Source organism: Methylobacterium sp. SyP6R (genome assembly GCF_019216885.1).
Taxonomy (GTDB): Bacteria; Pseudomonadota; Alphaproteobacteria; order Rhizobiales; family Beijerinckiaceae; genus Methylobacterium.
Map to the genome: position 1 here is coordinate 2476889 of NZ_JAAQRC020000001.1, position 113552 is coordinate 2590440.

A 113552-nucleotide genomic window follows, 5' to 3' on the forward strand; every position below is an offset into this window, starting at 1 on the left:
CTGGAGCGAGTCCTTGTCGTTGAGCGCGAGGCCGTCGCGGTTGCCGAGGATGTTGGTGGAGAACCAGCCGTCGACGTGGAGCGCCCGCGACTTGAGCGCCGGGGCCAGCACCGTCTTCATCATGGTCTGGCCGGTCTTGCCGTCCTTGCCGGCGACCGGGACGTTCATCTGACGCGCGAGATCGACGAGCGCCGGCACGTCGGCCGCGACCGACGGGGTGAAGTTGGCGTAGGGGATGCCGTTCTTGATCGCCGCATAGGCGTAGAGCATCGCCGGGCTGATCGCCTCGTCGCTCGCGTCGAGGCCGCGCTCGAAGGCGGCAGCGGAGTTCAGCGTCGGGTCGTCGAGGTCGGGCCAGCGCTCGGTCGAGGCGAGGTTGACCACCACGACGTCGTCGACACCGGATTCCTCGCGGAAGCGCTTGAGGTCGTCGGCGATGCAATCGACCGCCCCGCGGTGGTCCTTGGCGACGATGCGGTTGCCGCCGTCGATGTTCTTGCAGAACTTGGCGCTGCCGACCGCCGGCCAGGGCTTCATGCCCTTGAGCACCTGGGCGCCGTTCTCGATGTCCTGCTTCGTCAGCACGCCGTGGCCGGTCGCCGCGGCGCCGAGATCGTCGCCGTTGAGGTCCCAGCCGCCGAAGACAAGATCCTTGTACCCGACCATCCCGGCCACCGCGTGGCCCGCAAGGGGCAGACCGTCGAGACGATTCGAGCCGGACTTGATCATCTCGATGCCGGCGATGGCGGTGGTGGCGACGGCACCCCCCATCCCGACGAAAGCGACGCCGACGCGCCGACCGGGCTGCATGCTCATCGGTAGGGAATGTCCTCTCTCAGGCCCGCGGGCCCCGGACGGGGCGACGGAGCAATCATTCGCTCACTCCGCATGGCGAGAGTGAATGCCCCGGGGAGTATTTGGTTCCGGAGCGCCCGCGATTTTTTCGTGCCCTCCCAATCGGCCGGGACGGCCCCGCAGAACCGCTCGTTAACCATCTCGATGGAAATCGTGCCGCAAAATGGCCTCAGGCGCCGCCGCTGCCTCGTCCCATTCTGGACACACCGGACGGCCAGAGGTGCCGGCGAGCGAAGCACGCAACACGGCGTGGCCTCTCGGGGCCAAGACCCGCGCCCAGGATAAACGGCAAGGACAAAAGGTTGCAGATGGGGGTTTACCCGGAGCCGGCGCCCTGCGCCGACGACGCTGGCCGACTCGTGCCCGAGGCGGGCACCGACACCATCCGCTGGCTCGATGCCCGCGAAGGCCATCATTCCGGAGCGCGCGGCCGGACCCTCTCGCTGGCCGCCTCGCTGAGCCGCAAGGCCGCAGCAGTGCTTGCCGTCGGCGTCGCCTTCGCGGCCTGCCTGCCGCAGGACGCCGTCGCCCCGGCGGCGGAGGCGCATGACCGGATCGACCTCGCGGCCCCCCGCGCCCCGCTCGAAGCCCGCGGCCTGTCGCCGGACTGGCGCGGCCCGGCCCTGATCGAGCAAACTCCGAGCACCACGGCGCTGATCCGCGACGACCTCGAGCGTCTCGGTCAGGAGATGCGGGGCGAGGCCGGCCTCGACGAGACGGCGTCGTCCAGCGACAGGACCGCTCTCGACGAGGCCACGCCCGGCACCGGGGCCGCGCCGCTCCGGGAGGCCTCGCTGTCCCGGGAGATCGCCCTCCCGCCGGAGGCCGCCCCGTCCGACGACATCTCCCTGCCCGAGGTGATGGCCCTGCCCGAGGAGACCGCGGACGGGCTGGTGATCTTCGGCGACAAGAAGGTGCCGCGGGTCTTGGTCGAGACCATCGTGCGGGCCGCCCGCGAGACCGAGACCGACCCGGTCTACCTGATGGCGCTGGCGGACAAGGAATCGAGCTTCCAGCCGAGCGTCCGCGCGGCGACCTCGACGGCCGAAGGGTTGTTCCAGTTCCTCACCGGCACCTGGCTCGAACTGGTGCGCAGCTTCGGCGCCAAGCACGGCTACGCGGCGGAGGCCGAGCTGATCGAGAAGCGCGGCGGTACCCTGGTGGTGCTGAAGGAGGCCGACCGGCGCCGGGTGCTGGCCCTGCGGCGCGACCCCTACGCGGCGAGCCTGATGGCCGGCGAGATGATGAAGCGCGATCGCAACCGCGTGGAGCAGCGCCTCGGTCGCGACCTGAAGCCGACGGAATGCTACTTCGCCCATTTCCTGGGGGCGGCGAGCGCCGGCAAGTTCATGGAGCTGACGGCGGAGAACCCGCACCAGCCGGCCCAGGCCTCGTTCAAGGCCGCCGCAAAGGCGAATCGCTCGCTGTTCTTTCGCCGCGAAGGCCGGAAGACGCGCAGCCTGACGGTCGCCGAGGTTTATGACCGCCTCGACGGCATGATCGACCAGCGCCTCGACCTGTATCAGCCGGTCGCAGCGATCGCCGAGCAGATCGACACCCGCAGGCCGAACGACGTGCCGCCCGCGGCCCTGAGCCAACTGCCCTGATATCCCCCCCGGCCTCTTTGAGCGAAGCGGCCAAGGGAGCGGAGCACGAGAAGGACGGCCCGCGCGCCGGGGACAATCCTACAACCCGCGATGCACCGGCCGGTTCCGGCTCGTTCGGGATTTTTTAACCGGTTACCGCCCGCGCCTTCCGGCCCTCGTGCTCGTGCACCGGCAGCTGGAAGTAGAGATGGGCGACGCCCGGCAGGCCGTGGCGGATCGCGGCGCGCAGATCGGCCGTGGTGCGCCTGAGCCCTTCGCCGGTCAGGTCGGGATCGAGATCGAGGGTGACGGCGAGCAGCACCGTGCCGGGGCCGAGCTGCAGGCTGCGCATCCGCTCGATCCGCACCACCCGCGGATCGGCCGTCAGGACCGCCCGCGCCTGCTCGATCACCCGCGGCGAGGCGCTCTCGCCGGTGAGCAGGCTGCGGGTCTCGCGAAACAGCACGCCCGCCGTCGCGATGAGGAGGCAGCCGATCGCCACCGAGGCGACGCCGTCGCCCTGGGGCCAGCCGAGAAAGCCGCTCGCGACCACGCCGACGAGGGCGAGCCCGAGGCCGATCAGCGCCGCCCCGTCCTCCAGGATGATCGCGAAGGTGCCCGGATCCTTGCTGCGGGTCACCGCCGTCCAGAGCGATTCGCGGGCGAAGCGCGCCCGCATCTCCCGCCGGGCCGTGCGGAACGACAGCCCCTCGAAGACCGCCGACAGGGCGATGACCCCGACATTGATCCAGGGCGCCGTCACCGGCTCGGGGCGGTGCAGCTTCTCGACGCCCTCGTAGACCGCGTAGGCGCCGCCCAGCGTGAAGATCAGCAGCGCGACGACGAAGGACCAGAAATACAGTTCCAGCCCGTGCCCGAAATTGTGGCTGTCGTCGGCCGGCCGGGCCGCACGCCGCATCCCGTAGAGCAGCAGGCCCTGGTTGCCGGTGTCGACGAAGGAATGCACGGCCTCCGTGAACATCGCCCCCGACCCGGTATAGGACGCCGCGGCGAGCTTGGTGACCGCGATGGCGAGGTTGCCGGCCAGCGCCGCATAGACGACGAGCTTCGATCCCGACGGCAAGGCTCAGTGCCCCCCGACCGGGGCCTCGCCGCCGCGCTTCACGTTCTTGAGGATCATCGCCAGCGGCACCGCGCAGGCCGAGACGATGGCGAGCGCCCAGAACACGTCGATATAGGCGAGGAACGCCGACTGGGTCTGGACCTGCTGGCCGATCCAGGCGGTGGCCTGGCCCTGGGCATCGACCATGCTGGCGCCGCGGGTGGCGAAGAACTGCGTCGCGGCCCGCAAGCTCTCCTGGTAGGCCGGCTCCGAGGGCACGACGTGCTCGACGAGCCGGCTGGTGTGGAATTGCTGGCGGTAGGCCAGGATGTTCTGGGCGAGCGACACGCCCATCGAACCGCCGACGTTGCGCGCGACGTTGATCAGCGCCGAGGCCTGGTCGGTCTGGTCCTTGGTAATGCCCTCGTAGGAGGCGGCGGTGATCGACAGGAAGATCATCGGCAGGCCGAGCCCGATATAGATTCGCGACCAGACGAAGAAGCCGAAGTTGAGATCGCCATAGAGATTCGTCAGGTCGTACATCGCGAAGGCGATGATGGTGGCACCCGTGGCGATCAGGTATTTCGGCTGGACGAAGCCCGAGAGGCGGCCGACCACGAACATCATCATCGCGGTGACGATGCCGCCGGGCGAGAGCGCCAGGCCGGCCCAGGTGGCGGTGTAGCCGAAATAATCCTGGAGCAGTTGCGGCAGGAACTGCGTCGTGGCGATCAGGATGGCGCCGGTGGCGAGCATCACCAGAAAGCAGGAGCCGAACTGGCGTTTGCCCAAAAGGCGCAGGTCGATGACCGGGTTCTTGTGGTTCAGCTCCCACGGGATCATCGCCACGAACGACGCCACCATCAGGCAGGCGAAGACCACGATCAGGTTCGAGCCGAACCAGTCCTTGCGCTGGCCCTCGTCGAGGACGACCTCGAGCGAACCCAGGAAGGTCGCCACCAAGAGAAAGCCGACGATATCGAAGCGCACGCCGTCTCGGCGCAGGCGCTTCCTCTCCTCGATCGCGGATTTCGGGTCCTGGACCAGCCACCAGATCAACAACAGGGCGATCACGCCGACCGGGGCGTTGATGAGGAAGCACCAGTGCCAGGAATACTGGTCGGAAAGCCAGCCGCCCAGCGTCGGGCCGACCACGGGGGCGACCACGATGGCGACGCCGTAGAGGGCGAAGGCCTGGCCGCGCTTCTCCGGCGGGAAGGAATCGGCCAGGATCGACTGCGCCAGCGGCGCCATGCCGCCGCCGCCGAGCCCCTGAAGGATCCGGAAGAACAGCAGCGATTCGAGGCTCCAGGCGAGGCCGCACAGCACCGAGGAGACGGTGAACAGCGCGATCGCCGCCATGAAGAAGGCTTTGCGCCCATAGCGCTTGGCGAGGAAGCTCGACGCCGTGAGGACGATCGCGTTGGCGACGAGGTAGCTCGTCACCACCCAGGCCGCCTCGTCGGGGCCCACCGCCAGCCCGCCGGCGATGTAGCGCAGGGCCACGTTGGCGATCGTGGTGTCGAGCACCTCCATGAAGGTGGCGAGCGCCACCACCATGGCGATGATCCAGGGATTGTGGTCGCCGGCGGCGCTGTCGGCGGGGTTCTGGGCGCTCATCGGCGGCTGCCTAGCGCACCCGCACCGTCGGGACGATCGACATGCCGGGGCCGATCGAGACGTCCTTCGGCCAGTCCTCGACGGTGATCTTGACGGGGACGCGCTGCACCACCTTGACGTAGTTGCCGGTGGCGTTCTCCGCCGGCAGCAGGCTGAAGGCGGTGCCGGAGCCCGGCTGCACCGAGGCGACCGTGCCGGTGATCTTGCGCTCCGGATAGGCGTCGATCTCGATATCGACCTTCTGGCCCGGGCGCATGTCGGTGATCTGGGTCTCCTTGAAGTTCGCCGTGACCCAGATGTCGTCCGGCACGAACATGCTGAGGGCCTGGCCGGCCTGCGCGAACTGCCCGACCGCACCGGTCAGCCGCACCACCCGGCCGGGTTGGGCCGTGGTGATGGTCGTGTAGTCGAGGTTGAGCCTGGCCTGCGCCACCTGCGACCTCGCTTGGGCGAGGCTCGCCTCGGCGCCGGCCTTCTGCGCCTGGAGCGAGCCGATCTGGCGCTGCGCCACCGTGACGGCGGCGTTGGCCCGGTCGAAACTCGCCTGCTGCTGCTGCAGGTTCGAGGTCGATTGCTGCGATTGCTGCACCGAACCGGCGCCGCGCTGGGCGAGGTCCTGGTAGCGCGCGGCATCCTGCTTGGCGAATTGCAACGCCGCCTTGGCTTGCTCGACCTGGGCCTTGGCCTCCTGGATGCTGCCCTGTTGCGCCTGGATCTGGGCCTCGAAACCCTGGATCTGGGCTTGCGCCGACTGGACCTGCGCCTGCGCCTGCTGGAGCGCTACCTCGTAGTCGCGCTTGTCGATCTGGAACAACACCGCGCCGGTCTCGACATGCTGGTTGTCGGTCACCGGCACGGCGGTGATGTAGCCCGAGACCTTGGGCGCGACCGCGAACTGGCGCGCATCGACGAAAGCGTCGTCGGTGCTCTCGTAGGGGTGGACGGCGGTCAGCCAGTACCAGTAGCCGGCGGCGCCCGAGAGCAGCAGAAGAACCGCGCCGAGGACGAACCAGAGCGGATGGCGGCGGATGACGCTCGGCTTCTTCTTCCCCGCATCGCCCTCGTCGCCCCGGCCGTCCGAGGTCTTCTCGTCGGCGTCCTTGCCCGCCGCCTCGTCCTGCGGGGCATGCTCGCGGAGCGCCCGGGTGTTCTCGCGGAGCGCGCGCGTGTTCTCGGCACGCGTATCGTCGGCCCGGGCCTCATCGCCCCGCGCCACGATGGGCGCCGGCGCGGCCCGTCCCGCGGCAGCCTCCGCCCGCGACTGATCGTCCAGCATGTCGTGAATTCCACGCGACGGTCGGGAGCCGACCGGGCAAGGCGCCCGCCTCGGCACGGAAGACGCTGGGGCAGCGGCGTGGGTTCCGCAGTGCGGCAAAAAAACGGACGGAGGCCTGGATGACGCGGCCCCGCGGGCCGTGCCACGCCATCCGGAGACGGGGCCAGGGCGCAAAAGGGGAGATTTACCGAAACGTAAGCTTACCAAAAGCTAACGGAACGGTCGCGCTCCATCCACGTTCACCTCTTGCAAGGCTGGACCTTGGCGGCCCTCGTCCCGGAGGATGATCGCATGAGTACCGCTTCACCCCTTCCCAACATGGGGCCTGGCAGCGCCTCCCCTTACGGCAGCGCGAACGATCCGCTCGTCCGCCTCAATGCGATGAGCGCGGTGCTCGCCCGCAACTGGTGGCTGATCGCGCTTCGCGGAGCGTTCGCGATCCTGTTCGGCGCGATCGCGCTGATCGCGCCGGGCGCCACCCTGCTGACCCTGGTGATCTTCTTCTCGGCCTACATGCTGGTCGACGGCATCACCGAGATCGTCGCGGCGGTGCGGGCGGCGGAGCGGCACGAGCGCTGGGGCTACCTGCTCGCTGCCGGCCTGCTCAACATCCTGGTCGGCGTGATCGCCTTCCTGATGCCGGGCAGCGCACTCGTCGCCTTCATCTACCTCATCGCCGCCTGGGCGCTGGTGACCGGTGCCCTGATGATCGCCGCCGCCTTCCGGCTCCACCTCGACCACGGCCGCTGGTGGCTGGGGATCGGCGGGGCGCTCTCGGTCCTGTTCGCGATCGCGCTCGTCGCCAGCCCGGCCCTGTCGCTCCTCGTCCTGACCTACTGGATGGGCGGCTACGCCATCGCCTTCGGGGCGTTCATGCTGGTTCTCGCCTTCCGGCTGCGCAGCCGGCATGTCGGGACGGGTGGGGCGATGCGGCGGGCCTGAGCGACCCGGTCGGTGACCGACTATGGCGCAGGCTTCCCCCCTCCCCCTCTGCGGGGGAGGGGAAACCCGCGCCCGGCATTTCTCCGAATGCCCTGCGCCTTCGAGAATCACCCCGTCAGGCCGGCGCCATCTCCCGCACCGGGCGGCGCCAGCGGGCCGGGCCGTCGCGGTGGACCGAGGTGCCGGCGGCATCCACCGCCACCGTGACCGGCATGTCCTCGACGATGAATTCGTGGATCGCCTCCATGCCGAGATCGGCGAAGGCCAGCACCCGCGCCGACTTGATCGCCTTCGAGACGAGGTAGGCGGCGCCCCCGACCGCGATCAGGTAGGCCGCGCCATGGCGGGCGATGGTCTCGACGGCCGCCGGGCCCCGCTCGGCCTTGCCGACCATGACGAGAAGGCCGGTCTGCGACAGGATCGGCTCCAGGAACTTGTCCATCCGGGTCGCGGTGGTCGGGCCGGCCGGACCCACTGCCTCGTCGCCGACCGCATCGACCGGGCCGACATAGTAGATCGCCCGGTCGCGCAGATCGACCGGCAGGGGCTCGCCGGCCTCCAGCATCCGGGTCAGGCGCAAATGCGCCGCATCGCGCCCGGTGAGCAGGCGGCCCGAGAGCAGCAGGGTCTCGCCGGCGCGCCAGGTCGCCACCTCCTCGCGGGTCAGCCGGTCGAGATCGACCCGCCGCCCGGCCGCCGTCGCGACGCTGATGTCCTGCGGCCAGAGGTCGAGGGAGGGCGGGGTGAAGACCGCCGGCCCGCTGCCGTCGAGGATGAAATGCGCGTGCCGGTCGGCGGCGCATTGCGGGATCAGGCCGACGGGGAGCGAGGCGGCATGGACCGGGAAGGTCTTGAGCTTCACATCCAGCACCGTGGTGAGCCCGCCGAGCCCCTGCGCGCCGATTCCGAGCGCGTTGACCCGCTCGAAGATCTCGAGCCGCAATTCCTCTTCCTTGGAGGAAGGCCCGCGGGCGCGGATCTGCGGCAGGTCGATCGGATCGAGGAGCGAGAGCTTGGCGAGCGTCATCGCCTTTTCCGGCGAGCCGCCGACGCCGAGGCCGAGCATGCCGGGCGGGCACCAGCCGGCGCCCAACGTCTCGACGGTGCGCACCACCCAGTCGGCGACGGAATCGCTCGGGTTGAGGGCGGCGAACTTCGCCTTGTTCTCCGAGCCGCCGCCCTTCGCCGCGACATGGACCTCGACGGTGTCGCCGGCCACCATCTCGACATGGAGCATGGCCGGCGCGTTGTCGCCGGTGTTGCGGCGGCCGAAGAGCGGTTCAGAGACGACGGAGGCGCGCAACGGGTTGCGCTCCTCGCGCCAGGCCCGGCGCACGCCCTCGTCGACGATCTCCTGGAGCGAGCGGTTCGAGACGATGCGGGCGCCAAGCCCGATCTTCATGAACACTTGCGCGGTTCCGGTATCCTGGCAGATCGGCCGGCGGCCGAAGGCGGCCATGCGCGAATTGACCAGGATCTGCGCCATCGCGTCCCGCGCCGCCGGGCTCTCCTCGCGGCGCCACGCCTCGGCGAGGTTCTGGATGTAGTCCGCCGGGTGGTAGTACGAGATGAATTGCAGGGCGTCGGCGATGGAGGCGACCAGGTCGTCTTCGCGGATGGTGGCCATGGTGGTCCTCCCGAAATGGTTACAGGATTTACCGCACCTTTTATTCGCAGAGCGCGGGATCCCCTCTCCCGTGTGGGAGAGGGGTAGGGGTGAGGGTGATACGCTTCAGGATGAGACGCTGAGCGTCGTGCCGGTAGCTTCACGGTCGAGATCAATTCTTAACCGTAGCACCCTCACCCCCAGCCCCTCTCCCACACGGGAGAGGGGAGAGTGCTCCACTGGTCAACGTGAGAGCGAAGCTACGCCGCAAATTCCCGCCGGATCGCCTCGCTGTGCTCGCCGATCCCCGGCACCCGTCCCAGCACCGGCGCCTGGCCGTTGCGGAGCGCCGGCGGGGCGACGATCGAGGCCGGGCCGGCATGGGTCTCGACGGTCACCCGACGAAGCGCCGGATGCGAGACGAGGTCGGCGAGCCCGTTGACGAAGCCGTAGGCCGTGCCGGCCTCGCGCAGCCGTGCCGCCGCCTCGTCACGGCTCAACTCGGCGAAGACCTGCGCCACCACCGCATCGACCTCGGGCCGGTTCGCCACCCGGGCGTTGTTGCTCTCGAAGCCGGGGCGCGACGGCAGGTCGGGCTGGCGCAGGAACCCGGCGCAGAACTTCACCCATTCGCGTTCGTTCTGGATCGAGAGCAGCACCAGGGCCCCGTCCCGGGTCGGGAAGGCGCCGTAGGGGCAGATCGACGGATGAGCGAGGCCGACCCGTTGCGGCGCCCGGCCGGTGCCCTCGAAATAGAGCAAGGGCACGTTCATCCAGTCGGCCATGCCGTCGAACAGGCTGACCTCGAGCTTGGCGCCCTCGCCGGTGATGCCCCGCGCGATCAGCGCTTCCAGCACCGCCGCGTGGGCCGCCATGCCGCAGGCGATGTCGCAGACCGACACCCCGACCCGCCCCGGGCCGGCGGGATGCCCGGTGATCTCGGCCAAGCCGCTCTCGGCCTGGACCAGTAGGTCGTAGGCCTTCATGTCGGAGTAGGAATGGCCGGCACCGTAGCCGGTCACGTCCACGGTGATGAGCCGGGGGTAGCGCGCCCGCAAGTCATCCGAGCCGAAACCCGCCCGGGCGGCGGCGCCCGGCGCGAGGTTCTGGATGAACACGTCGGCCTTTTCCAGCACCGCGTGCAGGAGCCGCGCGTCGCCCGGGTCCTTGATGTCGGCGACCAGGCTCTCCTTGCCGCGGTTGAGCCAGACGAAATAGCTCGCCAGCCCGTTCACCGCGGCATCGTAGCCGCGGGCGAAGTCGCCCTCCGGCCGCTCGATCTTGATGACGCGGGCGCCCGCGTCGGCGAGGCGCGAGGAGCAGTAGGGGGCCGCCACCGCCTGCTCGAGCGCCACCACGGTCAGGCCTGCGAGCGGCAGGACCCTATTCCCCACAGCCCCACTCCCCGCCGCCATGATCGTCAGACCCCGTGCTTGATCGCGATCATCTTCATCGAGCCGAAGCCGTAGAGGGCCTCGAAGCCCTTCTCGCGGCCGTGGCCCGAGCCCTTCACGCCGCCGAAGGGCAGCTCGACGCCGCCACCCGCACCGTAATTGTTGACGAAGACCTGGCCCGACTTGATGCCCTTCGACAGGCGCAGCGCCTTGCCGAGATCCGAGGTCCAGATGCCGGCGGCGAGCCCGTACTCGGTGCCGTTCGCCACCTTCAGCGCCTCGGCCTCGTCGCGCACCCGGATCGCCACCAGGACCGGCCCGAAGATTTCTTCTTGCGCCAGGCGGTGGTCCGGCGGCACGTCGCCGATCAGGGTCGGGCGAACGTAGTAGCCGTCGCCCGGCACGTTGGTGCCGAGTTCGCCCTCGGCCAGGATGGTCAGGCCGTCGCGGCGGGCCAGATCGATGTAGCCCTGCACCCGCTCGCACTGCTTGGCGTTGACAACGGGGCCGAGGTCGAGGTCCTGCTCGCCCGAGCCGACGCGCAGGTCCTTGAAGCGTTGCGCGAGATCGGCGGTGAAGCTGTCGTAGATCTTATCCTCGATCACCACGCGGGACCCGGCCGAGCAGGTCTGGCCGGCATTCTGGGTGATCGCCTTGACGATGACGGTGCCAGCCTCGGACAGGTCGGCATCCGCGAAGACCACCTGGGGCGACTTGCCGCCGAGTTCGAGCGTGACCGGAATCGTGTTCTTGGCCGCCGCCGTCTGGATCAGCGTGCCGACCTCGCGCGAGCCGGTGAAGCTGATGTGGTGGATGCCCTTGTGCGAGGCCAGAGCCGCACCCGCCTCCTCGCCGAGGCCGGTCACCACGTTGAGGCTGCCGGCCGGGAAGCCGGCCTCGGCCGCGAGCTTGGCGAGGTGGAGCGCCGAGAGCGAGGTATCCTCGGCGGGCTTCAGCACCACGGCGTTGCCCATGGCGAGCGCCGGGGCGACCGAGCGGCCGGTCATCTGGAGCGGATAGTTCCACGGCACGATCACGCCGACGACGCCGTGCGGCTCGTAGACGGTCATCACGGTGAAGCCGTTCTGGAACGGGATCGTGTCGCCATGCACCTTGTCGGCGGCGCCGCCGTAATACTCGAAGTAGCGGGCGCAGACCTGGGCGTCGTTGCGGGCGAGGGTCATCGGCTTGCCGACGTCCTCGCTCTCCATCTTCGCCAGGAGTTCGGCGTCGCGGCGGATCAGCTCGGCGAGCTTCAGCAGCAGCCGGCCGCGGGAGGCGGCGTCGAGCCGGCCCCACTCGCCGTCCATGGCGGCGTGGCCGGCCTTCACGGCGGCGTCGATCTCCTGGGCACCACCGCGGGCGATGCGGGCCATCTCCTGGCCGTGCGACGGGTTGAGCACCGGCAGGCTCGCCTCGCTGCCGATCCAGGTCCCGCCGATGAAGTGCTGATGGGCGTTCATGCGTCTCCCTCCCGTGGCGGCGGGCCGCACTGTCGGCGGCCGGCCAGCTGTTGGGCGCGGTGTTAGCGCGCCGGGAGGAGGGATTCCAATACGATCGACGGGCGTGCGCGATAGAATCGCGATATGGCGCGCGCCGTCAGCAGTGCCGTTGCGCGGCGAGGGTCTGCCGGGCGATCTCGGCGGCGAGCGGGATGTCCTCGATCGGCGTCTCGTCCAGAAAGGCGCGAGCGACGAGGGCGAGGTCGATCCAGGCCTCGGCGGCCGGCAGCTTGCGCCGGCCGCGCCCGACCATGGCTCCGCCATCCGCCCCGGCCTCGACCGCCTTGGCGATCCAGGCGAGCTGCTCGCCCCAATGCGACCGCCGCGGACCGACGATCCGGGTGAGCACCGCGTCCTGCTTCTTCCGGCCGGCGGTGAGCGTCGTGGCGACGATCGTCGCCATGTCCGTCTCGAACCAGCTGGCCGGGAAGTGGTAGGCCTTCGCCCACATCGCCGAGGCGGCGAGCGCCGCCCTGGTCGCCGCCGCCGACCGGCGCTCCTCCGGCAGCCCGTCGAGGAGCTGCGCCACGATCGCGCCGGCTTCCAGCCGCGCCGGGGCGATCGGCGGCAGGCCGACCGCGTCGAGGACGCGCAGCAATGCGAAGGGCGGCGGCTCGCCCGCCGCCAGGCCGGTGGCGAGGCCGTGGGCGATCAGGTCGCGGACGAAATCCGGCGAGGTGTCGACGCAGTCGATGGCCCGCGCGACCTCGCCGAGGAACCGGGCCGCGCCCTCGGGGCCGAGATCGTCCTGCAGCATGGCCTCGCGCAGGCCGTGGCCGTGCTTCATCAGGAGGGCGGCAAAGACGTGCCGGTCGCCCTCGCCGACCTGCGCGAAGACGCTCTGTGCCCCGGCGCCGTCGCAGCCGGTGGCGACGAAGCGGACGGCGCGCGCCGGCGCGGAGCCCTCGGCCAGCCGCAAGGCCCCGCCCCGCTCGCGGCAGGCCGCGACCGCGGCGCCGACGGGCTCCTGGAGCTCGCCCGGCAGCCAGGGCCGCATCGCGGCCAGCCGGCCGGCGCTCACCGCCGAGACCTGCCCCTGCCGTGCGGCCGCGGCGAGGCGCTCCGCCACGGCCCGGGCGATCTGCGGGTCCGGATCGAGGAGCCAGCCGAGCGCCGCCTCGCGCATCGCCGGCACGTCCGAGTCGATCATGATGCCGACCGACATGATGCGGACCGGGTCGGGGAAGACCGCGAACTGCTCGGCGAATTGCTCGTGGATCAGGAACGGGTCGTGATCCATCGCCTCGGCGGCCTGCGCGAAATCGGCCGCCATCTCCTCCGGGGTCGGCGGCTCCGCGCCCTCGACCGAGTCCAGCGCCGCCCCGGCGATCAGGTCGCGCATCGTCTCCGGCAGCGGCAGCCGCGCCGCGATGAATTGATGGGCGATGCCGAGGAGCAGGTCGGGCGTCAGCGCGCCGGTCTCGGCGGCTTCCTCCAGGCGCTCGAACAGCCCCAGCAGGATGACCGCGGCCGCGCCCCCCGGCTCCGCCTCGACGGCCATGCGGCACTCGCCGAGCGTGCTGCCGAGCAGCATCAGGAGGGCCGTGCAGCGGTCATCGTCGCGCCGCGTCCTGCGGCCTTCCTCCACCAGGAGATCGAACAGGGTCTCGGGGGCGCCGTCGAGGGAGACGATCTCGGCCATCAGGTCCGGGACGGGCGCGGCGGGTGCGCCGGACCGGATAGCCTCGGCGAGCCGGTCGGCGAGGACGGTCAGGAGCGTGCGCGACATCGCATCCCCATCCGCGGCGACCGCTTCAGCGGATGGTCCGTCCGGGACTGCCCTTCCGGTCGCCTTCCTTCCGGCAGCCTTCTTGGCTGCCGTCTTCCGGGTGGACGCGGGCTTGTTGCCGGCGGCCTTCCTGCCGGCAGATGTCGTGACGGTCCTGGCCATGGGACAACCTCGGCAGCGGCGGGAGCCGACCCGGACTGCTCCGGGGCTCTCTTCGCTCAAACTGCCGGGGCCGCGGCCGGTTGCCAAGGCGTGGACGGCGCGCGGCGCACTCCGTCCACGCCTGGCGGCGGTCGGGTTACCGGCTGCCGCTGTTGCCACTACCCTGCGGCACCGCCCGGGACGGCTGGCCGGCATTGCCGCCGGCGGCCGAGTTGCCGGTGACGGTCGAGGCGCCGTTCGGTCCGGGCGCCACCACGCCGCCGGCGCTGCCGCCGGTGTTGTTCGGCATTGGCGCGACGGTGCCGGTGGTCGCCGGCCCCGTCTTCATGGTGCCGGGGGCCGTGGACGGGGCGGCGGTCTGGGCCGAGGCCGCGCCGGCGACGAGAAGGCCGGCGGCGAGTCCGGCGAGAATCGAACGCATGCTGCTCTCCTGTCGGATCCTGAATTTGTGAGATCCTGGACCCGACAACGTGCGCGAACTGGCATGGTTCGACTTTATTTAACTTTGCTGCGCGATGACGCGGCGCAGCATCGCGCAGCATTCCTCCAGATCGGATAGGCCGATCGACTCGTCGGGCCGGTGCGCCTCGGCGATGCGGCCGGGCCCGCAGATGATCGACGGGATGCCGGCGGCCTGGAACAGGCCGGCCTCGGTGCCGTAGCTCACCGCCCCCTGCGCCGGCCGGCCCGACCAGGCCTCGGCGAGGCCGCGCAAGGGGGCGTCGTCGGCAAGATCGAGAGCCGGGTAGAGCGACAGGATCTCGCTCTCGACCGCCACCGCGCGCCCGGCCGCCTGGAGCGGCGCCACGAGATCGCGGATGCCGGCCTGGAGCGCGTCGTGGATCGTCATCGGGTCGACCCCCGGCACCGCCCGGGCCTCCCACTCGACCCGGCAGGTATCGGGCACGACGTTGACCCCGGTGCCGCCGGCGATCACCCCGACCTGGAGCGTCGAGGCGGCCGGCTCGAACAGCGGGTGGAACGGCCCCTGGCGCGAAAACCCCTCGTGCAGGCTGCGCACCAGCCCGACGATGTCGGCGGCGAGATGCACGGCGTTGTCGGCGAGGTCCGGCCGAGACGAATGCCCGGCCCGGCCGCGCACGGTGAGGCGCCCGGCCACCTTGCCCTTGTGGCGCAGGACCGGCCGCATCTCCGAGGGCTCGCCGACGATGCAGCCCTCGGGCGCCGCGCAGAGTTCGGACAGCCGCGCGATCATGTGGCGGACGCCGACGCACCCGACCTCCTCGTCGTAGGACAAGGCGAGGTGGATCGGCCGGGTGGGCTTTGCCTGCACCATCTCGGGGACCAGGGCGAGCATGCAGGCGACGAAGCCCTTCATGTCGACCGCACCCCGCCCGACCAGCCGGTCGCCCATCCGGCGCAAGGTGAAAGGGTCGCCGCTCCAGCCCTCGCCGGCCGGCACCACGTCGAGATGGCCCGACAGGACGATGCCCGGCACGTCGCGCGGGCCGATCGTGGCGAACAGGTTGGCGCGGTCGCCCTCCGGCCCCGGCAGCACGGTCGCCTCGACGCCGTGGCGGGCGAGGTAGGCCCGCACGAGGTCCACGATCGTGCCGTTCGGCGTGCGGCAGACGGAGGGGATCGCGACGAGGTCGGAGAGAAGGGCGGCGGCGTCGGTCATCGGGATCTCGCTGGCTGTCCGGAAATCATAGTCCGAGACGCCCGGCAGGCTCCGGCGGAAAGCCGTCCGCCGCGGCAGAACCTGCGGCCGGAGACGGCCGGCACGGCAGGAAAGGGCCGCTTCCCGCGGGTGCGGGCCCCCGAGGGAGTTGCCAGGTGACAATTCCAGCGGTGCGCCGGGCCCGCCCGCCATCATTTCTGCCGCCCACCCCCGCCAAACCCGCACCCCGCGCGGCGCCACGGGGCCAGATCGGCGGAAAATCCCGCAGCCCCCGCTTAGTCTGCCGGGCATCGCCGCCCCGGAGCCTGACGCCATGCGCCCCAATTCCCTGATCGAGCTCGATCGCGACCACCTCATCCATCCGGTGATCTCGTGGAAGGGGCACGAGGCGCGCGGCGCCACGGTGCTGCAATCGGCCAAGGGCGCGTATCTCACCGATGCCGAGGGCCACACCCTGCTCGACGGGTTCTCGGGCCTGTGGTGCGTCAATGTCGGCTACGGCCACGAATCGATCGTCGAGGTGGCGGCCGAGCAGATGCGCCGGCTGCCCTACGCCACCGGCTACTTCCACTTCTCGAGCGAGCCGGCGATCCGTCTCGCCGCCCGCCTCGCCGAGCTGGCGCCGGGCGATCTCAACCACGTCTACTTCACGCTGGGCGGCTCGGACGCGGTCGATTCGGCGGTGCGGTTCATCCGCTACTACTACAACGTCACCGGCCGGCCGACGAAGAAGCACATGATCGCCCTGGAGCGGGGCTATCACGGCTCCTCGACCATCGGCGCCGGACTGACCGCGATTCCCGCCTTCCACGACGGCTTCGACGCGCCGACCACGCTCCAGCACCACATCCCCTCGCCCTATCCCTACCGCAACCCGGCCGGCGACTCGGACGAGGCGGTGATCGCCGCCTCGGTGGCGGCGCTGAAGGCGAAGGTCGAGGAACTCGGCGCCGACAACGTCGCGGCCTTCTTCGCCGAGCCGATCCAGGGCTCGGGCGGCGTGATCGTGCCGCCGGACGGCTGGCTGAAGGCGATGCGCGAGGCGGCCCGCGAGCTCGACATCCTGTTCGTCGCCGACGAGGTCATCACCGGCTTCGGCCGCACCGGCCCGCTCTTCGGCTGCGAGCATGACGGCGTGGTGCCGGACCTGATGACCACCGCCAAGGGCCTGACCTCGGGCTACAGCCCGATGGGCGCGGTGCTGATGTCGGACCGGATCTACCGCGCCATCGCCGATCATGCGCCAGCCGGCAAGCCGATCGGCCACGGCTTCACCTACTCGGCCCACCCGGTCAGCGCCGCGGTCGGCCTCGAAGTGCTGCGGCTCTACACCGAGGGCGGCATCCTGGAGAACGGGCGTCGGGCCGGCGAGCGCTTCACCGCGGGCCTCAAGCGCCTCGCCGACCATCCCCTCGTCGGCGACGTGCGGGTGCGCGGCCTGCTGGCCGGCGTCGAACTCGTCACCGACAAGGCGAAGCGCACCAAGCCCTCGGCCGATCTCGGCATCTCCGGCCACCTCGCCCGGTTCGGCTACAAGAACGGCGTGATCTTCCGCGCCTTCGCCGACGACATCGTCGGCTTCGCCCCGCCGCTCTGCTGCACGGACGAGGACATCGACACCCTGCTCGCCCGCTTCGAACAGACGCTGAACGACGTCCTCGACGTCGCCGACGTGCGCGCCGCGCTGGCGTGAAAGGACGTTTGACCATGACGACCAAGAACCGCCACTACCGCATCGCGGTCATCCCCGGCGACGGCATCGGCAAGGAAGTGGTGCCGGAGGGCGTCCGCATCCTGGAGGCCGCCGCGGAGAAGTTCGGCTTCCGCCTCGACCTCCAGCACCACGCCTTCGGCTCCTGCAACTACTACGCCGAGCACGGCACGATGCTGCCGGCGAACTGGAAGGAGATCCTGACGCCGACCGACGCGATCTTCTTCGGCGCCGTCGGCTGGCCGGCCACCGTGCCGGATCACATCTCGCTCTGGGGCTCGCTGCTCCAGTTCCGGCGCGAGTTCGACCAGTACGTCAACCTGCGCCCGGTCCGGCTGATGCCGGGCGTGCCCTGCCCGCTCGCCGGCCGCGAGCCCGGCGACATCGACTTCTACGTCGTGCGCGAGAACACCGAGGGCGAGTATTCGTCGGTCGGCGGCACGATGTATCCGGGCACCGAGCGGGAGATCGTGATCCAGGAGACGGTGATGAGCCGTCACGGCGTCGACCGGATCCTGAAATTCGCCTTCGATCTCGCCCAGTCGCGGCCGAAGAAGCACCTGACCTCGGCCACCAAGTCGAACGGCATCGCCATCACGATGCCGTACTGGGACCAGCGCGTCGAGGCGATGGGCGAGCGCTACCCCGAGGTGCGTCGCGACAAGTATCACATCGACATCTTGACCGCCCACTTCGTGCTGAACCCGGACCGGTTCGACGTGGTGGTGGGCTCGAACCTCTTCGGCGACATCCTGTCGGATCTCGGCCCGGCCTGCACCGGCACGATCGGCATCGCGCCGTCGGCCAACATCAACCCGGAGGGACGCTTTCCCTCCTTGTTCGAGCCCGTCCACGGCTCGGCGCCGGACATCGCCGGCAAGGGCATCGCCAACCCGGTGGGCCAGATCTGGACCGCCGCGATGATGCTGGAGCATCTCGGGGAAGTGGAGGCGGCGAACGCCATCGTGGCGGCGATCGAGACCGCGCTCCGCGAACCGGCGTCGCGCACCCGCGACCTCAAGGGGACTGCGACGACCCGCGAGGCGGCCGACGCGGTGCTGCGGGCTTTTGCTGCGGCGTGAGATGGATCGAGGCCGGACGCCTGAGCGCGTCCGGCCTCTCGATCAGGCGTCCTTCGCCAGCGCGAAGCCCTCGTCCACCCACCCGGTCACTCCACCGATCATCACCTTCACCGGCAAGCCGAGTTCGGCCAGATGCAGGGCGGCCTTGTCGGCACCGTTGCAGTGGGGACCGGCGCAATAGACAACGAACAGCGTGCCGGCGGGCCACTCGGCCATGCGCCGGGGCGTCATCTTGCCCCGCGGCAGGTTCAGCGCGCCGGGGACGTAACCCTTCGCATAGAGGACCGGCCCGCGCACGTCGAGGAGCACGAAGCCGGGCGCATTCATCGCCGACTTTCCTTGCGCCGAATGTCCTTGCGCCGAATGTCCTTGCGCGAAGGCGGCGTGCACGTCGGCGCAATCGGTCTCGAAGGCGAGGCGCCGGGCGTAATGCGCCGCGACCTCGGCGGGGAGAGCGGGCGGAACGGCGGTGACGGGATTCGGCATGGCGGCTGTGCTCCGTTGCGGGTCGGCGCCGCCCTTGGAACGGCGCGTCGAGCCGGCCTATCCTGCGGCCTTCCCCTCCGGCCCGAGACCGGGCCGCCTGCCGTTCCGCGTCGAGATCGTGCCAAATCGCTCCGCCTTTCCGAACACCCCGTCCGGCCCGCGCGTCGCGGTGCTGGCCTATGACGGCCTGTGCACCTTCGAGTTCGGCGTCGCCTACGAGGTGTTCGGGCTGCCGCGGCCCGAGGCGGGTCCGGGCTGGTACCGCTACGCGGTCTGCGCGGTGGAGCCGGGGCCGCTCAGGGCCGGGGGTGGCCTCACGGTCGCGGTCGAGGGCGGGCTGGAGGTGCTGGCGGAGGCCGACCTGATCGTCGTGCCGGGCTGGCGGGCGATCGACGCCCCCGTGCCGCCGGACCTCGCGCGGGCCCTGGGCGAGGCCCATGCCGGCGGTGCCCGGCTGATGTCGTTGTGCTCCGGCCTCGCGGTCCTGGCCGCGACCGGTCTCCTCGACGGGCGGCGGGCCACGACCCATTGGCGCTACGCGGATGCGATCCGGGCGCGTCACCCCGCCATCGCTCTCGATCCCGATGTGCTCTACGTCGACGAGGGCCGGATCCTGACCGCCGCCGGCAGCGCCGCCGGCATCGATCTCTGCCTCCACGTCGTGCGCGGCGATTTCGGACCCGACCTCGCCAACCGCGTCGCGCGCCGCCTCGTCGTACCGCCGCACCGGGCGGGCGGCCAGGCCCAGTTCATCGAGGCGCCGGTCCCGCGCGAGCGCGAGGCGGCCCGTCTCGGGCCAGTGTTCGACGCGATGCGGGCAGGCCTGCACGAGGACCGGCCGCTTTCCGCGATGGCGCGGCTCGCCGGGATGAGCCTGCGCACCTTCCAGCGCCGGTTCATCGCGGCGACCGGCCTGCCGCCGGGCGAATGGATCATCGCCGAGCGGCTGCGCCTCGCCCGGGAGATGCTGGAACGGCCGGGCGCCGTGTCGCTCGCGGAGGTCGCCGAGGCGAGCGGGTTTCGCAGCCCGTCGACCTTACGCCACCACTTCCGGACGCGGCTCGGCACCAGCCCGGCGGCCTATCGGCGGAGCTTTTCCGGGCGCCGTGCCTAAGCGGCCGGCCCGACGCCCCGCCGCTGCCCGATCGCCCCCGCCAGCATCCGCGAGAGCTGCTCGGCCGAGTACGGCTTGTGCAGCAGCGGGAAGCCGTGGGATCCCTCCTGCGCCAGGACGTGGCTGTAGCCGGAGGTGAGCAGCACCGGCAGGCCGGGATGGCGCCGGCGCAGGGCCTTGGCGAGCTCGATGCCGCCCATGCCGGGCATCACCACGTCGGAGAACACGGCGTCGTAAGCGCCATCCTGGCCCAGCACGTCGAGGGCGGCCTCGGCACTGGTGACCCAGTCGGCGACGTAGCCGAGATCGCCGAGGATCTGCGCGGCGAAGCGACCGACCCCGACATTGTCCTCGACGAGCAGCACCCGCTGGCCGGCCCGGGCCGGCGCCAGGCCCTCGTCCGCGGGCGGCGCCTCGGCTCCCTCGGCGGGCGCCGCCACCTCGGGCAGGTAGAGGATGAAGGTCGAGCCCTCGCCGAGCCGGCTCGTCACGTCGACGTCGCCGCCGGATTGCTTGGCGAAGCCGAAGACTTGGCTCAAGCCTAAGCCCGTGCCCTTGCCGACCTCCTTGGTGGTGAAGAACGGCTCGAAGATCTTTTCCATCACCGCCGGGCTCATGCCGGCGCCGGTATCCGTCAGCGAGATCGCCGCGAAGGGCCCCCGTGCGGCGGCGTGGCCGCGGATCTCGGGCTTTGCCGCCCCGCAGGCGACGCCGAGCGTCAGCGTCCCCTCCCCTTCCATCGCGTCGCGGGCATTGACCGCCATGTTGATGAGGGCGGTCTCGAACTGGCTGAGATCGGCGCGCACGAAGCACGGCCGGTCGGGGCCTTGCGTCACCACGCGGATGCGCGCGCCCGTCACCGTGTCGAGCATGTCGGCGACGCCCTGGAGGCGGGCGACGACGTCGAACACCTCCGGCGCGAGCGCCTGGCGGCGGGCGAAGGCGAGGAGCTGGCCGGTGAGCTTGGCGGCGCGGTCCACCGTGTCGGAGACCGCGTCGAGGTAGCGGCGTTTGCGCGCCTCCGGCAGCTCGGGCCGGCGCAGGAAATCCACCGAGGAGCGGATGATGGTCAAGAGGTTGTTGAAGTCGTGGGCGACGCCCCCGGTCAGCTGGCCCACCGCCTCCATCTTCTGCGACTGGCGAAGCGCCTCCTCGGCCTGGACGAGGCGCTGCGCGCGATCGCGCTGCTCCGTCACGTCGCGGGCGACACAGTACAGGTTGCCCTCGAACGGCACCGCCCGCCACGACAGGGTGCGGTAGCCCCCATCCCGGGTGCGGAACCGGTTCTCGAACGACAGGGTCGGCGCCCCGGAGCCGAGGCGCCGGATCTCGTCGCGGGTCCGGTCCTGGTCGTCCGGGTGCTCGAGCCAGGCGGAAGTCTGCCCCACCACCTCGTCGGGCCGCCAGCCGAGCGTCGCCGTCCAGGCCGGGTTGACGCTGAGCCAGACGCCGTCGGCATCGGCCACCCCCAGCATGTCGCGGCTCACCTGCCAGATCCGGTCGCGCTCGGCGGTGCGGGTCGCGACCTGCCGCTCCAGGGTCTCGTTGAGGCCGCGCAGGGCCTCTTCCAGCCGGCGCTGGGCGGTGATGTCGTTGAACAGGACCGCGACGTGCCGGTCCTCCGGCGCATCGACCCGGAAGGCGTGCACCTCGTACCAGCGCTCGCCCAGCGCCCGGGCCGGCTGGACGAAGCGGACCGGCTCGCCGGTCGACGCCACCCGGCCGTAGAGGTCGAACCAGTGCGGCTCGTGGTCGGGGGCCAGCTCGCGCATCCAGCGCCCGGCCGCGTCCGCGAGGCCGGTCTGGCGGGCGAAGGCGGGATTGACCTCGAGGAAGCGGTAATCCTCGGCCTTGCCCTCCGGGCCGAAGCGCAGGGCGATGACGCAGAAGCCGGCATCGATCGCCTCGAACAGGGTGCGGTAGCGCGCCTCGCTGCGCCGCAACGCCTCCTCGGCCCGCCGCCGGCCGGTGATGTCGATGATGAATTCGAAGCCGGTGCCGTCGTCGAGGCGGGTCGCCGCGCACAAGGCCCAGAACCGCGAGCCGTCCTTGCGCAGATATTCGCGCTCGGTCGAATCCGAGCGGCCCCGCGCCTGGAGCTCGGCGATGACGCGCCGGGAGGTCGCCTGCCATTCCGGCGGCACCAGCGTGGCGCCGGTGAGCCGGCCCCGGCCCAGATCCTCGCGGCTGTAGCCGCTCATCGCCAGGAAGGTGTCGTTGGCCTCCAGCACCCGGCCGGCCATGTCGAAGACGATCGCCCCGACCGTCTCGACGCCGAGCGCCGCCCGCAGGCGCGGATCGACGAGGGGCTCGCCGATCGGCCGCCAGGGACGGTCGGCCTCCGCGAGGGCCGCCTCGGCCTCCGCCCGCGCCTGCTCCGCCGCCGCCAGGGCGGCCCGCAACCGCGCATTCTCCGCGACGAGGTCCGGGACGTGTCCGGGATCCGCCATTCCTCTCCCACCCGCACCGGCGCCGCGCGGCCTGTCCGCGCCTTTCGCCTCATCCCCGCGGGCCCATATAGCGGAGGCGGGCGGCCCGTCTCCACCCTTCCACCCGCGACCATCGGCGCAGTGCCGAGGGGCGCTCGCATTGCGGCGCGGCCGGGAAGGCCGCATATCTGGGGCGGCCCCGCCGCGTCGGGGCGGGAGGCGTTTCGTGGCGATCCAACCGACTCGTTGCAGCAACGCGGCCCTGCGCCGGGCGACGCGCAGCGTCGGGCAGCTCTACGACGACGCCCTGGCGCCGAGCGGCCTGCGCACGACGCAGTTCGGCCTCCTCGGCACGATCCGCCGCCTCGGCGAACCGACCATGGGCGAACTGGCCGAGGCGATGGTGATGGACCTCTCGGGCCTCGCCCACACCCTCAAGCCCCTGACCCGCGACGGCTATGTCAGCGTGGTGCCCGATCCCCGGGACCGCCGGGCGCGGCGCATCGCCCTGACGGAAGCGGGCGCCGCCAAGCTCGCGGAGGCGACGCCTCTGTGGCGGACGGCCCAGGACCGGTTCGATGCCGCCTTCGGGCCCGAGCGGGCGGGCCTGCTGCGCGACCTGCTGCACGAGCTGGCGCTGCCGGGATTCCGGGCGGCGTTCGGGGAGGACGGCGGCGTGCGCGAGGCAGCCTCGGGACAGGGCCGGGCGGGCTGACGTTTCGGTGCGTTCAAGCATTCACCTTCATGGTACACGACAGCGGCCTGAAGCCCGCCGGCCATGGCCTCTCCCACCCGCGACCTCATCCTGAGGTGTTAGTCGATCTTCGATCGACTAACCTCGAAGGAGGGCTCCAGGGATCGCAAAGACTTGTGGAGCCCTCCTTCGAGGCTCCTTTCAGTCGCACCTCAGGATGAGGTCGCTGATGGGACAGGTCGGAGCCGCATGTGAGCGGCCCTGTCGTGTACTGTGCTTCACCTCGCTCAAGCCTTCCTCGGCGCTTGTTCGAGTATCGAGAATGGAATCGCGACAAATTTTTCTTTATCATCACGGTTCACGACGCAGGAAAGCGGCGCGGGTGCCGGCGCAACAGCGGCCATCGCTCTCCCACTTGCGAATACCTCACGGCCTCGCACGCCCCCGCTCCTCCGCCGCCATCCCGCGGGCGAGGTGCTGGAGGAGCTTGGCGGCTGCGGGCGAGAGCTGGCGGCCGAGCCGCGTGACGATCCTCGCCTCGACCCCGTCGAGCCCCGGATCGGCGAGCGGCAGGGCCACCAGGATGCCGTCGGCGATCTCCTGCGCGGCGCAGAAGGCCGGCAGCAGCGTCACGCCGGTGCCGGAGGCGGCGAACTGCTTGAGCACGCCGATCGAGCCGGTGATCAGCGCCGGATCGAGCCGCACGCCCTCCGCCCGCTCGGCCGCCGCGATGATCTGCCGGATGCCGTAGGCCGGGTGCATCGTGCCGAGGCGGTGGCCGGCGAGGGCGGCGAGGCGCACCGGGCCCGGATGGGCGGCGAGCGGGTGGGCGGTATGCACCAGCACCCGGATCGGATGCGGCATCGCCAGGTGGGTGCGCAGGCGCGGCTCCGGCGGCGGGTTGTAGACGAGGCCGAGATGCGCCTCGTCCTCGACGACCCGGCGCACCACGTCGTTGGTGGCCGCGAGATCGAGGGTCATGGTCAGGTCGGGGTGGCGGGCCCAGAAGCCCTGGAGCAGACCCGACATCAGGTCGCCGATGAAGCCCTCGCCGAGCACCACGTCGATATGCCCGCGGCGCAGGCCCTTCAGCTCGGTGAGCTTGGCCAGGATGTCCTCCCGGTCGGAGGCCTGGCGCCGGTAATAGTCGAGGAGGAGGCTGCCTGCCGGCGTCGCCCGCACGCCGCGGCGGTGGCGCTCGATCAAGGGCGTGGCGAGCTGCCCCTCCATCTGGACGATCTGGCGGCTCACCGCCGAGGCGTTGACGTTGAGCTTGTCGGCCGCGGCGCGGACCGAGCCGCAACCGACGGCTTCCGCGAGATAGCGCAGGCAGCGCTCGTCGAGGCTGTGTTGCATCGGGTCGTCCCTCCCGCCCACCGGGTGCGTTGCCGGCAAGTCAACGCAAAATACCGGCCAACCGCGTTCCGCTCAACGCCGACCTGCCCCAGTCTCCGGTTCCCAGAGGGGCGCCGCAGCGGAGCGGCGCCGGTTCCGGGAGACAGCGAACATGCGGACGATCGGCGTCATCGGGCTCGGCAACATGGGCCGGGGCATGGCCCTCTCGCTGCGGCGGCGGGGCTTCGAGGTCATGGGCTACGACCCGGCCCCCGCCGCCCGCGAGGCCTCGGCGGCGGACGACATCGCCATCACCGAAGGGCCATCCGCCCTCTGGCGGGACTGCGAGGCGATCGTGCTGTCGCTGCCGAATCCCGAGGTGGTGGAGGCCGTGCTGCTCGGGTCCGACGGGCCGCTCCACGGCGCCAAGCCCGGCCTGCTGATCGTCGACACCTCGACCTCGGACCCGGCGGTCACCCGCCGCATCGCGGCGGCGCTCGCGCCGGCGGGCATCGACCTGATCGACGCGCCGGTGAGCGGCGGGCCGAAGGGCGCGCATGCCGCGACCCTCACCATGGTGATCGGCGGCAGCGACCGGGCGGTGGCCCTGGCCGAGCCGGTGCTCGCGGCCATGAGCGCGACGCGGGTCCATGTCGGCGGCGTCGGCGCCGGCCACGTCACCAAGCTCGCCAACAACCTGCTCTGCGCCGCCCATCTCATCACCGCCGCGGAAGCCGTGCGGATGGCGAAGGACGCGGGCGTCGATCCCGAGCGCCTGCTCGCCGGGATCAATGCCGGCTCGGGCCGCAGCGGCGTGACGCAGGTCAACTTCCCGACCTGGGTGCTCAACGGCGCCTTCGATTCCGGCTTCACCATGAAGCTGATGCGCAAGGACGTGCGGCTCGCCGAGAGCCTGATCGGGGCGCTTGCCCTCGACCTGCCGCTTTCGGGAGAGGCCGCCCGGCTCTGGCGCGACAGCGTCGCGGTCGCCCCCGACGACGCCGACTTCAACGCCATCGTCAAGCTCCAGCTCGCCTGAACCCAGGAGATCCCATCATGACCGAGACCCGCCCGCAGGCGCTCGCCGCCCTCCTGCGCCCGTACTTCCCCGAGACGACCACCATCGGTTCTTGGGTGGATGGCCGCATCGTCCCCGGCACCGGCGAGAATGTGCGCCTCGTCGATCCCTCGACCGGCCTGACGCTCGCCGAATACCCGGATGCCGGGCCCGACATAGTCGCCGAGGCCGCCCGTGCGGCGAAAGTCGGCCAGGCCCGCTGGGCCGCGCTGACGGGCGCCGCCCGCGGCCGGGTGATGCAGGAGATCGCCCGCGTCATCCGCGCCGAGGTCGAGGGGCTGGCCCGCCTCGAGGCGCTGAATGCCGGCAAGCCGATCCGCGATTGCCGCGGCGAGGCGACCAAGGTCGCCGAGATGTTCGAGTATTATGCCGGCTGGGCCGACAAGCTCCATGGCGAGGTGATCCCGGTCCCGACCAGCCACCTCAACTATACAAGGCGCGAGCCCCTCGGCGTCGTGCTCCAGATCACGCCCTGGAACGCCCCGGTCTTCACCTGCGGCTGGCAGCTCGCCCCGGCGCTCGCCGCCGGCAACGCGGTGCTGCTCAAGCCCTCGGAGCTCACCCCCCTCACCTCGCTGGCGGTGGCGGCCCTCGCCGAGCGGGCCGGGCTGCCCGCGGGCGTCGTCAACGTGCTCGCCGGCTACGGCCACACCACCGGCCAGGCGGCCCTCGCCGAGAAGGCCGTGACCAAGGTGGTCTTCGTCGGCTCGCCGGCCACCGGCGCGAAGATCGCCGAGAGCGCCGCGCGGCATCTCAAGCCCTGCGTGCTCGAACTCGGCGGCAAGTCGGCCAACATCGTCTTCGCCGATGCCGACCTGGAGCGGGCCTGCCTCGGCGCGCAGGCTGCGATCTTCGCCGGTGCCGGCCAGTCCTGCGTCGCCGGCTCGCGGCTCCTCGTCGAGCGGCCGGTCTACGACCGCTTCGTCGCCATGCTGGCGGCGGGCGCCGAGCGCATCCGCGTCGGCGATCCCCTCGATCCCGAGACCGAAATCGGGCCGATCAACAACGCTACCCAGTACCGGCACGTCCTCGCGATGATCCGCGGCGGCCTCGATCAAGGAGCGACGCTCGCCGCCGGCAGCGACGGCACCCCCGCCGAGGGCGGCTTCTACGTGCGCCCGACGATCCTCGCCCAGGCCGACAATTCCATGGACTGCGCCCGCACCGAGATCTTCGGACCGGTCGTGACGGTGATCCCGTTCGACACGGAGGAGGAGGCGGTCGCCATCGCCAACGATTCCGAGTTCGGGCTGGCCGGCGCGGTCTGGACCCGCGATGTCGGCCGCGCCCACCGGGTCGCGGCCCAGGTCCGGGCCGGCACCTTCTGGATCAACGCCTACAAGACCATCCACGTCTCCTCGCCCTTCGGCGGCTCGGGGCGGAGCGGCTACGGGCGCTCCAGCGGCCTCGAGGCCCTGCACGAATACACCCAGGTCAAGAGCGTCTGGGTCGAGACCGCCGCCGCTCCCGCCGCCTCCTTCGGCTACGCCCCCGGCGTCGGCGCCTGATCCCTCCCGGTCCGGGGGCGGCGGCCTCCGGACCGTCCCCCCGCACCGGAGACCGATCGATGACGAGCGCCACCCTGGCGACCGGCAATCCCGCCGTCGCGCCCGTGACCCAACCCGTGCCCCCTCCCGCGACTCGTGCCGGCCGCGCCGGCATCCTGGTCCTGTTCCTCCTCGCCCTCGTGGTGGTGACGATCGCAGAGGCGATCGGCAACGTCGCCATCCCGCTCGGCCACGGCAAGATCATCCTCCTGCCCCTGCTCTGGGCCCTGCTGATGGGCGGCGGCCTCGGACTTGCCGCGCCGCGCCTGCCCCGCGCCTTGCGGCTGCCCGTCTCGCTCCAGCACGCCGCAGGCGCGATCCTCCAGCCGGCGCTTCTCCTCTTCGTCGCCAAGCTCGGCCTCCTCGTCGGCGGCTCGCTGCCGAAGATCCTGAGCGCCGGCTGGGCCCTCGCCTTCCAGGAATTCGGCCACTTCTTCGGCACGATGGTGTTCGGCCTGCCCGTGGCGCTACTCCTCGGGCTCAAGCGCGAGGCGATCGGCGCCACCTTCTCGGTCGGGCGCGAGCCCAGCCTCGCGATCATCGGCGAGCGCTTCGGCATGGACTCGCCGGAAGGCCGCGGCGTGCTCGCCGAGTACCTGACCGGCACGGTGTTCGGCGCGGTGTTCATCGCGGTGCTCGCCGGGCTGATCGCCAGCCTCGGCATCTTCAACCCGCTGGCGCTCGCCATGGGGGCCGGGGTCGGGTCGGGCAGCATGATGGCGGCGGCGTCCGGCGCCATCGCGGCGCAGCAGACCCCCGAGATGGCGAAGGAGGTGGCCACCTTCGCGGCGGCGAGCAACCTCATCACCACCACCATCGGCACCTACTTCACCCTGTTCCTGTCCCTGCCCTTCACGATCTGGGCCTACGGCGTGCTGGAGCCGATTCTGGGCCGCGGTCGCGGACGGACCGAGGCCGCCGCCGCGCCGACCGAGGTGGTGACGGCGCATGCCGCGCCTGCCTTCGGCCTGCCGGCGCTGATCCTGATCTGGCTCGCCACGGCCGTGTTCGGGCTCATCGGCAACCGGCTCACCTACGGCACGCCGATCGACGGGCAGGTGCTGATCGGTGCCGGGATCATCGTCGCCGCGGTGGCGGTGGGCGAGGTGCTCTACCGCCTCGCCGGGCGCCGGCTGCCGGCGGTGGTGTGGGTCTCGCTGATCGGCATGGCGCTCACCTATCCGGGCACGCCGTTCTCGGCCGAGATCGCCGCGGCGACGGGCCGGATCAACTTCCTGGCGCTCGCCACCCCGATCCTCGCCTTCGCGGGCCTGTCGCTCGCCAAGGATTTCCCGGCCTTCCGGCGCCTCGGCTGGCGCATCGTGGTGGTGTCGTTCATGGCCAATGCCGGCACGTTCCTCGGCGCGGCGCTGATCGCCCAGTTCTGGATGCATCCGCCGGTGTGAACGGAGCGCGACGGGTAACCCTCCCCCCTCTGCGGGGAAAATCCCTCTTAAAATCAAGCGCGGGATCCCCTCTCCCGTGTGGGCTAGGCGGTGTGGACTCTTGGGGTTCCCTTTGCGGGTGGGGAGTGATTCAAGGCTGCTTTTTGGGGGGCCGCCTTGGGAGTTCTGGATCGTCTCGTTCTCAGCGATGGTCAGTGGGAGCGCTTATCCCCCCTGATCATCGGCCGGCCGGATCAACGCGGCTCGACCGGACGCGACAACCGCATGTTCGTGGAGGGCGTGCTCTGGATCGTGCGCACCGGCGCACCGTGGCGCGACCTGCCCGAGGCGTTCGGCGACTGGAACAGCGTGTTCCGCCGCTTCAGTCGCTGGAGCCAGAAGGGCGTGTGGTGGCGCATTTTCGAGGCGATGGCTGACGATCCCGACTTTGAGTACCTGATCGTCGACTCCACGATCGTGCGCGCTCACCAACATGCGGCGGGCGCAAAAAAAGGGGGTCTGATGATCCGCCCGATCAGGCACTGGGCCGGTCCCGCGGCGGCCTGAGCACCAAGATCCACTTGGTCGTACGCGGCCTTGGCTGTCCGATCCGGTTTGCCCTCACGGCGGGGCAGAAAGGCGATGCGCCCCAGGCCGAGGCGCTCCTGGCGGATCTCCCTGCTGCGGTGGTCCTGGCCGATGCGGCCTACGACAGTAATCGGCTGCGCGAGGCGATTGCCGGCAAGGGCGCCACGGCTGTGATCCCGAACAATCCCTCACGCGCCAAGAAGTACGAGCTCGACACGGCGCTCTATACCGAGAGGCACCTGATTGAGTGCTGCTTCTCCAAGCTCAAGCAGTTCCGGCGTGTCGCCACACGCTACGAGAAAACAGCCCGCAACTATGCCGCAGTGGTCACCATCGCCGCCATCGTCCTATGGCTCAGGTAACTGTCCACACCGCCTAGCGTGTTCACACTTCTCCGTTCGAGAGCTTCTCCCGGTGAAGGTCGCGCGCCTCTCCTCCCCCCGGCGATCCCGGGCTTGCCCGGAATCGCTGCAAGTTGTGGGGAGGAGCCGGAGGTGGGGGTGGTGCCGGAGAGATTTCGGCGGTGCCTCCTGCACCACCCCCACCCCTAACCCCTCCCCACAAGGGGGAGGGGAAAGCGCCCTCTTTTACAATGAGTTGGGCTTCAGAGACGTTGTGTGAATCCGCTAGCCCGTGTGGGAGAGGGGTAGGGGTGAGGGTGATACGCTTCAGTATGAAACGAAGAGCGTCGAGCTGTCAGCACGACATTCAGAGCTTTACGCGGAAGCGTGTCACCCTCACCCCCGGCCCCTCTCCCACACGGGAGAGGGGAGGCACGCCACAACTTTCCCCGGACAGCCCTGCCGCAGAGGGGGGAGGGTTCGGGCGCGAGCCCTCGACCCGACGATCTCCCCTAAACCCGATACTTCCCGTTCCGCTTCACCAGCACGGTCGTGCCCACCGGCACCCGGTTGTAGAGATCGACCACGTCCTCGTTGAGCATCCGCACGCAGCCCGAGGACATCTGTTCGCCGATGCTCCAGGGTTCGTTGGTGCCGTGGATGCGGAACAGGATGTCGCGGCCGCCCTGGTAGAGGTAGAGGGCGCGGGCGCCGAGGGGGTTGTCGAGGCCGCCCTTGCGCGAGCGCGGCAGGTCGGGGTGGAGGCTGACCATCTTGGCGGTCGGACCCCAATCGGGCCAGACGCCCTTGCGGCCGACCGTGGCGGTGCCCTTCCACGAGAAGCCGAGCTTGCCGACGCCGACGCCGTAGCGGCGCGCCTGGCCGCCCTCCTGGACGAGGTAGAGGAAGCGCTCGTCGATATCGACCACGACGGTGCCGGGCTTCTCCAGGCCGGTATAGGCGACGGTCTGGGGCCGGTATTTCGGGTCCATCCGGCTGCGGTCGACCAGCGGCACGTCGTAGGGCTGGTCGGGCATGCTGCCGATGTACCAGGCCGCGTCCGGATCCACGGCCGCGACGTTCGCAGGCCCACGGGAATTGCAGGCCGCGAGCGGCAGCCCGGCGAGGAGGGCGAGGACGAGACGGCGCGGGAGCATGCGGGCGCAACCTTTCGGCAAGAATTCACCTCATGCCTACCCGCTCCCGGACGCCCGGGTTGTGTCCTCCCGGCCTCAACCCCCGCGAAACCGGGTGGCGACAATCAGGCCGCCGCCATCCCGGCGGGCCGCGCGGAGGCCGCGACGAGCCGGCGGATCTCGGCCGCCGGCACCGGCCGGCCGAACAGGAAGCCCTGCACCTCGCCGCAGCCGCAGCCCCGAAGGATGGCGAGCTGCGCCTCGGTCTCGACGCCCTCCGCCAGGGTGGTGATGCCGAGGCTGGCGCCAAGCCCGATCACCGCCTGCACGATCGCCATCGCGGTGGCCTCGCGGCCGAGCGCCGCGGTGAACGAGCGGTCGATCTTGATCTTGTCGAACGGAAAGGCCTGCAGGTAGCTCAGCGAGGCGTAGCCGGTGCCGAAATCGTCGATGGCGATCCGCACGCCCAGGGCGCGCAGCCGGTGCAGAACCGCCAGGTTGGCGGTCGTCTCCTCCAGCATCACCTGCTCGGTGATCTCCAGTTCGAGCCGGGACGGGTCGAGGCCGGATTCGGCGAGCGCCCGGGCCACGGTGCCGACGAGGTCGGGCGTGCGGAACTGGGCCGGCGAGAGGTTGACGGCGACCCGGATGCCCGCCGGCCAGCCGGCGGCCTCGCGGCAGGCCTGACGCAGCACCCACTCGCCCAAGGGCGCGATCAGCCCCGTCTCCTCGGCGACCGGGATGAACGCGCCCGGCGAGACGAAGCCCCGCTCCGGATGGCGCCAGCGCAGGAGCGCCTCGCAGCCCGTCGCCGCGAGGCTGCGCGCGTCGACGAGGGGCTGGTAATGGACCTCCAGCGCCTCCGCGGCGATGGCGGCGCGCAGGTCGCGCTCCAGGGCGCGGCGGTTCTGGAGCGCCGCGTCCATGGCGGGCTCGAACAGGCGCCGGGTGCGCCGCCCGTCGGCCTTGGCGGCGTAGAGCGCGGTGTCGGCCTTGCGCAGGAGCCCGTCGGGGTCGTCGCCGTGCTCGGGGGCGAGCGCGATGCCGATGCTGGCCCCGATCGTGACGTCCTGGCCGTCGAGCGCGAAGGGCCGGCCGAGGGCGGCGACGATCCGGTCGGCGAGGGCGAGCAGGACGTCCCGCCTCGCGGGGCTCAGGATCGCGAATTCGTCGCCGCCGAGCCGCGCCACCAGCCCGTCGGGCCCGAGGCAGGCGCGCAGGCGCTCGGCGACCTCGCGCAGCAGCGCGTCGCCCGCCGGGTGGCCGAGGGTGTCGTTGACGAGCTTGAAATGGTCGAGGTCGAGGCAGAGCAGGCCGAGACCCGTGCCCGATGCCGCCGCCTCGGCCAGCCGTTCGTGGAACAGGACCCGGTTCGGCAGCCCGGTCAGGGCGTCGTGATGGGCCATGTGGGCGATGCGCTGCTCGGCCCGGCGCTGCTCGGTCACGTCGACGCAGGCCGTCAGGGTGGCGCGCCGGCCCTCGAACGGGATCGGGCCGGAAAAGACCTCGACGTCGATCAGGCTGCCGTCGCGGCGGCGGTGGCGCTGGGACGGGCCGGACGCCTCCGAGGCGATCAGGTCGCCGTCCGAGAACCCCAAAAAGTCCTCGCGCGAGAAGCCGTAATGGCCGGTGGCGGCATCGTTCACCGCCAGCACCGCCCCGTCCTCGCCCGAGAGCCACATCGGCACCGGGTTGTGCTCAAACAGCAGGCGGGCCGAGGCCTCCCGGGCCTTCAGGTCGCCGATATCGGTGAGGGTGACGCCGAGCAACTCGCCCATCGCCGCGACCTCGATGCGCAGGTGCAGCATCCCCCCGTCGGGCCGCGGATAGGAGCCCTCGAAGCTGCCGGCCGTGCCGTCGAGGGCCGCCACCAGGCGATCCAGGGTCGCCGAGGTCCGCAGGTGCGGCAGCAGCGTGGTCAGGCGCTGCCACTGCGCCGTCTCGACGGTGGCGCGCAGCATCGCGGCCGCGGCGGCGTTGAGTGCGAGGATCCGGAAGTCGCACACCGCGCCGTTCGCGTCGCGCAGGGCAGCCGCCGCCACCATGCCCTGCCGGGTCGAGCGAAAGAGGGTCTTGAGGAGGTTCGTGCGTGCGGCGTCGCCGGCGAGGCATAGCAGCACCAGGCGCTCGCCGGCTTTCGTCGCGAGCGGCAGGCCGAGCATCCCGGTGGTGTAGGCGACGCCCCCGGCCACCCGGGCACAAGGCGCGCGGACCGGCTCGTCCGTGGCGAGCGCGTCGCCCACGACCTCGCGCAGGGACTGCGCGAGCCCGCCCGGCAGGTCGTCGAGGGCGATGCCCGCCCCCTCGCGGCCGAGCCAGCCCTCGAACGCCTCGCCGACCCAGAGCAGGCAGAGATGGGAGGCCTGCCCGCCCACCAGGGCGGACCGGCTCGCCATGCGGCCGAGATTGCCCAGCACCAGGTCCTCGTAGGCCGGCAGCCCCCGGGCGGCGGCCCGGGCGGCGCGCCAGCGGTGCAGCAGCCCCTCGGTGCCGTCGCCCTTCGCGTTCCCGCTCATCCGATCCGATCCGAACCCGCACCGTCCCGGCGATAGACCTCGCAGGTCTTCCGGATGGTTAAAATGAGCCGGCTTTCGAACGGATCGGCGCAAGGCAAGGTGAAGATTCCGCGAATGCGCGGCGTTGCTATCCGAGCGCGACCTCGATCAGGAACGGCCCGCGCCGGCCGAGCGCCCCCTTGAGGGTATCGACGAACTGGGCCAGGGTCTCGACCCGGCGCCCCTCGACGCCGTAGCCCCGCGCCAGGCTCACCCAGTCGATCGGCGGGTCGTCGAGGGTCAGCATGTCGATTGCCTTGCGGCCCGGATTGGCGCCGACATTGGTCAGTTCGTGGCGCAGGATCGCGTAGGAGCGGTTGGCCCAGATCAGCGTCACCACGTCGAGGCGCTCGCGGGCCTGGGTCCACAGCGCCTGGGCGGTGTAGAGGGCGCTGCCATCGGCCTGGAGCGAGATCACCTTGCGGTCCGGGCAGGCCACCGCGGCGCCGGTCGCCATCGGGATGCCGAGCCCGATCGACCCGCCGGTGAGCTGGAGCCAGGTATGGGGCGCCGCCGCATGGGTGGCGGGAAAGAAGTTGCGCCCCGTCGTCACCGACTCGTCGCAGACGATCGCGCCCTCGGGGATCAGCGCGCCGAGCACGCGGCCGATCGCGTCCTGGTCGAGGCGCCCGTCCCCCGGCAGGTCGGGGCGGGACAGCGGCGGCAGCGGCGCCTCTTCCGGCGCACCGACCGCCTCGGCGAGGCGGGCGAGCGCATCGATCTGGTCCTGCTCCGGCGTGGCGAGAGCGAAGACGTCGCAGGTGGGGCTTGCGAGCGCGCTCGGCTTGCCCGGATAGGCGAAGAACGCCACCGGGAGCGTCGCGCCGACCAGGATGACATGCTTGTAGGGCGCCAGCACCTCGCGGGCCGGATCGACCGGATAGGGCAGGCGCTCGATCGGCACCGTGCCGGCGCCGCGGTCGATGCGGGCGTTCGACGTCATGGCGAGCAGCTTCGCGCCGGTCTTTTCCGCGATGCGGGCGGCGAGCCGCCGTCCCTCGTCGCGCACCGCCCGGTCGCCGAGATGCAGCAGCACCGGCTCGCCGCTGCGCAAGGCGGCGACCGCATGCGCGATCGCCTCGTCGCTCGCCCGCGGCCGCTCAGGCGTCGCCGGCAGGGGGGCGATGCCGGAGCCCTCCTCCCAGGCGGTGTCGGCGGGCAGGATCAGGGTGGCGACGCCCCCGGGCGCCGTGCGGGCGGCGACGATGGCGTCGGCCCCGTCCGCCGCCACCGCCTTGGCGCTCAATCCCGTGCGGACCCAGGCCGAGACCGGGCCGGCCAGCCCCTCGATGTCGGAGGTCAGCGGCGCGTCGAAGGTGCGGTGATAGGTGGCGTGCTCGCCCACGATGTTGACGAGGGGCGAGCGGGCGCGGCGCGCATTGTGCAGGTTGGCGATGCCGTTGCCGAGGCCTGGCCCGAGATGCAGGAGCGTCGAGGCCGGCTTGTCGGCCATGCGGGCATAGCCGTCGGCGGCGCCCGTCGCCCCGCCCTCGAACAGGCATAGCACCGCCCGCATCCCCTCGACCCGGTCGAGGGCGGCGACGAAGTGCATCTCCGAGGTGCCCGGATTGGTGAAGCACACCTCGACGCCCCCCGCCACCAGGGTGCGCACCAGGCTCTCGGCCCCGTTCATCGCCATCGGCGTCTCCTCTCGCGCGGGCATCTGTCGGCCCGGTTCGGGTTTGCGGTCTGGTGATAGGGGATTTCGGTGCGGGCCGTGAGGGCGTGGGGGACATGGGTGGGCGCCGTGACGCCCGGCTTCACGGCGGCCTTCCCTGCGGGCGATGATAGGCTGAGCGTGGAGGCGTTCACACTCGATCGCTCATCACGGACGCCGGAGCGGACGGTCGAACGACGACCGTGAGCCTCGATGCGGCTCCGGGCGAGGGAGCACCGCAACCACCGCCCCCCTAGCACGTTCGTTGCACCGTGCGGCGGGCAGCGCGCCCGGTGGAGGCTCCGATGAAATTGTTCCAGTGCCAGTCCTGCGGCAACATCCTGTATTTCGAGAACCGGACCTGCCAGCGCTGCGGCCACCGCCTCGCCTACCTGCCGGAGACCCGCACGCTCTCGGCGCTGGAGCCGGCAGGCGGTGAGGACTGGACGCCGCTCGCCGCCCGCGACCGGCCGAGCCGGTTCTGCGCCAACGCGGTGCACGACACCTGCAACTGGCTGGTGCCGCCGGGCTCGGGCGACACCTTCTGCCTCGCCTGCCGCCACAACGGCACCATCCCCGACGTGTCGAATCCGGACCACCTCGCCAAGTGGCGCGAGATGGAATTTGCCAAGCACCGGCTGTTCTACAGCCTGCTGCGCTGGAACCTGCCGCTGCAGACCCGGGCCGAGGATCCCGAGCACGGGCTGATCTTCCATTTCCTGGCCGATCCGCCGGAGAACCAGGGCCCGAAGGTGATGACCGGCCACGACAACGGCGTCATCACCATCGCGCTCGTCGAGGCCGACGATGCCGAGCGCGAGAAGCGCCGGCGCGAGATGGGCGAACCCTACCGCACCCTGCTCGGGCATTTCCGCCACGAGGTCGGGCACCATTACTGGGACCTGCTGGTGCGCGATGCCGGCCGGCTGGACGCCTGCCGGGCAATGTTCGGCGACGATTCGCAGGATTACAACGCCGCGCTCCAGCGCCACTACGAGCAGGGTACGCCGGCCAACTGGCAGGAGAACTTCGTCTCGGCCTACGCCACCACTCATCCGTGGGAGGATTTCGCCGAGACCTGGGCCCATTACCTGCACATCGTCGACACGCTGGAGATGGCGAGCGCCTTCGGCATGCAGGTCCATCCGCTCCTCGACGCCGGCGGCGAGCTCGCCGCGCGGATCGACTTCGACCCCTACGAGGCGCAGAGCATCGAGCAGATCATGAAGGCCTGGCTGCCCTTCGTGTTCGCGCTCAACAGCGTCAACCGGGCGATGGGCCAGGGCGACCTCTACCCCTTCGTGCTGGCCCCGCCGGTGATCGCCAAGCTCGGCTTCATCCACGGCCTCGTCCATGGGACGATCTGACGGACAAAATCTGATGGACCATATCTGACGTAAAGGGATGCGCCTTACCGTCCCGGCCGTAGCCTCCGCGGCCGGGGCGGTCCATGATGGGGCAACGTGCCCGACGAATCGGGCCGCCTCGCCCGCATCAGCGGGCCCCAGGAGGGACGCCGAATGAAGCTCGCCAGCCTCAAGCACGGCCGCGACGGCCGCCTCGTCGTGGTCTCGCGCGACCTGACCCGCGCCACCGACGCCTTCATCGTGGTACCGACCCTGCAGCAGGCCCTCGACGACTGGGAGCGCTACGCCCCGGCGCTGAACGCCCTGGCCGAGCAGCTCGAACACGGCTCGGTGCCCTCGTTCCGCTTCCACGAGCACGATTGCGCCGCCCCCCTGCCGCGGGCCTATGCCCGCCGGCACGCCGCCGCCTGGCCGAGCTACCCGGCCCTGCTGCGCCAGGCCGCGGGCGCCGAGGCGCCGGCCGGCGAGGCGGGGCTCCTCGTGCCCGCCGCCTCCGACGGGTTCCTCGGGCCCCGCGACCGGCTCACGCCCGACGACCCGGCGGCCTCCCTCGATCTCGCGGCGGGCCTCGCGGTGATCACCGGCGACGTAGGCCCCGGCGCCGATGCGGCCGCCGCCGGGGACGCCATCCGGCTGGTGACCCTGGTGGCGGAGGTGATCCGCCACGACCGCCTGCGGCCGGACGGGCTCGACCTCGACGGGGCCGAGGCGCCGGCGCTCGCCGCGAGCCTCGCACCCGTGGTGGTCACCCCCGACGAGCTGGGCGATGCCTGGCGGGACGGCGCCCTGCACCGCCCGCTGCTGGTGAGCCGCAACGGCAAGGCGCTCGGCTGCCCCGAGGCCGGGACCGATCTCGGCCGCAGCCTCGTCGCCCTGGTGGCGGAGGCGGCGCGCCACCGTGCGCTCGGCGCCGGCACGATCGTCAGCGCCGGTCCGGTCTCCAACCGCGGCATCGACGGCGGCCCGGGCCGCCCCGCCGCCGAGGGCGGCGCCGGCTATGCCTGCCTCTCCGAGGCCCGCGCCGCCGAGGCCCTGACCGGCGGCTGGGTCCGCACCCCCTACCTCGCGGCCGGCGACCGCCTGCGGGTCGAGATGAAGGATGCCGGCGGGCACTCGATCTTCGGGGCGATCGAGCACGACGTGACCGGCTGACGCAGAGACGGCCGGCGCGCCGCCTCAGGGCGCGCCGGTTGTGCTGGCAGTAAAACGCAACCGATAACCTTGAATCACACCATGGCAGCGCCGTTGAGCGAAGGCATTAGGTATTTGTTCGGAATTTGACGCAACAAACGGCAAGTGCCGATGTTGCGCGCGCGGAAGTGCAATCTTCGATTGCAGTCGATCCGGCCGCCATCTTGATGAGCGTCCGCCCCATCGATGCGACCCTGCCTGGATCTCGCCCTCCGTCTCGACCGCTTCCGGCGCTGCCGGAGCGGGACGGTCATCGTCATCCTCGGCCTGCTGCTGCCGCTCCTGGCGATGGGATCGGTCGGCGTCGCCGAGATCACCGAGGTGATGCTGGCGAAGGCGAAGCTCCAGGGCAACGTCGACGCGGCAGCGCTCCAGGGCGCGGGCGAATTCGGGGTCGACCAGTCCTCCGCCACGCAGGAGCGAACCCGCCTCTACGCCGACGCTATGGCAGAGCCCCTGCGCCTGCGCTGGACGATCACCTCGACGGCCACGGTCGATGCCGCGTCGCGCGCGGTGACGGTGAGCCAGACCGCGCACCGCGCCTCGTTCTTCCGCAGCTTGCTGCCGCCGGGCGGCTGGAACCTCGCCGCCACCGCGACGGCGGTCCGCACCGCGCGCAAGCCGCTCTGCGTGCTCGGCGCGCAGGGAAGCGGCCCCCTCGGCATCGGGGCCTCCACCATCGCGTTGCAGGGTAGCTCGGTGATCACGGCTGGCGACTGCCTCGTCCAGAGCAACGCCGACCTGAATGCGGGCGCAGGCACCGCCCTGTGGGCCGGCGAGGCACGGGCCGCCGGCAGCGCCTCCGGCCCGATCCGTCCGGCCCCGGTGACCGACGCGCCGTCGATGCCGGACCCGTTCGCGGCCATGAGGATCGACACACCGCTCTCGCTCTGCGACACGTCGATCAACATCGGGATGGGCACCACGTATCTCAAGCCCGGCGTCCATTGTGCCGCCATCGCGGTGCTCGGATCGGCCAATCTCGTCCTCGAGCCCGGCGAGCATTATTTCATCGGCCCCGCCCTGAGCATCAGCGGGAATTCGACGGTGACCGGCACCGACGTCGTCCTCATTCTCAAGACCGCCGCCGCGGCGCAGATCACCGGCAATGCCGTCTTGAACCTGGAAGGCCGCAAGAGCGGGCCCTATGCGGGTTTCGTGCTGATCACGGATCGCACTTTCATCAGCGACGTCGAGATCTCGACCACCAACGCCCGCAAGCTCGTCGGCACGATCTACCTGCCGAATGCGAGCCTCACGGTGCGCGGCACCAACACCAAGATCGCCGACCAGTCGCCCTGGACGGTGGTGGTGGCACGTACGATCCGAACGATGGGGAGTGCCAACCTCGTCATCAATGCGAACTACAACTCCTCCACCATCCCGGTCCCGGCCGGCGTCGGCCCGGCGAAGGACCAGCCGGTGCGCCTGGCGCAGTGACCGGCCGGCATCCCTACTCGATCACCTGATCGTCCCCCGCCAGCGCGAGGCGGCGCAGGGAACCCAGCGCCCGCGCGAGATCGGCCCGCGACGGCGTCGCGAGGGCGAGCCGGACGGCGTTCGGGGCGTGGCCCGGGCTGACCGCGAAGGAAGAGGCGGGAATGAGCGCGATCCCCCGCCGCAGGGCCGCCGCCGCATAGGCCTCGGCCCGCCAGGTCTCCGGCAGCGTGAGCCAGAGGTGATAGGCCGCCGGGTCGCCCGTCACCGGCAGGCCGGCGAGGCAGTCCCGGGCGATCGCCTGCCGCTCGGCCGCGTCGATCCGCTTGGCGCGCTCGAGCCGGGCGGCGGATCCGTCCTCCATCCAGCGGGTGCCGGCGGCGAGCGCCACCCCCATCGCGCTCCACCCGCCCTGGCGCACCGATACCGCGAGGCTTTCCGCCATCTCGGGCGGGCTCACGATCATCCCGACCGTCAGGCCCGGCATGACGCGTTTCGACAGGCTGTCGACCAGGATCGCGCGCTCGGGCGCCAGGGCGGCGAGCGGGGTCGTCTCGCGCAGGAAGCTGTAGACCGCATCCTCGACGGCCGTGAGCCCGGTCTGCGTCAGGACAGCGGCGATCTCCGCCCGGCGCTCGGGTCCCATCGTCAGCCCGAGCGGGTTCTGCAGTGTCGGCTGCAGGTAGAGCCCGCTCAGCGGCGCGGCGCGGTGGGCCTGGAGGATGGCGTCGGGCCGGACGCCCTCGCCGTCGAAGGCAAGCGGCACGAGAGCGATGCCGAGCCGCGCCGCGATGCCCCGGATCACCGGATAGGTCAGCGGCTCGCAGCCGATGCGCTCCCCCGGCGGGGCGAGCGTCGCCAGGGCGGCGGCGAGCCCCTGGCGGCCGTTGCCGGTGAACAGGATCCCGTCCGGATCGGGGGCGAAACCGTCGCGGGCGAGGAAGCGCGCGGCGACCATCCGCGCCTGCGGCGTGCCAGCCGGGCCGTAGAGGGTCAGCGCCGCCTCGATCGCCCCGCGCCCGAGCCCGGCCAAGGTCTCGGCGAGCAGCGCCTCCTGCTCGGGCAGGCGCGACATGGTGCGCTGGAGATCGAGCGCGTGCGGCGGCGGCTCGGGCCGGATCGGCTCCGCTGCGCCGAGATCGGAGCGGATATAGGTGCCGCGCCCGACCTCGCCGAGGACGAGGCCGCGCCGGGCCAGCTCGGCATAGACCCGGCTCGCCGTCGAGACCGCGATGCCGCGGGCATAGGCGAAGTCGCGCTGCGGCGGCAGCCGCTCGCCCGGGCGCAGCCGCCCCTCGGCGATCTCCGCCGCCACCGCATCGGCGATCCCCCGGTAATCCAGGCCTGCCATTATTGCTCCGAGCACAATGTTTCGATTGCTCCGACATTCGTATCGGTACAATCCTGGCGATGCAATCCCGGCCGGACTGCCTTCCCCCCTGCTCGGATCGACCGTCATGCCTGCCGTCTCACTCCCCTTCCCCCGTTCCGCTTCCGACCCTCGGCCACCCCGCCCGGCCCTGCTGCGCCTATGGTGGCGGCGCGCCCGGGACCGCGGGGTGCTCGCCGATCTCACGCCCGCACAGATGCGGGATACCGGTCTCGATCCGGCCGTGGTGCGGCGCGAGAGCGTGAAGCCGTTCTGGCGGGCCTGACCACACCGACCGGCGAAACGCCCTATGCCGCCCGCCCCCTGGTCACCGGCGCGGCGATGGCGCTACGTTAGGGCTCCGCACGCCCGGAGCCCCCTCGATGCCGGATACCGAGACCCTTCCCGACCTCGTCGGCACCGTCCCGGAGACGGTCGTCCGTCCGGCGATCCACCTCGACCACTGCGTCATCCACGTCTCGGACTGGGAGCGCTCCACCGCCTTCTACCGGGACATCCTCGGCGCGGAGGTCATCCCGGTCGGGCGGGGCTTCGCCTACCGCTTCGGCGGCGTGCAGTTGAACTGCCACGGCCCGGGCCAGATCGGCGAGCCCCGGGCTCGGACCCCGGTGATGCCCGGCAACAGCGACCTGTGCTTCCGCTGGCACGGCCCGATCGAGGAGGCGATCGTCCATCTCGAGCGGCACGGCGTCCCGGTCGAGATGGGGCCGGTGCCGCGGCATGGTGCGGTGGGCGAGGGCATCAGCGTCTATTTCCGGGATCCGGACGGGTCGCTCATGGAGTTCATCACCTATCCGGTGGTGTGAGACGAAATCCGGAAGGTCACGTCCGGATTTCGTCTCACGAGCCCGCAACGGTGAAGCTTCGCTTCACACACCTGAGCGAAGCCGATTTCCGCATCGCGAAGCGATCAGCCGGAAATCGTACGAGAGCTGTTGGATCGGCGATCACGGCATCGCACGGGATGAGTCCTTCCCACCCGCAACCTCATCCTAAGGTGCTGGCGATCATAGATCGCAGACTGAAAGCAGCCTCGAAGGAGGCTCCAGCAGGCTCCGTGATCCCTGGGGCCCTCCTTCGAGGTCAGTCGGAGCACAATCGACTAGCACCCCAGGATGAGGCCGAGAAGGGGATGAAGCGTATTGATCGGTCAAGCAGGCTCCGGGAGCATATCACCCGGTTTTCGCACGACGGCTGCCCAAGATCGCGACCGGAGCTCTTTCATCATGCGCGTGTCGGTCGCGCGCAAGCGTCGGCGGACCGCTCGTAATCCATCAGTCTGAATCCATCAGTCTGACCCTGCGGCAAGCTGCCCGGGTGGTGCGTCGGGTGCCGATGCTCTTGCGACGAAGAATCGATCGCTTCCCTCGTGGGAGGCCTCCACGACGATCGCTCGGATTTGTCCCGGACGCGCCATTTGCGCCCGGTCCTCATGTTTCGGAATTGTCATACGCTTTCCGACTGATCGCTTCGCGATGCGGAAATCGGCTTCGCTCGCACGCCGCGCGGGCTGGTGATACGAAATCCGGAAGTGATCTTCCGGGCCGACGCTCAGGCATCGATGTAAGTTCTTAATCAATTTGTATAAAATTTGTGCGACTTGATCGAGCTTATGCCCGAGATCGGGATCGCTGCCGGTTCAAGCCCGCTCCCTGAAAGACCGCTGGATGATGACGATCAAATTGAGGCTTATCGCCTTGCTGGCCGGCATCGGCCTGGTCCTGTTTGCGACTGTAGGGATCGGGAATGTCGCGCTTCATTGGAATCATCAAAGCCTCAAGACGATTTTCGACGATCGCATCGTCTGTCTTCGGCAGTTCAGCATCATTCGCGACGCGTACGACGATGTGTTCGACGTCTCGCGCCTGCTGCGCAGCAAGCAGATTGCGCACCAAGAGGCCAAGGAAAAGATCGAAGGCGATCTGTCACGATTGCATGCGCAATGGATCGACTATCTGAACAGCTATTTGACCCCGGAAGAGAAGATTCTCGCCAAGGACCTACAGGAGCAGATCGACAGAAATCACGCCATCGCAGCCGAGATCCTCAAACGCCTCGCCGCCGGGAGCACCTCGGAGTTCGAGACCACCCATGCGGATTTGCTGAAGGGCATGCAGGCCACCAATCTCACGCTCGGCAAGCTGACCACGCTCCAGGTCCGTGAAGCGGAGGCGGAATTCCGACGCTCCGAGACCAATGCGGGCTGGTCGCGCCTCGCTCTTCTGTCCGCGCTCGTCGTCGCGCTCGTCAGCATCGCCTACGGCGTCTACACGATCGTCATGCAGGTCACCCGCCCGCTCGGCCGCCTCGTCAGCGTGCTCCAGCGCATGGCCCGCGGCGAGATCGATGCGGAGATCGGGGAAGCCGGCCGCCGCGACGAGATCGGCGCGGTGGGCAAGGCGGTCGAGGGCATCAAGGCGATGGTCGCCCGCAGGGCCGCCGAGGAGGCCGAGGTCAAACGCCGCGCCGACGAGGCCGCGGCAGCCGAGCGCAAGCGCACGATGGTCGAACTGGCCGACGGTTTCGAGCGCGCGGTCGGCGGCATCGTCGGCATGGTGTCGTCCTCGGCCACCGAACTCCAGGCCACCGCCCAGCAGATGACGGCCATCGCCACCGAGACGGCGTCCCAGTCCACCACCGTCGCCGCCGCCGCGGAACAGGCGGCTGCGAACGTCAACACCGTCGCGGTCGCCTCCGAGGAGCTGGGCTCGTCGGTGGTCGAGATCGGCCGGCAGGTCTCCGGCTCGGCGCGGCTGGCCCAGTCGGCGGTGGGAGCGGCCGACCAGACCGGCCACCTGGTCCAGGCGCTGCAAGCCACCTCGGCCCGGATCGGGGACATGGTGGGCCTGATCGCCACGATCGCCGGCCAGACCAACCTTCTGGCGCTCAACGCGACGATCGAGGCGGCGCGCGCCGGCGCGGCGGGGCGCGGCTTCGCCGTGGTGGCGAGCGAGGTGAAGGCGCTTGCCGCCCAGACCGCCAGGGCGACCGATGAGATCGGGCGCCAGATCGGCGAGGTGCAGGGGGTCACCGCCCAGGCCGTGACGGCGATCGGCGGCATCACCGAGCGGATCCGCGAGATCGACAGCGTGGCGACCTCGCTCGCCGCAGCGGTGGAGCAGCAGGGCGCGGCGACGCAGGAGATCGTCCGCAACGTCGCTCAGGCCTCCGTCGGCACCAACGAGGTGACCGGCAACATCGTCGGCGTGGCGCAGGCCTCCGAGGAGACCGGGGCCGCGGCCGGCCAGGTCCTGTCGGCCGCCTCCGAGCTGTCGCGCCAGTCCGAGCATCTCGGCGGGGAGGTCGCCCGCTTCCTCGCGACCATCCGGGCTGCCTGAGAGGGTTTGCGGACGATGACGTCGGACGGCACCGTCCTGGAGACGGTCGCCCGTCCGGCGATCCATGTCGCCCGCCGCGTCAACCGCACGTCGCCCTTGGGTGGCTGAAGCCTTTTCCGACGAAGGGGATACCGGTTCGTCGAAGACAATGCGGCAAAGCAAAAACTCAGAGCGTTTCGCGATGGCAGCGCGATCGTGACGCGCTCTAACGATCGGCCTTCCGCGTCGAGACGCGGCCGCCGTTCAGCCGGCGCAGGGAGACCTGAAGCCGGGCCTCGGACGCCTTGATCTCGTTCAGGGCCCGGTGGGTGTAGTGGATATGCGCCTCGGCCGCGTCGCCGGCCTCCTCGACCTTGCCCGCCATCACGCTCTCGTAGATCGCCCGGTGCTGGGCCCGGAGCTGGTCGCGCGTTTCCGGGCGTGAGAACAGCAGCTCCCGGTTCTCGATCACGCCCTGCCGGAGCATGCCGGACAGGGCGCGCATCGTGTGCAGGACGACGAGGTTGTGGCTCGCCTCGTAGACCGCGATGTGCAGGTCGACATCCGCATCGGCCTCCTGGCGCTGCACGCCGCCCTCGTGGGCGCGGTCGATGCGCTCCATGCAGGCGGTGAGCCGCTCGCGGTCGACATCGTTCGCGCGCTCGGCGGCGAGGCGCGCCGCCATGCGCTCGGTCGTCGCCCGGAACTCGAGGTAATCGTCCACGACCTCCGCGTGCGAGGCGATGAGCGCGATCAGCGGATCGGTGATCTCGCTGCCGAGGGAGGCGACGGAGCGACCGGCCGGCGTCGACACGATGAGACCCTCGTCCTCCAGGATCTTGATGCCCTGGCGCAGGGTCGGGCGCGACACGTTGAGCTGCACCGCCAGATCGCGCTCGGGCAGCAGGAGGTCGCCCGGGCTGAGGGCGCCTTCGAGGATCAGATCCTTGAGGTGACGGGCCGTGCTCTCGGCGACGCTCCCGCCCTTGATCGGCTCCGGCTCCATCCCGTGCTCCCACTCGCCGGCTCCAACTCGCCGCCGGCCTCCGGACTGTAACGCGGGTAAGCGCCATGTCCAGTTGACGCGCTTGGTAAAATCATTTTACCAATGCGCAGCCATCGGCTCATAGGACAAGCCAAGGCTTCGACGCGGATCGGTGAGAGCGGCATCCGGCCCCTGCGCGTACGCCACGCGCCCAGGGGTGACGATGGAGGCTGCCCGATCGCCGCGCGGACCGAGAACCTGCAACGGGAGGACGACGCAGTGAGCTGGAACCAAACCTACGATCCGTTGGGGAGCGCCGTCTGGTCGACGGCGCTCGCCGCCCTGCCGATCATCGTGCTGCTCGGCGGCATCGGCCTCCTGCACCTGAAGGCGCATGTCGCGGCGCTCCTCGGCCTCGTCGTGGCGCTCTGCGTCGCGGTGATCGGCTTCGGGATGCCGGCCCCGATGGCGGGCGCCACGGCGGTCTACGGCGCGGCCTTCGGCCTCCTGCCGATCGGCTGGATCATCCTGAACGTGATCTTCCTCTACCGGCTGACGGAGAAGACCGGGCAGTTCGACATCCTGCGGGATTCGATCGCCGGCATCACCCCGGACAAGCGGCTCCAGCTCCTGTTCATCGCCTTCTCGTTCGGCGCCTTCTTCGAGGGCGCGGCGGGCTTCGGCACGCCGGTGGCGGTGACGGCGGCGATGCTGATGGGCCTCGGCTTCACGCCGCTCGCTGCGGCAGGCCTCTCGCTCATCGCCAACACGGCGCCCGTCGCCTACGGGGCGCTCGGCGCGCCCGTCATCGCGCTGTCGGCGGTCACGGGCCTCGACCTGATCGAGCTCTCGGCGATGATCGGGCGGCAATTGCCGTTCTTCTCGCTCCTCGTGCCGTTCTGGCTGATCTGGGCGTTCGCCGGCCGCAAGGGCATGCTGGAGGTCTGGCCGGCCCTGCTGGTGGCCGGCCTCGCCTTCGCGGTGCCGCAATACCTCGTCTCGAACTTCCACGGCCCCTGGCTCGTCGACGTGGTCGCGGCGATCGCCTCGATGGCGGCGCTGGCGGGCTTCCTGCGCGTCTGGCAGCCGGCCCGGATCTGGACGGCGACCGACATGGAGGGAGAGGCGGCCCCGGTCGTGGAGCGCAAGACCCACGCGGCGGGCACCGTGTTCCGGGCCTGGCTGCCGTGGATCATCCTGTCGGTCTTCGTCTTCGCCTGGGGCACCCCGCAATTCCGCATCTGGCTCGACTCGCTCTGGGTGTGGAAGATGCCGGTGCCCTCCCTGCACAACCTCGTGGTCAAGATGCCGCCGGTCGTCGCCGCGCCCCATAACGAGGCCGCGATCTACACCCTCAACCTGCTCTCGGCGACGGGCACCGGCATCCTGCTCTCGGCGATCGTCGGCGGCCTGATCCTCGGCTTCAACCCGGTGAGGCTGCTGCGCGAATACGGTCGCACCGCCTGGCTCGTGCGCTACTCGCTGATCACGATCTCGGCGATGCTGGCGCTCGGCTACGTCACCAAGTACTCGGGCACCGACGCCACCTTGGGCCTCGCCTTCGCCCAGACCGGCTGGATCTACCCGTTCTTCGGGGCGATGCTGGGCTGGCTCGGCGTGGCGCTGACGGGATCGGACACCGCCTCGAACGTGCTGTTCGGCGGCCTCCAGAAGATCACGGCGGAGCAGCTCGGCCTGTCGCCGGTCCTGATGGCGGCGTCGAACTCCGCGGGCGGCGTCATGGGCAAGATGATCGACGCCCAGTCGATCGTGGTCGCCTCGACCGCGACGCAATGGTACGGCGGCGAGGCGAAGATCCTGCGCTACGTGTTCTTCCACTCGATCGCGCTCGCCTGCCTCGTCGGCCTCCTGGTGATGTTGCAGGCCTATGTGCCGCCCTTCACCGCCATGGTGCCGCACGCGGCGGTCCCGGCCGTCGTCCATTGAGGCCATCGGGCCGGGGCACCCCCCGGCCCTCCCCCGTTCGATGCCTGCGGCGGCGCCGTGCGCCCGCGGAGCCCTGAGACGAGATCCGGTCGATCGCTTCCGGATCTCGTCTCGCCAGCCCGCGCGGCGCTTGAGCGAAGCCGCTTTCCGCATCGCGAAGCGATCAATCGGAAAGCGTACGAGATGCGACTGAAGAGCTGCCACAGCTTCCACGATTTCCGGCGCATGGCGAAGGCGCGCCTGCCCGGACCGATCTTCGACTACATCGACGGCGGTGCCGACGACGAGGTCACCTACCGGCGCAACACGACCGCCTTCGACCGGTGCGACCTGGTGCCGAACGTCCTGCGCGGCGTCGGCGAGATCGACATGTCCGTGACCGTGATGGGCCAGCGGCTCGCCCTGCCGGTCTATTGCTCGCCCACCGCCCTGCAGCGGCTGTTCCACCACCAGGGCGAGCGGGCCGTCGCGGCGGCGGCCGGCAAGTACGGGACGATGTTCGGCGTCTCCTCGCTCGGCACCGTGAGCCTCGAGGAGGCCCGCCGGATCAGCGGCGGTCCCCAGGTCTACCAGTTCTACTTCCACAAGGACCGCGGCCTGAACCGCGCGATGATGGCCCGCGCCAAGGAGGCCGGCATCGAGGTCATGATGCTGACCGTCGACAGCATCACCGGCGGCAACCGCGAGCGCGACAAGCGGACGGGCTTCTCGATCCCGTTCCGGCTCACCCTCGGCGGCATGATGCAGTTCGCGCTCAAGCCCGCCTGGGGGATCAACTACGTCACCCACGAGAGCTTCAAGCTGCCGCAGCTCGACGGCCATGTCGACATGGGCGACGGCGCGCTGTCGATCAGCCGCTACTTCACCGAGATGCTCGATCCCAGCCTGTCCTGGGACGACGTGGCGGCGATGGTGCGGGACTGGGGCGGCCAGTTCTGCCTGAAGGGCGTGATGTCGGTGGAGGATGCCAAGCGCGCGGTCGAGATCGGCTGCACCGGCATCATCCTGTCGAACCACGGCGGCCGTCAGCTCGACGGCTCGCGCACGGCCTTCGACCAGCTCGCCGAGATCGTCGACGCGGTGGGCGACCGGATCGACGTGATCATGGATGGCGGGGTGCAACGCGGCACGCACGTGCTCAAGGCGCTGTCCCTCGGCGCGAAGGCCGTCGGTCTCGGCCGCTACTACCTGTTCCCGCTCGCGGCGGCGGGGCAGGCCGGGGTCGAGCGGGCGCTCGGCCTGATGCGGACCGAGATCGAGCGGGACATGCGCCTGATGGGGTGTTCCTCCGTCGATCAGCTGACACGCAGCAACCTGCGGTTTTCCTGAGGGGGCGACCTGCTCTCTTCGATCGTCGAGGCAGGTCTACACGGAATACCGGAGGGCACGCGATGCGCCTCCCGGAAAACCCTATTCCGGGCAGGGCTATCCGGGGAAACCTTCGTCCAGACAAATTCAGCGCGGGTTTCCCCTCTCCCCGCGGGCGGGGAGAGGGCTGCGTCTCCGTTCAGGAGACGCAGCAAGCGGAGGCGAAGCCGAAGCGAGGGTGAGGGGGTATTTCCGGATGAGACTCCTCCGGCAACCCCCCCTCACCCTCGCCCTGGGGGCTCGCCGCTCCCCCTGGACGGGGGATCGGCCCTCTCCCCGCCCGCGGGGCTACCGCATTCACACATCTCGGTCTGGGTGCTTTCCCCTTGGAAGGTAGCGCGCCTCTCCTCCCCAGGCGATCTCGGGCTTGCCCGAGATCGCTCAAGCTTGTGGGGAGGAGTTGGAGGTGGGGGTGGTGCCGCGTAGAGCACCGAGGCTTCTCCGGCACCACCCCCACCCCTAACCCCTCCCCACAAGGGGGAGGGGAAAGCGCGCACATTTACAGAGGCTTAGCTCTCAGAGGAGAAGTGTGAATCCGCTAGGCCCGCGGGGAGAGGGGGAGACCCTAGCCTTTTCCTTTCCCCGAAAAGCCCTGCTTTCCGGGGGTGCCTCACAACCCCGACACCAGATGCCCCCCGTCCACCGGCAGCGTCGCCCCGGTCATCCAGCCCGACGCATCGCCGGCCAGCAGCAGGAAGGCGCCGTCGAGGTCCTCCGGCCGGCCGAGCCGGCGCATCGGGATGCGCTTGAGCATCGCCTGGCCGGGCGCCGTCTCGAAGAACTCGCGGTTGATGTCGGTGCCGATATAGCCCGGCGCCAGCGCGTTGACCCGGATGCCGTAGCGGGCCCATTCGAGGCCGAGCGCCTGGGTCATCTGCACCACGCCGGCCTTCGACACCGTGTAGGGCGCGACCCCGCCGGCGACCCTGAGGCCCAGGATCGACGCGATATTGACGATGACGCCGCCGCGTCCGGCCTCGCGCCAGGCCCGGGCCGCGCTGGTCGAGACCGCCCAGACGCCGCGCAGGTTGGTGTCGATCACCCGGTCGAAGGTCGCGATGTCGACGTCGATCGCCGCCCCGCCCTCGGCGATGCCGGCATTGTTGACCACCACGTCGGGCAGGGCGTGCAGGCTGGCGAAGGCGGCCGTCACCGAATCCGGGTCGGCGACATCGAGGGCGACGGCATGGGCCTCAGGGGCTCCGGCGCTCGCCAGATCCCGCACCAGGGCGTCGAGCTTCTCCTTGCGCCGCGCCGCCACGGTGACGGCGGCACCGCAACGCGCGCAGAGGCGCGCGAAATGATCGCCGAGGCCGCCCGAGGCCCCGGTGACGAGGACGTGGCGGCCCTTCAGGCCTGCGGCGAGATCCATGGCGTGTCCCCCGATCGTGGTCCGGGCCTGCCTCGTTCGCGGGCAGGCCTCGTCGGTCCTTGAGCCTCAGCCGGTCCGCATCCGGGCGAGCTGCTGGTTGGTCATCTCGAGGCGGTGGGCGAGTTCGCGCATCACCGCGATGGCGATCTGCGGGAACTGGCTCAGGAGTTCGAGGAAGACCCGCCGGTCGATGCGGAGCGCCGTCGTCGGCACCACCGCGGTCACGGTGGCGGAGCGGGGCTGGTCGGCCAGGATGCCCATCTCGCCGACGAGCGCGTTGGCGCCGAGCAGCGCCAGGCGGATCGGCCCCTGCGGCCCGTCGAGCGTCACGGCCGCCTCGCCCTCCAGGATCAGGTAGGCGGCATCCGCCGCGTCGCCCCGGTCGAAGAAGCGCTGGCCGTCGGCGAAATGCACCCGCTCGCTGGTGAAGGCGAGCAGCTTCAGGCGGGCCGGATCCACCTCGCGGAACATCGGCACTTGGCGCAGCGACTGCACCTCGGTCTCAAGCGTCATGCCTTCACATCCTGCTCGACGCGCGCCGGTTCCGGCCCCGTCTCGTCCTCGGCGCGTGCGGAGACTGCCGCAGCCGGCGCCGCAGCGCCAGCCCCCGCCATCGTCTCTTCGGGGGATGCCGCGGGTCCGGCGGGCCTCTCCGGACCCTGGATCTGCGTGCCGGCGGCCTGCAGCACCAGGGCGAACCGGTCGGCGACGCGGTCGTTCGGCAGCACCACCACGAGGCTGTTCTCGCGGCCGTACCGCTCCAAGAGCAGGCCCAGCACCGTGCGGGCGCGGGCCTCGCCCATCGGCGACAGGGCGCCGTCGAGGACGAGCAGGTCCGGCCGGCGGATCAGGGCCCGGACCAGGCTCACCACCGCGCGCTGGACGCTCGACAGGAAGCGCCCCTCGGGCCCGACCTGGTGATCGAGCCCGACCCGGGTGATGGCGGGGGCGAGCTGCATCTCCTGAACCAGCGCGGTGCCGGTCTTCGTCACGGTCTCGACGGCATCGGCGACCGACTGGTTGACGCGGCCGAACAGGAGATTGTCGCGCAATGGCGCCGCTGGGCAGACCCGGTCGGGGTCGTAGAAATCGACGCCGCCCATCCCGGCCTCGTCGAGGGTGATGCGCAGCTCTGCCCGCGCCTCGACCATCCGCTCGCGGAAGGCGTCGTCGATCAGGCCGAGGCGGTGGCGGGGCTCGATATAGGCGAGCGGCAGGGCCATGAGCCGGGTCGCATCGGCCGAGCCGTAGCGGCCGAGCCCGATCCAGCGCCGCCGGATGCGGTTGAGCGTGCCGCCGCCATGGCGCTCGGCGGAGGCCTCGGTGGCCGTGCGGCGGGCGAGGATCGCCTCGTATTCCGGCAATTCGTCGGCGGAGAGGAACGAGAACTGCTCGAAGAGCGGATGGCCGCTCGGCAGGCCGCGGAAGATTTCCAGCATGGTCGCGGCGATGCGCTCGCCCATGGTGACGAGGTCGTCGGCGAGCCCGGTGCGGTCGAGGACGAGGCGCACCACCGCGTGCTCGGCGAGCGCCCGGCCGGTCAGCGCCGTGGTGGTCGGCACGCCGAACAAGAGGTTCTCGGCCACCGTCGCCTGGCGGTTGTAGCGGGCGGGGTCGAACGGCTCGACGAGATGCGCGTGCCCCTCCGCCGCCAGGCGCTCGCGGAAGGCGATCCGCGCCTCGATCAGCCGCGCGGCGAGGTCCGGGTGGCGCTCGGGATCGACCTGGCCGAGGAGGCCGAAGCGGTAGACCTCCTCGCCCATGCCGATGCGGGTGAGCCAGTCGAGGATCAGGGCATCGAGGGCGGCGGCATCCGGGACGCCGGCCTGCTCGTAATCGGTCCAGTCGGCCGGGAAGGGCTCGACCGGGTTGCCGGTGCGGCGGGCCTCGGCGAGCGCCTTGGCGTCCATCGCCGCCGCCTCGGGTGGGCGGCGGTTGAGGCCGTACACGATGTTGTCGCGCAAGGACCCCGGAAACAGGATCGGATCGACCCCCGCATAGGCGATGCGCCGGGTGAGCGCCGCGCCGGACCATTCGGCGAGGTCGTGGTCGTTGAGGGTGAGCCGTCCCGAGGTCGGCACCACGCGCCGCGCCAGCACCCGCGCGAAGGTCGAGGCCGCCGGACCGCCGTCGCTGACGATGCCGACGATCGCCGGCAGGTCCAGGGACAGCGAGACGTTGGCGAGCACCGGCCCGTGCGGCTCCTGGACGCCGACGCCCTCGGCGGCAAGGCGCCCGCACAGGCTCTCGTCGCGGCCGGGAGCGTCGAGCCCGAGGAGCCGCTCGGGCAGGAATTGCTGCAGCACCTGCTCGTACTTCACCTGCACGTCGAGGCGCTGCTGGTCCCAGTCGATCAGTTCTTTCAGCGGCGGCGGCAGGTCGCGATAGGCGGCGATCACCGCGACCAGCTGGCCGATGCTGAGCTGGCCCTTGAGGGCGAAGTAGCCGCCGATGCAGTAGAACAGGAACGGCGTCATCTGGGCAAGCAGGTTGTTCAGGAACTTGACCATGAACTTGCGCCGGTAGATGCGCAGGCGCAGGTCGAACAGCCCGCCGAGGCGATGGCCGATCTCGGCCCGCTCCCAGGCTTCGGCCCCGTTGGAATGCACCGCCGCGATGCCGTCCACCACCTCGCCGACCCGGCCGGCGAGGCGGCGGGAGGCGAGCTGGCGCTGGCGCCCGAGGCGCAGCAATTCGCGCCGCAGGCGCGGGATGACCACGAACTGCACCCCCACCACCCCGGCGGCGAGCAGCCCGAGCCAGACGTTCTGGAGCAGGATGAAGGCCATCGCGGTGGCGGCCTGGGTACCGAGGAACGCCGGCAGGATGTAGGCGTCGCCGATGAAGCCGCCGATCGGCTCGACCTCGTCGCGGATGATGGTGGCGACCTCGGACGCCTTGGTGTGGCGCAGGGCCTCGGGCGAGAAGCGCATGATCAGCGAGAACAGCTGGTAGCGCAGGCGTCGCAACATCCGCTCGCCGAGCGCCCCCTTGGCCACGTTGATCCAGTACTTGAAGGCGCCGTTGATCAGCACCAGCAGCAGGAACATCGAGGAGAGGCCGAACAGGAGCTCGAACCGGTCGACGTCGAAGCCCGGAAACAGCGAGATGTCGTGGCCGAACCAGTCCGGCATCTGCAGGCGCAGCACCAGGAACTTGGCGGTCTCGTTGCCCTTCTCGAAGGCGTGGCCCTGGATCGCCTCGTTGACGATGCGCCGCGGCAGGTCGAGGGAGGCGAAGTAGAGCGGGAGCGAGGCCAGCACGACGGCGCAGATGAGGATCTGGTCGCGCTTCGAGTGCCGCCAGATGTAGCGGAACAGGCTGCGGTCGAGGCCGCCCGAGGCGTCGGCGGCCTCCGGATCGTTGCCGAAGCGGGCCGCTTCCGCCCTGTCCTCCCCGGCGGCGCGGTCCCCGCGCGGGACGGCCCGACCGTCGCCCGCCGCCGGAGGCAGCTCCCCCCTGGGCAGATCCTCCTTAGAGACGACCCCTGTCCGCTCCGCCGTCCCCGCCCCGCCGCTCATCGTGGTCTGCCGCCTCAAGAATCCCGCCCGGATCCCGTCCGCCTGTGTAGAGGGCGGGAGCGGGACTGGAAACCGGCGCCGTGCCGGCGCGCACCGGCCGAATCCGCCTCAATCCCGGTGGGGATGGTCCTTGCGGGTGGTCAGGCCGCCGATCGGCTCGTCGCCGAACTGGCGGTTCGGCTGGGGCGAGTCACCCGGCTCCTCGGTCGTGGTCGGGTGCGGGCTGCCCTCTTCGGCGGGCATCGGCGGCGGGGCGGCCCGGTTCGGGGCGGGCGCGGTCTCGGGATGCGCGGCGGCCTCCCGGCTCACCATGGTCTTGTTGGTCATCGGCGGCTCCAGGCACGAGGGTGCGGCAGGCGGCCGCAGGCCGCTCCACCGCGGAGTCCGGGGCGAACGCCGGCCCACCCGCCCGGTTCCACCTCAGGTCCGGCCGGTGCGGCCAAGTTTCGTCGTCTGCGAGAAGTTTCGCCGTCTGCGAGAGGTGTTAGCTCAAGTCGCCGACGTGACGCGACGTGGCGACAGCCCGACCTGTACTGCCCCGAATCGGGACCATCAGTCGGACGGCCCGCATGCGTGGCAGGAACCATCATTTGCGCTGAAGGTTGTCCGGACTGAGAACCCCGCCAAGGAGGCAAACATGGCAACCGGAAATTCGACCTCGAAGCGCGGCTTCGCATCCATGGATCTGGAGCGCCAGCGCGAGATCGCCAGCAAGGGCGGCCGCAGCGTGCCGGCCGAGAAGCGCTCCTTCTCGCAGGACCGCGAACTGGCCTCGTCGGCCGGCCGCAAGGGTGGGCAGGCTTCGGGCAGCGGCCGCGCCACCGACGAGTGAAGGCCGGATCCCGTCGAGCCGGAACCGCCCGGCGGACGGATGATCTCCATGACCGGGCCCGCCTCGCGCTACCCCGCTCCAGGGGACCCATCGAGACCCGCCCGTTGAGACCCGCGCTCATGCGCCGGAGGGAGCCAGCCTCGCCTCCGGCGCATCAGCATGGGCCGTGACGACGGTTCAGGACGACATATCGTCGAATGTCGCGCTTCCGGACGCGACGAAGCACCCCGGGCGCCACGGCGCCCGGGGTGCTCTTCGTTCGACCCCTGTCGTCAGGCGGCGAGGGGCCGCGCCGTGACCACGAGGTTGCGCCGCGCCAGGGCCGGGCAGACCACGTCGTCGACCGGCCGCACGGCAGTGACGCCGGCCAGAAGGCTGGCGAGCCGGTCGGCATCGGGCTCGACGTGACCGTCGCGATGAACCCGCTCCGGAGGCGGCGGCTGAGGCGAGGGCACCTCGTATTCGCGCAGATCGATCATGACGGGGATCCGGTGGATGTCTGACGGGGCGGCGCCCGTCAGAGCGTCGCGACGGGGGTCGGAGAGACGGAAGCCGGCAGGACGTCGCCGGCATCGGCGAGGCAGCGGCTCGGCAGCAGGCGACGGGCCTCGTGGCCGGCGAGCCCGCTGATCGCCCCCTCGCAGCCCTCCGGCATCCGCCGCACGGCCTGGCCGGCGGGAGCTGGATCGCGCTGCGCCACCGGAGTGCCGGTGCGCTCGCGCACGGTGACGTGGGGGATCGCGGTGTCGCGGGCGACGAGCGTCGTGTTGCGGGTGGCGTCGGCCTGGTAGACGATGTCGCCGGCGGCGTTGCGCAGGGTGACCTTGGCCGCACCGAGCCCGGTGATCTCGACTGCGACCGGGACCTGCGCCTTCGCGGCCGGCCGGACCGGCGCGAGACGATCGCCCTTGAGCGCCGCCTGCTCGACGGCCGGACGGGCGACCGCCCCGACGGAATGCTCGATCAGCGGCTGCCCGACCAGGGTGAGGAACGCGGCCGGAACCGTAACACCGAGGAAGAAGTGCGGGCGGAGCATACGCGTGGCCCTCGCGGCGAAGCTTGAGAATGCTTCCTTAACGCGGATCCTCCGCAAGTCGTTCCCGCGTCCGTGCCTGGACGGGACAATTCATGCCGCGAATGCGGCGGAGCCCGTCAATCACTCGTTAACCAGCCCAGATGCGGGTCGCGTGGCGATCAAGCGCAGCAATTTCGCCACAGGCAACGAAAAAGCATCGCCGATCGCAGCTGCACGGAACCTTGTCGCGGAGATTCTCGTTGATATGGCAACCCGGCCACCTGGTCCTCCCCGCATTCCCCTTGTGCATTGGCCGGAAACTCTTTCAACGGGCCGGATCCCGATCCGGCCCGTTCTTTTGTATTGGGCCTGGACGTTCGGGAGCGGCCAAGTCTAGCGGAAGCATGGTCTAGCGGAAGCATGGTCCAGCGGAAGCAGGCGCGGTGCGCATGCGCGGGTCACCGCCCACTCACCCATTCGGCGATACCGCCCCCGCCTTTCGACGGTTCGCCATCATCCAGAACGCTCCGAAGGACATGATTCCCGAAACGACGAAGCCCCGGCACCCGCCTGCCGGCGGGCCCAGGGCTTTGTCCCGAACTGCGCGTCGCGATTCGCGTGGAGGCGGCGTCAGGCGCTCGCGCGGGCCTCGCGGCGGCGGGCGCTCTGCTGGAAGAACAGCGCTTGGCTGATCACCGCCGAGACGTTGGCGGGCTGGAAGGGCTTCGCGATGAGGAAGGCCGGCTCGGGCCGCTCGCCGGTGAGGAAGCGCTCCGGATAGGCCGTGATGAAGATCACCGGCACTTCGAACGACTTCAGGAGATCGTTGACCGCGTCGAGGCCCGACGAGCCGTCGGCGAGCTGGATGTCGGCGAGGATCAGGCCGGGGCGCTTGCTGGAGGCGAGCTTGACCGCCTCGGTCCGCGTCCGGGCGACGCCGGTGACGTTGTGGCCCAGGCCCTCCACCAGGGCCTCGAGGTCCATGGCGATCAAGGGCTCGTCCTCGATGATGAGGATCTCGGTCGCCATGTCGGCGGCGAGTTCGCGGCCGGCCTCGTCGACGAGGTCGCGGACCTCGGAGACGTCGACGCCCAGGATGGTGGCGGCGTCCTCCTCGGAGAAGCCCTCCAGGCAGGAGAGCAGGAAGGCCTGGCGCGGCAGCGGCGTGATCTGGCCGAGCCGTACCTCGGCCGGCAGGTCGTGCTGGGTCTGCTCGGTCTGGCCGTTGACCGAGAGCGAGTTCCAGATCCGGGTGAAGACGCGGAACAGGTCGGCCTTGACGTTGGTGCTGCGCCCGAGGGTCTCGGGCTCGTTCACGAGCGTTTCGAGCGTCGCGGCCACGTAGGCATCGCCGGCCACCTGGCTGCCCGTGAGGGCGCGCGCGTAGCGGCGCAGGTAGGGCAGGTGCTGCACCACGAGTTGTGCTGTCGACATTCAGGTCCCCTTGGTGTTGCCGTTTTACGCGCGTCGGCCCTCATGCCTCAACGCCGTGCGCCCGCATTCGTTCCGGGCAAGCGCGGAACTGACCGCGCCGGCGCGCGTTGTCGCCGCAGCGCGACCCGGCATACCGGGCGCCATGGCATCGCCTTGTCCGCGTGTCCAGGACGGGCGAAGGGGAACGGCATGATCGACGGCAAGGGGATGCAAGGTCCCGGGATGCAAGCCCCGCGGACGCCCCGGGACGAGGATGATCCCGCGGCAGGGCCCGAGCAGCCCGCCCTCGACCGCAACGTGCAGGGGCGCATCGGCTCGCACCTGCGTGCCATGTATGACGAACTGATGCAGCAGCCTATTCCCGACCGCTTCGTCGATCTCATCGCCGAACTCGAGCGCAGCTCGGGACAGCTGCCACCGGATGCGCCGCCGACGGAATCGTGATCTGGACCACACGAGCGCCGCGGAGCAAGAACGCCGCCCCTCGAGGGGAGGGACGGCGCGAAGTCTCGACAGGTTCGATCCGTCGATGTCAGAGCGTCGGCGAGCGGCCCCGCATCAGGCCGACCACGGCCGAGATGGCGAAGAGCACGACGGCGACGAAGAAGATGAGCTTGGCGGCCTCGACCGCGGTGCCGGCGATACCGCCGAACCCGAACAGCGCGGCCACCAGGGCGACGACGAGGAATGTGACAGCCCAACCCAGCATGGCGAGACCCTCTCTTGTCTGATTCTCTCGGCCCCCGGCCGATCGTGAGCAGACAACGTCAAGCATGACCTTGGGTTCCGCTTTGTCGCAGGTAGCGCAAACGGATCGGACCCCCCACATTGTCGGGACGGTCGGGGGGCGGCCGGGCGGAACTCCGGTTTCGCGCCACACGTTCTCACCGGCGTCTGGATGGAGGCTTGATGATGATCCGTTCCAATGCCCTGCGTGCCGGCCTCGCGCTGCTCGCCTTGCTGGCGGGTCTTCTCACGGCCTCGCCGATGGTGGTGACAGGGATCCTCACGGCGATCGGTCTCGCGGGCGCCATCGCGCTCGCCGGGGCGCGGGCGCAGCAGGCACCGGCCCTCGTGCCGGTGCGGGTGCGCGACCGCCGGCGGCGCTAGAACCGCCCTCCCCTGCCGGTCCCACCCGGGACCGGCTCCCTGTGCGGGACCGTGACGGCCCGCACACGTCTTCGCTTGCAGCCCGTGCGCTGCTCCTCGGCGGAGCACCGCGCGCCTGAATCGCTATTTCTCAGTCGATGTCCGAAGGTCGTCGCGCCTCAGCGCTGACGCTGCAATTCGCGCTCCCGGTGCCGCAGGCGCAGCAGCAGGTCGACCTGGTCGAGGGGTATGGGCTCGCCGTCCACCGTGCGCTCGTAGAACGAGCGCAGCGTCTGCCCGAGACGATGCTGGGCCTCGACGCAGATCGCCGGCAGGATCTGATCCTGAACGGCCTCCCGGGACGCACTCACTTCCTGTTTCATGGACCACTGGCCCCGCACCGTCGCACGGGTCCGAGGGAAAGGACGACCCATGCCGAGACGAGACATTCTCATGGGACATGGTAAAGAAAGAGTTAAGATTTGTTCTTTGTTCACCATGCCGAAGGGGCTAACAGCCGCCCTGCGAATCACCCCCTAGAGCTTAACCGTACAGCAACCTCTGTCGAGGGCCGTTACGCCCTGCGATGCCGCCGGCCCCGGCTCAGGCCTCGGCCGCCTGGAGCAGCCGGGCCGCGGCGGCCCGGGCCTCCTCGGTCACCGTGGCGCCGGCCAGCATCCGGGCGATCTCCTCCTGGCGCGGCACCGCCGCCAGCGGCTTCACCCGCGTGGCGACCCGGTCCGAGCCCTTCACCGCCTCCTTGGCGATCAGGAAATGCGTCGAGGCGCGGGCGGCGACCTGGGGCGCGTGGGTGACCGCCACGGTCTGAACCCGGGCCGAGAGCCGGGCGAGGCGGGCGCCGATCGCGTCCGCCACCGCACCGCCGACGCCGGTATCGATCTCGTCGAAGATCAGGGTCGGGGCCGAGCCCTTGTCGGCCAGCACCACCTTGAGGGCGAGCATGAAGCGCGACAACTCGCCGCCCGAGGCCACCTTCATCATCGGGCCGGGCCGGGTGCCCGGATTGGTCTGGGCCCAGAACTCGACCCGGTCGAGGCCGGCCGGATCGCGGGCCTCCGGATCGGTGGCGATCTCGGTGATGAAGCGGGCGCGCTCCAGCTTCAGCGGCGGCAACTCGGCCTGCACCGCCTTGTCGAGGGCGGAGGCCGCCTTGCGCCGGCCCTTGCTCAGGGCCTCCGCCTTCTCGAGATAGGCCGCGTCGGCACTCGCGAGATCGGCCTCGAGCCGGCCGAGCGCCTCCTCGCCGGCATCGATCACCGCCACGTCGCCCTCGTAGCGCTCGCGGAGCGCCGCGAGGTCGTCGACGGCGACGTTGTACTTGCGGGCCGCGGCGCGCAGGCCGAACAGGCGCTCCTCGACCCGCTCCAGTTCGCGCGGGTCGAATTCCGCCGCCTGGAGCGCGTCCTCCAGGCTGGTGCGGGCCTCGTCGAGGGCGACCAGCGCATTGTCGAGGGCCGCGATGCTCGGCTCGACCAGGGACGGCGCCTGGGCCGCCCGCCGTTCGAGCTTGCGGAGCGCCGCCGAGAGATGGGCGGTGGGCGAGCCCTGGCCGGCGACGGCATCGAGGGCCTCGTTCAGTTCGCGGGCAACCTTCTCGCCCTGCTGCATCGCGGTGCGGCGCTCGGCGAGCTCCGTCTCCTCGCCGGCCTTGGGATCGAGGGCGGCCAGTTCCTCGACGGCGTGGCGCAGGAAGTCGACCTCCTTGCGGGCGGCCTCGACTCGGGCGCGGTGCTCGGACAGCGCGGTGCGGGCCTTGCGCACCCGGCGCGCAGACTCCGCCACCGCGGCCTGGCGGGCACTCAAGCCCCCGAAAGCATCGAGGATCGCCCGGTGGGTGGTCGAATCCGACAGGGCCCGGTCGTCGTGCTGGCCGTGGATCTCGACCAGCGCCGTCCCGATGGCGCGCAGGACATGTACGCCGACCGGCTGGTCGTTGACGAAGGCGCGGGTGCGCCCGTCCGCGACCTGGACCCGGCGCAGGATCAGGTCGCCCTCGGTGTCGATGTCGGAGGACGCCGCCAGCACCCGGGCCGGATGGTCGGCGGGCACGTCGAACACCGCAGTCACCTGGCCCTGCGCCTCGCCCTGACGCACCAGGCGGCCGTCACCGCGGCCGCCGAGCGCCAACGTGAAGGCGTCGAGGAGGATCGACTTGCCGGCGCCGGTCTCCCCGGTCAGGACGCTCAGGCCTTCGCGAAAGTTCAGCTCGAGCTTATCGATCAGGACGATGTCGCGGATCGCGAGCTGAACCAGCATGCCACCCTTGCCGGGACGTGAAGAAGGAGATCGGGCGGGTATCTACAGCCGAACGGGCCGCGGCGCGAGTGCGCGCCACGGCCGCATGTTCAGGCTACGAGCCGCGAGGCTCTTACTGCGCCTCGGCGGTGCGCGTGTCCATCCCGATCACGCCGCGGAACGCCTTGCTGATCCAGGAGGCCTTCTCCTCGCGGGGCTGCAGGCCACCGCTCTGGAGCAGGTTGTAGGCGTCCTTGTACCAGGGCGAATCGGGGAAGTTGTGGCCGAGCACCGCCGCGGCGGTCTGCGCCTCGCCGGCGATGCCGAGCGCCATGTAGGCCTCGGCCAGGCGCTCCAGCGCCTCCTCGACGTGGCGGGTGGTCTGGTACTTGCTCACCACATCGCGAAAACGGTTGATCGCCGCCGGGAAGTTGCGCCGCTCGAGGTAGTAGCGGCCGATCTCCATCTCCTTGCCGGCGAGCTGGTCGCGGGTGATCTGGATCTTGGCCTTGGCGTCGGCGGCGTATTCCGAGGTCGGGTACTTCTGCACCAGCTCGGTGAGCGCCACGAGGGCCTTCTCGGAGCGGTCCTGGTCGCGGGTCACGTCCGGGATCTGCTTGTAATGCGACATCGCCAGCAGGTACTGGGCGTAGGCCGCGTCCTTCGAGCCCGGATGGCGCTGCAGGTAGCGCTTCGAGGCGGTTATCGCGTCCTCGTAGCGGCCGCCCTCGTAGTTCGAGTAGGCCGTCATCAGCACCGCCTTCCGCGACCAGTCGGAATAGGCGTATTGCTTGTCGAGGTCGTCGAACTTCTTCGTCGCGCCCTCGTAGTCCCGGTCCTCGAGCTTGGCGAGGCCCTGGCTGTAGAGCTTATTGGGCGGGACGTCGGGGACGACCTCGGTCTTGTACTTCTCGGACGCGAACGGGTTGATCGAGTCGATCGCGTCGCAACCGGCGAGCCCCAGGCCGCACGCCGCGAGCAGCACGGTCCGCAGAACGGTCACCTTCGCGTCGCGAAGCGGGTGGGCGAACGGCATTCGGGTTCTTCCCCAAGCAAGCGGCCTTTGCGGCCGCTGATCCATGAGCCCCTTAGCCCAGGCCGGCGCCACGCGCCAAGCCCGTCACGGCCACCGCGCCGGAGCGCGGAACCGTCGGTCGGGAGCCTCTCAACCCTGTGGGGCGAATGGGGCGCCAAGACGGCGCGAGGTGGTTGAAGTTCCGTGACTCGCCGCGGCGCGGCGACGAAATCGGCAGGATGTGGCCCCGCCGCAACGCGGAGCCGGAGGCCTTCAGAGTTCGGGCGCGTAGACGGCGGCGCCGAGGCCGACGCCGAACTCGGCGAAGACCGGCTCGCGGCGGGCGGCCGCTCCCTCGACGATGGCGTAGTTGGCCCGGTCGGCGAAGAGCTCGCCGAGGACCGCCACGTTGAGGCCGTGACCGCCGCAGAAGGACTGGTAGGCGCCGAGGATCGGCAGGCCGGCGAGCGCGAGGTCGCCGACGGCGTCGAGGATCTTGTGGCGGACGAACTCGTCCGGGTAGCGCAGGCCTTCGGGGTTGACCACGCCGCCGTCGCCGACCGCGACGGTGTTCTCCAGCGAGGCGCCGAGCGCGAAGCCGGCCTTCCAGTAGCGCTCGACGTCGCGCATCATCCCGAAGGTGCGGGCGCGGGCGATCTCGCGGCGATAGGCGGCGGGGGTGAGGGTCAGCGCCTTGCGGCTGCGGCCGATCACGGAGCTCTCGAAGTCGATCTCGACGTCGAGGTGGAAGCCGCGCTCGAACGGGCGCAGCTCGGAATAGGCGCGGCCCTTCTCGGTCCGGACGGTCTTGAGCACCTTGATGAAGCGGCGGGGCGTGCCGCAGGAGGTGGTGCCGACCGCCTCGATCGCCGCCACGAAGGGGGCGGCGCTGCCGTCGAGGATCGGCATCTCGGGCCCGTCGATCTCGACGAGGCAATTGTCGATGCCGAGCCCGTAGAGAGCGGACATCAGGTGCTCGATGGTGGCGACGGCGCCGGTCTCGCGGCTGCCGATGACGGTGCAGAGCTCGGTGGCGCTGACCTGGGCGAACTGGGCCTGGATCAGGCGGTCCCGGCCGTTCGCGAGGCCGGTGCGCAGGAAGGCGATGCCGTGATTCGCCTCCGCGGGATGGAGCGTGATCGAGACGGGGTTACCGGAGTGCACGCCGATGCCTGAAAGGCCCGCGGCGGAGCGTAGGGTCGTTTGCTGACTTGTTTTCATTACCTCAGCCCTCGGCCGCGACTCACCATCGTGTCCTGTTGCCAGGCTCACGTTTCGAGGCGATCCGTCCGTTGCTTGAAGCCCCTGTGGGTGTCAGTGCCGGCGGTTCCGCTCGGCCTTCGCCCTTGTGCGTAGGACAGCTATAGTCGCGCTCGAAAGCACGGCCAAATCACGGATTCTTACGATCTGTAACAGCCCCGGGGACCCGCTCCGGCCGCAAAAAACCGTGCTGCATCAAAAGCTTGAAGAACGCGTAAACCCCGAGGCCGGGGGGCCTCGGGGTGTGTCTTTTGGGCGGCACCACCCCCCTCGCGTGGCGGGATCGTGGCATACGCCACCATCCCGCCGTCTCCGCCCAAAGGCGGAAGCGGTGGGCGGGGCTCCCGGCTCAGTTCGCCTGGCGGCGCAGGAAAGCGGGGATCTCGAGCTGGTCGTCGTCCATTCGGTTGCCGGCCGGCACCGTCCGGCCCTGCGGGTCGAGGTTGCCCTGCGCCGGGCGGTAGCCCTGGGGCTGCGCCTGGTAGCCGCCCTGCGGGGCGTATTGCGGCGCGGGGCGCGGCGCGGGCTGGTGCTGCACCGGAGCCTGATGCGCGGGAGCCTGCGGCATCGGAGCCTGCATCCTGGGCGCCGGCTGCGGGGCATGCGCCGCGGGAGCGGGCGCCTGGGCCGGGTGACCGGCCTCGTCCTCGCGCCGACCGCCGAAGCCGACGGTGGCGAGGCGGCGCAGCAGCGAGGTGCGCTTGGCGTCCGGGGTCACCTGCTGCACCGGCTCCTCGCCGCGGCTGGCCCGGATCTGGTTCTGGGCCGGCATCGGCAGGTCCTGGACCCGGGGCATGCGCGGCGCGCGCACCACCGCCGGGGAGGGCGGGATGAACGGGCCGGAGGCCATCGGCATCTGCGGCTCGGGCGCGGGCGCCGGGGCCGGCTCGTAGACCGGGGCCTGGCGCGGCTGGGCCGGAGTGATCTGGACCTCGTCGCGCATGAGGCTGGCGGCCTGGTGAGCGGCGGACAGGTCCATCCGGGCCGGCTCCGGCGCGGCGGGCTGGGCGTGCATCGGAGCATGCATCATTGGGGCATGCGCCACCGGCTCCGGTGCCGGGGCCCGCGCTACCGGGGCCTCGGCGGGACGAAAGGAGGCGGTGGAGGGGGGCGCCGAGGGGGCGGCGGCCCGGGCCCGGGCCTCGGCGCGCAGGCGCTCGGCGACCTCGGCGATGCGCTGCTCGGTCTGGGCGATCTCCGGCGAGCCGATCGCGTTGGCGTTGATCAGCGCCGGCTCGATGCCGGTGGCGACGACCGAGACCCGGATGATGCCGTCGAGGCTCTCGTCGAAGGTGGCGCCCAGGATGATGTTGGCGTCGGAATCGACCTCCTCGCGGATGCGGGTGGCGGCCTCGTCGAGCTCGTAGAGGGTGAGGTCGTTGCCGCCGGTGATCGAGATCAGCAGGCCGCGGGCGCCCTTCATCGAGACGTCGTCGAGGAGCGGGTTGGCGATCGCGGCTTCGGCGGCGCGGTTGGCGCGCTTCTCGCCCGACGCCTCGCCGGTGCCCATCATCGCCTTGCCCATGCCGCGCATGATCGCCCGCACGTCGGCGAAGTCGAGGTTGATGAGACCCTCCTTCACCATCAGGTCGGTGATGCAGGCGACGCCCGAATAGAGCACCTGGTCGGCCATCGCGAAGGCGTCGGCGAAGGTGGTCTTCTCGTTGGCGACCCGGAACAGGTTCTGGTTCGGGATCACGATCAGGGTGTCGACGGCCTGCTGCAGCTCGTTGATGCCCGACTCGGCGGTGCGCATGCGGCGCACGCCCTCGAACTGGAACGGCTTCGTCACGACGCCGACCGTCAGGATGCCCATGTCGCGGGCGGTGCGGGCGATGACCGGGGCGGCGCCGGTGCCGGTGCCGCCGCCCATGCCGGCGGTGATGAAGCACATGTGGGCGCCCGAGAGCTGATCGCGGATCTCGTCGATCACCTCCTCGGCGGCGGCGCGGCCGACGTCGGGCTGCGAGCCGGCGCCGAGGCCTTGCGTCACCCCGATGCCCATCTGGATCACGCGCTCGGCCTTCGAGGAGGTCAGCGCCTGGGCGTCGGTGTTGGCGACCACGAACTCGCAGCCGAGGAGGCCCGACTCGATCATGTTGTTGACGGCGTTGCCGCCGGCGCCGCCGACGCCGAACACGGTGATGCGGGGCTTCAGTTCGCGGATGTCCGGAGCTTGCAGGGAGATGGCCATGATGCGCGAGCCTCTGATGATCGTTACGTTTCTGGTGGCGCCTTGGACGGCGCCGTTTGCCGTCCCGCCTCTCCGGCGCGGCCCGTTTCCGGGGCCCGCGCCGGGAGGCGATCCCGTTAGAAGCTCTCCGCGAACCAGCGTCCGAACTTGGAGAGGTAGCTGTTGGAGACGAGGCCCGGGCGGCCGGACTGGCCGCGCGGCTCGAAATGCTCGACGTGGGAGACCTGGGGGTAGACCAGGAGACCCACGGCGGCCGAGAAGGCCGGCCCCTTGGCGGCCTCGGGCAGCCCCTTGATCCCGAGCGGCCGGCCGATCCGGACCTGGCCCTGCAGGATGCGGCGGGCGACCTCGGGCAGGCCGACGAGCTGGCTGGCGCCCCCCGTCAGCACCACCCGGCGCCCGGCCTGGGCGGCGAAGCCCGCGTTGCGCAGGCGGTCGCGCACCAGTTCCAGCACCTCCTCGACCCGCGGGCGGATGATCCGCACGAGGTGCGACTTCGGGATGTGGTGCGGCAGGTCGCGCTCGTCCTCGTCGACGCCGTGGACCGCGATCATGTCGCGCTCGTCCGACGCCGTCGCCATGGCGGCGCCGTAGAGGGTCTTGAGCCGCTCGGCCGCCGCCACCCGGGTGGAGAGCCCGCGGGCGATGTCCATGGTGACGTGGTGGCCGCCGACCGCGAGCGCGTCGCAATGGACGAGGTGGCCGCCGGAAAAGACCCCGACGCTCGTCGTGCCGCCGCCCATGTCGACGACGGCCACACCCATCTCGGCCTCGTCGTCGACCAGCGCCGAGAGACCCGAGGCGTAGGGGGTGGCGATCACCGCCTCGACCCGCAGGTGGGTGTTCTCCACCGCCAGCATCAGGTTGCGGGCGGCGGCGATCTCGGCGGTGACGACGTGCAGGTCGACGCCGAGGCGCTCGCCGAGCATGCCCGACGGATCGACCACCGCGCTCTGCTGATCGAGGGAATAGCCGGTCGGCAGGGCGTGCAGCACCGCGCGCCCCGGGCTGATGCTGTGGGTGCTCGCGGCCTCCAGCACCCGCTGCACGTCCGAGCCGGTGACGGCGCCGGTACGGACCGGGACCTTGGCGTCGAAATGCTGCGAGCCGAGCCGCCCGCCCGACAGGCTGACGATGACCGACTGCACCTCGACCCGGGCCATCCGCTCGGCGGCGTGGACCGCCTGGCGGATCGCGGTCTCGGCCGCCTCAAGATCGACCACGGCGCCGCCCTTGAGGCCGCCGGAGCGCTGGTGGCCGATGCCGATGATGCGGGCGAGGTGGGTACGGCCGCGTAAGGTGGACAGCGTCTCGACCGGCTGCAGCTCGGCGACGAGGCAGACGACCTTGCTGGTGCCGATGTCGAGCACCGACAGGGTCGCGCTGCGGCGCGCCGAGAGCGGCTTTAAGCGCGGCGTGAGACCGTGCTGGAGGAGACTCATGACGCGACGCTCACCGGGGAGGACAAGGGGATCGGGGGGCTTGAGGAGCCGGGGTAACCGGCGGGCGTCACGTCTCGCGCGCGGGTCATGTCTCGGTTCCCTTCGGTTTCTTGGACTTCTTCTGGGCCTCCAGGCGCGCCGCCGCGCCCTCCTCGGTCAGCCGCACCACCACCCGGTCGGGCAGCCGCAGGTCGACCGCGATGATGTCCTTCTCGAGCAGGCTCGACTCGGCCTCGAGCTTGACGAGGCGGGCCACCGCGTCGCGGGCGCCGGCCTCGGGCAGGCGGATGTCGATGCCGTCGAGCTTGAGGGTCCAGCGCCGGCCGGACACCAGGGTGCCGGCCCGGATGCGGTCCTTGAGCGGGCCCGCCGCCTCGAGGAGCGCCAGGTATTCCTTGGTGCGGGTGTTCGCCTCGTCGCCCACCACCAGCGGCAGGTTGGCGAAGCGGCCGTCGCGCATCTGGTCGATCACCGTGCCGTCGGCGGCGATCACGGCGATCTCGCCGTTGCGCTGCCACAGGGCGCTCGGCTCGCGCTCGGTCAGCGTGATCAGGAGCTCGCGCGGGTAGATCTTGCGGACCGAGACCGCGCCGATCAGCGGCACGGTGGAGAGACGGTCGCGCACGTCGACCACGCTGAGGAAGGGCAGCGAGTTGCGCTGGTCGATGCCGGCGGCCTTCAGGATCTCGGACGAGTGCAGCTGCACCAGCCCCGAGATCGTGACCTTGTCGAGGCCGAAGCCGAGCGCCCGGGCGGCCATGTCGAAGGGCGTGCCGTAGCGGGCCGAGACCTCGGCATAGCCGCCGCCGGACACGAAGCCCGCCCCCGCGACGAGGCCGAAGAACCCGAAGGCCAGGCCCATCCCGAGATGGCGCGGCATCCGCCGCTCGATCGGCACCGCCACCGAGGCGCGGCGCGGGCGCAGGAACCGCGGCAGGACGCGGGCCAGCAGCGATTCGCCGAGGCGCGGGTCACCGACGCGCGCATCGCGCGCAGGCGCGCTCCAGGCCGGCGCCGCCCCGGGAGGGGGAGCGGTCATGCCGGCCTCCGCACCGGCATAGCCGGCGGCGGTCAGCGGCTCAGGGAAGCGTCCACCACCATCCATGGGGCGAGTTCACCGAAAACGATACCCGACACGGGCTGCGATCTCCGGCGCGGGGGCGCTTGGGTGGTCCGGGGTTCGCGTACCGGCCCGCCGCACCACCGTCATACCGGGCATCGGAGCCGGCATGGCGTCGTCGCGAAGGGTCGGCACGGCTCACGCCCGGCATCCAAGTGCTTGATGCGCCGTTAACCCCGACTGTCGAACTCGCTGGTAAATATCCGGTAAAATTTTCGCCCCGCGCACAGGGATCGCGTAACCCCGGAGCCCCCCGTCGCCGGGGGGCCACGCCCGGGCGGCGGGTCGGAGCGGGGCCTGCCGGCCGGTCGGGCAGAAGCCGGGAAGCGGCGCGTCTTCAAGAGCTTACATGCCGATCGGCCGGGCCGCGCCTGTATCGGGAGGTGGCCCCGGCGGGGAACGGGGCGCCCCCGACCGCGGCAAACCGGGACGGCCTGAATGGTTACCGTCCGGGCCGCGCCGGGGCCGCGGCCCTGGTGATTCGCGAATCATCGCGCGGCGACGCCGATGCGCTTGATCTCCCAATGCAGGTCGATGCCGGAGGTCTCGCGCACCCGCGCCCGCACCTCCTCGCCCAGGCCCTCGATGTCGGCGGCGGTGGCGCCGCCGCGGTTGATCAGGAAGTTGCAGTGCATCTCCGACACCTGCGCGCCGCCGCGGGTCAGCCCGCGGCAGCCGGCGGCATCGACGAGCTGCCACGCCTTGGCCCCGTCCGGGTTCTTGAAAGTCGAGCCGCCGGTGCGCTCGCGGATCGGCTGCGCCGCCTCCCGGGCCGCGGTGACCCGGTCCATCTCGGCCTCGATCGACGCCCGGTCGCCGGGCCTGCCGCGATAGGTCGCCTGGGTGAAGATCAGGTCGGCGGGCGCCGCGCAGTGGCGGTAGGCGAACCCCATCTCCGAATGGGACAGGACGTGCAGGGCGCCCGAGCGATCGACGGCCCGGGCCTCGACCAGCACGTCGGTGGTCTCGCCGCCATGCGCCCCGGCATTCATCCTGAGCGCCCCGCCGATCGAGCCCGGGATGCCGCGATAGAAGGCGAGCCCGTCGAGCCCGGCCTCGGCCGCGGCACGGGCGAGCTTCATGTCGGGCACCGCCGTGCCGGCCCGGATCGTCTCGCCCTCGATGAGGATGGACCCGAAGGCCTTGCCGCCGAGGCGGATGACGAGGCCGGGCACGCCGCCGTCGCGCACGATCAGGTTCGAGCCGAGCCCGATCACCGTCACGGGGACCTCCGCCGGCAAGGCCGAGAGCGCCGCGGCGAGGTCGTCCTCGTCGGCGGGGGTGAACAGCACGTCGGCCGGTCCCCCGACCCGGAACCAGGTGAGGTCGGCGAGGGGATGATCGGGCAGGAGGCGGCCGCGCAAGGCGGCGGGCTCCAGAGCGGCGAGGATGGCGGCGGAGGTCGTCATGGATCCGTTCGGGATGATGCGGGATGCCCCTCCCCGCTTGCGGCGGGGCTGTCTTGGGCCAGGAAAAGGCGCGGGTTCTCTCCTCTCCCCGCGGGCGGGGAGAGGGCTGCGTCCCCGTTCAGGGGATGCAGCGAGCCCGAAGGGCGAGGGTGAGGGGGTGGTTCCGGAGGAGCCTCACGCGTCGAGACCCCCTCACCCTCGCTTCGGCTTCGCCTCCGCTTGCCGTGTCCCCTGAACGGGAACACGGCCCTCTCCCCGCCCGCGGGGAGAGGAGAAACCCGCGCCTCTCCTTTCTCCGGACGAGTCTGCCGCCCGCGAGAAGAGGAGGAGGGGCGGCGCTCCACGATGGCGGCCAGGATGGTTTCGAGGACGCCCGTCACGTTGCGCGCGACCTCGCCGTTCCAGAACCGGAGCACGTGCCAGCCCTGCGAGGTCAGCCAGGCGTCCCGCTCACGGTCGTAACCGCTCTCGGCATGCTGGCTGCCGTCGAGCTCGACGATCAGCTTCGCCTCACGGCAGGCAAAATCGGCAAAGTAGCGACCGATCGGCAATTGACGCATGAACTTGGCCTCCGCCAGGCGTCGGTCGCGCAAGTGCGACCAGAGCGCCTGCTCGGCGGCGGTTTGAGCCCGCCTCAGGGTGCGGGCCCGCGCCGTACCGGGATCGTCGGGGCCGCGCATCGCAGTGTCAGCGGCTCACGCCGCCTTCTCGCCGCTCGCGGCGAGCTCGCCCGGGAGCGCATAGGCCCATTGGGTGATGTTGCCGGCGCCCAGGCACACCACGTAGTCGCCGGGACGCGCGAGCCCGCCGACGATGCCGGCCAGGTCCTCGGTGCGCTCGAGCGCGATGGCGTTGCGGTGGCCGCGGGAGGTCAGGCCCGCCACCAGGGTGTCGCGGTCGATCCCCTCGACCGGCGCCTCGCCGGCGGCGTAGACGGGGGCGACGATCACCGTGTCGGCGTCGTTGAAGCAGGTGCAGAAATCGTCGAACAGCGAGGCGAGGCGCGAGTAGCGGTGGGGCTGGACCACCGCGATCACGCCGCCGTCGGTCGAGGCGCGGGCGGCCTTGAGCACCGCCCGGATCTCGACCGGGTGGTGGCCGTAATCATCGAAGATCTGCACGCCGTTCCACTCGCCGGTGCGGGTGAAGCGCCGCTTGACGCCGCCGAAATTCGCCAGCGCCTTGCGGATCGCGTCGGGCGAGACGCCGAGCTCGTGGGCGACCGCCAGCGCCGCGGTGGCGTTGAGCGCGTTGTGCTTGCCCGGCATCGGCAGGACCAGGTCCTCCATCTCCAGGCGGAAGCCGGGACGGCGGTCGCGGATCATCACCCGGAACCGGCTCTGGCCGCCCTTCAGGTCGACGTCGATCAGGCGCACGTCGGCCTGCGGGTTCTCGCCATAGGTGACGATGCGCCGGTCCTCGATGCGCCCGACGAGGTCCTGCACCGTCGGGTGGTCGATGCACATCACGGCGAAGCCGTAGAACGGGATGTTGTCGATGAAGGCGCGGAAGGCGTCCTTGATCGCGTCGAACGAGCCGAAATGGTCGAGATGCTCGGGATCGATGTTGGTGACGATGGCGATGTCGGCCGGCAGCTTCAGGAAGGTGCCGTCGGATTCGTCGGCCTCGACCACCATCCAGTCGCCCTCGCCCATCCGGGCATTGGTGCCGTAGGCGTTGATGATGCCGCCGTTGATCACCGTCGGATCGAGGCTGCCGGCGTCGAGCAGGGTGGCGACGAGGGAGGTGGTGGTGGTCTTGCCGTGGGTACCGGCCACCGCCACGCAGGACTTGAAGCGCATCAGCTCGGCCAGCATCTCGGCCCGGCGCACCACCGGCAGGCGGCGCTCGCGGGCGGAGACCAGCTCCGGGTTGTCGCGGCGGATCGCGGTCGAGACCACGACGAGGGCGGCCTCGGCGAGGTTCTCGGCCCGGTGGCCCACGAAGGTGCGGATGCCCTTCTCGGACAGGCGGCGCACGTTGGCGTTGTCGGACGCGTCCGAGCCCTGCACCGTGTAGCCGAGATTGTGCATCACCTCGGCGATGCCGGACATGCCGATGCCGCCGATGCCGATGAAGTGGATGGGTCCGAGCTTGTCCGGCAGCTTCATGGAGTCGGGGTCCTTCACGTCTTCTTGTTCGATCGACGGCCGCGAGCGGGCCGAGATGTTCGATGGGCGGCCGTCGGCGGGCCGACATTGTTTGCTTTTGCGGCTGCTAACGGGCCGCTTGGGCGGTCTCGACCACCAGGGCGGCGAGGCGCTCGGCGGCATCCGGCAGGCCGGCCCCCTTGGCGGCGGCGGCGGCTTTCGCGAGCCGGTCGGGATCGCCGAGCAGCGCGCCGAGATCGGCGGCCAGCCGCTCAGGGGTGAAGTCCGTTTGTGGTCTGGGAAAGGCGGCGCCGATTCCGCCCAGAACCGCGGCATTGGCCGCCTGGTCCTGGTCGAGGGATCCTGGCAGCGGCACCAGGATCGACGGCCGGCCGATCACCGCCAGTTCCGCCACCGTCGAGGCGCCGGAGCGCGCCACCACGAGGTGGGACGAGGCCATCTTGGCCGGCAGGTCCTTGAAGAACGGCGCCGCCGTGAAGGCGGCAAGGCCCGCGCCCTCGTAGAGCGTCTGCACCCGGGCGAGGTCTTCCGAGCGGGCCTGCTGGATCACCGTGAGACGGGCGCGCAAGGCGGGGTCCAGGCGCAGGACGGCGTCCGGCACCACGTCGCTCATCACCCGGGCGCCCTGGCTGCCGCCGAAGGCGAGGAGCTGGAGCGGGGCGTCCGGCCCGACCGCCGGATAGGGCATCGCGGCGGCCGCCAGAACCGCCGGGCGGACCGGATTGCCGGTATGGACCCGGCGCGCCCGCGCCTTCACGGGCACGCCCCGCACCTCGGGGAAGCCGGTGGCGATCACGGTCGCGCCGCGGGCGAGAAAGCCGTTGGCGCGGCCCATCACGGCATTCTGCTCGTGCAGCAGGGTCGGCACCCGCAGCATCTGGGCGGCAAGCAGCGGCGGCACGGTCGGATAGCCGCCGAAGCCCACGACCACCGCCGGGTTGAGGCGGCGCACCTCGCGCACGGCCGCCGCGAAGCCGCGCCCGAGGGTCGCGAAGGCGGCGACGCGGCGCAAGGGGGAGCGCCCGCTCGACGGGGTGGCGGAGGGCACCGCCACGATCTCCGAGGCCGGGAACTCGCCCGACAACGCCGCGACACGGCTGTCGGTGGCGAGCACCACCCGGATGCCGCGCTCGCGCAGGCGCAACGCCAGGGCCTCGGCCGGGAAGAGGTGGCCGCCGGTGCCGCCGGCGGCGAGCAGGACGAGGGGCTGGGCGACGGTCATCGGGCGGCCGGTGTGCGGGGGATGGACAATGCGGTCTCCGGTCAGGGATCGGCGTCGAGGGGCCCCCGTGTGTCACGGCGGGCCCCCGAGGTCACCCCCGGGCGCTTACCGCGCCGCGTTCTCGTCGCGGTTGAGGAGCGTGGTGCGCGGCCGGCGCCGGGTCAGCGCCACGAGGAAGCCCATGCCGAGGGCGAGCGAGATCAGCGACGAGCCGCCATAGGAGATGAACGGCAGGGTCATGCCCTTGGCCGGCATCATCCGGGTGTTCACCGCCATGTTGATGCAGGCCTGGAGGCCGAACAGGGCGGTGAGCCCGGTGATGGCGAGCCGGCAGAAGATGTCGTCGCTGCGCCGCGCCAGCATCAGGCCGCGCATCACGATGAAGGCGAACAAGAGCACGATGGCGATACAGACGATGACGCCGAATTCCTCGCCCGCCACCGAGAAGATGAAGTCGGTATGCGCGTCGGGCAGGTGGCGCTTGGCGACGCCCTCGCCCGGGCCGGTGCCGAACCAGCCGCCGGAATTGAACGATTCCTGCGACCAGAAGGTCTGGAAGTTGTCGCCCGAATCCTTGTCCATGAAGCGCTGGATGCGGGCGCGCACGTGGGGCAGGAACTGGTAGGCCGCCGCCACGCCGATCAGGCCGGCCCCGCCGAGGCCGCCGACCCAGAACCAGTGCAGGCCGGCCACGAACACCATCGAGCACCACACCATGGTGACCAGCATGGTCTGGCCGAAATCCGGCTGCAGGATCAGCGGCACGATGGTCATCGGCAGGAGCAGGACCGCGAGCGTGCCGCCGGGCATGTCGCGCCGGCGCGACCCCTCGGCGAAGGCCCAGGCGGCCAGGATCACGAAGGCGGGCTTGACGAATTCGGACGGCTGGACGCCGATCGGGCCGAACTGGATCCAGCGATGCGCGCCCTTGATCTCCGGCCCGTACTTGGTGGCCGCGATGCACAGCACGATGCCGAGGCTGTAGGTCACCAGCGCCATGCGCCGGATGTGGCGCAGCGACAGGAACGACACCGCCAGGATCAGCGCGATGGTCGGCAGCAGGTACATCACCTGCCGGTTGAGGAAGTGGAAGGTTGGCAGGCCGAGGCGTTCCGCCACCGGCGGACCGCCGGCCATCAGGAAGACCAGCCCGGCCGTCATCAGCACGCCGAGGCCGGCGAGCAAGGCCCGGTCGACGGTCCACCACCAGTCGCCGAGATGCGAGCGTTCCGCACGGGACATCATGGCTTGAAGGGCCCCTCGTTCACCAGCCGCGACCATCGGACGGAATGGTAAACCGAGTGTTGCCGCGCCGCCGCAGCGAAGCGGATCGTCGTGGCGCAGAAGCGGGCCCGCGCGGAGGCTGAGGCCTTCAGCCTCGAAACGTCAACCTTGGAACATGCCGTGCGGCGCCGGCTCGAAGTGCCGGGCGTACTCGTCCTCGAGCGTCTCCCACGGCATCAGCATCACGCCGTGGAGCGGCGCCGCGCCGGCCGTCAGCGCCCCGAAGCGCCGCAGGATCAGGGCGAGCTCGTAGGCCGTAATGTCGGGCTTCGGCGTGAACTTGTAGAAATGGGTCTCGTTGTCGACCGGATCGGCACCGATGCTCTTCAGGAGCGTATCGAACATGACGAAGTCCCCCCGTTCCGACGCGACCCGCCGCGCGCCCGACGGGAAGGCTAGGCCGGATGGAGGCGTGCGGCAAATAAACTTGATGGGAGGGGATGACGCTCGGAGCGGAGCCCGGTGCCAAGGTCTTGCGGACGGACCCATTCCATCGTTTGCACCGGCCGATGTCAGGGAGGGCTCGGCCTCTTTACCGGCGGGCAGCGGGGCTGTCCGCAAACAAGAATAGCGCGGGTTTCCTCCTCCCCCCGCGGGCGGGGAGAGGGCCGTGTTCCTGTCCAGGGAACACGGCGAGCGGAGGCGCAGCCGAAGCGAGGGTGAGGGGGTCTCGACGACTGAGACTCTTCTGGAAACACCCCCTCACCCTCGCGGCGAACCTGCGGTTCTCTGCTCCCTTCGTCCCCGACAAGGGGGACGAAGGCCTCTCCCCGCCCGCGGGGAGAGGGGATTTCCTGCGCCATTCCTTTCCCCCGGACAGCCCTGCCGCCCGAGGGGAGAGGAGATTTCTGGCGCCTCGTCCTTTCCCAAACGTCCTTGTCGCTCGCGGAGGCCAAAGAGCGCTCACGCCTGTTCCGTCGGACCCTCGGATGACCGCGCACCCCGCGGGACGCGCCGCATCTCGTGGAGCTCGACGGTTGCAAGCGTTCCCTCCTGCAAGCGTTCCCTCCGGCTCGGCGAACTCGACGGTGTACGTCTCGCCCGAGTTGTCGACCGACACGATCGTCCCCTCGGTCCCCGCAGGGATCACGGCACCATCGTCGGCGATGACCGCGGCGGCGGGAACGACGTCGTCGAGATCCCGCAGGCCCGGTCCCGCGACGACCTCGCGAAAGACATATGTCAGGGAGAGCGGCAACGGTCAGCCCTCGTGCGGCCCGCACCAGCCCGGCAGGTACACCGCGTGCTTGGAGCGGGCGAGCGACAGGGCCTCCTCCAGGGCCTCGGAGAAATCCTGCTTCACGTCCTTGCGCTTGATGTTCCGGCGCAGGAAATCGGCCCACAGGAACTCGCTGAACGGGGTCGTGTCCTTGGCGAAGCCCCCGGCGCGACGCAATTCGCCGGCGAGGCTGCGGAAGGGGTCGTCGGCCAGGTCCTCGATGCGCTTGGGCAGGTCGCCGACGTCCCGGCGCACGCCGTCCGCATCGTAGGGGTGGACCCAGGCGCGGTGGTCGGCCACGATCCAGAACGCGTCCTTCTCCAGGTGGTGGAGGTCGGCCACCACGGTGGTGAGCACGCTCTCGACCCCCTCCTCCTGGAGGGCGCGGGCGAGGTGGTGGTGGTCGATCACGTAGCGGCGCTTCTTCGGCCCGAGCAGGACCGGGATCATGTGCGAGGCGAGGAACGCCTCGCGGTCCTTGTCGTCGATCTCGCGCCAGCGCCGGCGCTTGGCCCCCACCTCCCGGTAGCCGACCGTCATCTGGGTCGGGCGCAGCTCGGCGAGCGGGACGCTGTGGAGAATCGGGTCGCGAACGGACATGCGGGTTATCGAGGCTCTGCGCGCGGGGTCTTCCGCGCCGGGGTGTCGAAATTCGGCCACACCCTCCCCAGGGTCAAGGCGCCGGACCGAAGCCTCACGAGCTAACAAGTGCCCCCGAAACCGGCCGAACGGCCTAATCCGATCGTCGAAGGACACTGTTTCTATCGCGTAAAGTCCTTTGCCACAAAGGCATTTTCTCTGTAAAGTGACGCGGGCGGCCTCGTGCCGATCGATGCCTGCGCGGTGAAAGGCGCCGCTCCCGGCCATCCTTGACTTGGCTTCGGTTTGCTCGCCAAGAGACGACCACGGGATGCCGGCCGCGAGGCGGCGCCCCGGCCCGGATTCTGCTTCGTCGTCCGTTCCTGTCATGGATCTGACGCAGGGACAGGGCAGGACACCCGGGAGATCCCGGACTCGAGGCACAGACAGGGCCGGTCGGCCGGCCCGGGACCGCTCGGACGCCACCCCGTCGCGGGGTGGACCGCCCGGTGGTCCCGAGATCCGGCCGCACCGCCCCGGCGAATGGTCGGCGCGCGATGGACACCAACAACCCCCTGACCATGGAGCCCGCGACCTCCCGGGCGCCGGCGCGCCGCCGCGGCTGGATCGTCGCGATCCTGCTCGTCGCGGGCGCGGGCGCCGCGATCTGGTTCGTGCCGGCCCTCGCCCCCGTTCGCGAGCGGCTGGAAGGCCTCCTGGCGCAGCGACAGGGGGTGGAGGGTCAGGGACCGGAGACCGGCGAGACGCAAGCCGCGCCGACCTTCCGGCCGACGAAGCAGCAGCTCGCGAGCTTCGGCATCCAGACCGTGGAGGCGAAGGCGTTCCGGCCCGAGGGTTTTGCGGAAGGGCGGATCGGCGTCAACGAGGACGACAACGTCCCGGTCTACTCTCCTTACGCGGGCCGGGTGACCAAGGTGATGGTCCGGGCCGGCGACCGGGTGAAGGCCAACCAGGTGCTGTTCACCCTGGAGGCCGCCGACATGGTCTCCGCCCTCAACGACTACCAGGCGGCGACGAACGCACTGGCCAAGAACGCCGCCCTGCTCAAGCTCAACCAGACCGTGGCGGCCCGGCTCCAGGAGCTGTTCCAGGCCAAGGCGGTGGCGCTGAAGGACTGGCAGCAGGCGCAGAACGACGTGATCGCGGCGCAGAGCGACCAGCGCTCGGCCGAGGCCGCGCTCCAGGCGGTGCGCAACCGCCTGCGCATCCTCGGCAAGTCGGATGCGGAGATCGACGCCTTCGCGCGGAGCGGCGTGATGAGCCCCGAGACCGAGATCCGCGCGCCGATCGCCGGCACCATCGTGCAGCGCAAGGTGGGCCTCGGTCAGTATCTCGCCGCGGGCAGCGACCCGGCCTTCGTCATCGGCGACCTCTCGACGGTGTGGCTCGTCGCCAACGTGCGCGAGACCGAGGTGCCGCGGATCAAGCTCGGCCAGGAGCTGGAGGCGAGCGTGATCGGCTTCCCCGACCGGGTGTTCAAGGCGAAGATCAGCTACATGGCCGCCGCCCTCGACCCGGCCACGCGCCGCCTGCCGGTGCGGGCCGAGATCGACAATGCCGAGGGCCTGCTGCGCCCCGAGATGTTCGCGACCTTCACGATCCTGACCGGCCGCGACGAGAGCGCCCCGGCGATTCCGGCCTCCGCCATCGTCTACGAGGGCGCCCGCGCCCGGGTCTGGATCGAGCGGCCGGACGGCACCATCGCGTCGCGCAAGGTCACGCTGGGCCTCAGCGGCGGCGGCCTCGTCCAGGTCGTCGACGGGCTCAAGGTCGGCGACCGCGTGGTCACCCGCGGCAGCCTGTTCATCGACCGCGCCGCCTCCGGCGACAAGGCGTCGTGATGGCCGCCCTCATGACCCTCGACCTCCCGAAGCTCGACCTGCCGCATCCCGGCCTCCCGACCCCGAGCCGCGCATGAACCGCCTGATCGACTTCGCCCTGCGCCAGCGGGTGCTGGTGCTGCTCCTGTTCCTGGCGATGCTCGCGATCGGCTATGCCAGCTTCATGCAGCTCAACATCGAGGCCTATCCGGACCCGGTGCCGCCGCTCGTCGACGTGATCACCCAGAATCCGGGCCAGTCGGCCGAGGAGATCGAGCGCTACATCACCATCCCGCTCGAGGTGCAGCTCGCCGGCATCCCCAACGCCACGGTGACGCGGACGATCTCGCTGTTCGGCCTCTCGGACGTGAAGATCCAGTTCACCTACGACTTCACCTACCAGGAGGCGCTGCAGCGGGTGCTCAACCGGCTGTCGCAGCTGCCGCCCCTGCCGAACAACGCCCAGCCGCAGATCTCCCCGACGAGCCCGATCGGCGAGATCATGCGCTACCAGGTGATGGGACCGCCGGGCTTCTCCTCGACCGACCTGAAGACCCTGCAGGACTGGGTGCTCCAGCGCCGCTTCAAGGCGATTCCCGGCGTCGTCGACGTCTCGGCCTTCGGCGGCAAGACCAAGGAATTCGAGGTCGCGGTCGACCTGCACAAGCTCCAGGCGCAAGGCCTGACCCTGGTCCAGGTCGTCTCGGCGCTCAACAATTCCAGCACCAATGTCGGCGGCCAGACGCTGAACGTCGGCGAGCAATCGGCGGTGGTGCGCGGCGTCGGCCTGATCCGCGACATGGACGACGTCCGCAACACCATGATCACGCAAGTGAACGGCGTGCCGGTGCTGATCAAGGACGTGGCCGAGGTGCAGGTCAGCAACGCGCCGCGGCTCGGCATCGTCGGCCACGAGAACAACGGCGACATCGTCGAGGGGATCGTGCTGCTCAGCCGCGGCGGCAAGAGCCTGCCGACGATCCAGCGCGTCGAGGCCGAGATCGAGAAGATCAACTCCTCGGGCATCCTGCCGCCCGGCGTGAAGGTGGTGCCGCTCTACGACCGCAGCGCGCTCATCCACACCACCACCCACACGGTGATGCACAACCTCGTCTTCGGCGTGGTGCTGGTGTTCCTGGTGCAGTGGCTGTTTCTCGGCAGCCTGAAGAGCGCGATCATCGTGGCGGCCACGATTCCCTTCGCGCTCGGATTCGCCATCGCCATCATGGTGGCGCGGGGCGAGTCGGCCAACCTCCTGTCGCTCGGCGCGATCGATTTCGGCCTCATCGTCGACGCGACGGTGATCATGGTGGAGAACATCTTCCGCCACCTCGCCGAGCACAAGGGACCGGCGCGAGCCGGCAGCGGCGTCAAGCTCGGGCTGATCGCCTCGGCCGCCCGCGAGGTGAACCGGGCGATCTTCTTCTCCGCCTCGATCATCATCGTCGGCTTCCTGCCGCTCTTCACGCTCACCGGCGTCGAGGGCCACATCTTCGGGCCGATGGCGAAGACCTACGCCTACGCGCTCGTCGGCGGGCTCATCGCCACCTACACGGTGTCGCCGGCGCTCTCGGCCCTGATCCTGCCGAACCACGTCGAGGAGCGCGACACGATCGTGGTGAAGATCCTGCGGGCCCTGTTCCGTCCGCTCCAGGGCTTCACCCTCCACAACCGGGTCCTGACGATCCTGGTGACGGTGGCGATGCTCGGCTGCACCGGGCTCGCCATGCGCACGCTCGGCCTCGAGTTCCTCCCCACCCTGGAGGAGGGCAACCTCTACATCCGCGGCACGATGCCGGCCTCGATCTCGCTGGAGGCGGGCAACCCTTACGTCGAGCGGATGCGCAAGCTGATCGGCTCCTACCCGGAGGTGACCACGGTCGTCTCGCACCAGGGACGGCCCGACGACGGCACCGACGCCACCGGCTTCTTCAACGTCGAGATCTTCGCGCCGCTCAAGCCCGCCGACCAGTGGCGTCCCGGGCTCACCAAGGACAAGCTGATCGAAGAGATGTCGGCCCGCCTGCGCGAGGAATTGCCCGGCATCGAGTTCAACTTCTCGCAATACATCCAGGACAACGTCCAGGAGGCGGCCTCCGGCGTGAAGGGCGAGAACTCGGTCAAGATCTACGGCACCGACCTCGAACAGATCACCCGCACCGCCGAGGACGTGAAGGCGGCGCTCGCCACGGTGCCGGGGGTGACCGACCTCGCGGTGTTCACCTCGCTCGGTCAGCCGACGGTGCGCATCGACATCGACCGGGCGCGGGCCGCCCGCTACGGGCTGGCGCCCGGCGACATCGCCACCACCATCTCGGCGGCGATCGGCGGCCAGACCGCGGGCGACCTCTACGAATACGGCAGCGACCGCCACTTCCCGATGCGGGTGCGGCTGGCACCGGATTACCGCCGTTCGCTCGAGACGATCCGCAACATCACGGTCGGCGTCACGACGGCGAGCGGCAGCGTGATGCAGGTGCCGCTGTCGGAGATCGCCAAGGTCCAGCTCGTCTCGGGCGCGGCCTTCATCTACCGCGAGAACCAGGAGCGCTACATCCCGGTCAAGTTCAGCGTGCGCGGGCGCGACCTCGGCGGCGCGGTGATCGAGGCGCAACGGCGCGTATCCGAGCAGGTCGATCTGCCGGCCGGCTACCACCTCGAATGGGTCGGCGAGTTCAGCAACCTGCAAGGGGCGATCGCCCGGCTGAAGCTGGTGGTGCCGGTGACGATCGGGCTGATCGCGCTCCTGCTCTACGTCAACTTCGCCTCGCTCACCGATACGCTGCTCACCTTGAGCGTGATCCCGATGGCCTTGATCGGCGGCATCTTCGCGCTGGTCCTCACGGGGACACCGTTCTCGGTCTCGGCGGCGATCGGCTTCATCGCGCTGTTCGGCATCTCGACCATGGAGGGCGTGATCCTGCTCTCCTATTGCAACCAGCTGATGGACGAGGGCTGGGCCCGGGCGCAGGCCATCCACCACGCCGCCGACGTGCGCATGCGCCCGGTGATGATGACCTGCGTGGCGGCCTGCGTCGGCCTCCTGCCGGCGGCGATCTCGACCGGCATCGGCTCGCAGGTGCAGAAACCCCTGGCGCTGGTGGTGGTGGGCGGCATCCTGCTCGCCCCGATCCTGATCCTGGTGGTACTGCCGGTGCTGATCGCAGCCTTCTCCCGCCACCGTCCGCGGGCACCTGTCGCCCCGGCGCGACAGCCCGAGCCGGCGGAGTGAGATAGATGCTGTCCCGATCCGACGCGCCCTCCCCTGCCGAATCCAGCATGCCCCCTTCCATGCGCGCCATCCTGCGCCTCTCGACCGCGATCCCGGTCCCCCGCGCCGCCGCGTCCGCCGCGGCGCCGGCCGGGTCGGGCGACGCGGATTCGCGTGACAGGGATGCGCGCGACCTGGATGGGGATGCACAGGACGAGGCCCCCGGAGGACGCCCGACCGCCCGCGCCGCGGCCCGCATCCTGGCGGCGGCGCTTGCAGCCGCGTCGGCCTCGGCCTGCATGGTCGGGCCCGACTTCCAGGGCGCGACGCCGCCGCCGGTGACCCGCTACACCAAGGAGTCTTTGCGCGATCCGCAGGTGAGCGGGGAGGCCCGCCAGGGCGGCGCGGTCGGCCAGAGCTTCGCGCAAGGGCGCGACGTGCCGGGCGAGTGGTGGACGCTGTTCCGGTCCAAGGCGCTGAACAGCCTGGTGGCGGAGGCGCTCGCCCGCAACCCGAACCTCGAAGCCGCCCAGGCCAGCTTGCGGGCGGCGCGGGCCACCACGGAAGCGCAGCGCGGCGCGCTGTTCCCGCAGGTCGGGTTCAACGCCCAATCCTCCTACAACAAGGCCCCGGGCGGCGACCTGCAATCGCCCCTCAACAACAACGCGCTCCTCTACAGCCTCGTCACCCCGCAGGTGACGGTGAGCTTTACCCCCGACGTGTTCGGCGGCACGAGGCGGTCCCTCGAATCGCAGGCGGCGCAGGAGGAGGGGCAGCTCTGGCAGCTGGAAGCGGCCTATCTCACGCTCTCCTCCAACGTCGTCGCGGCGGCGATCCAGGAGGCGTCGCTCCGGGCCCAGATCGCCGCGACCGAGAAGGTGATCCAGGCCCAGACCGACCTGCTGAACCTGATCACCAAGCAGCAGAATGCCGGCCAGGTCGCAGGCGCCGACGTGGTGCAGCAGACCGCTTTGCTCGCCCAGTCGCAGCAATTGCTGCCGCCGCTGCAGCGGGCGCTGTCGCAGCAGCGCAACCTCCTGACGGCGCTCGCCGGCCGCTTCCCGAGCGAGGAGGTGAGCCAGACCTTCACGCTCGCCTCGCTGCACCTGCCCCGCACCCTGCCCGTCAGCCTGCCCTCGCGGCTGATCGAGCAGCGCCCCGACGTGAAGGCGGCGGAAGCCGCGGTCCACGCGGCGAGCGCCCAGGTCGGCGTCGCGGTGGCCAACCGCCTGCCGCAATTCACCATCTCGGGCTCGGCCGGCGCCAGCGCCACCAACTTCGCCGCGCTGCTCAACCCGGCCGCCAGCCTCTGGACCATCGCCGGCGCGGTGGCCCAGCCGCTCTTCGATGCCGGCACCCTGTTCCGCCGCCAGCAGGCGGCGGAGGAGACCCTGGTCCAGGCGCAGGCCCAGTACCGCGCCACCGTCATCACCGCCTACCAGAACGTGGCGGACGCCTTGCGCGCCCTCCAGGCCGATGGCCGCGCGGTGGCCGCCGCCAACGCCGCCGTCAAGGCGAGCCAGCAGAGTGTGGAACTGGTGCGCAAGCAGTTCGGCCTCGGCGCGGTCAGCAGCGCCTCGCTGCTGATCACCCAGTCGGCCTATCTCCAGGCGGTGGTGACCCAGGCCCAGGCCCAGGCCAATCAGTACGCGGATACTGCGGCCCTGTTCCAGGCCCTCGGCGGCGGCTGGTGGAACCGGCGTGACGTGAAGCCGATGCGGGACCCGAAGGATATCGCGCCGTTCCTGTGAGGAGCGCGATCGGCCGCACGGGATCATCATGACAACCGCGGCACGCGCTGCTAGCGTGACCGGGTGAGTCATTTCAGCCGCCCCATCGATGTCCCAGAGGGTTAGCGATGGCCAGGGCACCCCGCAGCCGTTCCACCGACAGCTACAAGACGGTCGGCCGCACCTACGACGGCGTAGAGGTCCTGGCTCCCAAGACGCGCTCGAAGACCTTCACGTCCGCCGAGGTCCGGCAGGCGATCAAGCTGGCCCTGAAGCAGGCCGGCGTACCGAGCACACCTCGCAACACCAAAGCCACGAAGTCTCTGGTCGAGACGGACAAGCTTCGCGTGCAGCAGCGCGAGGACGGCCGCTACGAGGTCCGCAAGCCCGGGGCCAAGCGAGCCAGCGCGGTCATGGACACGCAGAAGGAGGCTGTGGCCCGCGCCCGTGAGCTTGAACCCGGCAACGCCCCGATCGCCAAGCGCGTCCGTCGCTCGCCTGCCGGGAAGAGGAAGACGTGGCGCGAGACGTGAGCCCGCGGACGGCCGCGAAGAGGAAGCAGAAACCGAGTACGGCGCTCGACGTTTTCATCAATTGCCCGTTCGATCCGGAATACACCGAGATCTTCAACGCGATCGTCTTCACGGTGGTCCGTTCCGGCTACCGAGCTCGGTGTGCCCTTGAGATGGACGATGGCGCCGAGAACCGGCTCTATAAGATCATCAAGATCATCGGGGAGTGTCCGTTCGGCATCCACGACATCTCTCGAACCGAGACGAACGGCGAGCCACCACTGCCGCGTTTCAATATGCCGCTCGAACTGGGTCTCTGGCTGGGAGCGCATCACCTCGGCCGCACGGATCAAGCCGGCAAGCGCTGTATTGTATTCGATCGTGAGCCCTACCGCTATCATCGTTTCATACGCTTTCCGATTGATCGCTTCGCGATGCGGAAAGCGGCTTCGCTCAGGCGCCGCGCGGGCTGATGATACGAAATCCGGAAGTGATCTTCCGGATTTCGTATCATTTCCGACATTGGCGGGCAGGACATCCACTCCCATGACCGCTGCGTTCGAACGCTGATCGCGAAACTCGCCACTTGGCTGCGGCATCTCCCCGGTGGCATCCATGCAGGGGGAGGTCAAAGTATTCTGCGCGAGTACGAGGCCTTCCGGTCCATCCTGCCGGTCCTGTGCAGGCAGAAAGACATGACCCCGGAAGAACTCCAATTCGCTGACTTCAACCTGATGGCCACCGAGTACATCGTCAGCCTGAGGGAGGAGGTGATCGCTCCGGTCGATATTCCTTAGAAGATCGTAAAGTGCCCGGCGGCAGGATCGGCTCGACCCGGCGGCGGGAGGAGATCTGCGGAAGAAGCACACACGACCTCAAGAGCAGTGGGATCGACGATGTGGCGCCGTCCCGGCGGCTGCCGCTCCCGCCGCGAGCTTGGGTCTGACCACCGCCTGGCTTTAGTCTACCCGCACCCATCCCAACCCTTCGACCTCACGGCGGCGAATACCGGCTCCGCCGTCGTCCTCGACCGGACCGGCGCGCTCCTGCGCCTCGCCGCGATGGCAGGGAGCGGAGGGAGTCGGCGGTGGCAGCGTCGCGGGGATCGCGGCACGGAGCCGAATCTGTTCTGGTCCGTTTCCAGCGAAGCTGTCGCGGGTTGGAAGGGGGGTGCCGTGAGCGTCGGATTGTTGGCTCTGCTGGACGACGTCGCGTTCATGGTCAGATCGGCGGCGGCCTCCCTCGACGACGTCGCCGCGCAAGCCGCGAGAGCCGGAACGAAGGCCGCCGGCGTCGTCATCGACGATGCGGCCGTGACGCCGCGCTACGTCGTGGGCTTCGCGGCCGAGCGCGAATTGCCGATCGTCGGCAAGATCGCGCTCGGTTCGCTGCGCAACAAGCTCCTGTTCCTGCTCCCCGGCGCCCTGGCGCTGAGCGCCTTCGCGCCGTGGGCGATCACCCCGCTCCTGATGCTGGGCGGCGCCTATCTCTGCTACGAGGGCGCCGAGAAGGTCTACGAGGCCGTGGTCCCGCACCACGCGCACGCCGACGAGGAGCAGGCCCAGGCCGGGGCCGGAAACGATCCGGCGCTTGAGGAGCGCCGCGTGGCCGGCGCCATCAAGACCGACTTCATCCTGTCGGCCGAGATCATGGCCATCACGCTGGCCGCCCTGCCGGAAGGCAGCGTCTGGATGAAGGCGGTCGTCCTCGCGATCGTCGGAATCGGCATCACCGTGGCGGTCTACGGCGCCGTCGCCCTGATCGTGAAAGCCGACGATGTCGGGCTCGTCCTCGCCCGGAGCACCGTGAAGCCGCCCGTCGGCAGCCTCGTCCGGGGGATCGGCCGGGGCGTGGTCAAGGGCATGCCGATCCTGCTGAAAATCCTCTCGATCGTCGGCACGGCCGCGATGGTCTGGGTCGGCGGCGGCATCCTGCTGCACGGGCTCGAAGGCTACGGCCTGTCGGCTCCGGCGCATGCGGCGCATGACGCGGCGGAGAGGCTGGGGGCGCTCGTCCCCTCGATCCGGGGCCTCGTCGAGTGGCTGGTGACGGCGGTGGCGTCGGGGCTCGTCGGCCTCCTCGTCGGCGGGGCGCTGATCCCGGTGGCGAGCGTCGCGTCGGGCCTGCTGCGGCGTGGTGGAAAAACTCCCGAGCCCAGCACCGGACAACGCCCCGCGCGGAAAGGGGCGTGATCGCCGGTGCGGTCGCCCGGCCGCTCCTCGACCGCGGCCCGCCGTTCCCGTGATCCGACCTGCGAGCGGGCAACGTCGTCGGGTCGCACCATCCCTCAGGGAGCCGCCGGCGCGATCATCGCCCTCGGGTCGACGACGCGGTCGTATTCCTCGCCCGTCACGTAGCCGAGCGCGATGGCGGCCGCACGCGGAGTGATGGTCTCCGCCATCGCCTTCCGGGTGATCGCGGCGACGCGGTCGTAGCCGAGCAGCGGGTTGAGCGCCGTCGCCAGCAGGAGCGCGTTCGCGACGTTCGCGGCGAGGCGCTCGCGGTCGACGTCGAGGCCGTGGACCAGCTTCGCCGCGAAGACCCGGGACCCGTCCGCCAGCAGGCGGATCGATTGCAGCAGGTTGTGGACGAGCACCGGCTTGGCGACGTTCAGTTCGAAGGTGCCGGACGCCCCCGCCGCCGCGATCGTCGCGTGGTTGCCGACGACCTGGAAGGCGACCTGCAGCAGGGCCTCGGCGATCGTCGGGTTGCGCTTGCCCGGCATGATCGACGACGACAGGCCGTCATCGGGAAAGACGAGTTCGCCGAGGCCGGTGCGCGGCCCGGAGCCGAGCAGCCGGATGTCGTTGGCGATCTTGATCAGCGAGACCGCCAGCACGTGGAGCGCGCCCGAGACCTCGACGAGGGCGTCGTGGGCGCCCATGCCCTCGAACTTGCTCGGATTGGGCCGGAAGGGCAGCCCGGTCAGGCCCGCGACTTCCTCGCAGAAGACGTCGTCGAACCCGGCCGGCGCGTTGAGGCCGGAGCCGACGGCGGTGCCCCCTTGAGCGAGCCGGTACAGGCGCGGGGCCGTGGCCTCGATCCGCTCGATCCCGAGGCCGACCTGCCGGGCGAAGGCGTCGAAGGCCTGCCCGACCGTCATCGGGACCGCATCCATGAGGTGGGTGCGGCCGATCTTCACGACGTCGTCGAACTCGGCCGCCTTGGCGGCGAGGGTGTCGCGCAAGGTTCCGAGGGCGGGCATCAGCCGCTCGTGCAGCTCGATCGCGACGCAGAGATGCATGACGGTCGGGAAGCTGTCGTTCGAGGATTGCGAGCGGTTGACGTGGTCGTTGGGATGGACCGGCCGGCGCAGGCCGAGCGGCTGGCCCAGGGTCTCGTTGGCGCGGTTGGCGATGACCTCGTTGGCGTTCATGTTGGTCTGGGTGCCGGATCCGGTCTGCCAGATCGGCAGCGGGAAATGGCCGTCGAAGCGGCCCTTCCACAGCTCCCGCGCCGCCGCCTCGACGGCCTCGGCGAGGGCGGGGTCGAGCGTCCCGAGGCGGCGGTTGGCGCGGGCGGCCGCGAGCTTCTGCAGGCCGAAGGTCCGCACGAGGCAGGCCGGGAAGCGCTCGTCGCCGATCTCGAACACGCCGAGCGCCCGCTGCGTCTGCGCACCCCAGTACCGGTCGGCGGGGATCTCGACCGGACCGAAGGCGTCGTGCTCGATCCTGATTCCGGGTTTGTCGGTCATGTGGGCTTGCGGTCCTGCGAGGGGGCGTGTCGATCACGGTGTCGGGGAGCCCGCGGGCTCCCCGGATGCGTCAGGCCGCGGCGGCGCGCTCGGCGCGCAGGCGGGCCATCGCCTCCTGCGCCATGGCGGGATCGAACTCGCCGGCGAGCTTGGCCGTGACCACGGTGGCGACGCTGTTGCCGATGGCGTTGGTGGTGGCGACGGCGATCGACATGAAGCGGTAGACGCCGAACAGGATCGGCAGGCCTTCGAGCGGCAGGATTCCGGTCGCCGCCACCGTCGCGGCGAAGACCACGAAGCTGCCGCCCGAGACGGTCGCCGCGCCCTTCGAGGTCAGGAGCATGACGCCGAGGATGCCGAGTTGCTGCCAGAGATCGAGCGGCACGTGATAGGCATTGGCCAGGAAGACGATGCCCATCGACATGTAGATCGAGGTGCCGTCGAGGTTGAAGGCGTAGCCCGTCGGCAGCACGAGGCCGACGCTCTGGCGCGAGCAGCCATAGGTCGGCAGCTTCTCGATGAGGCGCGGCAGCACGCTCTCGGACGAGGCGGTTCCGAGCACGATGTAGATCTCCTCGCGAATGAAGTCGAGGAACTGGAACAGGTTGATCTTGAACAGGGCCGAGATCGCGCCGAGCACCACCACGATGAACAGGATCACCACGGCGTAGAAGCTGAGAATCAGGTAGATCAGCGACAGGAGCACGCTGGTGCCGCTCGATCCGACCGCGAAGGCGACCGCCCCGAAGGTGCCGATCGGCGCCACCAGCATGATCAGGTGGATGAACTCGAAGAAGGCGTCGGAGATGCGGTTGAGGCCGTTCTCGATCGGCTGGCGCTTCTCGGCGGGCAAGTGCAGCAGGGCGGCGCCGAAGATCAGCGCGATGACGAGCACCTGGAGCAGCTCGCCCTTGGCGAAGGCGCCGATGAAGTTGTCGGGAAAGACGTTGAGGATGAAGTCGAGGGCGGAATGCGGCGCGGTCGCGCCGGTCGGCGCCTTGCCGTGGGCGAGGTCGGCCCGGGTCGAGGCGGCCATGCCCTGGCCGACGCCGAGCAGGTTGCCGGCGAGCAGGCCGACGCCGAGCGCGATGGTCGAGACGATCTCGAAGTAGAGCATCGCGATCAGGCCGACCTTTCCGACCCGCTTGAAGTCGCCGGCCGAGGTGACGCCGATCACGACGCACAGGAAGACCAGCGGCGCCACGGCCGTCTTGATCAGGCGCAGGAAGATGTCACCGAGAACCTTGAGCTGGACCGCGACGCCCGGGAGGAGGAAACCGATGGCGGCGCCGAGCACCATGGCGACGACGATCTGGACGCCGAGGTTGCGCCAGAGCGCCTTCCTCTTCGGCTTCGCGGCGGTGGCGGGTCTCGGGGCGATCGCGTGTGGATCGAGCGTGGCGTCGGGCATGGCTTCCTCGGGTCGGGGGTGAGAGGGCACGCGCTCCCGTTGTCGCCGGGCGGAGAGCCCGGCGATGCGGCGCGTTCGACGATGACGACACTCATGACGGTGCGGCGTCGAAGATCATCGGGCGATCTCCGGTGTCATCGCTCGTCCACCGCCAGGATTCCGACTGAACATGACTTCGTCTTTCCGCGAGGCCGACGAGCCTGGAGCACTTTTTCGACGACGCGGATGCCGGCTCGTCGCAGTCAATGCGGCGAACCCAAAGACCTGGAGCGGCATCCGATTGCGACGTGATCGGGCGCTGCTCCAGCGTCGGAGTCAGGCACCGCGGGCCGCGCCGGAGAGCACGCGGTCGACCATCTCGGGCGCCGAGCCGAGATAGTTCGCCGGGTCGGTCAGGCGGTCGATCGCGGCGCGGTCGAGATGCGCCGTCACTTCGGGCATGGCGGTCAGGGCCTCGGCCAGCGTCCCGCCCCGCTCGTTGACGAAGCGGCAGGCGGCGTAGACGAGGTCGTGGGCCTGCTGCCGCCCGGTATGGGGAGCGAGCGCCATCATCGCCGCCTCGGCGACGATCAGCCCGCGGCTGATCCCGAGATTCTCGCGCATCCGCGCCTCGTCGACGATCAGGCCGCCCAGCGCGAACTTGGCCTGGTGCAGGGCGCCGGCGGTCAGCACGAAGCTCTCGGGGATCGCCATCCACTCGGCGTGCCACGGGCCGGTCGCCCGCTCGAAGTCCTGGACCATCGCATCCAGCATCAGGCCGGCCTGCTGGCGCACGCCCTTGGCGGCGGCGAGCATCAGTTCGGAGGAGATCGGGTTGCGCTTCTGCGGCATGGTCGAGGAGGCGCCGCGCCCGGTGACGAAGGGTTCATAGACCTCGGCGAACTCGGTCGAGGCCATGATCATGATGTCGAGGGCGATCTTGCCGAGCGTGCCGGTGACGAGCGCCAGCAGGTTGACGGCCTCGGCAAAACCGTCGCGGGCGACGTGCCAGGTCGAGGCCGGGACGCCGAGCCCGAGTTCCCGGCAGAACGCCTCCTGTACGCGCAGCCCCTCCGCGCCGAGCGACGCGAGCGTCCCGGCCGCTCCGGCGAACTGGCCGACCAGCACCCGCGGCTTCAGCTCTTCGAGGCGCTCGGCGTGGCGGTCGATCATGGCGAGCCAGATCGCCGTCTTGTAGCCGAAGGTGACGGGCAGGGCCTGCTGCAGGTGGGTGCGCCCGGCCATCGGCGTGTCGCGGTAACGAGCCGACAGGTCGGCCAGGATCCCCCGCAGGGCGGCGAGGTCGGCCGCGACGATCTCCAGGCCGGCCCGGATCTGGAGCACGGTGGCGGTGTCCATGATGTCCTGGGTGGTCGCGCCCCAATGGACGTAGCGCCCGGCCTCGCCGCACTGATGCACGAGCTGATGGACGAGCGGCAGGATCGGGTAGCCGACATTGTCGGTCTCCCGGCGCAGGAGATCGAGATCGAGCGCCTCGAAAGAGCAGGTGCGGGCGATCGCCTCGGCGGCCTCGGCCGGGATCACGCCGCAAGCGGCTTCAGCCCGCGCCAGGGCGACCTCGACCTCGATGTAGCGCCGGATCAGGGCCCGATCGGAAAAAACCTCCCGCATTGCCGGTGTGCCGAAGGCATCCCGGAACAGCAGCGAATCGATGACGGTGGCGGCCATGCCGCTGTCCCTCCCAGTTGTTATGTTCGTACAAAAATTATGTACGAACATAACAACTGTCAAGCCCCTTGACGGGCCGCGGGCGCTTCCGTCTTCTCGCGGGGCTGCCGGCTCGGGCGGAGGTTCGGTCTCGTTGGAAACGCGTTACGCATACGTCGCACGCCTGCTCACCGAGGCGATCGCGGATGGGCGCTACCCCGTGGGCTCGCTCCTTCCCAACGAGCACGCGCTCGCGGACCAGTTCGCGGTCAGCCGGGCGACGGTGCGGGCGGCGATGCGCGAGTTGCAGAATTCGGGGCTGATCAGCCGCCGCAAGAGCGCGGGAACCCGGGTCGAGGCGGCCACCGCGTCACCGGCCGCGGGCTTCTCGCAGAACCTCGAATCCATCGAGGCGGTGCAGCAATTCGGCGCCGAGACCGAGCGCCAGATTCAGGACATCGCCGACGTGGTCGCCGATGCCGATCTCGCCGCGGCGCTCGACTGCCAGCCGGGCCGGCGCTGGCTGCGCGTATCGTTCCTGCGGCGCGTGCCCGGCACCCCGTCGGCGCCGCCGATCTGCTGGACCGACGTCTATCTCGACGCCGCTTACGGCGACGCGCTGCGCGAGCGCATCGCCTCGCATTCGGGCATCTACGGCACGTTGCTGGAAGCCGTGTCCGGCCGGCGCATCGTCGAGATCCGCCAGAGCATCCGCGCGGTGGGAGTGCCCGCATCCTGCGCCGACGACCTGCAGGTCGCGCCGGGAAGCCACGCGCTCGCGATCCGGCGCCAGTACGTCCTCAGCCCCTACGGCATGGCGGAGGTCTCCCTCAGCATCCATCCTGCCGAGCGCTACAGCTATCAGAGCGTCCTCAAGCGGCACGACGGCGAGCCGCCTGCATCGTCCGGTTCCGCCGACGCGCCCGGCGCGTGAGGGGATGCGGCCGATCGAGGCCGGCCCGCATCGCGGCGCCGAGCCCCGAACCGGCCGTCGCGCCGGCTCGCGACCTGTGATACGGCGTCCGGAAGATTCCTTCCGGACGCCGTATCACCAGCCCGCGCGGTGAAGCCGTAGGCTTCACACGCCTGAGCGAAGCCGGTTTCCGCATCGCGAAGCGATCAATCGGCGACTGTATGACAGGATCGGCCTGAGCCGGCCGCAGGAACGACCGGGGGGAGCGAGCGTGCGCACGACACCGGCAACGCGACGGCGCCTGTCCGTCCTGATCCTCATCGGATCCGTGCTGGTCGCCGCCTGCTGGATCGGGTCCACCGTCGCGTACCTCCCTCCCCTCGACCTCACGGCGGCGAACGCCCGCTCCACCATCGTCCTCGACCGGGCCGGCACGCTGCTGCGTCCCTTCGCCACCGCCGACGGCCGCTGGCGGCTGCCGCTCGAACCCGCGGCGACCAATCCCCGCTTCCTCGCCATGCTGACCGCCTACGAGGACCGGCGCTTCCGCGACCATCCGGGGGTCGATGCGCGGGCGCTCCTGCGCGCCGCCGGGCAGTGGCTCGCGGCGGGGCGGATCGTGTCGGGGGCCTCGACCCTGTCGATGCAGGTGGCGCGCCTGATCGAGCCGCGGGGCGAGCGCTCGCTCACCGCCAAGCTCCGCCAGATCGCCCGGGCGATCGAACTGGAGCGGCGCCTCGGCAAGGACGGGGTCTTGCGGCTCTACCTCGCGCTCGCGCCCTATGGCGGGCCGATCGAGGGGTTGCGGGCGGCGAGCCTCGCCTATTTCGGGCGCGAGCCGGCGCGGCTGACGCTTGCCGAGGCCGCCCTGCTGGTGGCTTTGCCCCAGGCGCCGGAGGGGCGGCGGCCCGACCGGTTCCCGGAGGCCGCGCGCCGGGCCCGCGACCGGGTGCTCGACATCGCGGCCGCCCGCTTCGTGGTGCCGGCGGCGGACGCCGCCGCCGCCAAGGCCGAGCCGGTGCCGCACGGGCGAAAGCCCTTCCCGATGCTGGCTCCCCACGCCGCCGAGGCGGCTCTGGCGCAGGAGCCGGCCTTAGCCGTGCACCGCCTCACCCTCGACGCGCGGCTCCAGGCCCGGCTCGAACCGCTGGTGGCCGAGCGGGCGGCGGCGATCGCTCCCGGCCTGTCGGCGGCGCTTCTCGTCATCGACGACGCCACCGGCGAGGTGCGGGCTCAAGTGGGCAGCGCCGGCTACCTCGATGCCACCCGCTCGGGCGCCATCGACATGACCGGGGCGGTCCGCTCGCCGGGCTCGGCGCTGAAACCCTTCGTCTACGCCATGGCGTTCGAATCGGGGCTGGCCCATCCCGAGACCCTGATCGAGGACCGCCCGTCCCGGTTCGGCGCGAGTTACGCGCCGGAGAATTTCGACCTCACCTTCCAGGGCACGGTGACGGCGCGGCGCGCGCTCCAGCTCTCCCTCAACGTCCCGGCGGTGGAGCTGATGGAGGCGGTGGGGCCGGCCCGCTTCATCGCCCGCCTGCGCTCCGCCGGCGCCGCCATCGCGCTGCCCAGGGACGCCGCGCCGGGCCTGCCGGTGGCGCTCGGGGGCCTCGGCATCACGCTCGCCGACCTCGCCCGGCTCTATGCCGGGCTCGCCCGCGGCGGCGAGGTGCCGGTGCTGAGGCGCCGCCTCGACGCTCCGGCGACCGATGCGGTGCTGCCGCGCATCGCCGAGCCGGTGGCGTCCTGGTACGTCGCCGACGTGTTGCGCGGCACGCCGCCGCCCGAGAGCGCCCTGCCGAACCGCCTCGCCTACAAGACCGGTACGTCCTACGGCTACCGCGACGCCTGGGCGGTCGGGTTCGATCGCCGATACACCGTGGCGGTCTGGCTCGGCCGGCCGGACGGGGCCGGGGTGCCGGGCCTCGTCGGGCGGATCGCCGCCGCTCCGCTGCTGTTCGACGCCTTCGCCCGCCTCGGCGGCGACCCGGAGCCCGTGGCGCGCCCCCGCGACGCCCTGGTGGCGACGACGAGCACCTTGCCGCCGCCCTTGCGGCACCTGCGCCGGGAGGCCGGCCCGACCGACCGCCTGCGCATCGCCTATCCGCCGGACGGGGCGCGGATCGACCTCGGCGCACAGGAGGGGGCGCCCGCCGGCCTCGCCCTCAAGGCGCTCGGCGGCACCCTGCCGCTGACCTGGCTCGTCGGCGGCCTGCCGGTGACCGAATCGGACCGGCGCCAGGCCGAGTGGCAGCCCGACGGCGCCGGCTTCGTGCGCATCTCGGTGCTGGACGCGACGGGGGCCAGCGACAGCGTGATGGTGCGGGTCGAGTAGGCCCGATCACATTTTCGATAGAATGGCCCTGGGTCAGCGGCGGATCGTTTCGCCGCCCATCCCGTTCCTTCCCGGTGGAAGCGTGGCGAGACGGCGAGCGCCGCGCGCGTGGGAGTTAAGCGTCGCATGGCGGATGGGCGAGACGATCGCAGGGGCCTCCTGCCGATGAAGCCGGCCCGGGTCCAGGCCGCCGAGACCCCCGGCGACGGTCTCGCGGCCCCGCTCGTGATCGCCGCGGTGATCGTGGCGGCCCTGTATTTCGGTCGCGAGATCCTGATCCCGATCGCCATCGCGGTCCTGCTCAGCTTCGTCATCGGGCCGCTGGTGGCGCTTTTGCGCAAGCTGCGGCTCGGGCGCATCCCCTCCGTCGGCGTCGCGGTGCTGCTGCTGCTCGCCGTGGTGGCGGGTTTGGGCGGGCTCATCGGCATGCAGGTCGCCGACCTCTCGACCGGCCTGCCGCGCTACCAGCGCACCATCGCCCAGAAGGCCGAGAACCTGAAGGCCGGGCCGCTCGGCGACCTCGCCGGGTACCTGCGCAGCATCAACCACCAGATCCAGCAGGCCGGAGCACCGGAGCAGAAACCGGAGGACCGGAAGGAGAAGCCCGCAGGCAAGCCCGCCCCGCCGCCCTCCGTGCAGAACCCCGACAAGCCGGTGCTGGTCGAGATGCGCGACCGCGAACCCGGCCCGGTCGAGCTCGCCGAGAAGGTGCTGGCGCCGGTCGTCTCGCCGCTGGCCACCCTCGGCATCGTGTTCGTGGTCCTGATCTTCATCCTGGTCCAGCGCGAGGATCTGCGCGACCGGATGATCCGCCTCGTCGGCTCCAGCGACCTGCACCGCACCACCGTGGCGATGGACGACGCGGCGCGGCGCCTGAGCCGGTTCTTCCTGGTCCAGCTCGCCCTCAATGCCGGGTTCGGCCTCGTCATCGGCGTCGGCCTGTGGCTGATCGGCGTGCCGAACCCGATCCTGTGGGGCATCTTCACCGCGCTGATGCGCTTCGTGCCCTATATCGGTGCCTTCCTGTCGGCCCTGCTGCCGTTGATGCTGGCGGCCGCCGTCGATCCGGGCTGGAACATGGTGCTGGCGACCGCAGCCCTGTTCCTGGTGCTGGAGCCGCTGGTCGGCCAGTTCATCGAGCCGCTGGTCTACGGCCACTCGACCGGGCTGTCGCCCTTCGCGGTCCTGGTCTCGGCCCTGTTCTGGACCTGGCTGTGGGGACCGGTGGGGCTCCTGCTCTCGACGCCGCTCACCGTCTGCCTCGTCGTGCTCGGCCGCCACGTCGACAAGCTCGAATTCCTCGACGTGCTATTCGGCGACCGCCCGGCCCTGACCCCGGTCGAGAACTTCTATCAGCGCATGCTGGCCGACGACCCGGACGAGGCGCAGGAACTGGCCGAGGTCATCCTCGCCCAGTGCTCGCTCTCTTCCTATTACGACGAGGTGGCGCTCAAAGGCCTCCAGCTCGCCGCCACCGACGCCCGGCGCGGCGTGCTGACCGGGAGCCAGTTGGAGCGCATCCGCGTCGGCATCGCGCAACTGATCGAGGATCTGGCCGACCGGGACGACGCGGCGCCGGAGGCCAAGACCACCCTCGCCGGCCGGCTCCTGTCGGGCCGCCAGGACGAGGAGGTGCCCTGCGAGGCCGCGCCCGCCGTGCCGGACGCCCCCGCCCCGGACGCCCTGCCGGAAGCCTGGCGACGCGAGGGCGCGGTGCTCTGCGTCGCCGGCCGCGGGCCGCTCGACGAGGCCGCCTCGATGATGCTGGCCCAGCTCCTCGACAAGCACGGCTTCGGCACCCGGGTGGTGCCGTTCGAGGCGGTGTCGCGGGCCGAGATCGGGTCGCTCGACGCCTCCGCGGCGCGGATGATCTGCATCTCCTATCTCGAGATCAGCGGCACGCCGGCCCATCTGCGCTACCTCGTCCAGCGGGCGCGGCGGCGGGCGCCCGAGGCGCAGGTGCTGGTGGGCCTATGGCCGGCGGACGACGCGGTGCTGAGCGATCCCGGCGCCCGGAAATCGCTCGGCGCCGACCATTACGCGGTCTCATTGCGCGAGGGCGTCGAGGCCTGCCTGGAGGCTGTGCGCGACGCGCCGGCCGCCGCCCCCTCCCCCGCCCCGGCGCAAGAAACCCACGATCGAGAGATCCGAAACGAGACCGAGGAAGAGTACGAGACCGAGGAAGAGTTCGAGCCCGTCCCCGAGCGTGCCGGGGCCTGAAGCTCCGGGGCTTGACGCCGGGGCCGCGCCGCCGTTTCGATCCGGCGGATGCGGGCCGCGGGCCCGCGGATCGAGCGGGAATCGGGGACAGCATGAGCGTGGTGGATTTCGCACGGTTCGTGGACGAGCTCGCCACCCAATCGGGCCAGGCCATCCTGCCCTTCTTCCGCGCGTCCTTCGCCACCGAGGACAAGGCCGCCGGCAAGGCCGCCTTCGACCCGGTCACCGAGGCCGACCGCGCCGGCGAGGCGGTGATGCGCCAGCTCATCAAGCGCAGCTTTCCCGACCACGGCATCCTGGGCGAGGAATTCGGCACGGAGAATCCGGATGCGGAATACGTCTGGGTGCTCGATCCGATCGACGGCACCCGCGGCTTCATCGCCGGCCTGCCGATCTGGGGGACCCTGATCGGGCTCACCAGGGGCGGCGTGCCCTGCTACGGCCTGATGAACCAGCCCTTCACCGGCGAGCGCTTCTTCGGCGACGGCGAGGCCGCCCACTACCAGGGCCCGCACGGCCACCGCCGCCTGCGCACCCGCCGGAAAGGCGATCTGGCGGACGCGATCCTGCACACCACCGATCCGCGCCTGTTCGGCGAGGGCACGGCGGACCGGCAGGCCTACGAGCGCGTGGAGAAGGCCACCCGTCTCGCCCGCTACGGCGCCGATTGCTACGCCTACGCCATGCTCGCCGCCGGCCATATCGACCTCGTGATCGAGGCCGCGCTGAAGCCCTACGACATCGTGGCGATGATCCCGGTGATCGAGGGCGCCGGCGGCGTCGTCACCACCTGGGAGGGGACTTCCGCCGCCAAGGGCGGGCGGATCGTGGCGGCGGGGGACAAGCGGCTGCACGAGGCGGCGTTGGCGCTGCTGAACGCCTGATGCACCGGGGTTAGGCGCCGGGACGGGGACGGGGGCGGCACTCTCCGTTCACGCCACCTCGGCCCGCGCCTCCCCGACCCCCGGCAACGCCGTCCCCGGCACGAACGCGTCGAACGCCGCCCAGAACTGCTCGCGGACCGCCTCCTGCTCCATCAGGATCTCGTGGCGCGCGCCGCGCAGGGTGATGGTGTGGCCGGCCGCCAGCCGGGCGGCGAAGCGCTCCACCGCAGGGGTGCTGCACACCGGATCGGCGCCGGCGGCCACCACCAGGACCGGCACGCGGATGCCCAGCGGATAGCGCGGATCCTCGAAGCGGCGCATCGCCCGGAAGGCGGCGGCGAGCCAGCCGATGGTGGGGTCGCCGATGGCCCCGGCCCCGACCGCGAGCGCCGCGGCGGCGTTGCGGGCGTAGCGGACGGGATCGGCGGTGAGCCGGTTGTTCGGGAACGGCTTGGTGGCGATCGAGACCGCCGAGCCCCCCGGCACGTAGCGGCGGCCGAAGCCCAAGGCCCGCAGGCATGCCGCGAGGCGCATCGCGGCCTTCGGCCGGCGGATCATGCAGATCGCCACCATCGGGGCGAGGACGACGAGGCGGTCGAACGGCAGCCAGCCCTCCCGGGCCGCGGTGAGGCAGATCGCGCCGCCCATCGAGTGGGCGAGGCCGAAGAACGGGCGCGGCATCCGCGCCTCCATCACCTGGCTCTCCACCGCCGCGAGGTCGAGCTTGTACTCCGAGAAATCGTCGACATGGCCCTTGTGCGGGTCCTCGACGGTGCGGTCGGAGCCGCCCTGGCCGCGCCAGTCGAAGGCGACGACGTGGAAGCCGCGGCCGCGCAGCTCCGCCACGGTCTCGAAGTACTTCTCGATGAACTCCGCCCGGCCCTGCACCAGGCAGACCGTGCCGTGGACGACCCGCGCCGTCGGCGCCCAGGTGGCGACCCGCAAGGAAAGGCCGTCGGCGGTCCGGACCGTCAGGAGCGCGGCCCCGGGCGGGATCGGGTTGTCGGGCGTGGCGAGCAGCGGCACGGTCACGAGAAGGCCTCCGAGGCTGGCATACGGTTTCCGCATCGCTCAAGCGCCGCGCGGGCTGGATGACCCGGTGTCCGAACGGATCGTTCGGACACCGGGTCATCCAGCGCATCCTGGCACGGCACCCCCTAACAAGTGGAGCGCGAGGCCGGCTTGTCCGGCCCTTGGATCGGCCCCCTCGCAAAAAATTCGCAACCTCCCGCTTGCGGCGGTCTTGATCAGCCGAAAGCCCAATCCAATATGCGAAGGGCGCCGGCCGATACGGCGGCGCGCAAGACCGGGACCGGCCCGTGCGGCGGTTCCACCAGACTACATATTGCTTCAGACGGAGAATATGTCATGCGTCAGTTCGATCTCGCTCCCCTGTACCGTTCGACCGTCGGCTTCGACCGCCTGTTTTCCGCTCTCGACCAGTTCGTGACCTCGGATGCGGCGCCGACCTACCCGCCCTACAACATCGAGCGTACGGCCGAGAACGCCTACCGCATCACCCTCGCGGTGGCGGGCTTCACGGATCAGGACCTGTCGATCGAGACCCGCGAGAACGCGCTCACCGTGAAGGGCGAGCGCAAGGCCGAGGCCAAGCAGGCCGAGTTCCTGCACCAGGGCATCGCGGCCCGCGGCTTCGAGCGGCGCTTCCAGCTCGCCGACCACGTTCAGGTGACGGGTGCGGTGCTGGAGAACGGCCTGCTCCACGTCGATCTCGTCCGCGAGATCCCGGAGGCCAAGAAGCCGCGCCAGATCCAGATCGCCTCGGGCTCCCGCCCGCAATCGATCGAGGGCAGCGTCCAGAAGGCCGCGTAAGCGTTCAAGCCTACTCATCCCTAGGGGAGCGTCCCGGCCGCGAGGCCGGGGCGCTTCTTCGTATGGAGGGCAGGGCTGGAGCATTTTCCGACGAAGCGGATGCCGGTTCGTCGGAAAAAATGCGCCAGAATCGACGGCCTGGAGAGCTTCACGATTGCAACGCGGTCGCGAAGCGCTCTAAGCAGACTTGCGTTGGCAGGCCAACGCTTCGTCCGCTTAGATCCTTGTTTTATCGCAGATTTTTTCCGCAAAACCGGCGGCCACTTTTGCGAAATCTGCTTAGCGTCAGGGCAGGAGATGCGTGCCGTGGGTGAGCGCCGCGCCGGCCCGCAGGGCCACCGCCACGAAGACGGTCTCGGCCAGTTCCTGCTCGGTCGCGCCGGCCTTCTTCGCCGCCTCGCGGTGCACTTCGAGGCAGTAGGGGCATTGGGTGGTGAGGGCGACGGCGAGCGCCATCAGCTCCTTGTACTTGCGCGGGATCGCGCCGTCCGCGAGCGCGGCCTTGTCGAGGGCCTCGAACGCCCCCATCGCCTCCGGGGCGAGGGTCTTCAGGGCGGGCAGCTTCTGGAGGTTGGCGGAATCGTACATCGCGTGGGACATGGCGTGATCCTCCCGGGTTGGCCGGTGTCGTGACCGGCCGCCCATCGGTCGGGGCGGCTCGGCCTCGTGACAGTTAGAGGATCACGGGCCGCCGCCCAATGCGGCTTTGGGCCCGTCCGCGCGGCTTACCTCAGAGATCGCCTCAGAGATCCCCGAAGGCGAGCTGCGCCGTCGCCGGGGCCTTCGGCGACTTGCCGGGCTTGTCCTTGGCCGTGCCGGCCTTGGCGCTCCTGGCCCCGGCCTTGGCCCCCGCTTTGGCGGCGGCCTTGCGCGGCCGCTTCGGCTCGGCGCCCTGGATGCGCGCCTTGCCCTTGTCGCGGGCCACGGCCTCGGGCGCGGTCTGGTCGCCCGAGAGCCACTTGCCGCGCTTGATCACCTCGTTCACCCGGCCCTGGTTGACGCCGAGCTTGAAGGCGATCTCCTGCTGGGTCATCTCCGTCGAGCCGTGCAGCTCGAGGATCTCGCGAGCGAGTTCCGGAGTCATCTTCTTGCCGACGATGCGGCGGCCGGGCTTGACCACCCGGGTGGCGCGGTCGCGCTCGCGCAGGCGCTCGAGAATCGCCAGCGCCATCTGCATGCCGTTCTCGCGCAGGGCTTCCTCGAATTCCTTCAGCGTCGCCATCGGGACCGAACTCCGCTGTCACGTTCCGGCAGGGAAACGGCCGCCGGTCGGCGCCGGTTGCCACCGTGCACAGGTCATCCACGGTTTGTGCGCGTCCTGTTCCGGCTTGGCAACCGGCCGCCGGAGGCCATCCACCGCTCTCGCCGCCGCCCGTCGCGTTGGACAAGGCCGGCGGCTTCGCGCATGGCTTGACCCCGATCGGACAGGAGACCGGCATGGTTCTGGAAATCGCGCAGATCGAGGTGAAACCCGGGCACGAGAGCGCCTTCGAGGCCGGCGTCGGCCGGGCGGCGGAGCTGTTTCGCCGTGCCAAGGGCTGCCGTGGCATGGAGCTGCAACGCTCGGTCGAGATCCCGACCCGCTACCGCCTGATGGTGCGGTGGGAGACCCTGGAGAACCACACGGTCGACTTTCGCGAATCGGCGGATTTCCCGGCCTGGCGCGCCCTGGTCTCGGAGCATTTCGCCGCTCCGCCGCAGGTCGAGCACACGGTGCTGGCGGTCCAGGGCTCCTGAACCGCGGGACGCGCCGCGCCCGGGCGCGCGCCTCGAGCGCAGCCGCAGCGTGACATGAGGCGCCCGACCCGCTACTCGCGAGTCAAGGTTCCTCGATCTCACGGCACCCGACATGGCCCGACGTCCCCTGCGCATCGGCACCCGCGGCAGCCCGATGGCGCTCGCCCAGACCGGGATGGTGCGCGACCGCATCGCGGCGGCCCATCCCGACCTCGCCGAGCCCGGCGCGATGGAGCTCGTCGTCGTCACCACGGTGGCCGACAAGGTGCTCGACCGGCCGCTCTCCGAGATCGGCGGCAAGGGGCTGTTCACCAAGGAGCTGGAGCAGGCGCTGCTGACCGATCAGGTCGACATCGCCGTCCATTCGATGAAGGACGTCGAGACCTGGCTGCCGGACGGGCTCGTCATCGCCTGCATCCTGGAGCGGGACGATCCCCGCGACGCCTTCCTGTCGCCGCGGGCGCAGAGCCTCGCCACCCTGGCGCCGGGCAGCCGGGTCGGCACGTCGTCCCTGCGCCGCGGCGCGCAGGTGCTGATGCACCGGCCCGACCTCACGATCGTCCCCTTGCGCGGCAACGCCAATACCCGGATGAAGCGCCTCGAGGAGGGCGCCTGCGACGCCACCCTGCTCGCCATCGCGGGACTGGAGCGCCTCGGCCTCGCCGACCGCGCGCAGGAGATCCTGCCGGTGAGCGCGATGCTGCCGGCGGTGGCGCAAGGGGCGCTCGGCATCGAGTGCCGGGCCGGCGACACCGAGGTGATCGCGCGCCTTCAGGTGGTGGCCTGCCCCACGACCACGATCGCGGTGGGAGCCGAACGGGCCCTGCTCGAAGAGCTCGACGGCTCGTGCCGCACCCCGATCGCGGCGCTCGCCCAGATCGACGGCGACCGCCTGACCCTCGACGGGATCCTGTTCCTGCCCGACGGCAGCGCCCATTGGACGACCCACCGCGCCGGCGCCGCCGCCGACGCCCTGACGATCGGGCGCGAGGCGGGCGCGGAGCTGAAGGCGAAAGCGGGCGAGACCTACCGGGACAAGCTGCAATAGAGCGTTTGCCGACGAAGCGGGTGCCGGTTCGTCGAGAGAGAATGCGGCACAATCGAAAATCCAGAGCAGCGTCCGATCGCAAGGTGATCGGGGGCTGCGCCCGCGGGCGGACCGCCGCACGGAGTGATCGGCGCGCGGGTCACACCCGCATCGTTCCAGCTCGCCGCTCCTGCTCCCGGGCGCCGCCGAGCCCGCCCGCGGCGACCCCGCCGCCCCGCCGCTTGACCGCGTAGGAGGCCGCGTCCGCTTCCCGGAGCAGATCGTCGAGATCCGCCGAGGCCGAGGGCGCGCAGGCAAAGCCCAGGCTCAGTCCGACGGTGACGGTCTGCGTCCCGAGCTGGTAGGGTGCGCCGAGGGCGTGGACGATACGGCGGGCGAGAGTTTCCGCCTCCTCGACGTGCCGTACCCCGGGCTGGAGCACCACGAACTCGTCCCCGCCGATCCGGGCCGCCAGGGCGGGCGCGGCGAGAAGCAGGCGCAGTCGCGCGCCGAGCTCCTGCAGCAGGGCGTCCCCGGCCGCGTGGCCGAAGCGGTCGTTGACGGGCTTGAAGCCGTCGAGATCGAAGCAGTGGATCGCCACGCTGTCGTTCCCCGTCGCCGACAAGCCGTCGAACGCCCCGCGCAGCCCGAGCCGGTTGGCGAGCCCGGTCAGGGCGTCGCTGCGGGCGAGCGCCGCCATGTCGAGGCGCAGCCGGATCTGCCGGATGGCCGTGCGATGGGCCGACAGGACGCTCTGCAGCGCCCCGACGAGGAAGAGGCTGAACATCGTCGCCAGGATGCCGTGGGACATGCCCCCGCCCCAGGCTGCCGAGACGATCGCCGGCAGGGCCGCCAGCAGCAGCGCGCCGGCCGCGATGAAGGGCCTGACCGAGAGGTGGGTGACGACGCCGGAGCAATAGCCGAACAACAACCCGGTCGCGAGCATCTGCAGATCCATCCGGGGCTGCGCGAAGACCGTGCCGACGAGCGCGCCGACCGAGGAGGCGACCCCGATGGTGGTCAGGATCTGGCCCCACTCCCAGCGGCGGGCCTCCTTGCGCGCGAGCGGACCCCTCGCCAGCCGCCGCATCTGCAGGACGATGAGGGCGAGCTTGCATGCCGAAGCCAGGAGGCCGACCGCGACCGCCGCGAACAGGAAGGCATGGCCGAGGACCTGGGCGATGAACAGGCCCACCGCCGCCAGCGTGATGGCCATGATGGTCGTCGGCAGGGCGATGCGCGCAAGCTCGGCGACCAGCGCGGCGTAGACATCGTCCGTTTCAGCGCCTGCGGGCATCCGCCGTGTGTCCACCCCGTTTCCTGACGTGACGGAACCACGGGATCTATGACGATTCCGACAATATCCCTGGGATCGGGCAGAATCTTCGCGGCACGGCCTCTCGTGTCACAGCCTGAGGAAAGCGGAAGCCATCTGCCGTTCGGAATACTCCCCTGGAGCGTTGTCAGATCGCGCTGCAATCGGACGGCACTACAGGTCTTCGATTTCGACGCGCTTTCTTCGGCGGACCGGTATCCGCTTCGTCGGCAAATGCTCTAGACCAGTACCGGCACCGCCCGCTGCGCGCCGACGCCGAAGACCCGCTTGTATCGCTCGACCTCGTCCTCGGGTCCGAGCGCCTTGGTGGGATTGTCGGAGAGCTTCACGGTCGGGTGGCCGTTGGCGGAGATCACCTTGCAGACGATCGAGATCGGGTCGAGGCGGCCATCCGGCGCCAGCCCGCGGAAATCGTTGGTGAGGAGCGTGCCCCAGCCGTAGCCGATGCGCAGGCGGCCGTGGAAATGGCGGTGGATCCGCTCGATCACGTCGACGTCGAGCCCGTCGGAGAAGATCGCCAGCTTCTCCCGCGGGTTGCGGCCGTGCTTGGTCCACCAGCGAATCGCCTCCTCGCCCCCCTCGATCGGGTCCTTCGAATCGATGCGGATGCCGGTCCAGTCGGCCATCCAGGCCGGCCCGCGCTCCAGGAAGCCGGTGGTGCCGTAGGTATCGGGCAGGATCACCAGGAGGTTGCCGGCGTAATCCCGCTGCCAGTCGGCCAGCACCAGGTAGGGCGCGCGGGCGAGCTCCTCCTCGGTCTCGGCCAGCGCCGAATAGACCATCGGCAGCTCGTGGGCGTTGGTGCCCACCGCCTCGATGTCGTGGCGAAGCGCGATCAGGCAGTTCGAGGTGCCGAGGAAGCTCGAGCCCAAGCCTTCGATCATCGCCTCGACGCACCAGTCCTGCCACAGGAAGCCGTGGCGGCGGCGGGTGCCGAAATCGGCGATGGAAAGACCCGGCAGGTTCTTCAGCCGCTCGATCTTCTCCCAGATCCGGGTCATCGCGCGGGCATAGAGCACCTGCAGCTCGAACTTGCCCATGCCCTTGAGCACGCCGCGCGAGCGCAGCTCGTTGAGGATGGCGAGTGCGGGCACCTCCCACATCGTGGTCTCGATCCACGGGCCGTGGAAGGTGAGCACGTATTGACCGTCCTGCTTCTCCAGGAGGTAATCGGGGAAGCGGAAATTCTCGAGCCAGTCCATGAAGTCCGGCGAGAACATCTGGCGCCTTCCGTAGAAGGTGTTGCCGCGCAGCCAGGTCGATTCGCCCCGCGTCAGCCGCAGCGATCGGCAATGATCGAGCTGCTCGCGCAATTCGCCGGGATCGATGAGGTCGGCGAGCCTGATCCGGCTGGTGCGGTTCTGGATGCCGAAGGTGACCGAGACGTTCCGGTGCCGCCGGAAGATCGTCTGGGCCATCAGGAGCTTGTAGAAATCCGTGTCGAGCACGGAGCGGATGATCGGGTCGATCTTCCAGGTGTGGTTGTAGACCCTGGTCGCGAGATCGAGCATCGCCCGTGCCTGCCTGCCTCGGGCCGCCTCCTGCGAGCGGCCGGACCGTCGCCCCTCGGGCGGGGCGACGGCGGGTGCGAAGCCCGCACGGTTCGGGCGCCTGAGTCAAGCGTGCGAGCCGAGCGACCGCTCAGCTTCCGCTGCAATCCTCAGCCGGCGCCTCGCCTTCAGCGGGCGCCGAGGTCGACGGCCTTCTTCTCGGTCTTCGGCGACTCGCCGGTCACCGCCGCCTTCACGTAGCCGTAGAGATGGAGCATCGTCGAGTTCGGGCTGTCCCAGTACTCGCCCTTCTCCGGGTGGACGCGGATCAGCGCAACCGACGGATCGTCCTTGCCGCCGGGGAACCAGGTCTTCAGGCTCTCGCTCCACTTGGCATCGATCTGTGCCTTGTCGCGCACGATCTCGGCCTTGCCCGACACCGACACGTAGTTCTGGCTCGACGGATCGGAATAGGAGAGGTTGACCTGGTTGTCGCGGCCGATCTCGTTGGTCACCGGCGCGTCCTGCTTGACGAAGAACCACAGGTCGCCGGCTTCGTCCGCGTCCTGGTTCCACATCGGGCGGCTGCGCAGCTGCCCGTCGGAATCGGCCGTGGTCATCATCGCGACCTTCACGTCCTTGATCATCGCGAAGAGCTTCTTAGCGCCCTCGTGGTCGCGGTGGCTGCCCTGGTGCATCGGTCGATCTCCCTCGAAACACGTCGCGAGCGGGCAAAGCCGCTCGAAGCTGCACGACAACGGACGATGCCGGCTTTGGTTTCGGTTGCCCGCGGCCGAAACTCGGCCGTGATGTCGGACTCGCCTGACAGGGCGGCGCGCCTATCTGTGCGGTAACGGCGGCCGCATGGCGGGGCACCGCCATATCCGATGCGAAGACACGAGTCCGAGATGAAGATCAGCGCGCGCAACCAGCTCGACGGCAAGGTCGTCGAGGTCAAGAAGGGCGCCACCACCGCCCATATCCGGGTCGAGCTCGCCGGCGGGCAGATCGTCACAGCGGCGATCACCAATGAATCCGCCGACGAGCTGGGCCTGGCGCCCGGCAAGACCGTGAAGGCGGTGATCAAGTCCAGCGACGTGATGATCGCCACGGATTGAGATGCAATGTGGTGGGCTGAAGCGGGATCGCAGACGCCGTGCTCACCCCACCCACGACCTCATCCTGAGGTGTCAGTCGATTGAAAATCGACTGACCTCGAAGGAGGGCTCCGGAAGTCTCCGCGATCCCTGGAGCCCTCCTTCGACGCTCCCTGACGGTCGCACCTCAGGATGAGGTCGTGGGTGGGATCATTCATGATGCCGGACGGCAGGTTGTGAGTGCCTTTGCGATGCCGCTCGACCGACGCTCCCTCCTGATCGGCTCCGCAGCCTTCGCGCTGGCAAACGCGGCCCGCGCCGCCGAGCCCCCGCGGGACGATGCCGGCCGGACGCTCGACACCCTGAGACATCCCGTCACCAGGGTGTTTCCCGCAGGTCCCCCGGCGGCGATCCTGCTCTACACGCTCGCCCCCGACCTGCTGCTCGGCTGGCCGCGGGCGATCCGCCCGGCGGAAAAACCCTACCTGCTGCCGCCGGCCGCCGACCTGCCGGAGGTCGGGCGGCTCACCGGGCGCGGCAACACCGCCAACCTCGAGGCGGTGCTGGCGCTCAAGCCCGACCTGATCCTCGATGTCGGCTCCACCGCCGAGACCTACCGCTCGCTGGCCGACCGGGTGCAGGGCCAGACCGGCATCCCCTACGCCCTTCTCGACGGGCGCCTCGCCTCGGCACCCGCCACCTATCGCAGCCTCGGCGGCCTGATCGGGCGCGACGCCGAGCCCCTGGCCTCCCTCACCGAGGGTATCCTGGCGACGATGCGCGAGCGCGTCGCGACGGTGCCGGAGGCCCAGCGCCCCCGGGTCTACCTCGCCCGGGGGCCCCGCGGCCTCGAGACGGCGCGGGCGGGCTCGATCAACGTCGAGGCGCTGACGCTGATGGGCGCCGTCGACGTCGCCGGCCCGGGTAGCGGCCTGGCGCAGGTCTCGCCGGAGGACGTGGTGGCCTGGGCGCCCGAGGTGATCGTCGCCCTCGACCCCGCCTTCACGGCCGCAGCGCGGCAGGACCCGCTGTGGCAGGCGACCCCGGCCCTGCGATCCGGGCGGCTCCACGTGAGCCCAACGCTGCCCTTCGGCTGGGTCGATTTCCCGCCTTCGGTCAACCGCCTGATCGGCCTGTGGTGGCTCGGAAAAATCCTCTATCCGGCGCTGTTCCCCGAGGACATCAAGGGCGTTGCCCGCGACCTCTACGGCCGGCTCTACCACGTGACGCCGGACGAATCGGCCCTCGACCGCGTGCTGGCGGGAGCGCTGTGAGCGGCATCGCCCTCGCGGGCATCCGGGCGGTGCGGCTCGGCGGGCCGTGGCTGGCGCTGCTGGCCCTGGTGCTCGCCGCCGCCCTCGCCTTCGGGGTCGGGCGCTATCCGGTCTCACTTCTCGACGTCGCCCGGGTGCTCCTCGGCCGCCTCACCGGCCACGCGCCGGACGTGGCGCCTGCCGTCGAGGCGGTGGTGCTGCAGATCCGCGGGCCCCGCATCGCCGCCGCGATCCTGATCGGCGCCGCCCTCTCGGTCGCCGGCACCGCCTTCCAGGGGCTGTTTCGCAATCCCCTCGTCTCGCCCGACATCCTCGGCGCCTCGTCGGGGGCGGCACTCGGCGCGGTCGTCGGCATCTGGCTGTCCCTCGGGGTGCTGGCGATCGAGGGGCTGGCCTTCGCGGGCGGGCTGATCGCGGTCGCTTGCGTCTACGCGCTCGGTACCGCCCTGTCGGGGCGCGATCCGGTCCTGGTGCTGGTGCTGGCCGGCGTCGTCATCGGCTCGCTCCTCGGCGCCGGGGTCGGGCTGATCAAGTATCTCGCCGACCCCTACAACCAGCTCCCGGCGATGACCTTCTGGCTCTTAGGGAGCCTGTCGGGCACGCACCCCGCCGACCTGCTGCCGCTCGCCGGTCCCGTGATCCTCGGCACCGCGCTCCTCCTGCTGCTGCGCTGGCGCCTCGACGTGCTGTCCCTGCCGGACGAGGAGGCGCGCGCGCTCGGCCTCGCCACCGGGCCTTTGCGGGTCGCCGTCGTGGCCGCCGCCACCCTGGTCACGGCGGCGAGCGTCGCGACGGCCGGCATCGTCGGCTGGGTCGGGCTGGTGGTGCCGCATCTCGCCCGGTTCCTCGTCGGCCCCGGCTTCGGCCGGCTGATCCCGACCGCGGCGCTTCTCGGGGCCGGGACGCTACTCACCATCGACACCCTCGCCCGCACCGTGGCGCCGGTCGAGGTGCCGCTCGGCATCCTCACCGCCTTCGTGGGCACGCCGGTGTTTCTCTGGCTGCTCGCCCGGGCGGAGCGGGACTGGTCGTGACCCTGCTCCAGGCCGACGACCTCGCCTTCGGCTATCCCGGCCGGGAGATCGGGCGGGGGCTCACGATGCAGCTCGCCGCCGGCGAGGCCCTGGCGCTGCTCGGACCGAATGGCGGCGGCAAGACCACTTTGCTGAAGACCCTGTTGGGCCTGCTGCCCGCTCTGGGCGGCACGATCCGGGTCGAGGGCCGGCCGCTCGGCAGTCTCACCGCCCGGGAGCGGGCGCAGGCGATGGCCTACGTACCGCAGGCCGCGGCGAGCGCCTTCGCCTTCACGGCACGGGCGGTCGTGCTGATGGGGCGCACCAGCCGCACCGGCCTGCTCGCCGCCCCGTCCCGGGCCGACCACGCGGCGGCGGAGGCGGCGCTTGCCCGCATGGGCATCGCCCATCTCGCCGAGCGCCCGGTGACGCGGTTGTCGGGTGGCGAGCGGCAACTGGTGCTGGTCGCCCGGGCGCTCGCCCAGGAGCCCCGCATCGTGGTGCTCGACGAGCCGACCGCCAGCCTCGATTTCGGCAACCAGGGCCGGGTGATGGCCGAGATTCTGCGCCTGCGCGCCGACGGGCTCGGCCTGCTCTTCACCACCCACGACCCCAACCAGGCCGCCCGCTACGCCGACCGGGCGCTGCTGCTGCGCGGCGGCTCGGCCCTCGCCGCCGGCCCGGTGGCGGAGGTGCTGGACGCCGCCAGCTTGAGCCGGCTCTACGGCGCGCCGGTCGAGGAGGTGCGGGATTCAGGCACCGGCGCCCGGGCCTTCCTGCCAGGCGGGTGAGGACGCCGTTCCGAGACCTGCGCCTCACGCTGCCCCCCACCGATGACCGTCCCCGCCGCGCTGGCGTTTCCCGGCGCAGGGGTTACATGACGCCGGACGGATACGCGTGGCGGACAGGAGCGAGACGACGTGGCGATCACCCGGGACGACGTGCTGAAGGCGCTCGCGGGCGTGACGGTCGATGCGGCGGGGACCAGCCTGCCGGCCTCCGGCCGCCTGTCGGAGATCGTCATCGACCCTTCCGGCCGGGTCGTCTTCTCGATCGGCATCGCGCCGCCGGAGGCCAAGGCCTTCGAGGCGGTGCGCCAGGCGGCCGAGATCGCGGTGCTCAAGGTGCCCGGCGTCAAGGCGGCTCTGGCGAGCCTCACCGCCGAGCGCGGTCCGGGTGCCGGAACCGGCGCCGGCCCCGCCCCCCGCCCCGCCGCCCCGGGCGGCGCGCCGCAAGGTGGCCCCCGGCCCGGCCCGGCCCTGCCGGGGGTGCGCCACATCGTGGCGGTGGCCTCGGGCAAGGGCGGCGTCGGCAAGTCGACCACCGCCTGCAACCTCGCCCTGGCTTTGCGCGCCCAGGGGCTCAAGGTCGGCCTGCTCGATGCCGACATCTACGGCCCCTCGGTCCCGAAGCTGTTCGGCCTCGACCGCAAGCCGGAGACGATCAACACGCCGCAAGGCCAGCGCATCGTGCCGCTCAACGGCTACGGCCTTCCGGTGATGTCGATCGGCTTCCTGATCTCCGCCGACACGGCGATGATCTGGCGTGGCCCGATGGTGCAATCGGCCCTGACCCAGCTCCTGCGCGAGGTCGCCTGGGGCGAACTCGACGTGCTGATCGTCGACATGCCCCCGGGCACCGGCGACGCGCAGCTGACGCTGGCGCAAGCCACGCCGCTCGCCGGCGCGGTGATCGTCTCGACGCCGCAGGATCTCGCGCTCATCGACGCGCGGCGCGCGGTCACGATGTTCCGCCGGGTCGAGGTGCCGATCCTCGGCGTGGTCGAGAACATGGCGACCTTCGTCTGCCCGCATTGCGGCGGCACCTCGCACATCTTCGGCCATGGCGGCGCCCGCCACGAGGCCGACACGATGGGCGTGCCGTTCCTCGGCGAGGTCCCGCTCAACATGACGATCCGCGAATCCTCGGATGCCGGTCGCCCGGTCGTGGCGGTCGATCCCGACGGGCCGCAGGCCGCCGCCTACCGGGCGATCGCTGCGGCGCTCTGGACGAATCTCAGCGGCGGCGCCGGCCCGCGCCCGGCGCCGCGGATCGTGATCGAGTGAGTATTCCTCCGACCCTCGGGGTGATCCTGGCCGGCGGGCTCTCCCGCCGGATGGGCGGCGGCGACAAGCCGCTGCTGCGGCTCGGCGACAGGACCCTGCTCGAACGGGTGGCCGAGCGCCTGGGCCCGCAATGCTCCGCCGGGCTGATCCTCAACGCCAACGGCGATCCGGGGCGGTTCCGCGCCTTCACGGGCTTCGTGGTACCGGATTCGCTGCCCGATGCGCCGGGGCCCCTCGCCGGCGTGCTCGCCGCCCTCGATTTCTGCGCGAGCCACCATCCGGACGTTCCTTACGTCGCGAGCGTCGCCGGCGACACGCCGTTCCTGCCCCACGACTTCGTCGCCCGGCTCCATGCGGCGCGGGCCCGCGACGGCGTCGAGATGGCGGTCGCGGCCTCCGGCGGGCAGCTGCATTTCGTGAACGGGGTCTGGGCGGTGTCCTTGCGCCACGACCTGCGGACCGCCCTCGTCGAGCGGGGCCTGCGGCGGGTCGGCATGTGGATCGCCCGGCACAATGCCGCGGAAGCGGCGTGGGAGACGGAGCCGGTGGACCCGTTCCTGAACCTCAACACGCCGGAGGATTTTTTCGCGGCGGAGCGGCTGGTGGCGGGCGAGGGCCGCACGCTTATCCATTGAGGCTCGGGCTTGAACCCTCCCCCCTCTGCGGGGGAGGGTGCCCCACGGCGAGTGCGAAGCACTCGCGCTGGGGCGGGAGAGGGGACGCCGCTTCCGGAGAAGTCGCGACCGTCATGAAGGGCGCCCTCTGGATCACCGTCGCGCTGCCCCTCTCGGCGGGACCTTCGTCCCGCTGCGCTCACTCCGTTCGCCACCCTCCCCCGCAGAGGGGGGAGGGTTCCCGCGGTCATCGCGGCAGCGTCGGCTCGCCGATGATGAGATTACGCCTCGACGCGCATCGACTTGATGGTGTCGGGATCGCGCACGGGCTCGCCGCGCTTGATCTGGTCGATCACGTCCATGCCCTCAACGACCTTGCCCCACACCGTGTACTGCTTGTCGAGGAAGCGGGCGTCGGAAAAGCAGATGAAGAACTGCGAGTTGGCCGAGTGCGGGAAGTTGGTGCGGGCCATCGAGCAGGTGCCGCGCACGTGCGGCTCGGCGTTGAACTCGGCCTTCAGGTCGGGCAGCTCGGAGCCGCCGGTGCCGGTGCCGGTCGGATCGCCGGTCTGGGCCATGAAGCCGTCGATCACGCGGTGGAACGGCACGCCGTCGTAGAAGCCCTGCTCCGAGAGGGTCGTGATCCGCTCGACGTGGTTGGGGGCGAGGTCGGGGCGCAGCTCGATGACCACGCGGCCCTTGCTGGTCTCCATCACGAGTCGGTTGCTGTCGGTCATGGTCGGTCTCCTTGAATCGGACCAGGGTAGACGAAACGCAGGGCAATGGGACGCCCCGCGACGGCGCCGCCGAGCCCCGCCGTCAGCCGCGCCGGTGTGCAGCGGGCCAGCGACGCCAGGGTCTCGGCGACGAGCGCATCCCGCCATCGGGGCGAAACGCGCGAAAACGTGATCCGCGGGGTGCCCTGAAGGCTCCCGTCCCGCCCGCAGCGCGAAGCGCGCGGTGATCGCGCCGGGCCCGAGACCGGCCGGGGCGCGCCAGCAGGTGGCGAGGTGCGGATAAAGCGCCGCCAGGGTGTCGGCGGGCCCCTCCGGCGGCGTCACCGGAACCCGCACGGTCGCCCGCAGGGTGGTCGGCAGCGAGAGCACCGAGGGGTTGTCGTAGACGTCGAACTGCGCGGCGGCGGGCGAGATCGACACCACCAGCGCGAGGCCGGCGCGAAAAAACCCGCCGCGCAAGGCTTACTGGCCGTCCTGCGCCAGGCTCATCCGGACGATCTTGTCCGGGTTCTGCACGGTGCCGTTCTGGGCCGACGAGCCCTTCTTGATCTTGTCGACCACGTCCATGCCGGAGGTCACCTCGCCCACCACCGTGTACTGGTTGTTGAGGAACGAGGCGTCGCCGAAGCAGATGAAGAACTGCGAATTGGCCGAGTTCGGGTCCTGCGAACGGGCCATGCCGACGGTGCCGCGCTTGAACGGCGTCTTGGAGAACTCCGCCGGGATGTTCGGCAGGTCGGACTTGCCCATGCCGGTACCGGTCGGGTCGCCGGTCTGCGCCATGAAGCCGTCGATGACGCGGTGGAACACGATGCCGTTGTAGAAGCCGCGCTTCGTCAGCGTCTTGATCTGCTGGACGTGCTTGGGTGCGAGGTCGGGACGCAGCTGGATGGTGATCCGGCCGTCCTTGGTGTCGAGATAGACGGTGTTCTGGTCGGGCGCGGCGCTCGCCGGGACGGCGGCACCGAAGGCGGCGACGGACAGCACCAGGGCTGCGAGCCAGCGGATCATGGAGGAACTCCTGGGTGGAAGAAGGGCCGCGTCAGGCGGACGGGGCGAAGCGGGCGCCGAGGCGGTCGGCCACCGCCGCGGGCACGAAGGGCCGCACGTCGCCGCCCATGGCGGCGATCTGGCGGACCAGGGTGGCGGTGATCGGCCGCACGCCGGTCGAGGCCGGCAGGAACACGGTCTGCACCTCCGGCGCCATGGCACCGTTCATGCCGGCGAGCTGCATCTCGTAATCGAGATCGGTGCCGTCGCGCAAACCGCGGATGAACAGGCTGGCGCCGTGCCGCCGCGCCGCCGCCACCGCGAGGTCGGCAAAGGTGACGACCTCGAGGCTCGTGCCGGTCTCGGCGGCGAGCGGCCCGCAGGTGACCCGGATCAGCTCCGCCCGCTCCTCGGCGGAGAAGAGCGGGGTCTTGCCCGGATGCACGCCGATCGCCACGACCAGGCGGCCGACCAGGCGGCAGGCCTGGCGCACCACGTCGAGATGGCCGTTGGTCACCGGATCGAAGGAGCCGGCATAGAGCGCGGTGCGGTTCATCATGGTCCCCCTAGAGCATTTTCGGGCCCGACGGAACCGCCCGTCATTGCGTCCGGTCTCACTTGGTGACGGCGCCGACGAGCGGGCCGAGGGGCCGGCTCAGGTCCTGTCGCCCCAGGGACGGGGCGTAGAGGCTCGACACGCTGCCGTCGAGGAAGAGCGCGTTGGGGCAGCCGAGATCGTCGCGAAACAGCCGCGCGAAGGCCCCGAAGCTCACCGGCGCCTCCGAGATCGCGAACACCGCAATATGCCCGTCCGGCCGCACGCCAACGCCGTTGCGGATCTTCTGCGAGGGGCCGTCCTCGGAGATCTTGGGGTGGATGCGGTTGTTGATCACCAGCATCGGGCCGGACTGGGTCGCGAACTCGGCGCGCGGACGGGCCTTCAGGTAGCGGCCGGTCTCGATCACCCCGGCGCGGTCGCCCGCGACGTAGAACACCCCGTTGGGCTTCATGTGGAAGTTGCCCGGGCCGTTGGCGGTGTTGGCGGCCTTCAATTCGCGCCCGTCCTCGACGTAGAGGCCGACGGGGCCGAGGCCGTTGTCGTACATGCCGGCATTCATCGCGAAGGCGAGCTTGTCGCCCTGCTGGCCGGCGAGCCGCGAGAGCGAGCCGTAGGGCAGGCCGTCGGGCCCGCGCCAGAACAGCTTCACCCGGGCGCGCCGCAGGTCGACGGTGCAGACGGCGTAGGCCTGGCCTTCATGGGTCTGAGGCCGGCAGGAGGCCGCCGGGGTGGAGGCGGGGACAGGGCCGGGCGCCGCAGCGGCAGGGCCGGCGGGAAGCCACGCGAGCCCCGCCCCTAGCAACACCGCCCCGATACGCCCGGTCATACCCGCCATCAGACCCACCATGTGCCTCTCCGCTCCTCGCCCGTGCGACCGGTTTTCGGGATACCGGTATAGGGCGATCGTGACGTTTTGCAGCATGAACCGGAGAACGAGCGTCGGCGTTCTGAGTGCCTGGGGGTTCACGGATTATCTCTCGAAGGGAGATCGGATCATGAAGGGCATGTTGGCGGCATCGGCGGCCCTCGCGGGTGCGCTGCTCGTCGTGCCGGCCACCGCCGAGGCGCGGGGCTTCGGCGGTGGCGGGTTCCATGGTGGTGGCTTCCATGGCGGCGGCTTCGGCGGCGGCGGGTTCCGGGGCGGCTTCGGCGGCGGCGGGTTCCGGGGCGGCTTCGGCGGCGGTGGCTTCCGCGGCGGCTTCGGCGGGTATCGCGGGGTCGGCTTCGGTGGCTACCGGGGCGGATTCGGCGGCTGGCGCGGCGGTTACGGCGGCTATCGCGGCGTGGGCTTCGGTGGCTGGCGCGGGGGCTATGGCGGCTGGCGCGGCGGCTACGGCTATCGCCGCGGCTACGGCTGGGGCGCGGCGGGCCTCGGGCTCGGCGTCGGGCTCGGCCTCGCGGCGGCCACGGCCTACCCGTATTACGGCGGCTACGGCTACGGCGGATACGCCCCGGTCGGGTATTACGGCGGCGGCTACGATTACGGCTATGGCGGCGGCTGCTACGAGGTGCCGCGCGTGCGCTGGACCCCGTGGGGCTACCGCCGCGTCCTCGTGACCCGCTGCTACTGACGGCGACCGACTGCGATCCAACGAGGGCCGCCCGCGCAAGGGCGGCCCTTTCCCGTTACGGGCCCATCAGCGGCGTCCCGCCGCCTCCTCCCGCCGCATCGGCATGGCGTCGATGGTGGAGAAGAGGCGCTCGGCCGGGATCGGCTCCTCGGCGGTGAGCTTCGCCCCGCCATCCTTGCCGACCAGCACCGCCCGGAATCCCGTCGCCGGCAGGCCGAGGCGGCGACGCAAGGCGGCCGCCCCCCTCCCCTCGCCGATCGCCCGCACCACCACGAGGTCGCGCTCGCGCATCCCCGACGCCGCCGCCTCGGCGATGCGTCCTTGCGCGGCGGCGCGGGGATCGCCGGCATCGGCCGCGATCACCAGCACCCGGGACTTCCAGCGGTAGCGGTCGAGATCGGAGCCGGCGGCTGCAGCCGGGATCGCTGCCGCGAGCAGGAGCGCGCCGGCGAGGAGCGAGGACGGGAGCATGGCCGAACCCTTTCGCGGTGGAGCCGGGCGGGACCGGCGCATCTCTCGCAGGTAAGGCTCTTACAAACTCCGGCCAGCGCGGCGTTGACGCGCGGGGTCGCGCGTCCCAGTTGCGACGGGATCGACGCGTGGGCGTGGCCGGGAGGCCAGCCCGCACCCCGAGAAAATCCCTGAAGGGAGGTCCCCGCATGTCCGACGTGAACCGCCGCATCGTCCTGGCGTCCCGGCCCCACGGCGAGCCGACCCCGGCCCATTTCCGCGTCGAGCGCGGAACGGTGCCGGTCGCCAAGGAGGGCGAGGTGCTGCTGCGCAACCGCTACCTCTCCCTCGATCCCTACATGCGCGGCCGGATGAGCGCGGCGAAGTCCTACGCCAAGCCGGTCGAGATCAACGACGTGATGGTCGGCGGCACGGTGTCGGAGGTGGTGGCCTCGCACCATCCCGGCTTCGCGGTCGGCGATACGGTGTCGGCCTATGGCGGCTGGCAGGATTTTGCCGTGTCGAACGGCCAGGGCCTGCGCAAGCTCGATCCCGCCGCCGCCCCTGTCACCACGGCGCTGGGCGTCCTCGGCATGCCGGGCATGACCGCCTATACCGGGCTGCTCACCATCGGGGCGCCGAAGGCCGGCGAGACCGTGGTTGTCGCCGCCGCGACCGGTCCGGTCGGCTCGCTGGTCGGCCAGATCGCCAAGCTGAAGGGGGCCCGCGCGGTCGGCATCGCCGGCGGGCCGGACAAGTGCCGGCACCTTACCGAGGAGCTGGGTTTCGACGTGGCGGTCGATCACCGCTCCGGCGACCTGCCCGCCGCGCTCGCGGCGGCCTGCCCGGACGGCATCGACGTGTATTTCGAGAATGTCGGCGGCGCGGTGTTCGACGCGGTGCTGCCGCTCCTCAACGACTTCGCCCGCATCCCGGTCTGCGGCCTCGTCGCCAACTACAACATGACCGAGCTGCCCGCCGGACCCGACCGGGTGCCGGCCCTGATGCGCGCCGTCTTGAGCAAGCGGCTGAATTTCCGCGGCTTCATCGTCTCCGATTTCGCCGATCAGGGCCCGGCCTTCCACAAGGACGTCGGCCAATGGCTGCGCGAGGGCAAGATCCGCTACCGCGAGGACGTGGTCGAGGGGCTGGAGAACGCACCCGAGGCTTTCATCGGCCTGCTCAAGGGCCGCAACTTCGGGAAATTGATCGTGAAGCTATAGGACGCATTCGTTTTTCGCAGACGAAAGCTACATCCTCCATCGTCATCCCGGGGCCGCGCAGCGGAACCCGGGATGACCAAGAGGGTGGCAGACGCGCCGCGGGATCGATTGAACCCGCGGAGACCTACTCGTCCTCCGCTGGCCGCCGTGCCAGCGCCCGCAACGCCCCCCGGAAGCTCTTCACGTCCTGCTCGGTCATCGCCATGCGGTGGAACATGTCGCGCATGTTGCGGATCATTCCGT

97 protein-coding genes and 1 pseudogene (2 of these 98 running past the window's edge) are annotated in these 113552 nt (G+C 70.7%); 42 read left to right on the forward strand and 56 right to left on the reverse strand.

The features are described from left to right. Positions 1 to 816 carry the 5' portion of an inositol-3-phosphate synthase gene (locus tag HBB12_RS11445; RefSeq protein ID WP_236989450.1) on the reverse strand. The gene continues 375 nt to the left of window position 1, outside the view, so only the first 816 of its 1191 coding nucleotides appear in the window; it begins with the start codon at positions 814 to 816; its stop codon lies beyond the left edge, outside the window. Positions 817 to 1163: 347 nt separating this feature from the next. Here HBB12_RS11445 and HBB12_RS11450 point away from each other — a divergent pair, with 347 nt between their 5' ends. Next, on the forward strand, positions 1164 to 2462 hold the full coding sequence (locus tag HBB12_RS11450; protein WP_236989451.1) for a transglycosylase SLT domain-containing protein: 1299 nt from the start codon (positions 1164 to 1166) through the stop codon (positions 2460 to 2462). Between the two features lie 124 nt (positions 2463 to 2586). Here HBB12_RS11450 and HBB12_RS11455 read toward each other — a convergent pair whose 3' ends face one another. Genes HBB12_RS11455 through HBB12_RS11465 form a run of 3 tightly spaced genes read right to left on the reverse strand, consistent with a single transcriptional unit; the run spans position 2587 to position 6400 of the window. Further along, positions 2587 to 3525 (reverse strand): cation diffusion facilitator family transporter, encoded by a 939-nt coding sequence (locus tag HBB12_RS11455; protein ID WP_236989452.1) that lies wholly within the window; start codon positions 3523 to 3525, stop codon positions 2587 to 2589. A 3-nt stretch (positions 3526 to 3528) separates the two neighbouring features. Then, positions 3529 to 5124 (reverse strand): DHA2 family efflux MFS transporter permease subunit, encoded by a 1596-nt coding sequence (locus tag HBB12_RS11460; protein ID WP_236989453.1) that lies wholly within the window; start codon positions 5122 to 5124, stop codon positions 3529 to 3531. Positions 5125 to 5134: 10 nt separating this feature from the next. Further along, positions 5135 to 6400, reverse strand: coding sequence for an HlyD family secretion protein (locus HBB12_RS11465; RefSeq protein WP_236989454.1), 1266 nt, complete (start codon positions 6398 to 6400; stop codon positions 5135 to 5137). A 291-nt stretch (positions 6401 to 6691) separates the two neighbouring features. On the opposite strand from HBB12_RS11465, the gene HBB12_RS11470 reads away from it, so the two are divergent. Continuing rightward, entirely contained in the window at positions 6692 to 7342 is a 651-nt protein-coding gene (locus HBB12_RS11470; protein ID WP_442919251.1) for an HdeD family acid-resistance protein, read from the forward strand. Positions 7343 to 7457: 115 nt separating this feature from the next. On the opposite strand, the gene HBB12_RS11475 is transcribed toward HBB12_RS11470, so the two are convergent. From HBB12_RS11475 to argE, 6 genes are all read right to left on the reverse strand, one after another. Beyond that, the gene (locus HBB12_RS11475; RefSeq protein WP_236989455.1) at positions 7458 to 8969 is read right to left on the reverse strand and encodes a fumarate hydratase; all 1512 of its coding nucleotides are present in this window, start codon (positions 8967 to 8969) and stop codon (positions 7458 to 7460) included. Positions 8970 to 9208: 239 nt separating this feature from the next. After that, on the reverse strand, positions 9209 to 10342 hold the full coding sequence (locus HBB12_RS11480) for a CaiB/BaiF CoA transferase family protein (RefSeq protein ID WP_236989456.1): 1134 nt from the start codon (positions 10340 to 10342) through the stop codon (positions 9209 to 9211). Positions 10343 to 10368: 26 nt separating this feature from the next. Continuing rightward, the gene (locus HBB12_RS11485) at positions 10369 to 11805 is read right to left on the reverse strand and encodes an aldehyde dehydrogenase family protein (RefSeq protein ID WP_236989457.1); all 1437 of its coding nucleotides are present in this window, start codon (positions 11803 to 11805) and stop codon (positions 10369 to 10371) included. Between the two features lie 136 nt (positions 11806 to 11941). After that, positions 11942 to 13573 (reverse strand): Y4lR C-terminal helical domain-containing protein, encoded by a 1632-nt coding sequence (locus HBB12_RS11490; RefSeq protein WP_236989458.1) that lies wholly within the window; start codon positions 13571 to 13573, stop codon positions 11942 to 11944. 298 nt (positions 13574 to 13871) lie between these two features. Beyond that, on the reverse strand, positions 13872 to 14156 hold the full coding sequence (locus HBB12_RS11495) for a hypothetical protein (RefSeq protein ID WP_236989459.1): 285 nt from the start codon (positions 14154 to 14156) through the stop codon (positions 13872 to 13874). 78 nt (positions 14157 to 14234) lie between these two features. Continuing rightward, on the reverse strand, positions 14235 to 15377 hold the full coding sequence (gene argE / locus HBB12_RS11500) for an acetylornithine deacetylase (RefSeq protein WP_236989460.1): 1143 nt from the start codon (positions 15375 to 15377) through the stop codon (positions 14235 to 14237). Between the two features lie 313 nt (positions 15378 to 15690). Between argE and HBB12_RS11505 the strand changes: the two genes are divergently transcribed. Together HBB12_RS11505 and HBB12_RS11510 are read left to right on the forward strand one after the other, a co-directional pair. Next, the gene (locus HBB12_RS11505; protein WP_236989461.1) at positions 15691 to 17070 is read left to right on the forward strand and encodes an aspartate aminotransferase family protein; all 1380 of its coding nucleotides are present in this window, start codon (positions 15691 to 15693) and stop codon (positions 17068 to 17070) included. 14 nt (positions 17071 to 17084) lie between these two features. Beyond that, a complete protein-coding gene (locus tag HBB12_RS11510) occupies positions 17085 to 18170 on the forward strand; it encodes a tartrate dehydrogenase (protein ID WP_236989462.1) in 1086 nt (361 codons plus the stop codon). A 42-nt stretch (positions 18171 to 18212) separates the two neighbouring features. Here the strand turns inward: HBB12_RS11510 and HBB12_RS11515 are convergent, their stop codons facing one another. Continuing rightward, positions 18213 to 18656: a rhodanese-like domain-containing protein gene (locus HBB12_RS11515; protein ID WP_236989463.1), complete on the reverse strand. Its 444-nt coding sequence runs from the start codon at positions 18654 to 18656 to the stop codon at positions 18213 to 18215. On the opposite strand from HBB12_RS11515, the gene ftrA reads away from it, so the two are divergent. Beyond that, the gene (ftrA, locus tag HBB12_RS11520; RefSeq protein WP_442919252.1) at positions 18655 to 19770 is read left to right on the forward strand and encodes a transcriptional regulator FtrA; all 1116 of its coding nucleotides are present in this window, start codon (positions 18655 to 18657) and stop codon (positions 19768 to 19770) included. The two genes, HBB12_RS11515 and ftrA, sit on opposite strands and share 2 nt — an antisense overlap. Here the strand turns inward: ftrA and HBB12_RS11525 are convergent. Then, positions 19767 to 22220 (reverse strand): PAS domain S-box protein, encoded by a 2454-nt coding sequence (locus HBB12_RS11525; RefSeq protein ID WP_236989464.1) that lies wholly within the window; start codon positions 22218 to 22220, stop codon positions 19767 to 19769. The two genes, ftrA and HBB12_RS11525, sit on opposite strands and share 4 nt — an antisense overlap. Positions 22221 to 22425: 205 nt before the next feature. Between HBB12_RS11525 and HBB12_RS11530 the strand changes: the two genes are divergently transcribed. Then, the gene (locus tag HBB12_RS11530) at positions 22426 to 22914 is read left to right on the forward strand and encodes a MarR family winged helix-turn-helix transcriptional regulator (protein WP_236989465.1); all 489 of its coding nucleotides are present in this window, start codon (positions 22426 to 22428) and stop codon (positions 22912 to 22914) included. 405 nt (positions 22915 to 23319) lie between these two features. Here HBB12_RS11530 and HBB12_RS11535 read toward each other — a convergent pair whose 3' ends face one another. Further along, the gene (locus tag HBB12_RS11535) at positions 23320 to 24249 is read right to left on the reverse strand and encodes a LysR family transcriptional regulator (protein WP_236989466.1); all 930 of its coding nucleotides are present in this window, start codon (positions 24247 to 24249) and stop codon (positions 23320 to 23322) included. On the opposite strand from HBB12_RS11535, the gene HBB12_RS11540 reads away from it, so the two are divergent. The 4 genes and pseudogenes from HBB12_RS11540 (at position 24248) to HBB12_RS11555 (ending at position 29188) form a co-directional block, all read left to right on the forward strand. After that, complete coding sequence (locus HBB12_RS11540) at positions 24248 to 25267, forward strand: NAD(P)-dependent oxidoreductase (RefSeq protein WP_272913320.1); 1020 nt, start codon at positions 24248 to 24250, stop codon at positions 25265 to 25267. The genes HBB12_RS11535 and HBB12_RS11540 overlap by 2 nt on opposite strands. Positions 25268 to 25284: 17 nt before the next feature. After that, complete coding sequence (locus HBB12_RS11545; RefSeq protein WP_236989468.1) at positions 25285 to 26814, forward strand: aldehyde dehydrogenase family protein; 1530 nt, start codon at positions 25285 to 25287, stop codon at positions 26812 to 26814. 59 nt (positions 26815 to 26873) lie between these two features. Continuing rightward, positions 26874 to 28259 carry a DUF3100 domain-containing protein gene (locus HBB12_RS11550; RefSeq protein ID WP_236989469.1) on the forward strand — a complete coding sequence of 462 codons (1386 nt, stop codon included), beginning with the start codon at positions 26874 to 26876 and terminating at the stop codon, positions 28257 to 28259. Between the two features lie 156 nt (positions 28260 to 28415). Further along, positions 28416 to 29188 (forward strand): annotated as a pseudogene (locus tag HBB12_RS11555) (IS5 family transposase). Between the two features lie 491 nt (positions 29189 to 29679). On the opposite strand, the gene HBB12_RS11560 reads toward HBB12_RS11555, so the two are convergent. The 3 genes from HBB12_RS11560 to HBB12_RS11570 all read right to left on the reverse strand — a co-directional run bounded on the left by HBB12_RS11560 (position 29680) and on the right by HBB12_RS11570 (position 34497). Further along, positions 29680 to 30324 (reverse strand): L,D-transpeptidase, encoded by a 645-nt coding sequence (locus HBB12_RS11560; protein WP_236989470.1) that lies wholly within the window; start codon positions 30322 to 30324, stop codon positions 29680 to 29682. Between the two features lie 104 nt (positions 30325 to 30428). Then, entirely contained in the window at positions 30429 to 32819 is a 2391-nt protein-coding gene (locus HBB12_RS11565) for a putative bifunctional diguanylate cyclase/phosphodiesterase (RefSeq protein WP_236989471.1), read from the reverse strand. 127 nt (positions 32820 to 32946) lie between these two features. Next, entirely contained in the window at positions 32947 to 34497 is a 1551-nt protein-coding gene (locus HBB12_RS11570) for an acetolactate synthase large subunit (RefSeq protein WP_236989472.1), read from the reverse strand. 323 nt (positions 34498 to 34820) lie between these two features. On the opposite strand from HBB12_RS11570, the gene HBB12_RS11575 reads away from it, so the two are divergent. The 3 genes from HBB12_RS11575 to HBB12_RS11585 all read left to right on the forward strand — a co-directional run bounded on the left by HBB12_RS11575 (position 34821) and on the right by HBB12_RS11585 (position 38513). Beyond that, positions 34821 to 35882 carry a zinc-binding metallopeptidase family protein gene (locus HBB12_RS11575; protein ID WP_236989473.1) on the forward strand — a complete coding sequence of 354 codons (1062 nt, stop codon included), beginning with the start codon at positions 34821 to 34823 and terminating at the stop codon, positions 35880 to 35882. Between the two features lie 153 nt (positions 35883 to 36035). After that, positions 36036 to 37034: a fumarylacetoacetate hydrolase family protein gene (locus tag HBB12_RS11580; RefSeq protein WP_236989474.1), complete on the forward strand. Its 999-nt coding sequence runs from the start codon at positions 36036 to 36038 to the stop codon at positions 37032 to 37034. Between the two features lie 225 nt (positions 37035 to 37259). Beyond that, positions 37260 to 38513: a pilus assembly protein TadG-related protein gene (locus tag HBB12_RS11585; protein WP_236989475.1), complete on the forward strand. Its 1254-nt coding sequence runs from the start codon at positions 37260 to 37262 to the stop codon at positions 38511 to 38513. A gap of 13 nt (positions 38514 to 38526) precedes the next feature. Here HBB12_RS11585 and HBB12_RS11590 read toward each other — a convergent pair whose 3' ends face one another. Next, on the reverse strand, positions 38527 to 39861 hold the full coding sequence (locus HBB12_RS11590; RefSeq protein WP_236989476.1) for an aminotransferase-like domain-containing protein: 1335 nt from the start codon (positions 39859 to 39861) through the stop codon (positions 38527 to 38529). A 106-nt stretch (positions 39862 to 39967) separates the two neighbouring features. On the opposite strand from HBB12_RS11590, the gene HBB12_RS11595 reads away from it, so the two are divergent. From HBB12_RS11595 to HBB12_RS11605, 3 genes are all read left to right on the forward strand, one after another. Further along, on the forward strand, positions 39968 to 40165 hold the full coding sequence (locus tag HBB12_RS11595; RefSeq protein ID WP_236989477.1) for a DUF1127 domain-containing protein: 198 nt from the start codon (positions 39968 to 39970) through the stop codon (positions 40163 to 40165). A gap of 97 nt (positions 40166 to 40262) precedes the next feature. Next, positions 40263 to 40706, forward strand: coding sequence for a VOC family protein (locus tag HBB12_RS11600; protein WP_236989478.1), 444 nt, complete (start codon positions 40263 to 40265; stop codon positions 40704 to 40706). A gap of 864 nt (positions 40707 to 41570) precedes the next feature. Further along, on the forward strand, positions 41571 to 43238 hold the full coding sequence (locus tag HBB12_RS11605) for a methyl-accepting chemotaxis protein (protein WP_236992749.1): 1668 nt from the start codon (positions 41571 to 41573) through the stop codon (positions 43236 to 43238). A gap of 205 nt (positions 43239 to 43443) precedes the next feature. On the opposite strand, the gene HBB12_RS11610 is transcribed toward HBB12_RS11605, so the two are convergent. Continuing rightward, positions 43444 to 44223, reverse strand: coding sequence for an FCD domain-containing protein (locus HBB12_RS11610; protein WP_236989479.1), 780 nt, complete (start codon positions 44221 to 44223; stop codon positions 43444 to 43446). A gap of 258 nt (positions 44224 to 44481) precedes the next feature. On the opposite strand from HBB12_RS11610, the gene HBB12_RS11615 reads away from it, so the two are divergent. Both HBB12_RS11615 and HBB12_RS11620 read left to right on the forward strand, forming a co-directional pair. Continuing rightward, positions 44482 to 46149 carry an L-lactate permease gene (locus HBB12_RS11615; protein ID WP_236989480.1) on the forward strand — a complete coding sequence of 556 codons (1668 nt, stop codon included), beginning with the start codon at positions 44482 to 44484 and terminating at the stop codon, positions 46147 to 46149. A gap of 183 nt (positions 46150 to 46332) precedes the next feature. Next, entirely contained in the window at positions 46333 to 47478 is a 1146-nt protein-coding gene (locus HBB12_RS11620; protein ID WP_236989481.1) for an alpha-hydroxy acid oxidase, read from the forward strand. 649 nt (positions 47479 to 48127) lie between these two features. Here HBB12_RS11620 and HBB12_RS11625 read toward each other — a convergent pair. From HBB12_RS11625 to HBB12_RS11640, 4 genes are all read right to left on the reverse strand, one after another. Then, positions 48128 to 48889 carry an SDR family NAD(P)-dependent oxidoreductase gene (locus tag HBB12_RS11625; RefSeq protein WP_236989482.1) on the reverse strand — a complete coding sequence of 254 codons (762 nt, stop codon included), beginning with the start codon at positions 48887 to 48889 and terminating at the stop codon, positions 48128 to 48130. A gap of 66 nt (positions 48890 to 48955) precedes the next feature. Next, positions 48956 to 49402: a Crp/Fnr family transcriptional regulator gene (locus HBB12_RS11630; RefSeq protein ID WP_236989483.1), complete on the reverse strand. Its 447-nt coding sequence runs from the start codon at positions 49400 to 49402 to the stop codon at positions 48956 to 48958. After that, complete coding sequence (locus HBB12_RS11635) at positions 49399 to 52428, reverse strand: ABC transporter ATP-binding protein/permease (RefSeq protein WP_236989484.1); 3030 nt, start codon at positions 52426 to 52428, stop codon at positions 49399 to 49401. Before HBB12_RS11635 ends, HBB12_RS11630 begins: the two co-directional genes overlap by 4 nt. Before the next feature lie 90 nt (positions 52429 to 52518). Beyond that, positions 52519 to 52737 (reverse strand): hypothetical protein, encoded by a 219-nt coding sequence (locus tag HBB12_RS11640; RefSeq protein ID WP_236989485.1) that lies wholly within the window; start codon positions 52735 to 52737, stop codon positions 52519 to 52521. A gap of 310 nt (positions 52738 to 53047) precedes the next feature. On the opposite strand from HBB12_RS11640, the gene HBB12_RS11645 reads away from it, so the two are divergent. Further along, positions 53048 to 53242 carry a con-10 family general stress protein gene (locus tag HBB12_RS11645; protein WP_048429096.1) on the forward strand — a complete coding sequence of 65 codons (195 nt, stop codon included), beginning with the start codon at positions 53048 to 53050 and terminating at the stop codon, positions 53240 to 53242. A 272-nt stretch (positions 53243 to 53514) separates the two neighbouring features. On the opposite strand, the gene HBB12_RS11650 is transcribed toward HBB12_RS11645, so the two are convergent. The 3 genes from HBB12_RS11650 to HBB12_RS11660 all read right to left on the reverse strand — a co-directional run bounded on the left by HBB12_RS11650 (position 53515) and on the right by HBB12_RS11660 (position 55691). After that, positions 53515 to 53721, reverse strand: a complete 207-nt coding sequence (locus HBB12_RS11650; protein ID WP_236989486.1) for a hypothetical protein — start codon at positions 53719 to 53721, stop codon at positions 53515 to 53517. Between the two features lie 38 nt (positions 53722 to 53759). Further along, complete coding sequence (locus HBB12_RS11655) at positions 53760 to 54278, reverse strand: hypothetical protein (RefSeq protein WP_236989487.1); 519 nt, start codon at positions 54276 to 54278, stop codon at positions 53760 to 53762. Positions 54279 to 54887: 609 nt separating this feature from the next. Continuing rightward, positions 54888 to 55691, reverse strand: coding sequence for a response regulator (locus tag HBB12_RS11660; protein ID WP_236989488.1), 804 nt, complete (start codon positions 55689 to 55691; stop codon positions 54888 to 54890). A gap of 189 nt (positions 55692 to 55880) precedes the next feature. Between HBB12_RS11660 and HBB12_RS11665 the strand changes: the two genes are divergently transcribed. Beyond that, positions 55881 to 56135: a NepR family anti-sigma factor gene (locus tag HBB12_RS11665; protein ID WP_236989489.1), complete on the forward strand. Its 255-nt coding sequence runs from the start codon at positions 55881 to 55883 to the stop codon at positions 56133 to 56135. An 88-nt stretch (positions 56136 to 56223) separates the two neighbouring features. Here HBB12_RS11665 and HBB12_RS11670 read toward each other — a convergent pair whose 3' ends face one another. After that, the gene (locus HBB12_RS11670) at positions 56224 to 56400 is read right to left on the reverse strand and encodes a DUF1328 domain-containing protein (RefSeq protein ID WP_048429091.1); all 177 of its coding nucleotides are present in this window, start codon (positions 56398 to 56400) and stop codon (positions 56224 to 56226) included. A gap of 200 nt (positions 56401 to 56600) precedes the next feature. Between HBB12_RS11670 and HBB12_RS11675 the strand changes: the two genes are divergently transcribed. Continuing rightward, positions 56601 to 56801, forward strand: coding sequence for a hypothetical protein (locus HBB12_RS11675; protein ID WP_236989490.1), 201 nt, complete (start codon positions 56601 to 56603; stop codon positions 56799 to 56801). Between the two features lie 158 nt (positions 56802 to 56959). On the opposite strand, the gene HBB12_RS11680 is transcribed toward HBB12_RS11675, so the two are convergent. The 14 genes from HBB12_RS11680 to HBB12_RS11745 all read right to left on the reverse strand — a co-directional run bounded on the left by HBB12_RS11680 (position 56960) and on the right by HBB12_RS11745 (position 73912). Next, the gene (locus HBB12_RS11680) at positions 56960 to 57151 is read right to left on the reverse strand and encodes a hypothetical protein (protein WP_236989491.1); all 192 of its coding nucleotides are present in this window, start codon (positions 57149 to 57151) and stop codon (positions 56960 to 56962) included. A gap of 232 nt (positions 57152 to 57383) precedes the next feature. Then, on the reverse strand, positions 57384 to 59057 hold the full coding sequence (gene recN, locus HBB12_RS11685) for a DNA repair protein RecN (RefSeq protein ID WP_236989492.1): 1674 nt from the start codon (positions 59055 to 59057) through the stop codon (positions 57384 to 57386). Between the two features lie 112 nt (positions 59058 to 59169). Further along, a complete protein-coding gene (gene bamD / locus HBB12_RS11690; RefSeq protein ID WP_236989493.1) occupies positions 59170 to 60072 on the reverse strand; it encodes an outer membrane protein assembly factor BamD in 903 nt (300 codons plus the stop codon). 252 nt (positions 60073 to 60324) lie between these two features. Then, positions 60325 to 61272 (reverse strand): UDP-3-O-acyl-N-acetylglucosamine deacetylase, encoded by a 948-nt coding sequence (gene lpxC, locus HBB12_RS11695; protein WP_236989494.1) that lies wholly within the window; start codon positions 61270 to 61272, stop codon positions 60325 to 60327. A 388-nt stretch (positions 61273 to 61660) separates the two neighbouring features. Then, positions 61661 to 63505 (reverse strand): cell division protein FtsZ, encoded by a 1845-nt coding sequence (gene ftsZ / locus HBB12_RS11700; protein WP_236989495.1) that lies wholly within the window; start codon positions 63503 to 63505, stop codon positions 61661 to 61663. Between the two features lie 116 nt (positions 63506 to 63621). Next, a complete protein-coding gene (gene ftsA / locus HBB12_RS11705; protein WP_236989496.1) occupies positions 63622 to 64947 on the reverse strand; it encodes a cell division protein FtsA in 1326 nt (441 codons plus the stop codon). 85 nt (positions 64948 to 65032) lie between these two features. After that, a complete protein-coding gene (locus HBB12_RS11710) occupies positions 65033 to 66052 on the reverse strand; it encodes a cell division protein FtsQ/DivIB (protein ID WP_236989497.1) in 1020 nt (339 codons plus the stop codon). Between the two features lie 503 nt (positions 66053 to 66555). After that, positions 66556 to 67476, reverse strand: a complete 921-nt coding sequence (gene murB / locus HBB12_RS11715; RefSeq protein WP_236989498.1) for a UDP-N-acetylmuramate dehydrogenase — start codon at positions 67474 to 67476, stop codon at positions 66556 to 66558. Next, entirely contained in the window at positions 67473 to 68156 is a 684-nt protein-coding gene (locus tag HBB12_RS11720; protein ID WP_236989499.1) for an endonuclease domain-containing protein, read from the reverse strand. Before HBB12_RS11720 ends, murB begins: the two co-directional genes overlap by 4 nt. A 15-nt stretch (positions 68157 to 68171) precedes the next feature. Beyond that, on the reverse strand, positions 68172 to 69587 hold the full coding sequence (gene murC / locus HBB12_RS11725; protein ID WP_236989500.1) for a UDP-N-acetylmuramate--L-alanine ligase: 1416 nt from the start codon (positions 69585 to 69587) through the stop codon (positions 68172 to 68174). A gap of 106 nt (positions 69588 to 69693) precedes the next feature. Then, positions 69694 to 70809 carry a UDP-N-acetylglucosamine--N-acetylmuramyl-(pentapeptide) pyrophosphoryl-undecaprenol N-acetylglucosamine transferase gene (locus HBB12_RS11730; protein WP_236989501.1) on the reverse strand — a complete coding sequence of 372 codons (1116 nt, stop codon included), beginning with the start codon at positions 70807 to 70809 and terminating at the stop codon, positions 69694 to 69696. A 105-nt stretch (positions 70810 to 70914) separates the two neighbouring features. Continuing rightward, positions 70915 to 72054, reverse strand: a complete 1140-nt coding sequence (locus HBB12_RS11735) for an FtsW/RodA/SpoVE family cell cycle protein (protein WP_236989502.1) — start codon at positions 72052 to 72054, stop codon at positions 70915 to 70917. 141 nt (positions 72055 to 72195) lie between these two features. Beyond that, entirely contained in the window at positions 72196 to 72438 is a 243-nt protein-coding gene (locus HBB12_RS11740; protein ID WP_236989503.1) for a hypothetical protein, read from the reverse strand. Between the two features lie 856 nt (positions 72439 to 73294). Beyond that, positions 73295 to 73912 (reverse strand): ParB-like protein, encoded by a 618-nt coding sequence (locus HBB12_RS11745; protein WP_236989504.1) that lies wholly within the window; start codon positions 73910 to 73912, stop codon positions 73295 to 73297. A gap of 488 nt (positions 73913 to 74400) precedes the next feature. Here HBB12_RS11745 and HBB12_RS11750 point away from each other — a divergent pair, with 488 nt between their 5' ends. The 6 genes from HBB12_RS11750 (at position 74401) to HBB12_RS11775 (ending at position 83377) form a co-directional block, all read left to right on the forward strand. After that, positions 74401 to 75753, forward strand: coding sequence for an efflux RND transporter periplasmic adaptor subunit (locus HBB12_RS11750; protein ID WP_236989505.1), 1353 nt, complete (start codon positions 74401 to 74403; stop codon positions 75751 to 75753). A 73-nt stretch (positions 75754 to 75826) separates the two neighbouring features. After that, on the forward strand, positions 75827 to 78964 hold the full coding sequence (locus HBB12_RS11755) for an efflux RND transporter permease subunit (RefSeq protein ID WP_236989506.1): 3138 nt from the start codon (positions 75827 to 75829) through the stop codon (positions 78962 to 78964). Positions 78965 to 79011: 47 nt separating this feature from the next. After that, positions 79012 to 80694 carry an efflux transporter outer membrane subunit gene (locus HBB12_RS11760; RefSeq protein WP_236989507.1) on the forward strand — a complete coding sequence of 561 codons (1683 nt, stop codon included), beginning with the start codon at positions 79012 to 79014 and terminating at the stop codon, positions 80692 to 80694. Between the two features lie 107 nt (positions 80695 to 80801). Then, on the forward strand, positions 80802 to 81206 hold the full coding sequence (locus HBB12_RS11765) for a DUF2188 domain-containing protein (protein WP_236989508.1): 405 nt from the start codon (positions 80802 to 80804) through the stop codon (positions 81204 to 81206). Continuing rightward, positions 81191 to 81658, forward strand: a complete 468-nt coding sequence (locus HBB12_RS11770) for a hypothetical protein (RefSeq protein WP_236989509.1) — start codon at positions 81191 to 81193, stop codon at positions 81656 to 81658. Before HBB12_RS11765 ends, HBB12_RS11770 begins: the two co-directional genes overlap by 16 nt. Positions 81659 to 82360: 702 nt before the next feature. After that, on the forward strand, positions 82361 to 83377 hold the full coding sequence (locus tag HBB12_RS11775; protein WP_236989510.1) for a DUF808 domain-containing protein: 1017 nt from the start codon (positions 82361 to 82363) through the stop codon (positions 83375 to 83377). A 95-nt stretch (positions 83378 to 83472) separates the two neighbouring features. Here HBB12_RS11775 and HBB12_RS11780 read toward each other — a convergent pair whose 3' ends face one another. From HBB12_RS11780 to pcaB, 3 genes are all read right to left on the reverse strand, one after another. After that, the gene (locus HBB12_RS11780; RefSeq protein WP_236989511.1) at positions 83473 to 84879 is read right to left on the reverse strand and encodes a class II fumarate hydratase; all 1407 of its coding nucleotides are present in this window, start codon (positions 84877 to 84879) and stop codon (positions 83473 to 83475) included. A 70-nt stretch (positions 84880 to 84949) separates the two neighbouring features. Continuing rightward, the gene (locus tag HBB12_RS11785) at positions 84950 to 86290 is read right to left on the reverse strand and encodes a cation:dicarboxylate symporter family transporter (protein ID WP_236989512.1); all 1341 of its coding nucleotides are present in this window, start codon (positions 86288 to 86290) and stop codon (positions 84950 to 84952) included. 315 nt (positions 86291 to 86605) lie between these two features. Beyond that, a complete protein-coding gene (gene pcaB / locus HBB12_RS11790) occupies positions 86606 to 87958 on the reverse strand; it encodes a 3-carboxy-cis,cis-muconate cycloisomerase (RefSeq protein WP_236989513.1) in 1353 nt (450 codons plus the stop codon). A 133-nt stretch (positions 87959 to 88091) separates the two neighbouring features. On the opposite strand from pcaB, the gene HBB12_RS11795 reads away from it, so the two are divergent. The 4 genes from HBB12_RS11795 (at position 88092) to hisN (ending at position 94292) form a co-directional block, all read left to right on the forward strand. After that, a complete protein-coding gene (locus tag HBB12_RS11795; RefSeq protein WP_236989514.1) occupies positions 88092 to 88871 on the forward strand; it encodes a GntR family transcriptional regulator in 780 nt (259 codons plus the stop codon). A 292-nt stretch (positions 88872 to 89163) separates the two neighbouring features. Further along, on the forward strand, positions 89164 to 91188 hold the full coding sequence (gene pbpC / locus HBB12_RS11800) for a penicillin-binding protein 1C (protein ID WP_236992750.1): 2025 nt from the start codon (positions 89164 to 89166) through the stop codon (positions 91186 to 91188). Between the two features lie 126 nt (positions 91189 to 91314). Next, positions 91315 to 93408: an AI-2E family transporter gene (locus tag HBB12_RS11805; protein ID WP_236989515.1), complete on the forward strand. Its 2094-nt coding sequence runs from the start codon at positions 91315 to 91317 to the stop codon at positions 93406 to 93408. A gap of 92 nt (positions 93409 to 93500) precedes the next feature. Further along, entirely contained in the window at positions 93501 to 94292 is a 792-nt protein-coding gene (gene hisN / locus HBB12_RS11810; RefSeq protein ID WP_236989516.1) for a histidinol-phosphatase, read from the forward strand. 48 nt (positions 94293 to 94340) lie between these two features. Here the strand turns inward: hisN and HBB12_RS11815 are convergent, their stop codons facing one another. Further along, entirely contained in the window at positions 94341 to 95360 is a 1020-nt protein-coding gene (locus tag HBB12_RS11815; RefSeq protein WP_236989517.1) for an alpha/beta hydrolase, read from the reverse strand. Positions 95361 to 95660: 300 nt separating this feature from the next. On the opposite strand from HBB12_RS11815, the gene HBB12_RS11820 reads away from it, so the two are divergent. Further along, positions 95661 to 96125 (forward strand): Hsp20 family protein, encoded by a 465-nt coding sequence (locus tag HBB12_RS11820; protein ID WP_099899369.1) that lies wholly within the window; start codon positions 95661 to 95663, stop codon positions 96123 to 96125. Between the two features lie 285 nt (positions 96126 to 96410). Here the strand turns inward: HBB12_RS11820 and HBB12_RS11825 are convergent, their stop codons facing one another. After that, positions 96411 to 96713, reverse strand: coding sequence for a carboxymuconolactone decarboxylase family protein (locus HBB12_RS11825; RefSeq protein ID WP_236992751.1), 303 nt, complete (start codon positions 96711 to 96713; stop codon positions 96411 to 96413). 154 nt (positions 96714 to 96867) lie between these two features. Next, entirely contained in the window at positions 96868 to 97347 is a 480-nt protein-coding gene (locus HBB12_RS11830; RefSeq protein ID WP_236989518.1) for an RNA polymerase subunit sigma-70, read from the reverse strand. Positions 97348 to 97562: 215 nt separating this feature from the next. Here HBB12_RS11830 and HBB12_RS11835 point away from each other — a divergent pair, with 215 nt between their 5' ends. Further along, entirely contained in the window at positions 97563 to 97862 is a 300-nt protein-coding gene (locus tag HBB12_RS11835) for an antibiotic biosynthesis monooxygenase family protein (RefSeq protein ID WP_236989519.1), read from the forward strand. A 112-nt stretch (positions 97863 to 97974) separates the two neighbouring features. Next, positions 97975 to 98910: a hydroxymethylbilane synthase gene (gene hemC, locus HBB12_RS11840; protein WP_236989520.1), complete on the forward strand. Its 936-nt coding sequence runs from the start codon at positions 97975 to 97977 to the stop codon at positions 98908 to 98910. Between the two features lie 139 nt (positions 98911 to 99049). Here the strand turns inward: hemC and HBB12_RS11845 are convergent, their stop codons facing one another. The 3 genes from HBB12_RS11845 to HBB12_RS11855 form a co-directional block, all read right to left on the reverse strand. After that, on the reverse strand, positions 99050 to 100186 hold the full coding sequence (locus HBB12_RS11845) for a GGDEF domain-containing protein (RefSeq protein ID WP_236989521.1): 1137 nt from the start codon (positions 100184 to 100186) through the stop codon (positions 99050 to 99052). Between the two features lie 257 nt (positions 100187 to 100443). Beyond that, positions 100444 to 101736 carry a nicotinate phosphoribosyltransferase gene (pncB, locus tag HBB12_RS11850; RefSeq protein WP_236989522.1) on the reverse strand — a complete coding sequence of 431 codons (1293 nt, stop codon included), beginning with the start codon at positions 101734 to 101736 and terminating at the stop codon, positions 100444 to 100446. A 167-nt stretch (positions 101737 to 101903) separates the two neighbouring features. Continuing rightward, entirely contained in the window at positions 101904 to 102413 is a 510-nt protein-coding gene (locus HBB12_RS11855; RefSeq protein ID WP_236989523.1) for a pyridoxamine 5'-phosphate oxidase family protein, read from the reverse strand. Positions 102414 to 102623: 210 nt separating this feature from the next. On the opposite strand from HBB12_RS11855, the gene HBB12_RS11860 reads away from it, so the two are divergent. From HBB12_RS11860 to mobA, 6 genes are all read left to right on the forward strand, one after another. Then, on the forward strand, positions 102624 to 102833 hold the full coding sequence (locus tag HBB12_RS11860; RefSeq protein ID WP_236989524.1) for a TOBE domain-containing protein: 210 nt from the start codon (positions 102624 to 102626) through the stop codon (positions 102831 to 102833). Positions 102834 to 103063: 230 nt separating this feature from the next. Continuing rightward, a complete protein-coding gene (locus HBB12_RS11865; protein ID WP_236989525.1) occupies positions 103064 to 104086 on the forward strand; it encodes an iron ABC transporter substrate-binding protein in 1023 nt (340 codons plus the stop codon). Beyond that, on the forward strand, positions 104083 to 105120 hold the full coding sequence (locus tag HBB12_RS11870; RefSeq protein ID WP_236989526.1) for a FecCD family ABC transporter permease: 1038 nt from the start codon (positions 104083 to 104085) through the stop codon (positions 105118 to 105120). Before HBB12_RS11865 ends, HBB12_RS11870 begins: the two co-directional genes overlap by 4 nt. Then, positions 105117 to 105890: an ABC transporter ATP-binding protein gene (locus HBB12_RS11875; protein WP_236989527.1), complete on the forward strand. Its 774-nt coding sequence runs from the start codon at positions 105117 to 105119 to the stop codon at positions 105888 to 105890. Before HBB12_RS11870 ends, HBB12_RS11875 begins: the two co-directional genes overlap by 4 nt. Positions 105891 to 106019: 129 nt before the next feature. Next, on the forward strand, positions 106020 to 107165 hold the full coding sequence (locus tag HBB12_RS11880; protein ID WP_236989528.1) for an Mrp/NBP35 family ATP-binding protein: 1146 nt from the start codon (positions 106020 to 106022) through the stop codon (positions 107163 to 107165). Further along, complete coding sequence (gene mobA, locus HBB12_RS11885; protein ID WP_236989529.1) at positions 107162 to 107800, forward strand: molybdenum cofactor guanylyltransferase MobA; 639 nt, start codon at positions 107162 to 107164, stop codon at positions 107798 to 107800. The genes HBB12_RS11880 and mobA overlap by 4 nt, the downstream gene beginning before the upstream one ends. Positions 107801 to 108060: 260 nt before the next feature. Here the strand turns inward: mobA and HBB12_RS11890 are convergent, their stop codons facing one another. From HBB12_RS11890 to HBB12_RS11910, 5 genes are all read right to left on the reverse strand, one after another. Beyond that, positions 108061 to 108516: a peptidylprolyl isomerase gene (locus HBB12_RS11890; RefSeq protein WP_091746664.1), complete on the reverse strand. Its 456-nt coding sequence runs from the start codon at positions 108514 to 108516 to the stop codon at positions 108061 to 108063. Next, entirely contained in the window at positions 108513 to 108797 is a 285-nt protein-coding gene (locus HBB12_RS34645) for a UCP034077 family protein (protein WP_488656593.1), read from the reverse strand. Before HBB12_RS34645 ends, HBB12_RS11890 begins: the two co-directional genes overlap by 4 nt. Before the next feature lie 181 nt (positions 108798 to 108978). Continuing rightward, positions 108979 to 109527 carry a peptidylprolyl isomerase gene (locus tag HBB12_RS11900; protein ID WP_236989530.1) on the reverse strand — a complete coding sequence of 183 codons (549 nt, stop codon included), beginning with the start codon at positions 109525 to 109527 and terminating at the stop codon, positions 108979 to 108981. A gap of 31 nt (positions 109528 to 109558) precedes the next feature. After that, positions 109559 to 110062 carry a pantetheine-phosphate adenylyltransferase gene (gene coaD, locus HBB12_RS11905; protein ID WP_203157459.1) on the reverse strand — a complete coding sequence of 168 codons (504 nt, stop codon included), beginning with the start codon at positions 110060 to 110062 and terminating at the stop codon, positions 109559 to 109561. 58 nt (positions 110063 to 110120) lie between these two features. Further along, complete coding sequence (locus tag HBB12_RS11910; RefSeq protein WP_236989531.1) at positions 110121 to 110912, reverse strand: phosphodiester glycosidase family protein; 792 nt, start codon at positions 110910 to 110912, stop codon at positions 110121 to 110123. A 148-nt stretch (positions 110913 to 111060) separates the two neighbouring features. Between HBB12_RS11910 and HBB12_RS11915 the strand changes: the two genes are divergently transcribed. After that, positions 111061 to 111636 carry a hypothetical protein gene (locus tag HBB12_RS11915; RefSeq protein ID WP_236989532.1) on the forward strand — a complete coding sequence of 192 codons (576 nt, stop codon included), beginning with the start codon at positions 111061 to 111063 and terminating at the stop codon, positions 111634 to 111636. 66 nt (positions 111637 to 111702) lie between these two features. On the opposite strand, the gene HBB12_RS11920 is transcribed toward HBB12_RS11915, so the two are convergent. Further along, positions 111703 to 112107, reverse strand: a complete 405-nt coding sequence (locus HBB12_RS11920) for a DUF4174 domain-containing protein (protein ID WP_236989533.1) — start codon at positions 112105 to 112107, stop codon at positions 111703 to 111705. A 188-nt stretch (positions 112108 to 112295) separates the two neighbouring features. On the opposite strand from HBB12_RS11920, the gene curA reads away from it, so the two are divergent. Further along, on the forward strand, positions 112296 to 113309 hold the full coding sequence (curA, locus tag HBB12_RS11925; RefSeq protein ID WP_236989534.1) for an NADPH-dependent curcumin/dihydrocurcumin reductase: 1014 nt from the start codon (positions 112296 to 112298) through the stop codon (positions 113307 to 113309). A 124-nt stretch (positions 113310 to 113433) separates the two neighbouring features. On the opposite strand, the gene HBB12_RS11930 is transcribed toward curA, so the two are convergent. Next, on the reverse strand, positions 113434 to 113552 hold the 3' end of the coding sequence (locus HBB12_RS11930; RefSeq protein WP_236989535.1) for an RNA methyltransferase. It continues 628 nt past the right edge of the window; only the last 119 of its 747 coding nucleotides appear in the window; its start codon lies beyond the right edge, outside the window; the stop codon is at positions 113434 to 113436.

Excerpts from the sequence above, each read along its gene's own strand:
- HBB12_RS11450 (WP_236989451.1), top strand. The coding sequence starts at position 1,164 with ATGGGGGTTTACCCGGAGCCGGCGCCCTGCGCCGACGACGCTGGCCGA.
- HBB12_RS11460 (WP_236989453.1), bottom strand. The coding sequence starts at position 5,124 with ATGAGCGCCCAGAACCCCGCCGACAGCGCCGCCGGCGACCACAATCCC.
- HBB12_RS11465 (WP_236989454.1), bottom strand. The coding sequence starts at position 6,400 with ATGCTGGACGATCAGTCGCGGGCGGAGGCTGCCGCGGGACGGGCCGCG.
- HBB12_RS11470 (WP_442919251.1), top strand. The coding sequence starts at position 6,692 with ATGAGTACCGCTTCACCCCTTCCCAACATGGGGCCTGGCAGCGCCTCC.
- HBB12_RS11475 (WP_236989455.1), bottom strand. The coding sequence starts at position 8,969 with ATGGCCACCATCCGCGAAGACGACCTGGTCGCCTCCATCGCCGACGCC.
- HBB12_RS11485 (WP_236989457.1), bottom strand. The coding sequence starts at position 11,805 with ATGAACGCCCATCAGCACTTCATCGGCGGGACCTGGATCGGCAGCGAG.
- HBB12_RS11490 (WP_236989458.1), bottom strand. The coding sequence starts at position 13,573 with ATGTCGCGCACGCTCCTGACCGTCCTCGCCGACCGGCTCGCCGAGGCT.
- HBB12_RS11495 (WP_236989459.1), bottom strand. The coding sequence starts at position 14,156 with ATGCGTTCGATTCTCGCCGGACTCGCCGCCGGCCTTCTCGTCGCCGGC.
- argE (WP_236989460.1), bottom strand. The coding sequence starts at position 15,377 with ATGACCGACGCCGCCGCCCTTCTCTCCGACCTCGTCGCGATCCCCTCC.
- HBB12_RS11505 (WP_236989461.1), top strand. The coding sequence starts at position 15,691 with ATGCGCCCCAATTCCCTGATCGAGCTCGATCGCGACCACCTCATCCAT.
- HBB12_RS11510 (WP_236989462.1), top strand. The coding sequence starts at position 17,085 with ATGACGACCAAGAACCGCCACTACCGCATCGCGGTCATCCCCGGCGAC.
- ftrA (WP_442919252.1), top strand. The coding sequence starts at position 18,655 with ATGGCGGCTGTGCTCCGTTGCGGGTCGGCGCCGCCCTTGGAACGGCGC.
- HBB12_RS11515 (WP_236989463.1), bottom strand. The coding sequence starts at position 18,656 with ATGCCGAATCCCGTCACCGCCGTTCCGCCCGCTCTCCCCGCCGAGGTC.
- HBB12_RS11525 (WP_236989464.1), bottom strand. The coding sequence starts at position 22,220 with ATGGCGGATCCCGGACACGTCCCGGACCTCGTCGCGGAGAATGCGCGG.
- HBB12_RS11535 (WP_236989466.1), bottom strand. The coding sequence starts at position 24,249 with ATGCAACACAGCCTCGACGAGCGCTGCCTGCGCTATCTCGCGGAAGCC.
- HBB12_RS11545 (WP_236989468.1), top strand. The coding sequence starts at position 25,285 with ATGACCGAGACCCGCCCGCAGGCGCTCGCCGCCCTCCTGCGCCCGTAC.
- HBB12_RS11550 (WP_236989469.1), top strand. The coding sequence starts at position 26,874 with ATGACGAGCGCCACCCTGGCGACCGGCAATCCCGCCGTCGCGCCCGTG.
- HBB12_RS11560 (WP_236989470.1), bottom strand. The coding sequence starts at position 30,324 with ATGCTCCCGCGCCGTCTCGTCCTCGCCCTCCTCGCCGGGCTGCCGCTC.
- HBB12_RS11565 (WP_236989471.1), bottom strand. The coding sequence starts at position 32,819 with ATGAGCGGGAACGCGAAGGGCGACGGCACCGAGGGGCTGCTGCACCGC.
- HBB12_RS11570 (WP_236989472.1), bottom strand. The coding sequence starts at position 34,497 with ATGGCGATGAACGGGGCCGAGAGCCTGGTGCGCACCCTGGTGGCGGGG.
- HBB12_RS11575 (WP_236989473.1), top strand. The coding sequence starts at position 34,821 with ATGAAATTGTTCCAGTGCCAGTCCTGCGGCAACATCCTGTATTTCGAG.
- HBB12_RS11580 (WP_236989474.1), top strand. The coding sequence starts at position 36,036 with ATGAAGCTCGCCAGCCTCAAGCACGGCCGCGACGGCCGCCTCGTCGTG.
- HBB12_RS11585 (WP_236989475.1), top strand. The coding sequence starts at position 37,260 with ATGCGACCCTGCCTGGATCTCGCCCTCCGTCTCGACCGCTTCCGGCGC.
- HBB12_RS11590 (WP_236989476.1), bottom strand. The coding sequence starts at position 39,861 with ATGGCAGGCCTGGATTACCGGGGGATCGCCGATGCGGTGGCGGCGGAG.
- HBB12_RS11595 (WP_236989477.1), top strand. The coding sequence starts at position 39,968 with ATGCCTGCCGTCTCACTCCCCTTCCCCCGTTCCGCTTCCGACCCTCGG.
- HBB12_RS11600 (WP_236989478.1), top strand. The coding sequence starts at position 40,263 with ATGCCGGATACCGAGACCCTTCCCGACCTCGTCGGCACCGTCCCGGAG.
- HBB12_RS11605 (WP_236992749.1), top strand. The coding sequence starts at position 41,571 with ATGACGATCAAATTGAGGCTTATCGCCTTGCTGGCCGGCATCGGCCTG.
- HBB12_RS11610 (WP_236989479.1), bottom strand. The coding sequence starts at position 44,223 with ATGGAGCCGGAGCCGATCAAGGGCGGGAGCGTCGCCGAGAGCACGGCC.
- HBB12_RS11620 (WP_236989481.1), top strand. The coding sequence starts at position 46,333 with ATGCGACTGAAGAGCTGCCACAGCTTCCACGATTTCCGGCGCATGGCG.
- HBB12_RS11625 (WP_236989482.1), bottom strand. The coding sequence starts at position 48,889 with ATGGATCTCGCCGCAGGCCTGAAGGGCCGCCACGTCCTCGTCACCGGG.
- HBB12_RS11630 (WP_236989483.1), bottom strand. The coding sequence starts at position 49,402 with ATGACGCTTGAGACCGAGGTGCAGTCGCTGCGCCAAGTGCCGATGTTC.
- HBB12_RS11640 (WP_236989485.1), bottom strand. The coding sequence starts at position 52,737 with ATGACCAACAAGACCATGGTGAGCCGGGAGGCCGCCGCGCATCCCGAG.
- HBB12_RS11645 (WP_048429096.1), top strand. The coding sequence starts at position 53,048 with ATGGCAACCGGAAATTCGACCTCGAAGCGCGGCTTCGCATCCATGGAT.
- HBB12_RS11650 (WP_236989486.1), bottom strand. The coding sequence starts at position 53,721 with ATGATCGATCTGCGCGAATACGAGGTGCCCTCGCCTCAGCCGCCGCCT.
- HBB12_RS11655 (WP_236989487.1), bottom strand. The coding sequence starts at position 54,278 with ATGCTCCGCCCGCACTTCTTCCTCGGTGTTACGGTTCCGGCCGCGTTC.
- HBB12_RS11660 (WP_236989488.1), bottom strand. The coding sequence starts at position 55,691 with ATGTCGACAGCACAACTCGTGGTGCAGCACCTGCCCTACCTGCGCCGC.
- HBB12_RS11665 (WP_236989489.1), top strand. The coding sequence starts at position 55,881 with ATGATCGACGGCAAGGGGATGCAAGGTCCCGGGATGCAAGCCCCGCGG.
- HBB12_RS11670 (WP_048429091.1), bottom strand. The coding sequence starts at position 56,400 with ATGCTGGGTTGGGCTGTCACATTCCTCGTCGTCGCCCTGGTGGCCGCG.
- HBB12_RS11675 (WP_236989490.1), top strand. The coding sequence starts at position 56,601 with ATGATGATCCGTTCCAATGCCCTGCGTGCCGGCCTCGCGCTGCTCGCC.
- recN (WP_236989492.1), bottom strand. The coding sequence starts at position 59,057 with ATGCTGGTTCAGCTCGCGATCCGCGACATCGTCCTGATCGATAAGCTC.
- bamD (WP_236989493.1), bottom strand. The coding sequence starts at position 60,072 with ATGCCGTTCGCCCACCCGCTTCGCGACGCGAAGGTGACCGTTCTGCGG.
- lpxC (WP_236989494.1), bottom strand. The coding sequence starts at position 61,272 with ATGAAAACAAGTCAGCAAACGACCCTACGCTCCGCCGCGGGCCTTTCA.
- ftsZ (WP_236989495.1), bottom strand. The coding sequence starts at position 63,505 with ATGGCCATCTCCCTGCAAGCTCCGGACATCCGCGAACTGAAGCCCCGC.
- ftsA (WP_236989496.1), bottom strand. The coding sequence starts at position 64,947 with ATGAGTCTCCTCCAGCACGGTCTCACGCCGCGCTTAAAGCCGCTCTCG.
- HBB12_RS11710 (WP_236989497.1), bottom strand. The coding sequence starts at position 66,052 with ATGGATGGTGGTGGACGCTTCCCTGAGCCGCTGACCGCCGCCGGCTAT.
- murB (WP_236989498.1), bottom strand. The coding sequence starts at position 67,476 with ATGACGACCTCCGCCGCCATCCTCGCCGCTCTGGAGCCCGCCGCCTTG.
- HBB12_RS11720 (WP_236989499.1), bottom strand. The coding sequence starts at position 68,156 with ATGCGCGGCCCCGACGATCCCGGTACGGCGCGGGCCCGCACCCTGAGG.
- murC (WP_236989500.1), bottom strand. The coding sequence starts at position 69,587 with ATGAAGCTGCCGGACAAGCTCGGACCCATCCACTTCATCGGCATCGGC.
- HBB12_RS11730 (WP_236989501.1), bottom strand. The coding sequence starts at position 70,809 with ATGACCGTCGCCCAGCCCCTCGTCCTGCTCGCCGCCGGCGGCACCGGC.
- HBB12_RS11735 (WP_236989502.1), bottom strand. The coding sequence starts at position 72,054 with ATGATGTCCCGTGCGGAACGCTCGCATCTCGGCGACTGGTGGTGGACC.
- HBB12_RS11740 (WP_236989503.1), bottom strand. The coding sequence starts at position 72,438 with ATGTTCGATACGCTCCTGAAGAGCATCGGTGCCGATCCGGTCGACAAC.
- HBB12_RS11745 (WP_236989504.1), bottom strand. The coding sequence starts at position 73,912 with ATGTCCGTTCGCGACCCGATTCTCCACAGCGTCCCGCTCGCCGAGCTG.
- HBB12_RS11755 (WP_236989506.1), top strand. The coding sequence starts at position 75,827 with ATGAACCGCCTGATCGACTTCGCCCTGCGCCAGCGGGTGCTGGTGCTG.
- HBB12_RS11760 (WP_236989507.1), top strand. The coding sequence starts at position 79,012 with ATGCCCCCTTCCATGCGCGCCATCCTGCGCCTCTCGACCGCGATCCCG.
- HBB12_RS11765 (WP_236989508.1), top strand. The coding sequence starts at position 80,802 with ATGGCCAGGGCACCCCGCAGCCGTTCCACCGACAGCTACAAGACGGTC.
- HBB12_RS11780 (WP_236989511.1), bottom strand. The coding sequence starts at position 84,879 with ATGACCGACAAACCCGGAATCAGGATCGAGCACGACGCCTTCGGTCCG.
- HBB12_RS11785 (WP_236989512.1), bottom strand. The coding sequence starts at position 86,290 with ATGCCCGACGCCACGCTCGATCCACACGCGATCGCCCCGAGACCCGCC.
- pcaB (WP_236989513.1), bottom strand. The coding sequence starts at position 87,958 with ATGGCCGCCACCGTCATCGATTCGCTGCTGTTCCGGGATGCCTTCGGC.
- HBB12_RS11805 (WP_236989515.1), top strand. The coding sequence starts at position 91,315 with ATGGCGGATGGGCGAGACGATCGCAGGGGCCTCCTGCCGATGAAGCCG.
- hisN (WP_236989516.1), top strand. The coding sequence starts at position 93,501 with ATGAGCGTGGTGGATTTCGCACGGTTCGTGGACGAGCTCGCCACCCAA.
- HBB12_RS11815 (WP_236989517.1), bottom strand. The coding sequence starts at position 95,360 with ATGCGGAAACCGTATGCCAGCCTCGGAGGCCTTCTCGTGACCGTGCCG.
- HBB12_RS11820 (WP_099899369.1), top strand. The coding sequence starts at position 95,661 with ATGCGTCAGTTCGATCTCGCTCCCCTGTACCGTTCGACCGTCGGCTTC.
- HBB12_RS11825 (WP_236992751.1), bottom strand. The coding sequence starts at position 96,713 with ATGTACGATTCCGCCAACCTCCAGAAGCTGCCCGCCCTGAAGACCCTC.
- HBB12_RS11830 (WP_236989518.1), bottom strand. The coding sequence starts at position 97,347 with ATGGCGACGCTGAAGGAATTCGAGGAAGCCCTGCGCGAGAACGGCATG.
- HBB12_RS11835 (WP_236989519.1), top strand. The coding sequence starts at position 97,563 with ATGGTTCTGGAAATCGCGCAGATCGAGGTGAAACCCGGGCACGAGAGC.
- hemC (WP_236989520.1), top strand. The coding sequence starts at position 97,975 with ATGGCCCGACGTCCCCTGCGCATCGGCACCCGCGGCAGCCCGATGGCG.
- HBB12_RS11845 (WP_236989521.1), bottom strand. The coding sequence starts at position 100,186 with ATGCCCGCAGGCGCTGAAACGGACGATGTCTACGCCGCGCTGGTCGCC.
- pncB (WP_236989522.1), bottom strand. The coding sequence starts at position 101,736 with ATGCTCGATCTCGCGACCAGGGTCTACAACCACACCTGGAAGATCGAC.
- HBB12_RS11855 (WP_236989523.1), bottom strand. The coding sequence starts at position 102,413 with ATGCACCAGGGCAGCCACCGCGACCACGAGGGCGCTAAGAAGCTCTTC.
- HBB12_RS11860 (WP_236989524.1), top strand. The coding sequence starts at position 102,624 with ATGAAGATCAGCGCGCGCAACCAGCTCGACGGCAAGGTCGTCGAGGTC.
- HBB12_RS11865 (WP_236989525.1), top strand. The coding sequence starts at position 103,064 with ATGCCGCTCGACCGACGCTCCCTCCTGATCGGCTCCGCAGCCTTCGCG.
- HBB12_RS11890 (WP_091746664.1), bottom strand. The coding sequence starts at position 108,516 with ATGACCGACAGCAACCGACTCGTGATGGAGACCAGCAAGGGCCGCGTG.
- HBB12_RS11900 (WP_236989530.1), bottom strand. The coding sequence starts at position 109,527 with ATGATCCGCTGGCTCGCAGCCCTGGTGCTGTCCGTCGCCGCCTTCGGT.
- coaD (WP_203157459.1), bottom strand. The coding sequence starts at position 110,062 with ATGAACCGCACCGCGCTCTATGCCGGCTCCTTCGATCCGGTGACCAAC.
- HBB12_RS11910 (WP_236989531.1), bottom strand. The coding sequence starts at position 110,912 with ATGGTGGGTCTGATGGCGGGTATGACCGGGCGTATCGGGGCGGTGTTG.
- HBB12_RS11915 (WP_236989532.1), top strand. The coding sequence starts at position 111,061 with ATGAAGGGCATGTTGGCGGCATCGGCGGCCCTCGCGGGTGCGCTGCTC.
- HBB12_RS11920 (WP_236989533.1), bottom strand. The coding sequence starts at position 112,107 with ATGCTCCCGTCCTCGCTCCTCGCCGGCGCGCTCCTGCTCGCGGCAGCG.
- curA (WP_236989534.1), top strand. The coding sequence starts at position 112,296 with ATGTCCGACGTGAACCGCCGCATCGTCCTGGCGTCCCGGCCCCACGGC.